At 61.6% G+C, this 112,886-nt stretch carries 114 protein-coding genes, 1 tRNA gene and 3 pseudogenes (1 of these 118 only partly in view); 41 read left to right on the top strand and 77 right to left on the bottom strand.

The window, feature by feature from the left end; translation table 11 throughout:
* Both O7A60_RS14535 and O7A60_RS14530 read right to left on the bottom strand, forming a co-directional pair.
* Window positions 1-130: the 5' end (the start) of a DUF982 domain-containing protein gene (locus O7A60_RS14535; protein WP_337106890.1), read on the bottom strand. Its footprint begins 293 nt before the window's first position; the window shows 130 of its 423 coding nt (coding positions 1-130); its start codon is at window positions 128-130; its stop codon lies beyond the left edge, outside the window.
* Between the two features lie 6 nt (window positions 131-136).
* Window positions 137-1,123, bottom strand: a complete 987-nt coding sequence (locus tag O7A60_RS14530; protein ID WP_337106889.1) for an ABC transporter ATP-binding protein — start codon at window positions 1,121-1,123, stop codon at window positions 137-139.
* Between the two features lie 195 nt (window positions 1,124-1,318).
* On the opposite strand from O7A60_RS14530, the gene O7A60_RS14525 reads away from it, so the two are divergent.
* Both O7A60_RS14525 and O7A60_RS14520 read left to right on the top strand, forming a co-directional pair.
* Entirely contained in the window at window positions 1,319-1,600 is a 282-nt protein-coding gene (locus tag O7A60_RS14525) for a type 2 periplasmic-binding domain-containing protein (RefSeq protein ID WP_337106888.1), read from the top strand.
* Between the two features lie 250 nt (window positions 1,601-1,850).
* Window positions 1,851-3,308, top strand: a complete 1,458-nt coding sequence (locus tag O7A60_RS14520; protein WP_140505426.1) for an NCS1 family nucleobase:cation symporter-1 — start codon at window positions 1,851-1,853, stop codon at window positions 3,306-3,308.
* 36 nt (window positions 3,309-3,344) lie between these two features.
* Here O7A60_RS14520 and O7A60_RS14515 read toward each other — a convergent pair whose 3' ends face one another.
* The 5 genes from O7A60_RS14515 to tpiA form a co-directional block, all read right to left on the bottom strand.
* Entirely contained in the window at window positions 3,345-3,884 is a 540-nt protein-coding gene (locus O7A60_RS14515) for a DUF1697 domain-containing protein (RefSeq protein WP_337106887.1), read from the bottom strand.
* A gap of 8 nt (window positions 3,885-3,892) precedes the next feature.
* Window positions 3,893-5,530: a CTP synthase gene (locus tag O7A60_RS14510; protein ID WP_337106886.1), complete on the bottom strand. Its 1,638-nt coding sequence runs from the start codon at window positions 5,528-5,530 to the stop codon at window positions 3,893-3,895.
* Between the two features lie 197 nt (window positions 5,531-5,727).
* Entirely contained in the window at window positions 5,728-6,858 is a 1,131-nt protein-coding gene (locus O7A60_RS14505; RefSeq protein WP_337106956.1) for a L,D-transpeptidase, read from the bottom strand.
* Window positions 6,859-7,069: 211 nt separating this feature from the next.
* The gene (gene secG, locus O7A60_RS14500; protein WP_337106885.1) at window positions 7,070-7,537 is read right to left on the bottom strand and encodes a preprotein translocase subunit SecG; all 468 of its coding nucleotides are present in this window, start codon (window positions 7,535-7,537) and stop codon (window positions 7,070-7,072) included.
* A gap of 167 nt (window positions 7,538-7,704) precedes the next feature.
* Window positions 7,705-8,475 carry a triose-phosphate isomerase gene (tpiA, locus tag O7A60_RS14495; protein WP_140505435.1) on the bottom strand — a complete coding sequence of 257 codons (771 nt, stop codon included), beginning with the start codon at window positions 8,473-8,475 and terminating at the stop codon, window positions 7,705-7,707.
* Between the two features lie 143 nt (window positions 8,476-8,618).
* On the opposite strand from tpiA, the gene O7A60_RS14490 reads away from it, so the two are divergent.
* From O7A60_RS14490 to O7A60_RS14470, 5 genes are all read left to right on the top strand, one after another.
* Complete coding sequence (locus tag O7A60_RS14490) at window positions 8,619-10,511, top strand: SurA N-terminal domain-containing protein (protein ID WP_337106884.1); 1,893 nt, start codon at window positions 8,619-8,621, stop codon at window positions 10,509-10,511.
* Window positions 10,508-11,518 (top strand): anthranilate phosphoribosyltransferase, encoded by a 1,011-nt coding sequence (gene trpD / locus O7A60_RS14485; protein WP_337106883.1) that lies wholly within the window; start codon window positions 10,508-10,510, stop codon window positions 11,516-11,518. The genes O7A60_RS14490 and trpD overlap by 4 nt, the downstream gene beginning before the upstream one ends.
* Window positions 11,519-11,521: 3 nt before the next feature.
* Window positions 11,522-12,370, top strand: a complete 849-nt coding sequence (gene trpC, locus O7A60_RS14480; RefSeq protein WP_337106882.1) for an indole-3-glycerol phosphate synthase TrpC — start codon at window positions 11,522-11,524, stop codon at window positions 12,368-12,370.
* A gap of 66 nt (window positions 12,371-12,436) precedes the next feature.
* Window positions 12,437-12,919 carry a cyclic pyranopterin monophosphate synthase MoaC gene (gene moaC / locus O7A60_RS14475; RefSeq protein ID WP_337106881.1) on the top strand — a complete coding sequence of 161 codons (483 nt, stop codon included), beginning with the start codon at window positions 12,437-12,439 and terminating at the stop codon, window positions 12,917-12,919.
* On the top strand, window positions 12,919-14,124 hold the full coding sequence (locus O7A60_RS14470) for a molybdopterin molybdotransferase MoeA (RefSeq protein ID WP_337106880.1): 1,206 nt from the start codon (window positions 12,919-12,921) through the stop codon (window positions 14,122-14,124). Before moaC ends, O7A60_RS14470 begins: the two co-directional genes overlap by 1 nt.
* 46 nt (window positions 14,125-14,170) lie before the next feature.
* On the opposite strand, the gene O7A60_RS14465 is transcribed toward O7A60_RS14470, so the two are convergent.
* Window positions 14,171-15,001 carry an alpha/beta hydrolase gene (locus O7A60_RS14465; protein WP_337106879.1) on the bottom strand — a complete coding sequence of 277 codons (831 nt, stop codon included), beginning with the start codon at window positions 14,999-15,001 and terminating at the stop codon, window positions 14,171-14,173.
* Between the two features lie 165 nt (window positions 15,002-15,166).
* Here O7A60_RS14465 and O7A60_RS14460 point away from each other — a divergent pair, with 165 nt between their 5' ends.
* Both O7A60_RS14460 and kynA read left to right on the top strand, forming a co-directional pair.
* Window positions 15,167-16,792 carry an AMP-binding protein gene (locus O7A60_RS14460; protein ID WP_337106878.1) on the top strand — a complete coding sequence of 542 codons (1,626 nt, stop codon included), beginning with the start codon at window positions 15,167-15,169 and terminating at the stop codon, window positions 16,790-16,792.
* On the top strand, window positions 16,789-17,625 hold the full coding sequence (kynA, locus tag O7A60_RS14455; protein ID WP_337106877.1) for a tryptophan 2,3-dioxygenase: 837 nt from the start codon (window positions 16,789-16,791) through the stop codon (window positions 17,623-17,625). The genes O7A60_RS14460 and kynA overlap by 4 nt, the downstream gene beginning before the upstream one ends.
* A 19-nt stretch (window positions 17,626-17,644) precedes the next feature.
* Here kynA and kynU read toward each other — a convergent pair whose 3' ends face one another.
* From kynU to O7A60_RS14435, 4 genes are read right to left on the bottom strand one after another with little or no spacing between them, the layout of a single operon-like run.
* Entirely contained in the window at window positions 17,645-18,892 is a 1,248-nt protein-coding gene (gene kynU, locus O7A60_RS14450; RefSeq protein ID WP_337106955.1) for a kynureninase, read from the bottom strand.
* Window positions 18,893-18,926: 34 nt separating this feature from the next.
* Window positions 18,927-19,850 carry an ABC transporter permease gene (locus tag O7A60_RS14445; RefSeq protein WP_337106876.1) on the bottom strand — a complete coding sequence of 308 codons (924 nt, stop codon included), beginning with the start codon at window positions 19,848-19,850 and terminating at the stop codon, window positions 18,927-18,929.
* Between the two features lie 5 nt (window positions 19,851-19,855).
* Window positions 19,856-20,635: an ABC transporter ATP-binding protein gene (locus tag O7A60_RS14440; RefSeq protein ID WP_337106875.1), complete on the bottom strand. Its 780-nt coding sequence runs from the start codon at window positions 20,633-20,635 to the stop codon at window positions 19,856-19,858.
* Between the two features lie 58 nt (window positions 20,636-20,693).
* The gene (locus O7A60_RS14435; protein WP_337106874.1) at window positions 20,694-21,680 is read right to left on the bottom strand and encodes an ABC transporter substrate-binding protein; all 987 of its coding nucleotides are present in this window, start codon (window positions 21,678-21,680) and stop codon (window positions 20,694-20,696) included.
* A gap of 153 nt (window positions 21,681-21,833) precedes the next feature.
* On the opposite strand from O7A60_RS14435, the gene O7A60_RS14430 reads away from it, so the two are divergent.
* Together O7A60_RS14430 and lexA are read left to right on the top strand one after the other, a co-directional pair.
* Complete coding sequence (locus O7A60_RS14430) at window positions 21,834-22,607, top strand: GntR family transcriptional regulator (protein WP_337106873.1); 774 nt, start codon at window positions 21,834-21,836, stop codon at window positions 22,605-22,607.
* 407 nt (window positions 22,608-23,014) lie between these two features.
* Entirely contained in the window at window positions 23,015-23,758 is a 744-nt protein-coding gene (lexA, locus tag O7A60_RS14425; RefSeq protein WP_337106872.1) for a transcriptional repressor LexA, read from the top strand.
* Here lexA and O7A60_RS14420 read toward each other — a convergent pair.
* Window positions 23,752-26,205: a ComEC/Rec2 family competence protein gene (locus tag O7A60_RS14420; protein WP_337106871.1), complete on the bottom strand. Its 2,454-nt coding sequence runs from the start codon at window positions 26,203-26,205 to the stop codon at window positions 23,752-23,754. The genes lexA and O7A60_RS14420 overlap by 7 nt on opposite strands.
* Window positions 26,206-26,308: 103 nt before the next feature.
* Between O7A60_RS14420 and gltX the strand changes: the two genes are divergently transcribed.
* Both gltX and gltA read left to right on the top strand, forming a co-directional pair.
* Window positions 26,309-27,733: a glutamate--tRNA ligase gene (gene gltX, locus O7A60_RS14415; protein WP_337106870.1), complete on the top strand. Its 1,425-nt coding sequence runs from the start codon at window positions 26,309-26,311 to the stop codon at window positions 27,731-27,733.
* Between the two features lie 182 nt (window positions 27,734-27,915).
* Window positions 27,916-29,238, top strand: coding sequence for a citrate synthase (gene gltA / locus O7A60_RS14410; RefSeq protein ID WP_337106869.1), 1,323 nt, complete (start codon window positions 27,916-27,918; stop codon window positions 29,236-29,238).
* Window positions 29,239-29,300: 62 nt separating this feature from the next.
* On the opposite strand, the gene lpxB is transcribed toward gltA, so the two are convergent.
* From lpxB to O7A60_RS14340, 14 genes are all read right to left on the bottom strand, one after another.
* Window positions 29,301-30,479, bottom strand: coding sequence for a lipid-A-disaccharide synthase (gene lpxB / locus O7A60_RS14405; RefSeq protein ID WP_337106868.1), 1,179 nt, complete (start codon window positions 30,477-30,479; stop codon window positions 29,301-29,303).
* The gene (locus tag O7A60_RS14400; RefSeq protein WP_337106867.1) at window positions 30,472-31,386 is read right to left on the bottom strand and encodes an LpxI family protein; all 915 of its coding nucleotides are present in this window, start codon (window positions 31,384-31,386) and stop codon (window positions 30,472-30,474) included. The genes lpxB and O7A60_RS14400 overlap by 8 nt, the downstream gene beginning before the upstream one ends.
* The gene (gene lpxA / locus O7A60_RS14395) at window positions 31,358-32,191 is read right to left on the bottom strand and encodes an acyl-ACP--UDP-N-acetylglucosamine O-acyltransferase (protein WP_337106866.1); all 834 of its coding nucleotides are present in this window, start codon (window positions 32,189-32,191) and stop codon (window positions 31,358-31,360) included. The genes O7A60_RS14400 and lpxA overlap by 29 nt, the downstream gene beginning before the upstream one ends.
* A 13-nt stretch (window positions 32,192-32,204) precedes the next feature.
* Entirely contained in the window at window positions 32,205-32,672 is a 468-nt protein-coding gene (fabZ, locus tag O7A60_RS14390) for a 3-hydroxyacyl-ACP dehydratase FabZ (RefSeq protein WP_015317790.1), read from the bottom strand.
* Window positions 32,665-33,720: a UDP-3-O-(3-hydroxymyristoyl)glucosamine N-acyltransferase gene (gene lpxD, locus O7A60_RS14385; RefSeq protein ID WP_027142622.1), complete on the bottom strand. Its 1,056-nt coding sequence runs from the start codon at window positions 33,718-33,720 to the stop codon at window positions 32,665-32,667. Before lpxD ends, fabZ begins: the two co-directional genes overlap by 8 nt.
* A gap of 73 nt (window positions 33,721-33,793) precedes the next feature.
* Window positions 33,794-36,166 (bottom strand): outer membrane protein assembly factor BamA, encoded by a 2,373-nt coding sequence (gene bamA, locus O7A60_RS14380; RefSeq protein ID WP_337106865.1) that lies wholly within the window; start codon window positions 36,164-36,166, stop codon window positions 33,794-33,796.
* A gap of 217 nt (window positions 36,167-36,383) precedes the next feature.
* On the bottom strand, window positions 36,384-37,526 hold the full coding sequence (gene rseP, locus O7A60_RS14375; protein WP_337106864.1) for an RIP metalloprotease RseP: 1,143 nt from the start codon (window positions 37,524-37,526) through the stop codon (window positions 36,384-36,386).
* 97 nt (window positions 37,527-37,623) lie between these two features.
* Window positions 37,624-38,439 carry a phosphatidate cytidylyltransferase gene (locus O7A60_RS14370; RefSeq protein ID WP_337106863.1) on the bottom strand — a complete coding sequence of 272 codons (816 nt, stop codon included), beginning with the start codon at window positions 38,437-38,439 and terminating at the stop codon, window positions 37,624-37,626.
* Window positions 38,436-39,170: an isoprenyl transferase gene (locus O7A60_RS14365; protein ID WP_027142618.1), complete on the bottom strand. Its 735-nt coding sequence runs from the start codon at window positions 39,168-39,170 to the stop codon at window positions 38,436-38,438. Before O7A60_RS14365 ends, O7A60_RS14370 begins: the two co-directional genes overlap by 4 nt.
* A 32-nt stretch (window positions 39,171-39,202) precedes the next feature.
* Window positions 39,203-39,757: a ribosome recycling factor gene (gene frr / locus O7A60_RS14360; protein WP_027142617.1), complete on the bottom strand. Its 555-nt coding sequence runs from the start codon at window positions 39,755-39,757 to the stop codon at window positions 39,203-39,205.
* Window positions 39,758-39,859: 102 nt separating this feature from the next.
* A complete protein-coding gene (pyrH, locus tag O7A60_RS14355; protein WP_337106862.1) occupies window positions 39,860-40,582 on the bottom strand; it encodes a UMP kinase in 723 nt (240 codons plus the stop codon).
* A gap of 152 nt (window positions 40,583-40,734) precedes the next feature.
* Window positions 40,735-41,844 (bottom strand): aldo/keto reductase, encoded by a 1,110-nt coding sequence (locus tag O7A60_RS14350; protein WP_337106861.1) that lies wholly within the window; start codon window positions 41,842-41,844, stop codon window positions 40,735-40,737.
* 35 nt (window positions 41,845-41,879) lie between these two features.
* Window positions 41,880-42,407, bottom strand: a complete 528-nt coding sequence (locus O7A60_RS14345; protein WP_140505476.1) for a nuclear transport factor 2 family protein — start codon at window positions 42,405-42,407, stop codon at window positions 41,880-41,882.
* A gap of 61 nt (window positions 42,408-42,468) precedes the next feature.
* Window positions 42,469-42,897, bottom strand: coding sequence for a nuclear transport factor 2 family protein (locus O7A60_RS14340; protein ID WP_027142613.1), 429 nt, complete (start codon window positions 42,895-42,897; stop codon window positions 42,469-42,471).
* A 112-nt stretch (window positions 42,898-43,009) separates the two neighbouring features.
* On the opposite strand from O7A60_RS14340, the gene O7A60_RS14335 reads away from it, so the two are divergent.
* Window positions 43,010-43,945, top strand: a complete 936-nt coding sequence (locus O7A60_RS14335) for a LysR family transcriptional regulator (protein ID WP_337106860.1) — start codon at window positions 43,010-43,012, stop codon at window positions 43,943-43,945.
* A 13-nt stretch (window positions 43,946-43,958) separates the two neighbouring features.
* Here the strand turns inward: O7A60_RS14335 and tsf are convergent, their stop codons facing one another.
* From tsf to O7A60_RS14310, 5 genes are all read right to left on the bottom strand, one after another.
* Window positions 43,959-44,879 (bottom strand): translation elongation factor Ts, encoded by a 921-nt coding sequence (tsf, locus tag O7A60_RS14330; RefSeq protein WP_027142611.1) that lies wholly within the window; start codon window positions 44,877-44,879, stop codon window positions 43,959-43,961.
* A 109-nt stretch (window positions 44,880-44,988) separates the two neighbouring features.
* Window positions 44,989-45,771 (bottom strand): 30S ribosomal protein S2, encoded by a 783-nt coding sequence (rpsB, locus tag O7A60_RS14325; RefSeq protein ID WP_140505484.1) that lies wholly within the window; start codon window positions 45,769-45,771, stop codon window positions 44,989-44,991.
* 176 nt (window positions 45,772-45,947) lie between these two features.
* Window positions 45,948-46,559 carry a LysE family translocator gene (locus O7A60_RS14320; protein WP_337106859.1) on the bottom strand — a complete coding sequence of 204 codons (612 nt, stop codon included), beginning with the start codon at window positions 46,557-46,559 and terminating at the stop codon, window positions 45,948-45,950.
* Window positions 46,556-46,834, bottom strand: a complete 279-nt coding sequence (locus O7A60_RS14315) for a DUF4031 domain-containing protein (RefSeq protein WP_027142608.1) — start codon at window positions 46,832-46,834, stop codon at window positions 46,556-46,558. The genes O7A60_RS14320 and O7A60_RS14315 overlap by 4 nt, the downstream gene beginning before the upstream one ends.
* 31 nt (window positions 46,835-46,865) lie before the next feature.
* Complete coding sequence (locus tag O7A60_RS14310) at window positions 46,866-47,696, bottom strand: cell envelope integrity EipB family protein (RefSeq protein WP_027142607.1); 831 nt, start codon at window positions 47,694-47,696, stop codon at window positions 46,866-46,868.
* Window positions 47,697-47,835: 139 nt separating this feature from the next.
* Between O7A60_RS14310 and O7A60_RS14305 the strand changes: the two genes are divergently transcribed.
* The 4 genes from O7A60_RS14305 (at window position 47,836) to O7A60_RS14290 (ending at window position 50,974) form a co-directional block, all read left to right on the top strand.
* A complete protein-coding gene (locus tag O7A60_RS14305) occupies window positions 47,836-48,300 on the top strand; it encodes a RidA family protein (protein WP_015317774.1) in 465 nt (154 codons plus the stop codon).
* Between the two features lie 14 nt (window positions 48,301-48,314).
* The gene (locus tag O7A60_RS14300; RefSeq protein WP_337106954.1) at window positions 48,315-49,043 is read left to right on the top strand and encodes a glycerophosphodiester phosphodiesterase; all 729 of its coding nucleotides are present in this window, start codon (window positions 48,315-48,317) and stop codon (window positions 49,041-49,043) included.
* A gap of 55 nt (window positions 49,044-49,098) precedes the next feature.
* Window positions 49,099-50,310: a GNAT family N-acetyltransferase gene (locus O7A60_RS14295; RefSeq protein WP_337106858.1), complete on the top strand. Its 1,212-nt coding sequence runs from the start codon at window positions 49,099-49,101 to the stop codon at window positions 50,308-50,310.
* Window positions 50,311-50,542: 232 nt separating this feature from the next.
* Window positions 50,543-50,974 carry an HIT family protein gene (locus tag O7A60_RS14290; protein ID WP_337106857.1) on the top strand — a complete coding sequence of 144 codons (432 nt, stop codon included), beginning with the start codon at window positions 50,543-50,545 and terminating at the stop codon, window positions 50,972-50,974.
* A gap of 193 nt (window positions 50,975-51,167) precedes the next feature.
* Here O7A60_RS14290 and clpA read toward each other — a convergent pair whose 3' ends face one another.
* The 3 genes from clpA to O7A60_RS14275 form a co-directional block, all read right to left on the bottom strand.
* Window positions 51,168-53,636: an ATP-dependent Clp protease ATP-binding subunit ClpA gene (clpA, locus tag O7A60_RS14285; protein WP_337106856.1), complete on the bottom strand. Its 2,469-nt coding sequence runs from the start codon at window positions 53,634-53,636 to the stop codon at window positions 51,168-51,170.
* 6 nt (window positions 53,637-53,642) lie between these two features.
* Entirely contained in the window at window positions 53,643-53,972 is a 330-nt protein-coding gene (gene clpS / locus O7A60_RS14280) for an ATP-dependent Clp protease adapter ClpS (protein WP_010909565.1), read from the bottom strand.
* Window positions 53,973-54,226: 254 nt separating this feature from the next.
* Window positions 54,227-54,556 (bottom strand): phasin family protein, encoded by a 330-nt coding sequence (locus O7A60_RS14275; RefSeq protein ID WP_027142601.1) that lies wholly within the window; start codon window positions 54,554-54,556, stop codon window positions 54,227-54,229.
* A 284-nt stretch (window positions 54,557-54,840) separates the two neighbouring features.
* Between O7A60_RS14275 and O7A60_RS14270 the strand changes: the two genes are divergently transcribed.
* On the top strand, window positions 54,841-56,262 hold the full coding sequence (locus O7A60_RS14270) for a D-alanyl-D-alanine carboxypeptidase family protein (RefSeq protein ID WP_337106855.1): 1,422 nt from the start codon (window positions 54,841-54,843) through the stop codon (window positions 56,260-56,262).
* 46 nt (window positions 56,263-56,308) lie between these two features.
* Here the strand turns inward: O7A60_RS14270 and O7A60_RS14265 are convergent, their stop codons facing one another.
* The 3 genes from O7A60_RS14265 to O7A60_RS14255 all read right to left on the bottom strand — a co-directional run bounded on the left by O7A60_RS14265 (window position 56,309) and on the right by O7A60_RS14255 (window position 59,271).
* Window positions 56,309-57,010, bottom strand: a complete 702-nt coding sequence (locus O7A60_RS14265) for a DnaJ domain-containing protein (protein ID WP_337106854.1) — start codon at window positions 57,008-57,010, stop codon at window positions 56,309-56,311.
* A gap of 343 nt (window positions 57,011-57,353) precedes the next feature.
* Window positions 57,354-57,791: a DUF1489 family protein gene (locus O7A60_RS14260; protein ID WP_337106853.1), complete on the bottom strand. Its 438-nt coding sequence runs from the start codon at window positions 57,789-57,791 to the stop codon at window positions 57,354-57,356.
* A 76-nt stretch (window positions 57,792-57,867) separates the two neighbouring features.
* Complete coding sequence (locus O7A60_RS14255) at window positions 57,868-59,271, bottom strand: L-serine ammonia-lyase (protein WP_337106852.1); 1,404 nt, start codon at window positions 59,269-59,271, stop codon at window positions 57,868-57,870.
* Between the two features lie 170 nt (window positions 59,272-59,441).
* Between O7A60_RS14255 and O7A60_RS14250 the strand changes: the two genes are divergently transcribed.
* Window positions 59,442-60,161 carry a DUF599 domain-containing protein gene (locus tag O7A60_RS14250; protein ID WP_337106851.1) on the top strand — a complete coding sequence of 240 codons (720 nt, stop codon included), beginning with the start codon at window positions 59,442-59,444 and terminating at the stop codon, window positions 60,159-60,161.
* Here O7A60_RS14250 and O7A60_RS14245 read toward each other — a convergent pair.
* The 6 genes from O7A60_RS14245 to O7A60_RS14220 form a co-directional block, all read right to left on the bottom strand.
* Window positions 60,134-60,931 (bottom strand): YdcF family protein, encoded by a 798-nt coding sequence (locus tag O7A60_RS14245; protein WP_337106850.1) that lies wholly within the window; start codon window positions 60,929-60,931, stop codon window positions 60,134-60,136. The genes O7A60_RS14250 and O7A60_RS14245 overlap by 28 nt on opposite strands.
* Before the next feature lie 110 nt (window positions 60,932-61,041).
* Window positions 61,042-62,607: an amidase gene (locus tag O7A60_RS14240; protein WP_337106849.1), complete on the bottom strand. Its 1,566-nt coding sequence runs from the start codon at window positions 62,605-62,607 to the stop codon at window positions 61,042-61,044.
* On the bottom strand, window positions 62,607-63,062 hold the full coding sequence (locus tag O7A60_RS14235) for a GNAT family N-acetyltransferase (protein ID WP_337106848.1): 456 nt from the start codon (window positions 63,060-63,062) through the stop codon (window positions 62,607-62,609). The genes O7A60_RS14240 and O7A60_RS14235 overlap by 1 nt, the downstream gene beginning before the upstream one ends.
* A gap of 7 nt (window positions 63,063-63,069) precedes the next feature.
* Complete coding sequence (gatC, locus tag O7A60_RS14230) at window positions 63,070-63,357, bottom strand: Asp-tRNA(Asn)/Glu-tRNA(Gln) amidotransferase subunit GatC (protein ID WP_015317757.1); 288 nt, start codon at window positions 63,355-63,357, stop codon at window positions 63,070-63,072.
* A gap of 88 nt (window positions 63,358-63,445) precedes the next feature.
* Window positions 63,446-63,862, bottom strand: a complete 417-nt coding sequence (locus O7A60_RS14225; RefSeq protein ID WP_337106847.1) for a hypothetical protein — start codon at window positions 63,860-63,862, stop codon at window positions 63,446-63,448.
* A 24-nt stretch (window positions 63,863-63,886) separates the two neighbouring features.
* The gene (locus O7A60_RS14220) at window positions 63,887-64,594 is read right to left on the bottom strand and encodes a metal-dependent hydrolase (RefSeq protein ID WP_337106846.1); all 708 of its coding nucleotides are present in this window, start codon (window positions 64,592-64,594) and stop codon (window positions 63,887-63,889) included.
* A 123-nt stretch (window positions 64,595-64,717) separates the two neighbouring features.
* Here O7A60_RS14220 and ruvX point away from each other — a divergent pair, with 123 nt between their 5' ends.
* A complete protein-coding gene (ruvX, locus tag O7A60_RS14215; RefSeq protein WP_140505515.1) occupies window positions 64,718-65,224 on the top strand; it encodes a Holliday junction resolvase RuvX in 507 nt (168 codons plus the stop codon).
* On the opposite strand, the gene O7A60_RS14210 is transcribed toward ruvX, so the two are convergent.
* The 3 genes from O7A60_RS14210 to O7A60_RS14200 form a co-directional block, all read right to left on the bottom strand.
* Window positions 65,142-65,483, bottom strand: coding sequence for a DUF6105 family protein (locus O7A60_RS14210; protein WP_027142588.1), 342 nt, complete (start codon window positions 65,481-65,483; stop codon window positions 65,142-65,144). The genes ruvX and O7A60_RS14210 overlap by 83 nt on opposite strands.
* Window positions 65,483-66,031 carry a hypothetical protein gene (locus O7A60_RS14205; RefSeq protein ID WP_140711883.1) on the bottom strand — a complete coding sequence of 183 codons (549 nt, stop codon included), beginning with the start codon at window positions 66,029-66,031 and terminating at the stop codon, window positions 65,483-65,485. The genes O7A60_RS14210 and O7A60_RS14205 overlap by 1 nt, the downstream gene beginning before the upstream one ends.
* Before the next feature lie 135 nt (window positions 66,032-66,166).
* Window positions 66,167-67,849 carry a DNA alkylation response protein gene (locus O7A60_RS14200; RefSeq protein WP_463146831.1) on the bottom strand — a complete coding sequence of 561 codons (1,683 nt, stop codon included), beginning with the start codon at window positions 67,847-67,849 and terminating at the stop codon, window positions 66,167-66,169.
* 117 nt (window positions 67,850-67,966) lie between these two features.
* Between O7A60_RS14200 and O7A60_RS14195 the strand changes: the two genes are divergently transcribed.
* From O7A60_RS14195 to O7A60_RS14175, 5 genes and pseudogenes are all read left to right on the top strand, one after another.
* The gene (locus tag O7A60_RS14195; RefSeq protein WP_337106845.1) at window positions 67,967-68,947 is read left to right on the top strand and encodes an aspartate carbamoyltransferase catalytic subunit; all 981 of its coding nucleotides are present in this window, start codon (window positions 67,967-67,969) and stop codon (window positions 68,945-68,947) included.
* Window positions 68,944-70,230, top strand: a complete 1,287-nt coding sequence (locus O7A60_RS14190) for a dihydroorotase (RefSeq protein WP_337106844.1) — start codon at window positions 68,944-68,946, stop codon at window positions 70,228-70,230. Before O7A60_RS14195 ends, O7A60_RS14190 begins: the two co-directional genes overlap by 4 nt.
* A gap of 54 nt (window positions 70,231-70,284) precedes the next feature.
* Window positions 70,285-70,872: a glycerol-3-phosphate 1-O-acyltransferase PlsY gene (plsY, locus tag O7A60_RS14185; RefSeq protein WP_337106843.1), complete on the top strand. Its 588-nt coding sequence runs from the start codon at window positions 70,285-70,287 to the stop codon at window positions 70,870-70,872.
* Window positions 70,869-71,414: pseudogene (locus tag O7A60_RS14180) on the top strand (DNA-processing protein DprA); the annotation flags it as partial. The gene plsY and the pseudogene O7A60_RS14180, both read left to right, overlap by 4 nt.
* 63 nt (window positions 71,415-71,477) lie before the next feature.
* Window positions 71,478-72,977 carry a recombinase family protein gene (locus tag O7A60_RS14175; protein WP_337106842.1) on the top strand — a complete coding sequence of 500 codons (1,500 nt, stop codon included), beginning with the start codon at window positions 71,478-71,480 and terminating at the stop codon, window positions 72,975-72,977.
* 102 nt (window positions 72,978-73,079) lie between these two features.
* Here O7A60_RS14175 and O7A60_RS14170 read toward each other — a convergent pair whose 3' ends face one another.
* Both O7A60_RS14170 and O7A60_RS14165 read right to left on the bottom strand, forming a co-directional pair.
* Window positions 73,080-73,634: a hypothetical protein gene (locus tag O7A60_RS14170; RefSeq protein WP_337106841.1), complete on the bottom strand. Its 555-nt coding sequence runs from the start codon at window positions 73,632-73,634 to the stop codon at window positions 73,080-73,082.
* Window positions 73,635-74,228: 594 nt separating this feature from the next.
* Window positions 74,229-75,830 (bottom strand): hypothetical protein, encoded by a 1,602-nt coding sequence (locus O7A60_RS14165; protein ID WP_337106840.1) that lies wholly within the window; start codon window positions 75,828-75,830, stop codon window positions 74,229-74,231.
* A 991-nt stretch (window positions 75,831-76,821) separates the two neighbouring features.
* Here O7A60_RS14165 and O7A60_RS14160 point away from each other — a divergent pair.
* Window positions 76,822-77,016, top strand: coding sequence for a hypothetical protein (locus O7A60_RS14160; protein WP_337106839.1), 195 nt, complete (start codon window positions 76,822-76,824; stop codon window positions 77,014-77,016).
* A 42-nt stretch (window positions 77,017-77,058) separates the two neighbouring features.
* Window positions 77,059-77,315: pseudogene (locus tag O7A60_RS14155) on the top strand (hypothetical protein); the annotation flags it as partial.
* Between the two features lie 59 nt (window positions 77,316-77,374).
* On the opposite strand, the gene O7A60_RS14150 reads toward O7A60_RS14155, so the two are convergent.
* The 3 genes from O7A60_RS14150 to O7A60_RS14140 form a co-directional block, all read right to left on the bottom strand.
* Entirely contained in the window at window positions 77,375-78,322 is a 948-nt protein-coding gene (locus tag O7A60_RS14150; RefSeq protein WP_337106838.1) for an STM4504/CBY_0614 family protein, read from the bottom strand.
* Between the two features lie 410 nt (window positions 78,323-78,732).
* Complete coding sequence (locus O7A60_RS14145) at window positions 78,733-79,155, bottom strand: thermonuclease family protein (RefSeq protein WP_337106953.1); 423 nt, start codon at window positions 79,153-79,155, stop codon at window positions 78,733-78,735.
* 472 nt (window positions 79,156-79,627) lie between these two features.
* Window positions 79,628-79,882, bottom strand: a complete 255-nt coding sequence (locus tag O7A60_RS14140; RefSeq protein ID WP_337106837.1) for a DUF982 domain-containing protein — start codon at window positions 79,880-79,882, stop codon at window positions 79,628-79,630.
* A 55-nt stretch (window positions 79,883-79,937) separates the two neighbouring features.
* On the opposite strand from O7A60_RS14140, the gene O7A60_RS14135 reads away from it, so the two are divergent.
* A complete protein-coding gene (locus tag O7A60_RS14135; protein ID WP_337106836.1) occupies window positions 79,938-80,450 on the top strand; it encodes a chemotaxis protein CheB in 513 nt (170 codons plus the stop codon).
* A gap of 101 nt (window positions 80,451-80,551) precedes the next feature.
* Here the strand turns inward: O7A60_RS14135 and O7A60_RS14130 are convergent, their stop codons facing one another.
* Window positions 80,552-80,794 (bottom strand): DUF982 domain-containing protein, encoded by a 243-nt coding sequence (locus O7A60_RS14130; protein WP_337106952.1) that lies wholly within the window; start codon window positions 80,792-80,794, stop codon window positions 80,552-80,554.
* 409 nt (window positions 80,795-81,203) lie between these two features.
* The gene (locus tag O7A60_RS14125) at window positions 81,204-81,467 is read right to left on the bottom strand and encodes a hypothetical protein (protein WP_337106835.1); all 264 of its coding nucleotides are present in this window, start codon (window positions 81,465-81,467) and stop codon (window positions 81,204-81,206) included.
* Between the two features lie 208 nt (window positions 81,468-81,675).
* Here O7A60_RS14125 and O7A60_RS14120 point away from each other — a divergent pair, with 208 nt between their 5' ends.
* From O7A60_RS14120 to O7A60_RS14080, 9 genes and pseudogenes are all read left to right on the top strand, one after another.
* On the top strand, window positions 81,676-82,344 hold the full coding sequence (locus tag O7A60_RS14120) for a recombinase family protein (RefSeq protein ID WP_337106834.1): 669 nt from the start codon (window positions 81,676-81,678) through the stop codon (window positions 82,342-82,344).
* Window positions 82,345-82,780: 436 nt separating this feature from the next.
* Window positions 82,781-83,362: a hypothetical protein gene (locus O7A60_RS14115; RefSeq protein WP_337106833.1), complete on the top strand. Its 582-nt coding sequence runs from the start codon at window positions 82,781-82,783 to the stop codon at window positions 83,360-83,362.
* Window positions 83,363-83,970: 608 nt separating this feature from the next.
* Window positions 83,971-84,186, top strand: a complete 216-nt coding sequence (locus O7A60_RS14110; protein ID WP_337106832.1) for a hypothetical protein — start codon at window positions 83,971-83,973, stop codon at window positions 84,184-84,186.
* Window positions 84,183-84,593, top strand: a complete 411-nt coding sequence (locus O7A60_RS14105; RefSeq protein ID WP_337106831.1) for a hypothetical protein — start codon at window positions 84,183-84,185, stop codon at window positions 84,591-84,593. Before O7A60_RS14110 ends, O7A60_RS14105 begins: the two co-directional genes overlap by 4 nt.
* Window positions 84,583-84,972: a hypothetical protein gene (locus tag O7A60_RS14100; RefSeq protein ID WP_337106830.1), complete on the top strand. Its 390-nt coding sequence runs from the start codon at window positions 84,583-84,585 to the stop codon at window positions 84,970-84,972. The genes O7A60_RS14105 and O7A60_RS14100 overlap by 11 nt, the downstream gene beginning before the upstream one ends.
* A 156-nt stretch (window positions 84,973-85,128) precedes the next feature.
* Window positions 85,129-85,581, top strand: coding sequence for a hypothetical protein (locus tag O7A60_RS14095; protein WP_337106829.1), 453 nt, complete (start codon window positions 85,129-85,131; stop codon window positions 85,579-85,581).
* A gap of 80 nt (window positions 85,582-85,661) precedes the next feature.
* Window positions 85,662-86,036, top strand: a complete 375-nt coding sequence (locus tag O7A60_RS14090) for a hypothetical protein (protein WP_337106828.1) — start codon at window positions 85,662-85,664, stop codon at window positions 86,034-86,036.
* 168 nt (window positions 86,037-86,204) lie between these two features.
* A complete protein-coding gene (locus O7A60_RS14085; protein WP_337106827.1) occupies window positions 86,205-86,444 on the top strand; it encodes a hypothetical protein in 240 nt (79 codons plus the stop codon).
* 232 nt (window positions 86,445-86,676) lie between these two features.
* Window positions 86,677-87,270: pseudogene (locus O7A60_RS14080) on the top strand (DNA-processing protein DprA); the annotation flags it as partial.
* A 6-nt stretch (window positions 87,271-87,276) separates the two neighbouring features.
* On the opposite strand, the gene O7A60_RS14075 reads toward O7A60_RS14080, so the two are convergent.
* From O7A60_RS14075 to O7A60_RS14055, 5 genes are all read right to left on the bottom strand, one after another.
* Window positions 87,277-87,489, bottom strand: a complete 213-nt coding sequence (locus O7A60_RS14075) for a hypothetical protein (RefSeq protein ID WP_027142581.1) — start codon at window positions 87,487-87,489, stop codon at window positions 87,277-87,279.
* Complete coding sequence (gene otsB / locus O7A60_RS14070; protein WP_337106826.1) at window positions 87,489-88,289, bottom strand: trehalose-phosphatase; 801 nt, start codon at window positions 88,287-88,289, stop codon at window positions 87,489-87,491. The genes O7A60_RS14075 and otsB overlap by 1 nt, the downstream gene beginning before the upstream one ends.
* Complete coding sequence (locus O7A60_RS14065) at window positions 88,289-90,079, bottom strand: alpha,alpha-trehalose-phosphate synthase (UDP-forming) (protein ID WP_337106825.1); 1,791 nt, start codon at window positions 90,077-90,079, stop codon at window positions 88,289-88,291. Before O7A60_RS14065 ends, otsB begins: the two co-directional genes overlap by 1 nt.
* Window positions 90,080-90,185: 106 nt before the next feature.
* On the bottom strand, window positions 90,186-92,348 hold the full coding sequence (locus O7A60_RS14060) for an amylo-alpha-1,6-glucosidase (protein WP_337106951.1): 2,163 nt from the start codon (window positions 92,346-92,348) through the stop codon (window positions 90,186-90,188).
* 44 nt (window positions 92,349-92,392) lie between these two features.
* Window positions 92,393-93,454, bottom strand: a complete 1,062-nt coding sequence (locus O7A60_RS14055; protein WP_337106824.1) for a glycosyltransferase family 4 protein — start codon at window positions 93,452-93,454, stop codon at window positions 92,393-92,395.
* Between the two features lie 178 nt (window positions 93,455-93,632).
* Here O7A60_RS14055 and O7A60_RS14050 point away from each other — a divergent pair, with 178 nt between their 5' ends.
* Window positions 93,633-94,118, top strand: a complete 486-nt coding sequence (locus O7A60_RS14050) for a hypothetical protein (RefSeq protein ID WP_337106823.1) — start codon at window positions 93,633-93,635, stop codon at window positions 94,116-94,118.
* 63 nt (window positions 94,119-94,181) lie between these two features.
* Here O7A60_RS14050 and O7A60_RS14045 read toward each other — a convergent pair.
* Window positions 94,182-94,257 (bottom strand) — tRNA-Lys (locus O7A60_RS14045).
* 254 nt (window positions 94,258-94,511) lie between these two features.
* Between O7A60_RS14045 and O7A60_RS14040 the strand changes: the two genes are divergently transcribed.
* Window positions 94,512-94,979 (top strand): BA14K family protein, encoded by a 468-nt coding sequence (locus tag O7A60_RS14040; protein WP_337106822.1) that lies wholly within the window; start codon window positions 94,512-94,514, stop codon window positions 94,977-94,979.
* 83 nt (window positions 94,980-95,062) lie between these two features.
* Here the strand turns inward: O7A60_RS14040 and O7A60_RS14035 are convergent, their stop codons facing one another.
* The 17 genes from O7A60_RS14035 to O7A60_RS13955 all read right to left on the bottom strand — a co-directional run bounded on the left by O7A60_RS14035 (window position 95,063) and on the right by O7A60_RS13955 (window position 112,155).
* Entirely contained in the window at window positions 95,063-95,548 is a 486-nt protein-coding gene (locus O7A60_RS14035) for a DUF6882 domain-containing protein (protein WP_337106821.1), read from the bottom strand.
* A 12-nt stretch (window positions 95,549-95,560) separates the two neighbouring features.
* Window positions 95,561-97,054 (bottom strand): glycerol kinase GlpK, encoded by a 1,494-nt coding sequence (gene glpK, locus O7A60_RS14030; protein ID WP_337106820.1) that lies wholly within the window; start codon window positions 97,052-97,054, stop codon window positions 95,561-95,563.
* A gap of 93 nt (window positions 97,055-97,147) precedes the next feature.
* Window positions 97,148-98,875, bottom strand: a complete 1,728-nt coding sequence (locus O7A60_RS14025) for an ABC transporter substrate-binding protein (RefSeq protein ID WP_337106819.1) — start codon at window positions 98,873-98,875, stop codon at window positions 97,148-97,150.
* A 79-nt stretch (window positions 98,876-98,954) separates the two neighbouring features.
* Window positions 98,955-99,242 (bottom strand): DUF2160 domain-containing protein, encoded by a 288-nt coding sequence (locus O7A60_RS14020; protein ID WP_337106818.1) that lies wholly within the window; start codon window positions 99,240-99,242, stop codon window positions 98,955-98,957.
* Between the two features lie 2 nt (window positions 99,243-99,244).
* The gene (locus O7A60_RS14015; protein ID WP_337106817.1) at window positions 99,245-100,168 is read right to left on the bottom strand and encodes a carbohydrate ABC transporter permease; all 924 of its coding nucleotides are present in this window, start codon (window positions 100,166-100,168) and stop codon (window positions 99,245-99,247) included.
* Between the two features lies 1 nt (window position 100,169).
* Complete coding sequence (locus O7A60_RS14010) at window positions 100,170-101,036, bottom strand: carbohydrate ABC transporter permease (protein WP_337106816.1); 867 nt, start codon at window positions 101,034-101,036, stop codon at window positions 100,170-100,172.
* The gene (locus O7A60_RS14005) at window positions 101,037-102,104 is read right to left on the bottom strand and encodes an ABC transporter ATP-binding protein (RefSeq protein ID WP_337106815.1); all 1,068 of its coding nucleotides are present in this window, start codon (window positions 102,102-102,104) and stop codon (window positions 101,037-101,039) included.
* A gap of 10 nt (window positions 102,105-102,114) precedes the next feature.
* Complete coding sequence (locus O7A60_RS14000; protein ID WP_337106814.1) at window positions 102,115-103,194, bottom strand: ABC transporter ATP-binding protein; 1,080 nt, start codon at window positions 103,192-103,194, stop codon at window positions 102,115-102,117.
* A gap of 42 nt (window positions 103,195-103,236) precedes the next feature.
* Window positions 103,237-104,763: a glycerol-3-phosphate dehydrogenase gene (glpD, locus tag O7A60_RS13995; protein ID WP_337106813.1), complete on the bottom strand. Its 1,527-nt coding sequence runs from the start codon at window positions 104,761-104,763 to the stop codon at window positions 103,237-103,239.
* Between the two features lie 123 nt (window positions 104,764-104,886).
* Window positions 104,887-105,654: a DeoR/GlpR family DNA-binding transcription regulator gene (locus O7A60_RS13990; protein ID WP_337106812.1), complete on the bottom strand. Its 768-nt coding sequence runs from the start codon at window positions 105,652-105,654 to the stop codon at window positions 104,887-104,889.
* Window positions 105,655-105,780: 126 nt separating this feature from the next.
* Complete coding sequence (locus O7A60_RS13985) at window positions 105,781-107,193, bottom strand: pyridoxal phosphate-dependent decarboxylase family protein (protein WP_337106811.1); 1,413 nt, start codon at window positions 107,191-107,193, stop codon at window positions 105,781-105,783.
* Window positions 107,194-107,262: 69 nt separating this feature from the next.
* Window positions 107,263-107,994: a proteasome-type protease gene (locus O7A60_RS13980; protein ID WP_027144963.1), complete on the bottom strand. Its 732-nt coding sequence runs from the start codon at window positions 107,992-107,994 to the stop codon at window positions 107,263-107,265.
* Window positions 107,995-108,025: 31 nt separating this feature from the next.
* Window positions 108,026-108,820: a transglutaminase family protein gene (locus O7A60_RS13975; RefSeq protein ID WP_337106810.1), complete on the bottom strand. Its 795-nt coding sequence runs from the start codon at window positions 108,818-108,820 to the stop codon at window positions 108,026-108,028.
* An 86-nt stretch (window positions 108,821-108,906) separates the two neighbouring features.
* A complete protein-coding gene (locus tag O7A60_RS13970) occupies window positions 108,907-109,848 on the bottom strand; it encodes an alpha-E domain-containing protein (RefSeq protein ID WP_337106809.1) in 942 nt (313 codons plus the stop codon).
* Window positions 109,849-109,915: 67 nt separating this feature from the next.
* A complete protein-coding gene (locus tag O7A60_RS13965) occupies window positions 109,916-110,275 on the bottom strand; it encodes a four helix bundle protein (protein WP_337106950.1) in 360 nt (119 codons plus the stop codon).
* 59 nt (window positions 110,276-110,334) lie between these two features.
* The gene (locus O7A60_RS13960) at window positions 110,335-111,747 is read right to left on the bottom strand and encodes a circularly permuted type 2 ATP-grasp protein (RefSeq protein ID WP_181166272.1); all 1,413 of its coding nucleotides are present in this window, start codon (window positions 111,745-111,747) and stop codon (window positions 110,335-110,337) included.
* A gap of 171 nt (window positions 111,748-111,918) precedes the next feature.
* On the bottom strand, window positions 111,919-112,155 hold the full coding sequence (locus O7A60_RS13955) for an Lrp/AsnC family transcriptional regulator (protein ID WP_337106808.1): 237 nt from the start codon (window positions 112,153-112,155) through the stop codon (window positions 111,919-111,921).
* A gap of 302 nt (window positions 112,156-112,457) precedes the next feature.
* Here O7A60_RS13955 and O7A60_RS13950 point away from each other — a divergent pair, with 302 nt between their 5' ends.
* Window positions 112,458-112,877, top strand: coding sequence for a DUF4864 domain-containing protein (locus tag O7A60_RS13950; protein ID WP_337106807.1), 420 nt, complete (start codon window positions 112,458-112,460; stop codon window positions 112,875-112,877).
* The last annotated feature ends 9 nt before the right edge of the window (window positions 112,878-112,886 follow it).

Here is a 112,886-nt window from a genome sequence, read left to right as displayed (position 1 = left end):
GGTAGTCCATCGTTTCCTCCGCTTCGATCGAGATGCGCTCGATCGAACCCGCTGAAACGCGCCATCCGGTGCTTGGTTCCACGCGGAAAACAGAATCTTTAAAAAATCTGGCGGTCGAATGGATGAGCAATGTCGGCTATGTCGTCGGGAAGTGGCAGGCCGCTTTGCGGCCGGGTCGGTACTCCCTCAGTTCCGGCCGCTCCGAACGGCAGCGCTCAACCGCTATCGGGCATCGGGGATGGAACCGGCACCCGGATGGCGGATTGAGCGGGCTCGGCACATCGCCCGTAAGGATAATGCGCCTGCGCGTCCCGCTGGGTGTCGTCTCCACGACGGGAACGGCCGAGATCAGCGTCTGGCTGTAAGGGTGGGCCGGGGCTGAAAACACCTCTTCCGCCGGTCCTTCCTCGACGATCGAGCCGAGATACATGACCGCGATGCGGGTCGAGACCTGACGCACCACGGACAGGTCGTGGGCGATGAAGACATAGGTGAGGTCCAGCTTCTCCTGAAGGTCGGCAAGCAGGTTGACGATCTGCGCCTGTACGGACACGTCGAGCGCTGAGACCGGTTCGTCGAGAACGACGAGATCGGGATTGAGGGCTATGGCGCGCGCTATGCCGACACGCTGACGCTGCCCGCCCGAGAATCCATGGGGGAAGCGCATGACATGGTCCGGTAACAGTCCGACGAGCTCGAAGAGCTCCGCGACGCGGTTGGTGATCTCGCGCGATGAAAGCTTGCCATGGATGCGCAGCGGTTCCGCCACGAGGTCGCCGACACCCCGGCGCGGATTGAGCGAGGCCGACGGGTCCTGGAACACCATTTGCAGGCGCCGCCGCAGCGGCCTCAGTTCAGACAGCGACTTCGACATGATGTCGTCGCCTTCGAACAGCAGCTCACCGTCTGAAATGTCGTAGAGCCTGACCAGACAGCGCGCCAGCGTGGACTTGCCACATCCGGATTCGCCGACCAACCCTACGGTTTCGCCGCGCCGCACCGTCAGGGAGACATTGTCGACCGCATGGACGGTTCGCCTGCCTTCGGCGGAAAAACGGGTGCCGATCGAGAAACGCTTGCCGAGCGAGCGCGTTTCGAGGATTGGACGGTCGTTGTCGATCATCGGTCCGCTCATGCCTGCGCCACTCGAAAGCAGGCCGCCGCGTGCGTGGCGGCGCCAAGCTCGGGCTTGCCGGTTAGACACGGCTCGTAGCGGACCCGGCAACGCGGACCGAAGGCACAGCCTTGCGGCAATCGCAGCAGCGATGGCGAATGCGAGACCATGCGATGGAAGCGCTGGCTGGAGCAGGAAGGCGTTTTGGACACGACGCCGAAATCCAGCACGACGCTGGATGATTGCACGCTGATCATGCGCGAGGCGATCAATGGCGCTGGAATAGCGCTTGCTGACACGATGATGGCCCAGGATCTGCTGCAGCAGGGCAAGCTGGTCGCCCCGTTCAGCGCCCGCCATACCTATCCGGCGGGCATCTACCTGCATCAGCGCCGCAGCATCGGCAACAAGCCGGGTACCGGCCTCTTTCAGGACTGGCTGCTTTCCGAAGTCGAGGACCATAAGCGGGTGATGGCCATCGCCTAGGCAGCCCCGCTTGCCGACAGATTTGTGAACACGGGTTCGTCCAGATTCAGGCCGTGGATCGAGAACTCGAATCAACAGGCAGGCCTTTTCAAAAGCGGCTCACCATCATCGCCCCGTCGATAATCGCGGTTCGCATTGAATATCTTTAAGGTCAAAGCCGGCAAATCGATTGCTTGCCGGTTCCCCTGCGTCAGGCGTAACCTCCGCGATCAACGCGTGAGGGCGCGTGCTGCAAGAAGGGGACATTGCAATGACGATACAAGGCGCATCGCCTGACCTGTATAATGAAGACCTCGCTCCTGCCAAGGTTCGAAACTGGGGACCGTTCTCGATCTTCAACGTCTGGACGTCGGACGTCCATAGCCTGTGGGGCTACTACCTCGCCGCCAGCCTGTTTCTGTTCTGTGGCGGCTTCGTCAATTTCATCATCGCCATCGGCATCGGCTCGCTGATCATCTACGCGCTGATGAACATGGTCGGCTATGCCGGTGTCAAGACCGGTGTGCCCTACCCCGTGCTCGCCCGCGCCTCCTTCGGCATCTGGGGCGCCAACATTCCGGCACTGGTGCGCGCCATCGTCGCCTGCTTCTGGTATGGCGCGCAGACCGCCGCCGCCTCCGGCGCCATCGTTGCATTGCTGATCCGCTCGCAATGGTTCGCCGACTTCAACGCCAACACCCATTTCCTCGGCCATTCCGGCCTGGAGGTGATCTGCTTCGTGGTCATATGGGCCCTGCAACTGCTCATCATCCAGAAAGGCATGGAAACGGTGCGCCGGTTCCAGGATTGGGCGGGACCAGCCGTCTGGGTGATGATGCTGCTCCTGGCCATCTATCTCTGCGTCAAATCCGGAACCTTCGCCTTCACCAGCGACATCCCGATGGACGTGCTTCTGGAAAAGACCAAGGATGCCGGCGTGCCTGGAACGCCGGGCTCGTGGACGTCGCTGTTCGCGGTCGCCGCGATCTGGGTGACGTATTTTTCGGCGCTCTATCTCAATTTCTGCGATTTCGCCCGCTATGCGCCCGATCAGGCGGCGCTGCGCAAGGGCAATATTTGGGGTCTGCCGATCAACCTGATCCTGTTCTCGCTGGTCGCCGGCGTCACCACCATTGCCGCCTACGACGTTTACCATGAGGTGCTGCTGCACCCCGACCAGATCTCGGCGAAGTTCGACAGCTGGTTCCTGGCTGCCCTTGCCGCCCTGACCTTCGCGGTGGCGACGCTTGGCATCAACGTCGTGGCCAACTTCGTGTCGCCGGCCTTCGACTTCTCCAACGTCTTCCCGCGGCAGATCGACTTCAAGAAGGGCGGCTACATCGCCGCTGTCATCGCGCTTGTGCTCTATCCGTTCGCACCGTGGGAAGGCAGTGCCGCCTCTTTCGTCAACGTCATCGGCGCGACGATGGGACCGATCTTCGGCGTGATGATGGTCGATTACTATCTGATCCGGAAGGGCGAGGTCGACGTCGAGGCGCTGTATCGCGAGGACGGCGAGTTCCGCTTCCAGGGCGGCTGGCATGTCAATGCCTTCATCGCCGCCGGCATCGGCGCCGTCTTCTCCTCGATCCTGCCGAACTTCACCAACTGGCTGCCGTCCTGGTGGGGCGTCTATGGCTGGTTCTTCGGCGTGGCGATCGCCGGCGTCATCTACTACGTGCTGCGCACCGCCGCCCTGGGTGCAGGCGCCAAGATAGCAAAAGCCTGACGAACTTCTCTGGGGCGGCGCAACGCCGCCCCAGATTTATGCTCCTATCATCTCGGCCAGCTTGCGCACCGTGTTCCAGTTGCGCGAGGTTCCGATGCCCATGCGTTTGTGATTTGCGGCCGCGAGCAGCCGCGAGCTAGGCCTCTCCCGTGAAAAGACGACCCAGATGTCGCCGCCGACCAGAAGCACCTTCTCGTCCGCGGCGGCATAGGCCTGCAGGCCCGATATGGCATCCTCGGCCACGGGTTTGCGCATCACGCGCACCGCGACCTGATCGCCGGCTTCCACCGACTCGGTCGGGAATGGATTGCCGCTTGCGAGTTTGCGCCAGTCTCCGGCGGCACGGACGATGATGTCGACATGGCGGCCAAAGGTCTGTTCGAAGGCGGATTCCAGCCGCTTCTCAAGTCCGGCGATCGAGATCTTTTCGCTCTCGAAAACCAGGTTGCCGGTCGCCACCAGGGTGCGGACATTCTTCAGGCCGAGGCCTTCCGCCATCGCCTTGAGATCGGACATGACGACCCGCCGCCCCTCTCCCAGGGTGATGCTGTAGAGGAGCGCCACAAAGGTCCGCATGGCAGCGATCAGACCAGCCGGCTCTGCTCCACCGCCGCCTCGATGAAGCTGGCGAACAGCGGATGCGGATCGAGCGGCCGGCTCTTCAGCTCGGGGTGATATTGCACGCCGATGAACCAGGGATGGTCGGGATATTCGACCGTCTCCGGCAGCACACCGTCGGGCGACATGCCGGCAAAGATCAGCCCGCAATCCTCCAGGCGCTTCTTGTAGTCGATATTGACCTCGTAGCGGTGCCGGTGACGTTCGGAAATCTGGGTGTCGCCGTAGATATCGGCGATCTTCGAGCCTTTGGCGAGCTCGGCCTGATAGGCGCCGAGCCGCATGGTGCCGCCGAGATCGCCGCTCGCCCTGCGCTTTTCCAGCATGTTGCCCTTCAGCCATTCGGTCATCAAACCGACGACTGGTTCCTTGGTGGGGCCGAACTCGGTCGATGAGGCATGTTCGACACCGGCCAGTGAGCGTGCCGCCTCGATGCAGGCCATCTGCATGCCGAAGCAGATGCCGAAATACGGCACCTTGCGCTCGCGTGCGAACTTCGCCGCCAGGATCTTGCCCTCCGAGCCACGCTCGCCGAAACCGCCGGGCACCAGGATGCCGTGCACCTTCTCCAGCCAAGGCGTCGGGTCTTCCTTTTCGAAGATTTCCGATTCGATCCAGTCGAGCTTCACCTTGACGTGGTTGGCCAGCCCGCCATGCGAAAGCGCCTCGATCAGCGATTTGTAGGCATCCTTGAGGCCGGTATACTTGCCGACGATGGCGATGGTGACCTCGCCCTCCGGATTATGGATGCGGTTGGAGACAGCCTGCCATGGCTCCATGCGCGGCTTGGGCGCCGGGTCGATGCCGAAGGCGGCCAGCACTTCCGAATCGAGACCTTCCTTGTGGTAGGCCATAGGCACGTCGTAGATATGCGGCACGTCGAGCGCCTGGATGACGGCGCTTTCCCTGACATTGCAGAACAGCGACAGTTTGCGGCGCTCTTCCTTGGGAATGGCGCGGTCGGCGCGCACCAGAAGAATATCCGGCGCAATGCCGATCCCGCGCAATTCCTTGACCGAATGCTGCGTCGGCTTGGTCTTCAGCTCACCCGCCGTCGGGATATAGGGCATCAAGGTCAGGTGGACATAGACGGCGTTGTTGCGCGGCAGATCGTTGCCGAGCTGGCGGATGGCTTCGAGGAACGGCATCGCCTCGATGTCGCCGACCGTGCCGCCGATTTCGCACAGCACGAAATCATAGTCGTCATTGCCGTCGAGGACGAAGTTCTTGATCTCGTCGGTAACGTGCGGGATGACCTGCACGGTCGCGCCGAGATAGTCGCCACGCCGCTCGCGCTCGATGATATTCTTGTAGATACGCCCGGTCGTGATGTTGTCCTGCTGGTTGGCGGAACGGCCGGTGAAGCGCTCGTAATGGCCAAGGTCGAGGTCGGTTTCGGCCCCATCATCGGTGACGAACACTTCGCCATGCTGGTACGGCGACATCGTGCCGGGATCGACATTGAGGTAGGGGTCGAGTTTTTTGATGCGTGCGCGATAGCCTCGCGCCTGCAGGAGAGCCCCAAGGGCCGCTGCGGCAATGCCTTTTCCAAGTGAGGAAACCACGCCGCCTGTGATGAATACATATCGCGCCATGGGAGTCATCGCTTAACGCGGCCGGATTGATTCCGCCAGAGAAAAAACCGCCGCGAAGGCTTTTTCCCAAGATGGCGCTCGGACCATGATCCCGAAAAGTGGAATCCGGTTTTTGGACAAGATCACGACCAAACAGGTTTGAGCGGGACCTTAAGCAAAACAAAAGGGCCGGCTGAGCCGGCCCTTTCGGCATGATGATGGAAACGTCAGATGATGACGACTTTGGTGCCGACCCGGACGCGGCTGTAGAGGTCCATGACGTGCTCGTTCATCATGCGGAAGCAGCCATTGGAGGCACTGGTGCCGATCGACTGCGGCGCGATGGTGCCGTGGATACGCAGATGCGTATCCTTCTTGCCGTCATAGAGATAGATGGCGCGTGCGCCGAGCGGGTTCTGGCCGCCGCCGGCCATGCCGTCCTTGTACTGGCCGTAGTGCTTGGGCTCGCGCTTCTGCATGTCGAGCGTCGGGATCCAGCGCGGCCATTCCTGCTTGTCGCCGACCGCGACCGTGCCCTTGAACTGCAGGCCTTCGCGGCCGACCGCGATGGCGTAGCGGCGTGCGGTGGTCGATGATTCGACGAGATAGAGCCGGCGAGCACTGGTGTCGATGACGATCGTGCCGGCATCGTAGCCCGTGAATTCCACGTCCTGAGGCACGAATTCCGGCTTCACCTTGAACGGCTTCTTGGCATTCTTCTGGGCAAGTGCCGAGTCGAGCGCGCGTGTCTCGGGCAGATAGCTGATCGATGAGCCGGATGAGGTTCCACCGAACAGACTGGCGAACAGGCCGCCGCTTGACTGCTTCTGGCCGCCGACCACCTCGCTGCGCAATTCGCCATTGTTACCGGTCAAAGCGACATTCATCACCTCGGCCGGGACAGGCTCGGCCGACTGGATAGGCGTGACCGGTTCAATCGGCTCGATAATCTTGATGGTCTTCTTGGCCGGCTTGGCATCGGCCACTTCGGTTGCCGGTGCCTTCTGACCCTTGCTGGCCAGGAATGCCTTCCGGTCCGCGTCAGCCCTGGCTTTGGCTGCCTCGCGCATCGCCAGCTTCCTGGCTTCGAGCGCCTTGGCTTTGGCGTCTTCCTTGCCAGCGGCGATCTTGGCCTCGATCTTCTTGATCTGGGCGAGGTCGTCCGGTGTCGGGGTTTTCTTCTTCTTGAGAAGCTTCAACTGCGCCGCATCGCTCTTGGCCGCGACGGGGATGGCGTCGGTTTTTTCAAGCGACACCGACTGTTGTGCGGCCATATTTGCCGGCATGCCGGCGAAGGCCGGGGAACTCATGCCGATTGCGGCGCAAAGTCCCAGGAAAATGAAGCTGCGAAGCTGCATGGCGAAGATCCGATCGTTCAATGCTTGTTGCCTACGGCGTCGCCCGGCGCCCCCCAAGGACGCCGAAAATGCCGCGTGCAATCTATAGTCGAATAAGCGCGGATGCCTCAAGCGCGAGACCGCACTGCTGCCCGTCGAATCTTCGTGATCGCGCAGCATTTGCCGCGACTGTGTTCAAACGATCACAGATCGCGGTTTGGAAACGTCAAGGTTACTGGTTCGGAACCTGAGGCGCCGCCGGCGCGGTGTTGGTGGTCCCGGTCGCTGGCGGCGTCGAGCCGGCGGCGGGTGCCGTGGCCGGGGCCGTTGCCGGAGGCTTTGCCGCGGCGTCGTTTCCGGACGGCGGCGTCGGCGTAGCGTTGCCGGCGGGTGCCGGCGTGGTCTTGCCCGGCAGTTGGTTGAGCACGCCCTTGCCGTCCGAGGTCGTGGGAACCCGATCGAGAATGTCGATCGGTTTCTCGCCGTAGCGGGCGATGATCGACAAGGTCAGCGACGTCACAAAGAACGCAGCCGCCAGGATCGCCGTCGCCCGGGTCAAAGCGTTGGCGGCGCCGCGTGCCGTCATGAAGCCCGATCCGCCACCAATGCCGAGGCCGCCGCCTTCGGAGCGCTGCAGCAGCACCACGCCGACAAGGGCGAGCACGACCATGAGATGGATGACGATCAGTACGGTTTGCATAGTTTATCCTGGCAAGGCCCTGCCCGGCCGCGGACACGACCGGTGAATTGGAGGCGGCTCAATACAATGCTTTCACGGCATTTCCAAGCCCGTGGCCGGAATATGGGAAGCAACGCGCCCTTTGCAACGAAATTGGACGGGACGAGACCCGCCCACCCTCGTGAATCTCAGCCTGCAATGCTGCGATAGGCTTCGGCGATACCCAGGAAATCAGCCGCTTTCAGGCTGGCGCCACCGACCAGCGCGCCATCGACATTCCGGACGCCCAGCAGCTCCACCGCGTTGGACGGCTTGACCGAGCCGCCATAGAGAATGCGCATCCTGGCGGCGGCGGCGCCGAGCTTTTCCGACAGCTTTTCGCGGATATGCGCATGCGCTTCGGCCACATCGGCCGCGGTTGGCGTCAAGCCGGTGCCGATCGCCCATACCGGCTCATAGGCAATGACGGTGTTGGATGGCGTGGCACTTGGCGGCACCGAGCCAGCCACCTGGCGCGACAGCACCTCCAGCGTGGCTCCAGCCTCACGCTCCTGCCGCGTCTCGCCGATGCAAACGATGGCCACCAGCCCGGCACGCCAGGCCGCGGTGGCCTTGGCCTGGACCGTCGCGTCGTCCTCGCCGCTTTGTTCGCGGCATTCGGAGTGACCGACAATGACATGGCTCGCGCCCGCGTCCTTCAGCATCTCCGCGGAAATGCAGCCGGTATAGGCGCCGCTCTCCTTGCTATGGCAGTCCTCACCGCCGGCATGGACCGGCGTGCGCGACAGTATCTCCGCGGCATGGGAAAGCAGCGTCGCGGGAACACAGACCAGTGCTTCGGTCTCGGCGTCGAGCCCGCTCATGAAACCGTTGCCGATCATCCTGAGCTCGTTCAGCGAGGCGCTGGTGCCGTTCATTTTCCAGTTGCCGGCGACAAGCGGGCGAATTCCTGGCGTCATGGTGTGCTTCTCCGGGCGATATCAGGCTCTGGCTCTCACTACCAAAATCAGGCCACAAAGCAATCGACAGTGGACCGGAAGGGCGCTATTGCGCTTGTTTCAAACTCGGCGCATGCGAAAATGCGCATAAATCGGAAGTAACCATGCTTGGTATATTGAGAAGCGCGGCGGGTACCTGGGTCGCGAAGACATTGCTTTCGCTGCTGGTGGTCAGTTTCGCCGCGTGGGGCATCTCCGGACGGCTGATGGGCGGCCTTGCGGGCCACGATTCGGTGATAACGGCCGGCGGCACCAAGGTATCGATCAACGAATACCGCCTTGCATATGACCGCCAGCTCGCCGTCATGTCGCAGCAGTTCGGTCAGCGCCTCACTCATGAACAGGCAAAGGCGCTCGGCATTGACAACCAGGTGCTGGCGCAACTCGTTTCCGGTGCCGTTCTCGACGAACAGGCACGCAAGCTGGGCCTCGGCCTCTCCAAGGACCGGCTGGCCGAACTCACCCGCGAAGATCCGGCTTTCAAGGGCCCTGGTGGTCAGTTCGACCGAAGGACATTCGACTACATGCTGCACGAGGTCGGCATGCGGCCCGAGGATTACCTGAAGAACCGCGCCCAGGTGGCGGTGCGCCAGCAGATCGTCGAAGCGGTCTCGGACGGCCTCAAGGCGCCGGACACGTTCTTCAAGGCGGTCGCACTCTACCGCGGTGAAGACCGCACCGTCGACTATTTGACATTGCCAAAGACGCTGGTCGAGCCAATCGAAGCGCCAAGCGACAGCGTGCTCCAGGCCTATTTCGAGGCCAACAAGAAAACCTACGCCGCACCTGAATACCGTAAATTCTCGTATGTCCGCCTGGAACCGGTGGACATCATGGACACGACCGCGGTCACCGACCAGCAGGTCAGCGACGACTACAACAAGAACAAGGCACGCTACACCACGCCCGAAATGCGCACCATCGAGCAGCTTGTGTTCAAGACGCCGGATGCGGCCAAGGCAGCACTCGATTCGCTCAAGGCCGGCGCCACCTTCGACAAACTGGTGATCGCCGAAGGCAAGGCCCCGGCCGACACGCTGCTTGGCACGCTCGCCAAGGACAAGATCGCCGACAAGGCGGTTGCCGATGCCGCCTTCGCGCTCAACGTCAATGAAGTCAGCCAGGTCGTTCAGGGCACCTTCGGCCCAGTGCTGTTGCGCGTGACTGAGATCAAGCCCGAGGTGGTAAAGCCGCTCGCCGAAGTGTCCGACCAGATCCGCAAGGACCTGGCGCTGGGCGAGGCAAGCCGCATCCTTTTGGATGTACACGACAATTATGAGGACACTCGTGCATCGGGCAGTTCTCTGGCCGACGCGGCCGCCAAATTGAAGCTTAAGGACATCACCGTCGACGCCATCGATCGCAATGGCCTGAGGCCCGATGGCTCCATCGTCAAGGACCTGCCGGAATCACCGTCGCTGATCAAGGCCGTCTTTGATGCGGAACCCAACACCGAAAACGAGGCGCTGACCACCGCGGACAACGGCTTCGTCTTCTATGAGGTCGGTTCGATCACACCGGCCCGCGACCGCACTCTTGACGAGGTGCGCCAGAAAGTTGTCGCCGACTGGACGGCGGCCGAGACCACCAAGCGGCTCGCCGCCAAGGCGGACGAACTCGAGAAGCGCCTCAAGGCCGGCGCCACGCTCGACGTCATCGCCGGTGACCTCAAGCTGGAAAAGCAGACCAAGCGCGGCTTGAAGCGCGAAGCCGATGATGCCGATTTCGGCAAGGAGGGCGCCGCCGTGATGTTCGGGGTCGGCGAAGGCGGCACCGGCTTGATCCCCTCGCCCACCGGCGACGGCCAGATCCTGTTCAAGGTCGCCGAAGTGTTCGAACCGGCCGGCGCCGACGCCAGCTCGGTGCCGGACGACGCGCAGAAATCATTCACCTCCGGCATGTCCGACGACCTGCTCGACCAATTGGTGGCGCAGTTGCAGACGCAGTACGACGTCCGCATCGACCAGGCCGCCGTTGCCCAAGCCTCGACGAGATGAGCGCGCTGAAAACCCACATCGCCAAGGTCGCGACCGGCACTGCCCTGTCCTTCGAGGAGGCCTGCGAGGCCTTCGACATCATCATGTCGGGCGATGCGACCCCAGGGCAGATCGGCGGCTTCCTGATGGCGCTGCGCGTGCGCGGCGAGACGGTGAACGAGATTTCGGGCGCTGTCGCCACGATGCGCGCCAAGATGCTTCGCGTCGATGCCCCTGACGGCGCCATCGACATCGTCGGAACCGGCGGCGACAATTCGCACTCGGTCAACATCTCGACGGCCTCCGCCTTCGTCATTGCCGGCAGCGGCGTGCCTGTCGCCAAGCACGGCAATCGTGGCCTGTCCTCGCTGACCGGCGCGGCCGACGTGCTGATTGCCCTCGGCGTCAAGATCGACATTGCGCCGGAGATTATCGGCAAATGCATCCATGAAGCCGGTGTCGGCTTCATGTTCGCGCCGGCGCACCATCCGGCGATGAAGCATGTCGGTCCGGTTCGGGGCGAGCTTGGCACGCGCACCATCTTCAACCTGCTCGGCCCGCTTTCCAACCCGGCCAGCGTCAAGCGGCAGATGGTCGGCGTGTTCATGCCGGAATGGATCATGCCGGTGGCCGAAACGCTGAAGGCGCTCGGCACCGAGCATGCCTGGGTCGCCCATGGCGATGGCTATGACGAGATCACCACCACGGGCGAGACGCAGGTTGCCGAACTGGTTGGCGGCGAAATCCGCAGCTTTACGCTGACCCCGGAAGAGGTTGGACTGAAGCGCCATACCAAGGATGAGCTGCGCGGCGGTGATGCCGCCTATAATGCCAAGGCCTTGCGCGATATGCTGGGCGGCGGCGCCGGCGCCTACCGCGACACGGTGTTGATGAATGCCGGCGCCGGACTGGTGATCGCGGGCAAGGCGACGACACTCGGCGACGGCATCGCCATCGCCGCGCAGGCGATCGACAGCGGCCGGGCGCTGCAGGTGCTCGACCGGCTGGTCGAAATTTCGAACGGGTGAACCGTGTCTGACATTTTGCGCAAGATCGAAGCCTACAAGCGCGACGAAATAGCCGCCGCCAAGGCACGCCTGCCGCTGGCCGAGATCAAGGCGCGCGCAAAAGACGCCGACGCACCGCGCGGCTTTCTCGCCGCGCTGGAAGCAAAGCGCAGATCGGGCGGCTTCGCGCTGATCGCCGAGATCAAGAAGGCAAGTCCGTCCAAAGGGCTGATCCGTGCCGATTTCGATCCGCCGAGCCTGGCCAAGGCCTATGAAAAAGGCGGCGCGGCCTGTCTTTCCGTGCTGACCGATGCGCCCTCCTTTCAGGGCGCACCGGAGTTTCTGACCGAGGCGCGAGCCGCCGTGACGCTGCCCGCGCTGCGCAAGGATTTCCTGTTCGACCCCTACCAGGTTCACGAGGCGCGGGCCTGGGGCGCGGACGCCATCTTGATCATCATGGCCAGCGTCGATGACGCCATGGCAAGCGAACTCGAATCGACCGCATTCGAGCTCGGCATGGATGCCCTGATCGAGGTGCACGACGAAGCCGAGACGGAGCGCGCGCTGAAACTGTCATCGCAATTGATCGGCATCAACAACCGCGACCTGCGGACATTCGAGACCAGCCTCGACACGTCGGAGCGGCTGCGGGCGATGGTGCCGGGTGGTCATTTGCTGGTCAGCGAAAGCGGCATCTTCTCGCATGACGATTGCCTTAGACTACAAAGGATGGACATCGACGCCTTCCTGGTGGGCGAGAGCTTGATGCGCCAACGGGATGTGACCGCTGCAACACGCTCGCTGCTCACGGGCAAGGCGCCCGATGGGTCGGCCCGAAAATCGGAATCGATTTTCGGAGAGCACGATGCATAGAGTCAAAGGGATAGAGCGCACTTTGTGCGTCCGAATGGACGCACGTCGCTCTAGGGCGATTTGACGATGGCTGCCAACCTCACGCACCTTGGCGCGCAGGGCGAGGCCAACATGGTCGATGTCGGCGACAAGGACGAGACGACGCGCACCGCGATTGCCGAGGGTTTCGTCTCGATGCAGCCAGAGACGTTGAAGACCATCCTTGCCGGCAATGCCAAGAAAGGCGATGTGCTCGGCATCGCGCGCATCGCCGGCATCATGGCGGCGAAGAAGACGCATGAATTGATCCCGCTCTGCCACCCCCTGCTGCTGACCAAGGTTTCCGTCGACATTGAGCCTGATCATGCGCTGCCAGGCCTGAAGGTCACTGCCCTAGCGCGCGTCACCGGCAAGACCGGGGTCGAAATGGAGGCGCTGACCGCCGCGTCCGTGGCCTGCCTGACCATCTACGACATGGCAAAGGCGGTGGACCGCGCCATGGTCATCTCAGGTATCCGGCTGGTCGAAAAGACCGGCGGCAAGTCTGGCGACTACAAGGCAGGTGCCTGATGGCGCTGGTTCCGGTCGTCGAGGCGCTCGAACGCCTGCTTGATGGCGCTGTGCCGCTGGAGGGCGAAAGCGTTCCTCTCATCGAGGCTGTCGATCGTGTGCTGGCGGAACCCGTCGTCGCGCTTCGCACCCAGCCACCTTTCAACGCTTCGGCCATGGACGGTTATGCAGTGCGTGCCGCCGACGTGGCGTCGGTGCCGTCGAAACTCGCGGTGATCGGCATGGCGCCGGCCGGGCGCGGCTTTGACGGTACGGTCGGCCAGGCACAGGCCGTGCGCATCTTCACCGGCGCACCGCTGCCTGACGGCGCCGACACCATCGTCATCCAGGAAAATGTCCGGGATATCGGCGGTGGCAATATCGAGGTGATCGAGCCCACCGCGGAGTGGCGTAACATCCGCCGCATCGGTCTCGATTTTTCCAAGGGCGACGTGCTGCTGGAAAAGGGCCGCGTGCTCGACCCGGCGGCACTGTCGCTGGCGGCATCGGCCAATCATCCCCGAGTGGGCGTGGTGAAACGGCCGCTGGTCGCCATCATCGCCACCGGTGACGAGTTGTTGCCGCCCGGGAGCGAACTCGGGCCTGACCAGATTATTTCGTCCAACGCCTATGGCGTCGCCGCTGCAGCACAGTCGGTCGGTGCCCGCGCGCTCGATCTCGGGATCGCCGCCGACCGCAAGGACGCCATCGCCGGCATGGTCAGGAAAGCTGTCGCGGCGAGAGCCGATGTCATCGTTACGCTGGGCGGCGCCTCGGTCGGCGACCACGACCTGATCCATGACGTGCTGACCGGCGAAGGCATGACGCTCGGCTTCTGGAAGATCGCCATGCGTCCCGGCAAGCCGCTGATGTTCGGACGCCTCGGCGATATCAGGTGCATCGGCCTGCCCGGCAACCCGGTGGCAAGCCTGGTCTGCTCGCAATTGTTCCTGAAGCCGCTTCTGGCCAGGCTGGGCGGTCGCGCCTACCGTCAGGACATCCGTCAGGCGCGGCTGGGCACCGCAATGCCCGCCAATGATCTGCGCCAGGATTATGTGCGGGCGGTGGTCAGGGAAGACCACGGCGAACTGATGGCAACGCCATTCGGCATCCAGGATTCCTCGATGCTGAGGATGCTTGCCGACGCCAACGGGCTGGTCGTGCGCGCGCCTTTTGCCCCTGCATCCGCTGCCGGAGACGTTTGCAGCGTTCTGATGTTGCGCTGAAGAAATTTCCCATAAATAAGCTGATACAAGACAAAAATGATCTCGGCTATTCCGAGATCAAGGTCCGCGTCAACGCATGGGCCGGATCGGCAAGGCCATCAACGACGTCGTAATGATGCCGATCGGGCTCGACCACGGCACTGGTGACGGCGCCAAGCCCGGTCCAGATATTGGCCAGCAATGCATTCTGGCGCAGGAACTCGGAACGCTCCCCACCGCCAGCCCAGCAGGTGATGCGGACACCATCCATGGGCCGCAGCAGTGCCGGGCTTTCCGTCAGCGCCTCATGCTCGTCGATTTTCAGCACCGTGTTCATTTCCGTGCGCATCAGCGGACGCAAATCATGCAAGCCTGAAATCGAAACGACATGGCGTATGCGCCGCGAGACATCGGCCGCCAAAGGCGTCGATGTCGTCACCATGCGGCTGGCGAGATGGCCGCCGGCCGAATGTCCGGTCAGCATCAGTGGTCCCTCGACCATGGCCGCCGCCTTGCCGATCGCCGCCCCGATTTCGCTGACAATGCCGGCGATGCGTATATCGGGGCATTGCGTATAGGACGGCATCGCCACGGCAAAGCCGGTGCCGACCCCGCCACCGGCGAGGTGCGACCACAAGCTCTTGTCGGTCTCCATCCAATAGCCGCCATGGATGAACACCACGAGTCCCCTGGGCGCGACATCGGGAAGGAAAAGGTCGAACCGATTGCGCGGCCCGTCGCCATAGGCGATGTCGAGCCGTGCCCGGCCCTGCGCCGACATCGCGTCTCGGAATGCTTGCGCGGGTTCCGCCCAGGCGGCCGGCCAACGGTCGCTGCCGGCGATATTGGCGCCGTTGGCGTAGGCATTGTCCCAGTCGGCAATGCGATGGTCGAGCATCGGCACCCTCCCCGAAGCGGTATCGTTTCAACACTAGCAATGGCCGCCGCCATGTCATGCGTCAATGCTCGAGCGAAAACATTTTAGGCTTGAAACAAATTTCGACTGGTGCGATCCTGCGCTCTGTTCCACCATGGACGTGAGGCAGACAGGGGCAGCCGCAAGATGCTTGGGCCTTCAGCGCATACCGACACGTTCACGCGCGATCATTTGCTGCCGCCCGACCAATGGCCCGACTTCCTGCTCGACGGCTTCGACTATCCGGAACACCTCAACGCCGGGGTCGAATTGACCGACAGGCTGGTCGAGAAAGGCCTTGGCGACCACACCGCGCTGATCGGCAACGGCCGTCGCCGCACCTACAAGGAACTGTCCGACTGGACGAACCGGCTCGCCCATGCGCTGGTCGAGAATTATGGCGTCAAGCCGGGCAACCGGGTGCTGATACGCTCCGCCAATAACCCGGCAATGGTCGCCTGCTGGCTGGCCGCCACCAAGGTCGGCGCCGTTGTCGTAAACACCATGCCGATGCTGCGCGCCGGTGAACTCACCAAGATCGTCGACAAGGCGGAAATAACGACCGCGCTCTGCGACACCAGGCTGATGGACGAGATGACCGCCTGCGCCAAGGACAGCACGTTCCTGAAGCAGGTGATCGGCTTCGACGGCACCGCCAACCATGACGCCGAGCTCGACCGCGCCGCCCTCGACAAGCCGGTCACCTTCACCGCCGTCAGCACCGGCCGCGATGACGTCGCCCTGCTCGGCTTCACCTCGGGCACGACAGGCGTGCCGAAGGCGACGATGCATTTCCACCGCGATCTCCTGATCATCGCCGATGCCTACGCCCGTGAAGTCCTGCAGGTGACGCCGGACGACATCTTCGTCGGCTCGCCGCCGCTCGCCTTCACCTTCGGCCTTGGCGGGCTCGCCATATTCCCCCTGCGCTTCGGCGCGGCGGCGACACTGCTGGAACAGGCGACGCCGCCCAACATGGTCCACATCATCGAGACCTACAAAGCGACCATTTCCTTCACCGCGCCGACCGCCTACCGGGCGATGCTGAAGGCCATGGACGAAGGCGCCGATCTGTCATCGCTGCGTGTTGCCGTTTCGGCCGGCGAGACCTTGCCGGCGCCGGTCTTCGAAGAGTGGACACGAAAGACCGGCAAGCCGATCCTCGACGGCATCGGCGCCACCGAAATGCTGCACATCTTCATCTCTAACCGCTTTGACGACAGGAAGCCGGCTTCGACCGGCAAGCCGGTCGGCGGCTATGAGGCCCGCATCGTCGACGGCGATATGCACGAGGTGCCGCGTGGCGAGACCGGACGGCTGGCGGTGCGCGGGCCAACCGGCTGCCGCTACATGGCCGATGACAGGCAGAAGGACTATGTGCGCGACGGCTGGAACCTCACCGGCGATACCTTCACGCAGGATGAGGACGGCTTCTTCCACTTCGCCGCGCGTTCCGACGACATGATCGTCAGCGCCGGCTACAATATCGCCGGACCCGAGGTCGAGGCGGCGCTGCTGTCGCATCCCGATGTCGCCGAATGCGCTGTCATCGGCACCGACGATGGCGAGCGCGGCCAGATCGTCGAGGCGCATGTCGTTCTGGTGCAAGGTGTCTCGCCAGACGCGATGACCGTCAAGCGCCTGCAGGACCACGTCAAGGCAACCATCGCGCCCTATAAATACCCGCGATCGGTCAAATTCATCGCCGCCCTGCCCAAGACCCAGACCGGCAAGATCCAGCGCTTCCGGCTGCGCACGGAGAAAATCAATTGAGCGAGCCCTACGATCCGGCGTCCGAAGGCGCTGAGATGTCGTTCAAGGAACGCATGTCCTACAGCGACTATCTGCAACTGCGGAAAGTGCTCGACGCGCAGGCGCCGCTGTCATCGGCGCATGACGAAATGCTGTTCATCATCCAGCACCAGACATCGGAATTATGGATGAAGCTCGCCTTGCATGAGATCGGTGCAGCGATCCGTTCGATCCGTGCCGATCGGCTTGAGCCGAGCTTCAAGATGCTGTCGCGCGTCGCCCGTATTTTCGAGCAGTTGAACAATGCCTGGGACGTGCTGCGCACGATGACGCCCAGCGAATACACCCAGTTCCGCGACTCGCTCGGCCAGTCCTCGGGTTTCCAATCCTGGCAGTATCGCGCCATCGAGTTCATGGCCGGCAACCGTAACCTCGCCATGCTCGGGCCGCACAAGCACCGGCCGGACCTCAACGCCAAGCTGGAGGCGATCCTGTCCGAGCCGTCGCTCTACGATGAAGCGCTGCTGCTTCTGGCGCGCAACGGCTTCGACATTGGGGCGGACGCAAAGCGCACGGAGTGGCGCGAGACGCGGACGGAAAACGAAGACGTCCTGGTCGCCTGGCAGACGGTGTACCGCGATCCGCAGCGCTACTGGATGTTCTACGAATTGGCCGAAAAGCTGGTCGACTTCGAGGACTACTTCCGCCGCTGGCGCTTCAACCACGTCACCACAGTGGAACGCATCATCGGCCTGAAGCGTGGCACCGGCGGCACATCGGGCGCCTCCTATCTCAAGAAGATGCTCGAGGTCGTCCTGTTTCCCGAACTCTGGAACGTCCGTACCCGGCTCTGAACCCTTGTTTGACGACTGTTCAGGTCACCGCCGTCTTGACCGCGAAGCGCGCATCCTTCCAGGCGCCGGTGCGCAGGATATCTTCCAGTACGTCGACCGCCTGCCATACATCGGTGTAACCGACATAGAGCGGCGTGAAGCCGAAGCGGATCGTCGACGGCGCACGGAAATCGCCGATCACGCCGCGCTCGATCAGTGCCCGCATCACCTGATAGCCATTGGGGTGGAGGAATGAAACCTGGCTTCCTCGCGCATTGCCGTCGCGCGAGCTTTCCAGCTCCAGGCCGTAGACGCCGCATCTGGTCTCGACGAGCTGGATAAACAGATCGGTGAGCGCGATGCTCTTCTTGCGCACCACCGCCATGTCGACATCGTCCCAAAGGTCCAGTGCCCCCTTCAGCGCCCGCATCGACAAAACAGGCTGCGTGCCGCACAGGAACCGGCGGATGCCGCTGCCGACCGCGTAACCCTGTTCGAAGGCAAAGGGCCGCGCATGGCCCCACCAACCGCTGAGCGGCTGCCGGACTTTGTCGTGATGACGCTCGGCGGCGTAGATGAAGGCTGGCGCGCCCGGACCACCATTGAGATATTTGTACGTGCAGCCGATGGCGAAATCGGCATTGGCGCTGTCGAGCTCGACCGGCAAGGCGCCGGCCGTATGGCAGAGATCCCAGACGATGAGCGCACCGACCTGGTGGGCCTTGCATGTCAGTGCCGCCATGTCGCGCAGCTGGCCGGATTTGTAATTGACATGGTTGACCAGGATGACCGCGACACGCTCGTCGATCAGTTCCTCAATAGTCGGCGCGTCGACGCCCTCGAGCCGCAGCACGGTGCCGGGTCGCGTCGAGGCCACGCCCTCGGCCATGTAGAGATCGGTCGGAAAGCTGTCGCCCTCGGCGACGATGACCGAGCGGTCCGGCCTCATGCCGAGTGCGGCATGCAGCACCTTGTAGATGTTGATCGAGGTCGTATCGCAGACCACCGTCTGGCCCGCCGCCGCACCGATCAGCCGTCCCAGCTGGTCGCCAAGCGCGACCGGCATGTCGAACCAGCCGGCTGTGTTCCAGGCACGGATCAGGTCCTGCGCCCACTCCTGCGTCGCTGCCTTCTGCAATTCGTCAAAGACGGCGGGCGCCGCGGCCCCGAGCGAATTGCCGTCGAGGTAGATGACACCTTCCGGCAAGATGAAGCGGTCGCGCATGGCGCGCAGCGGGTCCGCCGCGTCCATGGCTTCGACGGCTGCGAGATCGAGAGTTGCACGCATCATTTGTGACATTCCCTGATTATTCACGCCCTGGTTATTCACGGATAGCTTCGCGTGCTGGCGCCGGCCCGCGGCTGCGCTTGAGACTGGGCAAGGCCAGCATGGCCAGCACGAACAGGCCCGTGGCAAGCTTCAGGTCGGGCGGCGGCATGCCGGCGGCAAGGCAGAACGACACCAGCTGGTAGTAGATGATCGCGCCGGCGAAAGGCGCCAGCAGCTGCCGCCAGACCGTCTGCTTGCCGACGACGGCCTCGCCGATCATCAGCGCGGCAAGGCCGTTGATGAGGATGCCCAGCCCCATATTGACGTCGGCGAATCCCTGCGACTGCACCATCAGCGCGCCGCTTGACGCCGAAAACGCGCTCGCCAGCCCGACACCGCCTATGGTCGCGGCCCAGACATTGATGCCTTGCGCCTCGGCCATGTCAGGATTGGCGCCCACCGCGCGCACGGCCGTGCCCTTCTCGGTCCTGAAGAACATGTAGAGCAGCATGAAGGCGATAAGCGCGAGAAGGCCAGCGACGACGATCTTGCTGGCGGGAAAACCCGGCCGCGCGAACGGCACCCAGTCGAACACCGTCGGCGAGCCGAACACGGAGAGGTTGGACTTGCCCATGATGCGAAGGTTGATGCTGTAGAGCATCGTCATCATCAGGATGCCGGCAAGAAGCGTGTGGATGCGGAAGCGCAGATGGATGAACGCGGTACAGCAGCCCGCCGCGAAGCCGACAACGAGGGCGGCGGCGATGCCCATCAGCGGCGATGCGCCGGCGGCAAGGAGAACGCCGCAGACGCAGCCGCCCAGCGGAAAAGCGCCTTCGCTGGTGAGATCGGGAAAATTCAGCATGCGAAACGGGATCATGATCCCGAGCACGACAAAGGCCAGGATCAGGCTCTGCGCCATGGTGACCGGCATGATCGCGACGAAGCTGGCGAGAATGTCCTGAACAAAACCCATGGTGATCAGCTCGCCAGCAACATGCGGTCGGTTTTGACGGAGAAATGGCCGATCAGATCGATAACCGTGACCCTCACCTTCTCCTCGCCGCTAACTTCCAGAAGGACGCGGCCCGCGTCGAGCATGATCACGCGGCTGCCATAGTCGACGGCGTGCTGCATGTTGTGGGTCACCATCAAAGTCGTCAGCTTCAGCGCGCTGACGGCGCGCACCGTCGCCTGCATGACAATCTCGGCCGTGCGCGGATCAAGTGCCGCGGTATGTTCGTCGAGCAGCAGCAAGTCAGGCGATCCGCCGACCGCCATGATCAGCGACAAGGATTGCCGCTGCCCGCCCGAGAGCAGGTCGACGCGTGTGTCGAGGCGGTTTTCAAGGCCGAGACCTAGTATCGACAGGCGTTCCCTGTAGGACGCAAGGCGGGTGGCGTTCAGCCCCTGGCGTAAGGTGCGCTTGCTGCTGCGCAAATCAGCCAGCAGCATGTTTTCAGCAACCGTCATGCTGGCGGCGGTGCCGCGCATCGGATCCTGGAATACGCGAGCCAGTCTCGAGGCGCGCTTGTGCACCGGCATACCAGTCACATCGGCGCCATTGATCAGAATCTGGCCGGAATCGAGGATCAGAGCGCCGGAAATGGCATTAAGCATGCTGCTCTTGCCGGCCCCGTTGGAGCCGATGACGATGCCGAACTCGCCTGTGGCCAGCGATAGGCTGAGACCGTCCAGCGCGATCTTCTCGTCAGCCTGGCCCTTGTAGAATACTTTACGCGCGGATCGGATCTCGAGCATCGTTCCTCCCTGACCTCGGGGTGACAGCGCCCGCGCCGTCACCCTCACAGCGCCGATGTCAGTCGACGATGCAGCCGCAATCGGCCATTGAAGCCGGTATCTCGATGCCGAACGCAGCCATCGCCTTGCGCGAGATCAACGCCATGTGGTCCTTGTAGGCCGGGCGTGACGGCGCGATCGTCTTGGGATCCTTGCCCTTGAGGATTTCGGCCGCGATGTTCCCGGCGTTGGTCCCGACCTGCGTATAATTGACCGCGAAGCTCGCCGGCACGGTGCCGTTGCGGACCGCGCTGTCATCGGCGTTGACGACCGGGATACCGGCCTGGCGCGCGGCGGCGGAGACAGCGGCGATCGCCGGCTGGATCAGGTTCGAGGTCGGTCCGTAGATCACATCGGCTTTCCCGGCGAGCGAGGCGATGCGTTGCTGAATGTCATTGACGTTGTCGATGCCGACTTCCACGACCTCGAAACCGGCGGCCGGTGCCGCCGCCTTGATCTTTTCGATCAGAGCAACGTCGTTGGCTTCACCGGGATTGTAAGGCACACCAAAACGCTTGGCGTTTGGTAACAGCTTCTTGGTGAAGGCCATCACCGCGGCAACATCCTGAAGATCGGTGGCGCCAGTCATGCCTTCATCACCGGAGTCCCACGACGGCACGAGCTTGGCCGCCACCGGATCGGTGACCGCGGCAAAGACGATCGGAATGCCGGAGCCCGCGAGCGCTTTCTTGGCGATCTGCGAGACCGGCGTGGTGATGGTGTAGATCAGCTTGGGCTGCTCGGCCTGCAGCTTTGCGATCATCTGCGGCACCAGCGATGCATCGAAATTGGTATGGCTCTCCGTATAGACGACGTCCTTGCCGTCGACGAAGCCGTTGTCCGTCAGCGCCTTCTTGAAGCCGGCTATGGCGGCGTTCAATTGCGGATGCTCGCCAAAATTGGCGATGCCGATGCGGATTTGATCGGCGGCGGCACTGCCGGCGCTCACCATCAATGCGCCGGCCAACAACAACCCCGACAGCCAAGCGGATTTCGACTTCAACATCATTTCCTCCCAGATTTGATCGACGCCGCTTGCAGCGCGGCTACTGCGGCGATCATGGTCAGTCCGCCAACCCGTGTCAAACATTATATATAATTCTTGCCATGCCCCCACATCATATATAATTTTTCTTTGGCAGACGATGGATGGACCGCGATGCAGGATCAAACGATCTCCACAAAGACGGAGGCAGCCTATCAGCTGTTGCGGCGCGATATCCTGACGACGCGCCTCATGCCCGGGGCCCCGCTCAAGCTGAGTGCGCTGCGCGGCACCTATGGTGTTGGCTGGACGCCGTTGCGCGAAGCCTTGTCGCGGCTAGAGGCCGAACGCCTGGTCACCGCCATCAGCAATCGTGGTTTTACCGTCGCTCCGGTATCGCGGGCCGAACTGGAGGACCTGGCACGCGCCAGGATGGTGGTCGAGATACCCCTGTTCCTCGAATCGATGGAAAAAGGCGGCAAGGAGTGGGAGGATGCCGTTGTCACCGCCCACTACCGGCTCTCCCGTTGCAAGACCGCGGTCGACGATCCTTCGGATGCGGCCGTCGATAAATGGGACGAGAACCACGAAGCTTTCCATGCGGCGCTGCTGAGCGCGGCGACTTCCAATTGGCTCATGCGATTCCGCTCGACCATCGCCGATCAGCTGCGACGGCATCATCGTTTTCTCGGCCTGGCGCCGACATTGCGGGCCGCGGCTGGCCTGAAGGACGGTTATGAAGAGGCGATGGAGGCATTGTGCGAAGCGATTGCGATCGAACACCATACAGCGATCATGGAAGCTGCACTCGATCGTGACGTCGAGCGGGCCAAGGCGCTGATGACGGCGCATATCGGCTATACCCTGCACGTCTATGTCCACAGCGAAGACAGCGGCGCGACCAAATACGCCGCCCGCGCCGGCAGCTTGAAAGCGGGTTCCGGGTGACTTCAGCGCTTCCGCGACGCCTATTGGCATGCGCTGGCCGGAATGGGCCAAACGCCCGGATCCATCGCCGCCCCAAAGCTACCAATCGTTGGCGTTTTGGTTTCGTTTCGTTCCGCGAATAATGGATCCATAAATTGTACAATCCGCCCGCGAAGAGCCCTCCGAAAGACTGATGCCAAGGCCCATCAATGGATAGGCCACAGGCCATTAACCAAAACGATTTCAATGCCTGCCGATCGCGGAAAGGGTCGGCCGCAGTCCGCTGTCTCGGCAAAAAACTTCAGACGCGTTAACAAATTCATTAAACTTTAAATGGTTGCGGAACACAACTGGAACGGATAGTGTTTGTTCTGGGTTTGTTTTTCGATTCTGGTTCAGACCTTTCGTTCAATGCCTTGGGGGCCGCCATGCTGACACGCAAGCAACATGAACTGCTGATGTTCATCCACGAACGGCTCAAGGAAAGCGGAATACCGCCCTCCTTCGACGAGATGAAGGAAGCACTCGATCTTGCCTCCAAGTCGGGGATCCATCGCCTGATCACGGCGCTGGAGGAACGCGGCTTTATTCGCCGGCTACCCAATCGGGCGCGCGCGCTGGAAGTGCTGCGGCTGCCGGACTCGATCGCGCCGGGCCTCAATTCGGCAAAGAAATTCTCGCCAAGCGTCATCCAGGGCAGCCTTGGCCAAGGCAGTCCCGGCCGCCAGATCAGGCCGGCGACGGCGCCTTCGCGCCTGCCCGCGGTCGGCAACGACGACGATGCTGTTTCAGCCGTGTCCATCCCGGTCATGGGTCGTATCGCCGCCGGTGTGCCGATCGATGCCATCCAGCATCAGACGCATTCGATTTCGGTGCCGCCGGACATGATCATGGGCGGCGAGCACTATGCGCTGGAAGTCAAGGGCGACTCGATGATCGAGGCCGGTATCTTCGACGGCGACACGGTCATCATCCGCAATGCCGATACAGCAAGTCCGGGCGAAATCATCGTGGCGCTGGTCGACGAGGAGGAAGCAACGCTGAAGCGGTTCCGCCGCAAGGGCGCCTCGATCGCGCTCGAAGCCGCCAATCCAGCCTACGAAACACGCATCTTCGGACCGGATCGGGTCAAGGTGCAGGGCAAGCTCGTCGGGCTGATCAGGCGCTACTGAACTGGCTTGCCATCGGGCTTGTCGGCCTTTTTATAGGGGGCCAGCCCCCTCGCCTCGCGTGAGAATTTTCGCTGCTCGTGCCAGGGCCGGTACGGTCCATCGACGGCGAATTCGATCTCAGCCGGGGTCGTGGCCGATTGGGGATCGAAGAAAACGGCGGCACTCCCCTTGCGGGCGAGCTGGCGTTTGGTGACGACCAGAACCAGCGGATTATGGCAGGCGTCATAGGCGGTCGCGTCATTGACGACGATCAGGTCGGCGAAAGCGCAGGCCTTCCAGGTGTTCTTGCGATCCTCGACATAGGCGATGATCGCGCCGGAAGGGTGCCTGGCAAGGCACAGGCCTTCGCGGCAATAAAACGGCGATCCCTGCGGCAGGTCGGTGGGAGCGGAAATATCGAATTGCCCGTCCGTCTTCTCGAACATTTCCGGTTTCACGATTGTTTCGGAGATCAGAGCGCGTTTCCAATTGTCGGCTGCGAATTCGTTCGGACGTTCCCGGTTGACGGCCAGTTCGCCATTGCCGATCGACAGAGCCACCAGCCGCGCATCTTCCGAGATCAGCACATCGGGCGTGCGCGTGTGCGACACAGTCAACAGACCTGCAAGCGCGAATGGCACCGCCGTGAGCCGGAGCCACGTCGTCGCCATCGTCGCGATGACCAGCGCGACGGTGACCAGCAGCACGGATTGCTGCGAAATCAGTCCGACTCCATCGACCGGAGAGCGCTCCGATATCCACGCCGATATGGCGATCATCGCTGTCAGGCCCTTGCCCATGAGGTAGAGAGCCGGCCAATCCAACCCGAACGGCATCAGCAACGCGCTGGCGACGGCCAGGAACATCACGATCGACACGATTGGCATGACGGCCAGATTGGCGAACAGGCTGAGCGGCGACACCCGCTGGAAATGCCAGATGGCAAACAGTGCCGTCGCGCTGCCGGCGATGATGGACGTCATCGCCAATCCACCTGTCGCCAAGAGGAATTTTCGCGTCAGAAATCCGGGTAGGGATCGCTTTGGCGGCGGAGGCCTCGTCTTTCCCGCATGGTGGTCGGCCCAGCCGGCATAGGCGCCAACCAAGGCTGCGGTTGCCGCGAACGACATCTGGAAACTCGGGCCGACGACCTCGTGCGGCGAAACCAGGATAACGGCGATCGCCGAGATCGCCAGATTGCGCATGGTCAGCGCCGCGCGATCGAACAAGACGGCGATCAGCATCACCGCCAGCATGATGAAGCTGCGTTCGGCCGCGACGACGACGCCCGAAATGACGAGATAGGCGGCGATCGAAAACAGTGCGGCGGCGGCGGCGTATTTCTTCACCGGCCGGCGCGCGGAAAAGCCTGGAAACAGCGCGAAGGCGCCGCGCAGCAGACCCATGATGGTGCCGGCCACCAGGGCCATATGCAGACCCGAAATCGAGATGATGTGATAGATGCCGGTGCGCCGCATCGCTTCGTTGACTTCATCGGGAATGCCGGCCCGCACGCCGACGATCAGCGCCGCCGCGATCTCGCCTTCGGCGCCGCCAATGCTGCCCCTGATGTGGTCGGCGATGGCTTCGCGGGCATTTTCGATGCCTGAAAACACGCGTGCCGGCAGCGGCATCTCACCGGCTTCGGCGGAGACAACCGTTGGATTGCCGAGAAAGAAGCCGCTGCCCCCGATGCCGGCGAAATAGCTGTCGAAGGAGAAGTCGTAGCTGTCCGGCCGCACCGGGCCGGTCGGCGGCAGCAGTTTGGCATAACCTGTGACAAGCGAGCCGGCGGTCATTTCGGGCGGTATCTTGCGTGCCGAAAGCCGGACCCTTTCAGGCGCGTAGCGCAGTTTCGGCCGGGCGGTCGAAATCACGTCCATGGTCAGCCGGATGCGGCCGCTCTCCATCTCCTCGAGCGAGATCACGCGGCCGGTCAGTTGCGTCGAGATTTCCGAGCCCAGCATCCGGGTTCCGGCTCGCCATGTTTCGACCTTCGCCGCGAGCAGGCCAAGCACACACAACAGCAGTGCCATGAAACACAGATGGGTTTTCGGCCAGGAGCGCGAGACGAATGCACAGACCGCCGCCAGAACCACGACCGCGACAGGCTTTGCAAAATCGGGCTCGGACGCCAGCGAAAAGTAGCAGATCGCCCCAACGGCCAGGCAGACCGGCACCAGCAGGAAGGCGATGCCCCGGTCGAGTTCCAGCTCCGCCGCCTTGGCCACGCCGTGACGCAGGCGAGGCAAGGATATCGGGCCGATTTGCCGGCGCACGCGCACAATTCTGCGTGCGGCAGGAGATGGAGTTGGCGATGGGCTATCCGCCTGCAGCGGCTGGGTTGCGGGCGCAGCCACGAGCGGCGATGGCAGCGGGATCGCAGGAGGCGTCGCAAACAGCGATCGCTCGCTGACGCCGACAATGGCGCCCTCGCCCCGATCCGAGCCTCGGCCTCGTCCAGTCATCGGGTCTGCCCCTTGCGCCCTCGACACCCTATGCTACATGAACGCGCGACGCGCGAAAGTCCGCGCACTCCGCACTCAGCTTCAGACGTTTTCCGAGAGTTCCATGCCCGACAAGGTCATCACCCGTTTTGCTCCCTCGCCGACCGGCTATCTGCATATCGGCGGCGCGCGCACGGCGCTGTTCAACTGGCTCTATGCCAAGCACACCGGCGGCACGATGCTGCTGCGCATTGAGGACACCGATCGCGAGCGTTCGACCGATGCGGCCACATCGGCCATTCTGGATGGCCTGACCTGGCTCGGCCTATCATGGGACGGTGACGCGGTCTCCCAATTCGAGCGCGCGCCGCGCCACCGGGAGGTGGCCGAGGAGCTGGTGCGCCTGGGCAAGGCCTATTACAGCTACGAGACTTCAGCCGAGCTCGAGGCGATGCGCGAGGCAGCACGCGCCAAGGGCCTGCCGCCACGCTATAACGGCCACTGGCGTGACCGCGCCCCGTCGGAGGCACCCGCCGGCGTCAAGGGTGCCATCCGCATCAAGGCCCCGACCGAGGGCGAGACGGTGGTGCAGGACCGGGTCCAGGGCGAGGTGCGTTTCCCCAACAAGGATCTCGACGATTTCATCATCCTGCGTTCGGACGGCAACCCGACCTACATGCATGCCGTCGTCGTCGATGACCACGACATGGGCATCACCCATATCATCCGTGGCGACGATCACCTGACCAATGCCGCACGCCAGACCGTGATCTACAACGCCATGGGCTGGGACGTGCCGTCGATGTCGCACATTCCGCTGATCCATGGCGCCGACGGCGCCAAGCTGTCGAAACGCCATGGCGCGCTGGGCGTCGAGGCCTACCGCGCCATGGGCTATCTGCCCGAGGCGCTGCTGAACTACCTGGCGCGCCTGGGCTGGAGCCATGGCGACGACGAGATCATGTCGATCAAGGACATGATCTCCTGGTTCGATATCGGCGACGTCAACAAGGGCGCGGCGCGCTTCGACTTCGCCAAGCTCGAGGCGCTGAACGGCGTCCATATGCGCCGCATGGCCGACACCGAATTGTTCGACATTTTCATCGCCACCTTGCCCTATCTGGAGGGTGGCCCGGCGATGGCGGCGCGCCTCGACGAGAAGAACAAGGCGCAGTTGCTGGCAGCACTTCCGGGCCTGAAGGAGCGCGCCAAGACGCTGGTCGAGCTCGTCGACGGCGCCGGTTTCCTGTTTGCCGCGCGGCCGCTGCCGATCGACGACAAGGCGGCACTCCTGCTCAACGACGATGCCCGCAAGATCCTGCGCGGCGCTCACGAAGCTTTGAACGCGCTGTCCGGCGACTGGACAGCCGCCACGGCCGAGGCCGCGATCCGCGACTATGCGCTGGCTGGCGGCCATAAGCTCGGCGCCGTGGCCCAGCCGCTGCGGGCTGCCTTGACCGGCAAAAGCACCTCGCCGGGCGTGTTCGACGTGCTGGCCGTGCTGGGGCGTGAGGAAAGCCTGGCGCGCATAGCGGATCAAATCGATTAGGAGCAAACTGGCCCAAGAAGATTGGCATTGAAAGGCGCGTTTCGCAGTGCAACATTAGGCTTGGCCCAATCTGGCACGCACCTCCTAAAATGCGGTGGCGAATACGCGCACTGCGGTGATTTCGACGTGTCGCTCTGCGGAATTTGCCTTTGCCGGCATGAGGAAACAAGAAGGAGTTTGCAATGACCGAAGCTGCGAAAAAACTGGATGTGGGCGGCCAGGAGGCCATTGCAACGCTGCAATTCGCTGGCAAGACTCACGAATTCAAGGTGCGAAGCGGCTCGGTCGGACCTGACGTCATCGACATCGCCTCGCTCTACAGCACCACCGGCGCCTTCACCTATGATCCCGGCTTCACCTCTACGGCAAGCTGCGAGTCGGAGATCACCTTCATCGATGGTGATGCCGGCATCCTCCTGCATCGGGGCTACCCGATCGACCAGTTGGCCGAACACGGCGACTTCCTCGAGGTCTGTTACCTCCTGCTCTACGGCGAACTGCCGACGAAGGCGCAGAAGGACGATTTCGATTATCGCGTGACGCGCCACACCATGGTGCACGAGCAGATGTCGCGCTTCTTCACCGGCTTCCGCCGCGACGCGCACCCGATGGCGGTGATGTGCGGCGTGGTTGGCGCGCTGTCGGCCTTCTATCACGACTCGACCGACATCTCCGACCCATACCAGCGCATGGTTGCGTCCATGCGCCTGATCGCCAAAATGCCGACGATCGCGGCCATGGCCTACAAGTACCACATCGGCCAGCCGTTTATTTATCCGAAGAACGAGCTGAATTTCGCCGCCAACTTCCTGCACATGTGCTTTGCCGTGCCGTGCGAGGAATACAAGATCAACCCGGTGCTGGCCCGCGCCATGGAGCGCATCTTCATCCTGCACGCCGATCATGAGCAGAACGCTTCGACCTCGACCGTTCGTCTCGCCGGCTCTTCGGGCGCCAACCCCTTCGCCTGCATTGCCGCCGGCATCGCTTGCCTGTGGGGCCCGGCCCATGGCGGCGCCAATGAAGCGGCGCTCAACATGCTGGGCGAGATCGGCCATGTCGATCACATCCCGGAATTCATCGCCCGCGCCAAGGACAAGAACGATCCGTTCCGGCTGATGGGCTTTGGCCATCGCGTCTACAAGAACTACGATCCGCGTGCCAAGATCATGCAGAAGACGGCGCATGAGGTTTTGGGCGAACTCGGCATCAAGGACGATCCGCTGCTCGACATCGCGATGGAACTGGAAAAGATCGCGCTGACCGATCCCTATTTCATCGAGAAGAAGCTCTATCCGAACGTCGACTTCTACTCCGGCATTACGCTGAAGGCGCTGGGCTTCCCCACCACCATGTTCACCGTGCTGTTCGCGGTCGCCCGCACGGTCGGCTGGATCGCGCAGTGGAAGGAAATGATCGAGGATCCGCGCCAGAAGATCGGCCGGCCGCGCCAGCTCTACACCGGCGCGCCGGAGCGCGACTACGTGCCGATCGCCAAGCGGTGAATGGAAAAGTCAGTAGTCAGTAGTCAGTAGGGAATAGCCGACATATTCCCACTCACTACTCACTACTCACTACTCACTCCCTTGATGTGCCGCATCACAACCTCCGCGGCGATTTCACCGGACGGCTTGTCCGTTGCCATGCGCCCTGAAATCTCGGCAAACCCGTCTTTCTGCCAGGCGCGCATGCCACTGTCGGCCAACAGCGCTTCCAGCTGGCGCGCAAGATTGTTCGGTTTGACGTACTCGTTATAGAATTCCGGGATCAACGCGCGATCCGAGATCAGGTTGGGAAGCAGCGCCGACCAGACGGAAACGAGATACGGCGCGACGACGCGTGCGACCGGGTCGAGCCGATAGCAAGAGATCATCGGCACCCCGGACAATGCCAGTTCCAAGGATACCGTGCCGGACGCGATCAACGCGGCGTCGGCCTTGCCGAAGGCCTGCCATTTGCGCTCGGGCTCAAGGATAATCTCGGGTTTCTCGTCCCAGCGCGTGACCGCGGACCGCACGGTATCCGCGACATGTGGCACCGTCGGCAGCATCAGCCGGAGCCGATGCCCGCGAGCCCGCAACATCGACACGGTCTCGCCGAACGGCTCGAGCAGCCGCCGCACCTCGCCGCGCCGCGAGCCGGGCAGGACGAGCAGCGTCTTCACGCGGTCTGGTGATAGATCACGCGGCTGGCCTTGAGCCTTTGCCGCCGAGAGCACACCCGCGTCGTGGGTCAGACGGTGCCCGACATAGGTGCCGGGCGGACCACCCAGCCGATCGAGCTCCTTCACCTCAAACGGCAGGATGCACAGAATGTGGTCGACATAGGGCTTCATTGCCACCGCCCTGCCCGGCCGCCATGCCCAGACGCTCGGGCAGACATAGTGGACGATCGGGATCGACGGGTTGGCTGCGCGCACTTTTTTGGCGACGCGCAGCGAAAAATCGGGACTGTCGATGGTGACCAGGCAATCGGGCTTGGCGTCCGCAACCATACCCGCCAGCTGGCCGATCCGCCGGATCAGGCGCGGCAGGTCACGCAAGACGGCGCTGAACCCCATCAGCGCGACCTCGCCGGCGTCGAACGGCGAAACCAGCCCAAGCGCCTGCAGGTGGCGGCCGCCGAGTCCAACGAGCTGCACCTCGCGCCCTGTCATCTGGCGGAGCGACCGGACGATGTCGGCGCCAAGGAGGTCGCCTGACTCCTCGCCCGCGACGATCGCGATCTTCAGCGCCCTGTCAGCCATGTCCGGACTCCGCTGCGGCAAGGCCGACGATGAACAGCCCAAGCTCATTGGCACGCGAGAGAGTTGCGGGGCCTTCGAGGATCAGGGAGCGTCCCGCTTCGACGGCAATGCCGGCAAGGCCGGCCGCATGCGCTGCTTCTACCGTCTGTGGTCCCATGGAAGGAAGATCCGCCCGCAACTCCTGGCCAGGCTTGGCGCATTTGACCAGAACGCCGCGCGTCTTGCCGGCGATACGGCCGTGGCCGCGCAGCAGCCTGGCGCGGTCCAGCAATCCGGCCGTGCCCTCGATGCCTTCAAGCGCAATGGTCCGGCCGCCGACCGCGATCGCCGCCTGGCCGATATCCAGCGCCCCAATGGCCTTTGCCGCCGCAAAACCCGCCTCGATGTCGCGCCAGTCCGATTTCAGAGGCTTAGCCCTGGTCAACACCCCTTCGGCTGCGACAAGGTTCGGCACGATCTCGTGAGCACCCACGACCTTAATCCCCCGGGCCTCGAGCCCGCGCGCCACCACCTTGAGCAGCCCGTCATCGCCACGCGCCAACGCCATGACAACAAGGGGCACCACGGCGAGCAGGCTGAGGCTTGGACGCAGATGTTTCAGCCTTGGCCTGCGCTTTATCTCGCCGGCAAGTACCAGATGGGTAATCCGGTTGCGCTTGAGCAGCGGAACGAGCGATCCTATCGCCTCCAGGGCAAGGGTATCATGCTCGTACCGGCACAACTCCGCCATGCGGTCAGCTTCACCGTCCATGAGCACGATGAAGGGCGCATGACCCTGTTCGGCCAAACCGGCAGCGACTTCGACCGGAAGGCTGCCGCCGCCGGCGATGATGCCGACCCTGGCACCAGGCGGGAGATCAAGACCAGCCGCGGCTGTCTCAGCCTTCGTCATCGGTATCGTCGCCATCGCCGCCCGTGAGCGATGGCACCGCATAGTGCCGCTTGCCGCGACTGGTGATGAAGTCGATGATCTTCATTGCGGTCGGCGACGAGGCGAACTCCGCCTTGGCGAACTCGATGTTCTCGCTGACGGTGCGGGAGCGGTCGAAGATCGTCTTGTAGGCCTTGCGCAGCAGATAGATTTCGGAACGCGGCAGACCGGCGCGCTTGAGGCCGATGATGTTCAAGCCGCGCAAGCTGGCGCGGTTGCCGACCGCGATGGCGTAGGGAATGACATCACCAACAAAGGCCGAGCATCCGCCAAGAAAGGCGTTGTCGCCTACACGCACGAATTGATGAACGGCGCTGAGGCCGCCGATATAGACATTGTTGCCGATCTCGCAGTGGCCGCCCAATGTCGCCCCATTGGCGAAGGTGGCGTTGTTGCCGACGGCGCAATCATGGGCGATATGGGCGTAGGCGAGGAAATTGCCATTGTCGCCCACCGTCGTTTCGCCGCGGCTGGTGTCGGTGCCGACATGCATGGTCACGCCTTCGCGGATGGTGCAGTTGGCGCCGATGACGAGTGTGGTGCGGCCGCCCTTGTGCTTGGTGTTCTGCGGCGGTCCGCCCAGGATCGCCATCGGATAGACCTTGGTCGACGCTCCGACAGTGGTCGCGCCCATGACCGAGACATGGCTAACCAGTTCGACACCGTCACCGATCACAGCATCGGCGCTGACATGGCAGAACGGCCCAATGCGCACACCGTGGCCGATTTGGGCGCCTTCTTCCACGACGGAGGAAGGATGGATTGACGTGTTGATTTCCATAGGCACTCGATCGTCAGTCGCCGGTGACCATCATGGCTGAAATCTCGGCCTCGGCCGCCTTGGTACCTTCGACCAGGGCTTCGCAGGCGAATTTGAGCAGGTTGCCGCGCTTCTTGATTTTCTTGACATGGATCTTCAACTGGTCGCCGGGAACGACCGGTTTGCGGAATTTGGCGTTGTCGATGGTCAGGAAATAGACCAGCGAGGGCTTCGACGCCCCGAGGCTGCGGATACAAATGGCGCCCGCCGTCTGCGCCATGGCCTCGACGATCAGCACACCTGGCATCACCGGCTGCTCCGGGAAATGACCCTGAAAATGCGGCTCGTTTATGGTCACGTTCTTGATGCCGATGGCGGAGTCGTCGCCATCGATGTCGACGATGCGGTCGATCATGAGGAAGGGGTAACGGTGCGGCAGGAGCTTCATAAGCCCCAATATGTCGACCGCTTCCAGCGTTGTCGCCGCCACCATGTCAGCCATTGTCCTTGCCCTGCTTGCGTGCCCTGGCCATCGTGCGCAACATGGCTATCTCTCGCATGGCTTCCGCCATCGGCTGCGCCGGATAGCCACCCCATATCTCGCCGGCGGGAACATTGCTCATAAATCCACTTCTGGCGGCAAGCTTGGCACCTGTACCAATCGTCAGATGATCCGCAAGCCCGACGCCGCCGCCCATGGTGACATTGTCCCCCACCACCACGGAACCGGAAATACCCGAAAGCCCGGCTACTATGCAATTGCGACCGATGCGGACGTTATGGGCGATCTGCACGAGATTGTCGATCTTGGTGCCTTGCCCGATGATCGTATCGGACATGGCGCCGCGATCGACGGTGGAATTGGAGCCGATCTCGACATCGTCCTGGATGATGACCCGTCCGATCTGTGGAACACGTTCGGGACCCTTGGCGCCGCCGACAAAGCCAAAACCGTCCTGTCCAATCCTGGCGCCACCATGGATGATGACCCGATTGCCGATCAATGCGTACTGGATACTGGCGCCCGGGCCGACATAGCCGTCACGGCCAATCTGGCAGGACTGTCCGATGACGGCGTTTGGCGCAATGACGGTGCCGCTGCCGATCGAGACGCCTGGCCCGATGACCACGCCGGCTTCGATAACAGCGCCGGCTTCGACATGCGCTGTCGGATCGACGTGGGCATGAGGCGAAACACCGGTTTCACCGGTCATCGGCCCCGGCGTAGCGGCCGTGGGGAACAGCAGCCGACCGACCAGGGCGAATGCCTGTTGCGGCCGCGGATGGATGAGGACGGCGACGCTAGCCGGCGCCTTGTTTGCGAATTCCGCCGGACACAGGACCGCTGCCGCCCGCAGCGACGGCATCAGCGCCGAATTGCGCCTGCCGTCGACGAAAACGAGCGCGTTGGCGCCGCCTTCATTGGCTGGCGCCAACGCTTCGATCGAAACGTCGGATTGGCCGGAATCGACAAGCACCGAGCCAGTCAGATTCGCGACTTCGGCCGCCGTATACCGGCGTGATGGCGCGAAGAACACCGGATCGGTCATTCCAGAAGCTATATCCAGCTAGGTCGGAACATTTCTCCCGGATTCAAAACCCGGGAGCATCGTTGGCCGCCGATCAGAAGCGGGTCGATATGCCGAAGTTGAATTCCTGCACGTCGTCCGTGGCTTCCTTCCTGACCGGGATCGCATAGTCGATACGGATCGGCCCGAACGGCGAGGCCCACATCAGGCCGATACCGACCGAGGCGCGAAGCTTCATGTCGAGAGAAGCCTGATCGACACTCGTGTTGATCTTACTACCATAGAGAGTTGCTGCGTCTGCGAACACAGCGCCGCGCAAACCGAAACTCTCGGGAATAACCGGCAATGGGAACTGCGCTTCTGCCGAGGCGTTGAAATAGGTCACACCCCCCAGATGGTCACCCGTATTCGGGTCCACGGGACCGATGCCATTAAACGCAAAGCCACGGATCATGCGGTCAGTACTCTGGAATTGGTCAAAGATACGCAGATTACCGTCATTGCCATAACTCTCGACATGACCGGCGCCGCCCGAAATCAGCCCGACCAGATCAAGCTGCTCGGAGAGCGTCTGATAGATGCTGCCGCGCCCGGTGATCTTTACGAACTTCGCGTCACCACCAAGACCGGCAAGTTCGACCGTCGTGTTGGCATAAATGCCTTCATGCGGGTTCTTCATGTCGTCAATCGTGTTGTAGACCAGTCCCAAGCTGACCGACGACTTGATCCAAGGACTTTGAGCGATGCCGTCCAGGATGGCCGGTGAGATGTTACAGGTACCGTCGGGATCTACGTCGCTGGTAGGGCCACAGCCATCGTCGACCTTATACTTCTCCTGCGAGATGTTGTACGCCAATTGGGTCGTGATGCTGTTGGTGATGGGCAGTCCGAAGCGGATCGTCGCGCCGGTGGTGTCGCTGTCGTAGTTGTTGTTGTATTCCCGCGTCGACTTGTAGATGTCGAAGCCGGCGGCGATGCGCCGTCCGAGGAAATAGGGCTCGGTGAAGGACAGGCTGTAGTCGCGCGAGTTCTTGCCGCCACCCGCGGACACCTTGATGAACTGGCCACGGCCGAGGAAGTTGCGCTCGGTGATCGATCCCTCGACCGATGGTCCGGCCGTGTCGCCACCGGTCGAATAGCCGGCACCAACCGAGAATTCACCCGTCGACTTCTCGACCACATCGACCACCAGCACGACCTGATCAGGGGCCGAGCCAGGCACGGTCGAAATATCGACTTTGTCAAAGTAATTGAGGTCTTCCAGACGCTTCTTCGCGCGCTGGATGAGCACCTGGTTGAACGCGTCGCCTTCACTGACATCGAATTCGCGGCGAATGACATAGTCACGCGTCCGATCGTTGCCGCGGATCTCGATGCGCTCGACATAGGCCTTGGTGCCCTGGTCGACCGTGTAGACCACCGAAATCGTATGGTTCTCGAAGTTGCGATCGCCACGCGGCGTCACCTGCGCGAATGCGTAGCCGGAACCGGCCACCTTCTCGGTCAAGGCAATGATCGAGTCTTCGACATTCTTGGCGTTGTAGACATCGCCCTTGTGTGTTTCCACCACCGATTCCAGCGACTTGGAGTCCACTTCCGGGATCGTGCTTTCGACGCTGATGTCGCCGAAAGTATAGCGCTCGCCTTCCTGGACGGTGATGGTAACCGTGTATTTGTTGGTCGCATTGTCGAGCTCGCCGACAGCGGACACGACCTGGAAATCAGCATAGCCGTGATTATAGTAGAAGCGGCGCAGCAGTTCCTGGTCGGCGCGCAGCTTGTCTTCATCATAAACGTCGTCGCGGAGGATGAACGAGACCCAGGATGAGCGCTTGGTATTGATCACGTCCGACAGGCGGCGGCTGGAATAGGCGCTGTTGCCGACGAAATTGATTGCCGCGATCTGAGTGCGATCGCCTTCGGTGACGTGGAACACCACATTCACGCGGTTGTCGCCGAGCTCCATGATCTGCGCGGTCACGCCGGCATCGTCACGGCCGATGCGCCTGTAAGCGGCCTTGACCGCCTCAACGTCCGAATCGAGCGTAGCCTGGGAGAACGTGCCGCGCGGCTTCAGCTGAACCGCTGCCTGAAGCGCGTTGTCCTTGAGCTTCTTGTTGCCCTGGAACAGCACCTGGTTGACGACCTTGTATTCCGAAACCTTGACGACCAGGGTCGAGCCGACCTGGTTGATCTGGACATCCGAGAACAGGCCGGTGCCGAACAGCGCCTTGACCGCGCTATCGACATCGGAGCTGGAGAAGGCCTTGCCGGGCTTGATGGTGATGTAGTTGCGGATGGTATCGGCGTCGACACGCTGGTTGCCGCTCACCTCCACCCTGCTTACGACAGCGGCTTCGGCCGCCGATGTGGCAACGAACTGCACTGCGAGCGCACCGGGTACGACCAGAGCGGCGGACAGTGCCGCCGCTGACGCGGCGTTTAGAAACTTGGATGCTGCCTTCATCGGGCTTAATAACCTTTTCTCGTAGTCCCCACGGCGAGAAAACCGGACGTGCGGTCATTTCCCCTACCGTATTAACCGGATTTTCCCTACACGCAAGGCTTCTGGTTAATTTGTATTTACTTAACCCTGTTGCGTGGCTTTCGCGTCACTCATATCCCCGTGCATGGTAAACGGCGTCTCAACATCGACCATGCCCAGGCCAAATTCCTTCATGATTTCAGCACCCAAAGAGATCGTTCCAGAACACGAACGCCATGAAGCACAGCACCAGAAGCAAACCGGCCCGATAGGCCATTTCCATCATCCGTTCCGACACCGGCCGGCGGATGACGGCCTCCACCCCGTAGAACAACAGATGGCCGCCGTCGAGGGGGGGAATCGGCAAAAGGTTTAGAATGCCTATCCCCACGGAGAGCAGCGCGACAAGCTGCACCAGCCACTCGAAACCGAGTTTGGCAGCCTTGCCGGCCATGCCTGCGATCTTGACCGGACCACCCAGCTGGCACTTGTCCTCGCGCCCCACGACGAAGCGCTGCAGAAACTGGCCCGTGCGCTCGATGACATGGCCCGTTTCCTCAACGGCCGCCGCAACGGCTCCCACCGGGGTGTATGTGATGAGACGAGGCTGGCCGAGTTCCTTGTTGTTGACGACGCCGATCACCGCAACCTTGATCTTGTTGCCGAGCGCGTCCTCTTGTTCCATCAGGTGCGGCGTCGCGGTCACCGTGACCTCCTTGCCGCCGCGCAGCATGACGAAGGTGATGGTGTCGCCGGCCCGGCCCGAGACCAGCCGCTGCACGTCTCCGAAGGTTTCGACCTTGCTGCCGTCGACGCTGACGAATCGGTCGCCAGGCAAAATGCCTGCCTTGGCCGCGGGACTCTCGGCGGTAACCTCCGCCACCATGGGCTCCGCGACATAACGCCCATAGGAGGCAAACAGCACGGAAAAGACGACGATCGTCAGCAGGAAGTTGAACAGCGGCCCGGCCGCCACCGTTGCCGCGCGCTTCCAGATCGCCTGGGTGTGGAAGGCAACCTTGCGTTCCTGGTCGGTCAGCGTTTCGAGCTCGTCCGATGTCGGCTTGCTGGAGGTGGCACTCATGTCGCCGACAAACTTGACATAGCCGCCAAGCGGTATGGCGCAGAGCTTCCAGCGCGTGCCGTGCCTGTCGTTGAAGCCTATGAGCTCCGGACCGAAGCCGATCGAGAAGGCCCTGACCCCGATGCCGCACCAGCGGCCGACGAGGTAGTGGCCCATCTCGTGAACGAACACCACCACGGTCAGTACGAAGAGAAACGGCACGAGCGTGCCGAGAAAGAGGCCCTCCGTGCTGAAAATCGCGTGAAGAATCTCGTTCAACTCAAGCCCTCAAGTTCTTCCGCGGTCGCTGCGTGACTGTGACATCAATACAGGCGAATCCAAGGCACGTCCGCGCCAGATCGTGGAATGACACCATTCAAATGGCAAACAGCCCCTGCGCCGGATGGTCGGCGCCCGCCGAAATCCAACCGATGACGTATAGGGCAAGAGCGGCCGCGACAAGCCCGTCGACACGATCCATGATGCCGCCATGGCCAGGAATGAGCACGCCCGAATCCTTGCGGCCGTGCCGCCGTTTGACCCAGGATTCAAACAGGTCGCCAGCCTGGGCGACAACGGACAGCACCAGCGCCACAAGGCCGAGCAACGCCAGGTTGCCGGCGCCGGCAATGGCTGCCAGCAGAAGTCCCGCGACGACGCCACCGACCGCCCCGCCGAACGCGCCGCTGCGCGTCTTGCCTGGCGAAATCGAGGGCGCCAGTTTGGGCCCGCCGACGGCGCGCCCGACGAAATAGGCGAAGATGTCGGTCGCCCAGACGACCGCGAACAGGAACAGGATGGCCACGAAGCCCGAATGGTCGCCGTCGCGCAGCAGGGCAAGCGACAGACCCGACACGCAGGCATAGGCAAGGCCGCCAGCGTCCCACTGGTCGATCCTGCGAATTCCCGCGGTGGTCGCCGTTATCGCAACCAGAATCACCAGGAGCGGCAGCAGCCACAATGCGGACAGGCCGGCAATCAAGGCACCGACGAAAATGACCATCAGCGCTTCCGGCAGGAAGCCAAGCCCGTCGGCCGCGGCGGGCCGCGACATGCGTGTCCATTCATAAAAGATCATTGCCGCCATGACGGCGCACAGCAGCCGGAAAGGCAGGCCGCCAAGCCAGGTCAGGCCAAGGGCCGCGATAGCGAGCACGACCGCCGAAATCACACGTAGCTGAAGGTTGCTCATCCCGCGGCCGGTCGCGACGCGACGTCTTGCGGGTCCAGTCCGCCGAAGCGGCGCTCGCGGCCGGCATATTCGCGTAGAGCCTCGGCGAGGTGCTCGCGATTGAAGTCCGGCCAGTAGCACGGCAGGAAGACGAGCTCGCTGTAGGCGGCCTGCCACAAGAGGAAGTTGGACAGGCGAAGCTCGCCGCTGGTGCGGATGACCAGCTCCGGATCGGGAATGCCTTGCGTGTCGAGAGAGCCGGCAAAGCTTTCGGCGGTGATCGCCTCGCTGTCGATTTCACCGCGCGCCACCGCCTCCGCGAGCTTACGCGCCGTGCGCACGATCTCGTCGCGCCCGCCATAATTGAAGGCGATCACCAGCGTCAGCGAGGTGTTGTGGATCGTCAGCGATTCGGCTTCCTCGAGCAGTCCCCTGATGTCCGCCTGCAGCCCTGCCCGGTCGCCGATGATCCTGACCCGCACGCCGCTCTGGTGCAGCTCGGCAAGGTCGCGACGGATGAACAGCTTCAACAGCCCCATAAGGTCGCTGACCTCGGACTTCGGCCGTGACCAGTTCTCCGACGAGAAAGCATAGACGGTCAGGAAGGAGATACCGAGACCGGGGGCGGCACGCACGGCCTTGCGCAGCGCCTCGACACCGGCGCGATGACCCGCGAGCCTCGGCATACCGCGCGCCTTGGCCCAGCGTCCATTTCCATCCATGATGATCGCGACATGCGCGGGCGTTGTCATGATCTCGCTTTCGGATCAGCCAAGGGCCAACCCTAAACCTGCATGATTTCAGCTTCCTTGTCGGAAAGCAGATGATCGATGGTGCTGATGGTCTCGTCGGTAAGTTTCTGGACCTGGTCGGAACGCTTGCGCTGATCGTCCTCGCTGATGTCGCCGTCCTTCTCCGCCTTCTTCAGGAAATCCATACCATCGCGACGCACATGGCGCGCGGCGACGCGCGCGTTCTCGGCATAGCCGTGCGAAATCTTGACCAGTTCCTTGCGGCGCTGTTCGTTGAGCTCCGGCAGCGGAATCCTCAGATTGGTGCCGTCGACGATCGGGTTGAAGCCCAGATTGGATTCCCGGATCGCGCGGTCGACCGCGCCGACCATCGACTTGTCCCAGACCGAGACCGAGATCATGCGCGGCTCCGGCACGGTGACGTTTGCCACCTGATTGATCGGCATGGTGGTGCCATAGGCTTGCACCTGGATCGCGTCGAGCAGGTTGCTGGAGGCGCGACCGGTCCGCAGCGAGGCCAGATCATGCTTGAACGCCGCGATTGCCCCATCCATGCGCCGCTTGAGATCGTCGTACTCACCACTCATTCTAGTCTCCTCGACCCGTCTGCCGCGGGTTCACTGCTTCGGGGCAAAGGCCCCGTGTTCGAGCCTGATCTCGAAACCCGGTTTCCCGGGATCAGGCCCGGATCACTCGTCCGCGACGACCGTACAGCGGCCGCCGCCCCTCAGAATATCGCCGAAACCACCTTCTTCGTGGATCGAATAGACGATTATCGGAATGTTGTTTTCGCGCGCAAGTGCAATCGCAGCCGTATCCATGATCGAAAGGCCGCGATTTATGACTTCGGCATGGCTGATGCGCTCGAAACGTGTCGCCCTTGGGTCCTTTTTCGGGTCGGCCGAATAGACGCCGTCGACCTGCGTGCCCTTGAACAACGCGTCGGCGCCGATTTCGGCCGCACGGAGCGCTGCGGCCGAATCGGTGGTGAAGAACGGATTGCCGGTGCCGCCGGCGAAGATCACCACCTTGCCCTGGTTCATGTAGGCGGTCGCCTGGCGCTGCGAAAAGCTCTCGCAAAGCTCAGGCATGGCAATCGCGGACAGCACGACGGCGTCGACGCCGATCTTGTTCAGCGATGTGCGCAGCGCCAGCGAATTGATGACAGTGGCAAGCATGCCCATATGGTCGCCAGTAACGCGGTCCCCACCCTTGGAGGCAACGGCCACGCCGCGAAAGATATTGCCGCCGCCAATGACGACACCCACCTCGATACCCAGCGCGCGCGCCTCGGCAATGTCGCCGGCGATGCGGTCCACGACCGAGACGTCGATGCCGAAATGCTGTTCGCCCATCAACGCTTCGCCCGAAGCTTTCAGCAGAACACGTCGATAGAGGGGCTTCACCGTCATCTGGTTCCTCGAAAATCCCGGCGCGGCAAGCTCTGAAGGGGAAAAAGGCCTCCTGCTTCGCCCGGCGGTGCTGTCATGACGGGTTGACCGGATACACGAAGGGCGCGGCGATGTCACGCCGCGCCCTTGTGCAAAATTCCAGGCTTTTTGGATCAGTTGCTGCTGATGGCAACAGCCTCGCCTTCGACCACGACCGGCAATGCATAACCGGACGGCTTGTCGCCGGTCACGACACCACCGGCGACACGGACCTGGATCTCGGGACCGAAATAGGAATGCGGGAACGGCGCCGGCGTGCCGCTCACCTTGTCCAGCCGCTGGCGAAGCGCGGGCGGTATCGAGAAATCGAGCGCGGCAAGATTGTCCTGCAACTGCGAAAGTCTCGTTGCCCCAAGGATGACGGTGGCGATTCCTGGCTGTGTCGCCACCCAGTTGAGCGCCACCTGAGCCATGCCGCGGCCGAGTTCGGCGGCGACTTTCTCCAACTCCGCCACAACAGCCCAGTTGTGATCCGTGAATTTCTGGAAGCCGGGATGGGTGGTGTTGCGGAAACCGTCGAGTCGGCCGGCATTGCCCGCTTGCGCCGGGCGGTATTTGCCGCTCAACAGGCCGCTGGCCAGCGGGCTCCAGACCATGATGCCGGCGCCATGACGTGTCCCGAACGGCACGAATTCATGCTCGATGGCACGCTCCGCCAGGGAGTATTCGAGCTGCAACGCCGAGATCGGCTCATAGCCGCGCAGTTCGGCGATCGCCTGAGCCCGCCCGGCATACCAGGCCGGCACGTCGGACAGGCCGATGTGACGTATCTTGCCTGCCCGAACCAGATCGTCGAGCGTACGCAGCACTTCCTCGGCCGGCGTCAGCCTGTCCCAGATATGCATGAGATAGAGATCGATGTAGTCGGTGCCCAGCCGCTTCAGCGAGGCGTCGACGGCACGCATGATATTCTTGCGGCCATTGCCGCCGGCATTCGGATTGCCGGGGTTCGAGTTCATGGTGAACTTGGTGGCGATCACCGCCTTGTCGCGCAAGCCTCGCTCGGCCACGAATTCACCGAGCCAGGTCTCGGCGGTGCCCCCGGTATAAAGGTCGGCGGTGTCGAAGAAATTGCCGCCGGCCTCGACATAGGCGTCGAACATCGCGCGCGCCGTATCCCGGTCCGCGCCCCAGCCCCATTCCGTGCCGAAGGTCATCGTGCCCAGCGCCAGCCGGCTGACGCGCAGGCCGCTGTTGCCGAGTGTGTAGTAGCTCATCGTCATTGTCTTTTCCGATCCTGATCCGGTTGATGCGGGCGTCATTGGCCCGGGGTCGTCTTGACCCAGGGATTGCCGCGTTCATGTGTCATGCGGAAGGTGAAGCCATCGACCTTCCAGGCGGTGCCAGAACGCGTCAGGTGGTGCTCATAGGTGCCCCAGACTTCCCAGAGTGGATCGCCATTGCCCTCCATCAGGTTCCAGGCATAGCCGTTCGACAGAACAGTCGCCGTGTCCGCCTCGAGGACGACCTGGTGATTGGTGCGCAGGTGCAGGCTGGTCTTGCTGCCCTTGAGATTGCCGGCCCAGGCGCCGATCAGATCGTCGGAGGCAATGTTGGCCGCGGGCTGCCCGGACAGGCTGCTGAAGTCTGCGGTGACCCGATCCGCGAAATAGCTGCGCGCGCGTTTCCAGTCCTGCGCGTCGACGGCGCGGTCGATGGCATCGGCGATACGGATCACGGCGCGTTCATCGGCAAGTGCCTGCCAGCCGGTCGGTTCGGCACCACCGGCATCGACGGGTGCCAAGGCAAGGCCTGCGGCGAAGGTAACGTGTTTCAAGGCATTCATTTCGCTTCTCCTTTGGTGAAGGTTTGCAAACGGACGGATGATCAGTCGGGGAGGTCCGCCTTCAGCCTTTTGACAGCGCGTCGACAACGACCTGGAACCGGCGCGGGTCGAAATAGTCGTGATAGGCGCAGATCAGGCCATTCTCGAAATGGAAGACGGCAATGTTGCTGTTGGTGTATTCGGTGCCGCCCACGAGCACGGCGCGGTTCCGGTATTCGACCACCACGGCTTCGGAGTCCGCGGCGGGATAGATGGCCGTCAGTTGCGATTCGAAGGTTTCGAAATTGCCGAACAGTCCCCTGAAGGCGGCCACGATCGCTGCCTTGCCGTCGATGCTGTCGCCAAATCCCGCCGGCGGATAGAAGACTATGATGCGGCCATCCTCGGCCCAGAGTTCACTCCAACTGTCGATATCCTTGCGGTGCATCAGGTCAAAGAAGCTGTGTACCGTCTGGAGGTTGCGGGCTTGTCTGGAATGAAGGTCGGACATCGGAGGCTCCTTGCTGTCTGATGCTTGCTGTTCGATGCCGTCTTAAATGGTCCGCTTTTGCCTCCTCGATAAGATTGCATGATTTGCATGGACCGTGCGATATGGTTCATGAATGGACCGAGACCTGCTCACCCACCTGCCTGTCATTGTAGCCGTTGCGCGGCGCGGCGGCTTCGCACTTGCCGCGGCGGAACTCGGGATGAGCCCGTCGGCGGTCAGCCATGCGATGCGGCTCGTGGAGGAGCGTATCGGCCAGCCGCTGTTTGCGCGCACGACGCGCAGCGTTTCGCTCACCGAGGCCGGCAAGGCGCTGGTGGAAACGGCGGCCCCTGCCCTCCAGGATATTGCCGAGCGGATGGACCGCATCCGCAGCGACAAGGGCAGGCCGTCTGGCCTGCTCAGGATCAACGCCTCCAACATCGCGATTCCATTGGCGGTGACGCCGGTCGTCGCCGCGATGGCCGAGCGCTATCCCGACATTACGGTCGAGATTTTTGCCGATCAGGGATTGGTCGACATCGTCGGCGAAGGTTTCGACGCCGGCGTCCGGCTCGGCGAGATGATCGCGCAGGACATGGTTGCCATCCGCCTGACGCAGCCCTTCAAAGTCGTCATCGTCGCCTCTCCCGCCTATATCGGGCGACGTGGCCGTCCGCGCCGAGTAGCCGATCTCGCGAACCACAATTGCATCGGGTACCGGCTTGTCCGCTCGGGGGCTCTCTATCGCTGGGATTTGACCGAGGATGGCAAGGATGTGGTCATGGAAACCAGCGGTACGGCCATCGTGACGGATTCGCTCGCCGCCATTGATCTGGCGCTCGCTGGCGTCGGCCTCGCCTATATGTTCGAGCCGCTGGCCCGCGCGGATCTGGCAGCCGGGCGCCTGGTGCAGGTTCTGCCGCAATCAGCGATCGAGGAACCCGGCCTTTTCCTCTACTTCCCGCGCCGCGCGGCGATGGCGCCGAAGCTCAGGGCGTTTATCGATACCGCAAACGAAATCGGCCGGGCATCCCTGCGGACGCCCGGCCGAAAAACACAGTCGGAATAAAGCGGTAGGACGCTTACTTCTTGACCGCCGCCGCGACTTCCGCGGCGAAATCGGACTCTTCCTTCTCGATGCCCTCGCCGAGCGCGAAGCGCAGATAGGCCGTGATCTTGGCCGGCGCGCCGATTTCCTTTTCGGCATCCTTCAGCGCCTTCTCGACAGTGATGTCGGGGTTGAGCACGAAGGCCTGCTTCAAGAGCACGACTTCCTCATAGAACTTGCGCAGGCGACCCTCGACCATCTTTTCGATGATGGCTTCCGGCTTGCCGGACTGGCGCGCCTGGTCGGAGAAGATTGCCTTCTCACGCTCGACCGCTGCCGGGTCGATCTGTTCGGCGGTCAGCGCCATCGGGTTGGTGGCGGCGACATGCATGGCGACCTGGCGGCCAAAGGCATTGGCGGCGTGCTCGTTGCCGGTAGTCTCGATCGCGACCAGCACGCCGAGCTTGCCAAGGCCATCGGCAACCGAATTGTGGACGTAGGTCGCAACCGCGCCATGCGGCACGGTCAGCTTGGCCGAGCGACGGAAGCCCAGGTTCTCGCCAATGGTGCCGACAGCGTCCTTGATGGTGTCGGTGACCGACTTGTCCGAACCCGGATACTTCGCGGCGGCCACGGCCTCTGTCGTGCCATAGGCAAGCGCCACCTTGGCGACGTTGGCGACGATTTCCTGGAAGGCGGCATTGCGGGCGACGAAATCAGTCTCGGAATTCACCTCGACGACGGCGGCTTCGCGCACGCCGTTGTCGACGCCGATCAGGCCTTCGGCGGCGGTGCGGCCGGCCTTCTTGTCGGCCTTGGAGATGCCCTTCTTGCGCAGCCAGTCAACGGCTTCTTCCATGTTGCCGTTGGTCTCGTTCAACGCCGCCTTGCAGTCCATCATGCCCGCGCCGGTCAAGTCGCGGAGTTCTTTGACCTGTGCAGCCGAAATGCTCATTATCGCCTCTTTGTTTAAATGCACCGACGCACCATCGTTATTTGATGGTGCGTCTGTTTAGCGTGCCAAAATATGAGAAAGATGAAGGCCGCAAACCGGCCTTCGACTATCAAGCCTCTGGGGCTTCCGACGCCGGAGCCGGATCGAGCGCCGGCTCGACCGGAGCTTCGACCGAAGCGCCGATATCCATGCCGAGCGCGCCCTGCTGACGGGCGATGCCGTCAATCGCGGCCTTGGCGATCAGATCGCAATAAAGCTGGATGGCGCGGGCCGCGTCGTCATTGCCGGGGATCGGGAAATCGATCTTGTCCGGATCGCAGTTCGAATCGATGATGGCAACGACCGGGATGCCCAGGCGCTTGGCCTCGAGGATGGCGATCGCTTCCTTGTTGGTGTCGATCACGAACATCAGGTCGGGCGTCGAGCCCATGTCCTTGATACCGCCGAGCGCCTTGTCGAGCTTCTCGCGCTCGCGGTCGAGGTTCAGGCGTTCCTTCTTGGTCAGGCCTTGCGCCTCGCCGGCCAGCATCTCGTCGAGCTTGCGCAGGCGCTGGATCGAGTTCGAGATCGTCTTCCAGTTGGTCAGCATGCCGCCGAGCCAACGCGAATTGACGTAGTACTGGGCCGAACGCTGCGCGGCATCGGCGACGATGTCGGACGCCTGGCGCTTGGTGCCGACGAACAGCACGCGGCCGCCCTTGGCAACGGTGTCGGAAACCTGCTTCAGCGCCTGGTGCAGCAAAGGCACCGTCTGCGAGAGGTCGATGATGTGGATGTTGTTGCGGGCGCCGTAGATGTAGGGCGCCATCTTCGGGTTCCAGCGGTGGGTCTGGTGGCCGAAGTGAATGCCAGCTTCCAAAAGCTGGCGCATGCTGAAATCAGGCAGTGCCATTCTCATTTCCTTTCCGGTTAGCCTCCACGGACACAGGCATTTTTTGGACGAAGTCCTCGAACGCCACCGGAGGTTTCAGCCGGATTTCTCCCGGGCAGACACCAAAGTCCGTGTGTGGAATGAGCGGGCATATAGAGGGGAAGCGCGATAAACGCAAGCCGTGTGACGCTTTCCGCTCAGCGTGCGGCAATCAGCGCTCCGGTGCCTATCATGGCACTGCCGGCGAACCTGTTCATCAGTCGCATGCGCCGGGGCGTCCTGAACCAGCCCGAGGCCCGGCCCGCAAGTACCGCATAGACACCCATGGTGAGGATATTGACGCTGATGACGACGGCCACCACCAGCAGGCCATCGACAAACGTCAGCGTGTCGAGATCGAGGATCAGCGGCATGATCGAGGCATGGAACAGGATCGCCTTCGGGTTCCCCAGCGCAATGGACGCGCCAAGGAAGAAGAACCGCGACAATCTCGCCTGTGCCGTCTGCGGCCCGTTCGGTTGCGTGGCCGAGGCCCGCCACATCCTGATGCCGAGAAAAATCAGGTAGGCGGCGCCTGCATATTTAAGCAGGAGGAATATCCATTCGAATGTCTGGGCCAGGGCTACCAGCCCGAGCAGTGCCAGAGTGACCAGCACGGCATCGCCGGCGGCGACCCCCACGCCGGCCATGAAGGCGCGAAGAAAACCACGCGACACGCCATTGGTGATGACCGTGAACATCGCTGGCCCCGGTGTGGCGGCGGCGAGTGTGACGGCTGCGCAATACGCGAAAAATGCCGTTGGAGTCATGACCGGGCCTTTCCGTTGGGTACCCGCACGCGCCTGAAGATCGCGACGATCTCCTCGCGGCTGCATTCGATGGCGCCGAGCCGCACCGCGCGGTCGCGCTCGAAACCGGTTATGTCATAGTGTGGCGCCGATGTCCTGGGCGGCCCCTGGTAGGACGAGCGCTTCACGCCAAGCCGGGATGCGAACCGATGCAGTTCTTCGGTGTCGTCGGCCATCAAATGGCACCAGCGATGGCCTGCCCACTTCCAGATCGCCGCATCGACATAGACCGCCATCAAGCCCGGCCAGTTCACTTGCGCATCGCTGCTACTTCGATACGGGACAAGGCTTTGTCTGGTCGAACAGCGACAGGTTGACCAGCTTGCCGGTCATGGAGAAGTCGCCATAGTCCATGACAAGATCGCGGGTGATGCCGTTTTCGTGCAGCTTGAAGCTGATCCGGTATTCCGGCACTTCCTCGCCCTTCTGGGCACTGTCGTCGAAATAGGCGATGTCGACCGGCCAATATTTGTCGGTGGCAAGCTTCGCCAGTGCCGGCGCTTCCGGATCGGCCTTGTCGGCTTCGGTCTTCTTGCCGACCACAACCGTGGTCGTCATCACCTTGTTGGCGTCCTCCGACCCGTCGAACAGGTTGGTTTGATAGAAGTTTTCGCCTTTTTCGGCCTTGCCGATCAACTCGACCAGATGCTGGGTCGGAAACTGGGTGGCCGCGAGTTCAAGACTGTTCTTCTCCGGCTTGTCGATATCGACCTTCAGCCCCTTGGCATTCTTTGTCGCGACGCCCTTGACCTCCTTGTCGAGGTTCTGGTCGACGAAGGACTTCGTTACGAAAGAAAACACCTTGCCTTCCGCGTCCTCGAAGGTGGTGGTCTGCTGGTCGGTCAGCTTCGTGTTGTCGCTGGTCGCGATCTGGGTGACGAAACGGAATTTCACCGTGTAGCCTTCGCAGGCCGAGCCGTTAAACTCGTAGACCATGCGGCCGGTGATACCGGTGATGCCGGATCGATCATCCGCCTTCTTGAGGGTGAGATCGTAGACGGCGCGATGCGCCTGCAGCGCCGGTACGGCGAAAGCGGAGCCCACAGGGAACAGCGCCGACAACAGAACGGCGTGGAATGCAAGGCGCGCTGCGCGCATGAGGTACTCCAATCGTCGCGGCTGATGGCAAGGCCGCAGGGAAAGATGGTCCAGCTTAAAAAAAGTCGTGGCGGAAGCGAGGCAAAAATAGCAATTTCGGCCCGGCCAGCGCGGCGCCTTCCAGCAATAGGGAAAAGCAATGAGTGAAACAATCGAAAAGCGGCTAAGTGATCTCGGCGTGACGCTTCCTGTTGCCGCCGCGCCCGCCGCCAACTACGTGCCCTATTGCAGGACCGGCAACCTGCTGTTCACGGCGGGACAATTGCCGCTTAAGGACGGCAAGCTGCAGGCGAGCGGTCTGCTCGGCCGCGACGTCGATACGGCAAGCGGCAAGGACGCCGCGAAATACTGCGCCATCAACATCCTGGCGCAAGCCAAGGCGGCACTTGGCGACCTCGAGAAGATCCGCCGTCTGGTGAAGATCACCGTCTTCGTGGCGTCGGCCCCCGACTTCGTCGAACAGCATCTGGTCGCCAACGGCGCCTCCGATTTCCTGGTTGCCGCGCTTGGCGAAAGCGGCAAGCACGCACGCTCCGCCGTCGGCACCGCCTCCCTGCCGCTTAATGCCGCAGTGGAAATCGAAGCGATCTTTGAAGTCGAATGAGTGAAGGTGCGGACATGACCGACCTCTCCTGGCTGACTGCCCGGCCGGTTGCCCATCGCGGCTTTCACGACATGAACAAGTCGCGCTGGGAAAACACGCTTTCCGCCTTCGCCGTCGCGGCCGAACGCGGCTACGCGATCGAATGCGACGTGCATCTGTCGTCGGATGGCGTTCCCATCGTCATCCATGATGACGATCTGCAACGGCTGACAGGTCAGGACGGTTTCGTCTGGCAACGCAGCGCCGCCGAACTTGCCGCGCTCAAGGTCGGCGGCACGGCGGATCACGTGCCGACGCTGCAGGACGCGCTCGACCTCGTCGACGGCCGCGTGCCCATGGTCGTCGAGCTGAAAGGAACTCCTGGTCGCGATGAAGGCCTGGTGGCGCGCGTCGGCAAGATGCTGAAGCGCTACAAGGGCAAGGCGGCGATCATGTCGTTCGACCACTGGCTGATCCGCGATTTCCCCAGGCACGCGCCCGGCGTTCCGGCTGGATTGACTGCCTATGGCAAGGACGCCAAGCTGATCGAAGCACATTTTTCCATGCTGGCGCACGAACTCTCCTTTACCTCCTATGCCGCCGGCGATCTGCCGAACCCGTTTGTCAGCTTCGTGCGCGAAAAGCTCAAAATGCCTGTCATTACCTGGACGGTGCATGACCAGCCGGCGGTCGACCTGACCTTTAGATATGCCGACCAGATGACGTTCGAAGGGTTCGAACCCGACCTGGTCAAAGTCGCCTGAGCAGGGTGCCCGAAACGTGACTTGTAGCGGCCCGAATGGAGCTTAAATAAGCCTCATGGATCAGGGCGACGACTGCGACGGACAATCGGCGAATGCGGGCTATTCGATCCGCATCGCCGCGGGCATAGGCGCCTTTACCTGCGATGAATGGAACGGCTTTGCCGGGACCGCGCGCGGCGACGCGGCCGGATATAACCCGCTCGTTTCATTCGCTTTTTTGAGCGCTCTGGAGGATTCGGGCTGCGCCGTGCGGCGCACTGGCTGGCAAGGCCATCACCTGCGGCTGGAAACCGCGCAAGGCAGGCTGCTGGGCGCTGTTCCCTGCTATCTCAAGTCGCACAGCCAGGGCGAATATGTGTTCGATCACGGCTGGTCGGATGCCTTCGAGCGCGCGGGCGGCCGTTACTATCCAAAATTGCAAAGTGCCGTGCCGTTCACGCCGGTCACCGGCCCTCGCCTGCTGGTCGGCAAGGGCGAGGATCAGGACGCGGTCAAGGCCGGGCTTGCCGCCGGGCTCAAAATGGTGACCGACAAGCTCGGCATATCCTCGGCGCATGTCACCTTCGCGCAGGAGAGCGACGTCGCGATGCTGGAGGCCGCGGGCTTCCTGCATCGCACCGATCAGCAATTCCATTTCTTCAACGAAGGCTTTTCCACCTATGACGACTTCCTCGCCACGCTTGCCTCGCGCAAGCGCAAGGCGATGAAGAAGGAGCGGCGCGAAGCGCTTGCCGACGGCATCACGATCGACTGGCTGATCGGCAAGGACCTGACCGAAAAGGCCTGGGACGACTTCTTCGCCTTCTATATGGACACCGGCAGCCGCAAATGGGGCCGCCCCTACCTGAACCGCCAGTTCTTTTCGCTGATCGGCGAACGCATGGCGGACGACATCCTGCTGGTGATGGCCAAACGCAACGGGCGCTACATTGCCGGCGCCATCAACTTCATCGGCTCCGACGCGCTCTACGGCCGCAACTGGGGCTGCATCGAGGATCACCCCTACCTGCATTTCGAGGTCTGCTATCACCAGGCCATCGATTTCGCCATCGAACGCAAGCTGAAGGTGGTCGAAGCAGGCGCGCAAGGCGAGCACAAGCTGGCGCGCGGCTACCGGCCGGTGACCATGCATTCGGCGCACTACATTGCCCACCCCGGCCTGCGCAAAGCGGTCGCCGATTATCTCGGGCGCGAGCGGCGCGAGGTGGCGCGGATGGGCGAATATCTGGAAGAACATACCCCGTTCCGCAAAGATCTCGAGGAATAGCAGGCTGGCCGGCGGGCTTCCGCTCGACCCGGTGTCCGCCACACGGGCCGCCTTGTTGAACGACTGCGCCGCACCTTATTTCGACAGCGCGTCGTCGCGCAAAAGACGCTTCCATCGCGCGCTCGTAGACGCCACCATGGTCGATCTCGGCTGATCGCCCCGCAGCTTCGTCTTGCCGCTCGGAGGTGGCTTCGCTACACCGGACGTCAAGGCAAACTCCGGAGCGTTCGCCATGACTGAGACCGCCTACGACACCGACAACATCTTCGCAAAGATTCTGCGCGGCGAAATACCCTCGCAGCGTGTGTACGAGGACGAAGCTGTCGTGGTTTTCATGGATGTGATGCCGCAAGGACCAGGCCATACGCTGGTGGTCCCGAAAGCGTCGTCGCGCAACCTGCTCGACGCCGACCCGTCAACGTTCGGCCCGCTTTTCACGGTGGTCCAGAAAGTGGCGCGAGCCGTCCGCAAAGCATTTGACGCCGACGGCGTCACCGTCATGCAGTTCAATGAACCTGCTTCGGGGCAGACCGTCTATCATCTTCACGTGCATGTCATCCCGCGCTTCGACAGCATCCCGCTGAAGCCACATACGGGCGCGATGGAGAATCCGGAAGTGCTGGCGCGGAACGCAGACAAGATCCGCGCCGCGCTGGGAAGCTGATTCCGCGCATCATTTCGCGGAGAGAACCGGCCGCTCGCGTGAGCCGTTCGATCGCGCTCGGGCGGGGGCGTTGCATCAGTCCTTAGGCAGAAGCCTCCCCGAGGGCCCGGGTGCTCGACTTCCTGAACGCGCCACCTCGACGACCCAATGAAAAAAGCCCCGTTTCCGGGGCTCTCTTCAACTTTTGTCAGGCTCAGTTCTTTCTGGGCAGTTGCGGCACGAGGCTGCGCTTGCCGCCGTCCTTGCCCTTGGGCTCGGGCTTCTGCGCCACGACCTTCTTTGCCGCAGCTTTCCTGGTCACGGCCTTGGATGGCTTCGGCGCGTCTTCCGGCTCTTCCTTCTTCGGCTTCACCGGCGCCTCGTCGGCGAGCGATTCGAGCTTGAGGCCGGTCTCGCCGGTTTCCTTCTTCTCGACGGTGACGCGCACCGTGCCGCCTTTCTTCAGCTTGCCGAACAGCACTTCGTCGGCCAGCGGTTTCTTGATGTGCTCCTGGATGACGCGGCCGAGCGGACGCGCGCCCATGCGTTCGTCATAGCCCTTGTCGGCGAGCCAGGCGATCGCGTCCGGCGACAGGTCGAAGGTGACGCCACGCTCGGAAAGCTGGGCTTCCAGCTGCATGACGAACTTCTGCACCACCTGATGGATGACCGGCACCGGCAGCGAGCCGAACGGAATGATCGCATCGAGACGGTTGCGGAATTCCGGCGTGAACAGCCGGTTGATCGCTTCGACATCGTCGCCTTCGCGCTTGGTCGAACCGAAACCGATCGCCGCGCGCTGCGCATCGGATGCGCCCGCATTGGTGGTCATGATCAGGATGACATTGCGGAAGTCGATCTGCTTGCCGTTGTGGTCGGTCAGCTTGCCGTGGTCCATCACCTGCAACAGGATGTTGAACAGGTCCGGATGCGCCTTTTCGACCTCGTCGAGCAGCAGCACGCAGTGCGGATGCTGGTCGACACCGTCGGTCAAAAGGCCGCCCTGGTCGAAGCCGACATAGCCGGGAGGCGCGCCGATCAGCCGCGAGACGGTGTGGCGTTCCATATATTCCGACATATCGAAACGGATCAGTTCGACACCGAGCGAGGCGGCCAACTGCTTGGCGACTTCGGTTTTACCGACGCCGGTCGGACCTGAGAACAGGTAGGAGCCGATCGGCTTCTCCGGTTCGCGCAGGCCGGCACGCGCCAGCTTGATCGCCGAGGTCAGCGCGGTGATGGCGGTGTCCTGGCCGTAGACGACGCGCTTGAGCTCGATGTCCAGGCCCTGCAGCACCTTCTCGTCATCGGCCGAAACCGTTTTCGGCGGGATGCGTGCCATGGTGGCGATCGTCGCTTCGATCTCCTTGATACCGATCGTCTTCTTGCGCTTGGCCTCCGGCACCAGCATCTGCGAGGCGCCGGTCTCGTCGATCACGTCGATCGCCTTGTCCGGCAGCTTGCGGTCGTTGATGTAGCGCGCCGACAGCTCCACCGAGGCCTTGATCGCCTCGTTGGTGAACTTCACCTTGTGGAATTCCTCATAATAAGGCTTCAGGCCCTTCATGATCTCGATGGCGTCCTCGATGGTCGGCTCGTTGACGTCGATCTTCTGGAAGCGCCGCACCAGCGCGCGGTCCTTCTCGAAGAACTGGCGGAACTCCTTGTAGGTGGTCGAACCGATGCAGCGGATCGCACCCGATGACAGAGCCGGCTTCAACAGGTTCGACGCATCCATGGCGCCGCCTGACGTAGCACCCGCACCGATCACCGTGTGGATCTCGTCGATGAACAGCACGGCGCCCGGATAGTCCTCGAGCTCCTTGACGACCTGCTTCAGCCGTTCCTCGAAGTCACCGCGATAGCGCGTGCCGGCCAAAAGCGTGCCCATGTCGAGCGCGAAGATGGTGGCATTGTGCAGGACTTCCGGCACGTCGCCCTCGACAATGCGCTTGGCCAGGCCTTCGGCGATCGCCGTCTTGCCGACGCCGGGATCACCGACATAGAGCGGGTTGTTCTTAGAGCGACGGCACAGCACCTGGATGGTGCGGTTGATCTCGCTCTCGCGGCCGATCAGCGGATCGATCTTGCCGGCCTTGGCCTTGTTGTTGAGGTTGACGCAATAGGCGGTCAGCGCGTCCTGCTGCTGCTTCTTCTTGCCGCCTTCCTCCTGGGGCTCGGCGCCGTTCTGGCCGCCCTGCTCGTCATCGGCGCCGCGCGGGGTGCGGCTCTCGGACGCGCCCGGACGCTTGGCGATGCCATGCGAGATGTAGTTGACCGCGTCGTAGCGGGTCATCTGCTGTTCCTGCAGGAAATAAGCGGCATGGCTTTCGCGCTCGGCGAAGATGGCGACGAGCACGTTGGCACCCGACACTTCCTCGCGGCCAGATGACTGCACATGGATCACCGCGCGCTGGATGACGCGCTGGAAACCGGCGGTCGGTTTGGAATCCTCATCGTAGCCGGTGACCAGATTGTCGAGCTCGGTGTCGATGTAGGTCAGAACGGTATGCTTCAGCTCGTCAAGATCGACGTTGCAGGCGCGCATGACGGCGGCCGCCTCGGTGTCGTCGATGAGCGCGAGCAGCAGGTGTTCAAGGGTTGCATATTCATGGTGCCGCTCGTTGGCGAGCGTCAGCGCTTGATGAAGCGCCTTTTCCAGGCCTTGGGAGAAAGCCGGCATGTTACCTCACTTCTTCTCCATCACGCATTGCAGCGGATGCTGATTCTGTCGGGCGAAATCCATGACCTGAGACACTTTGGTCTCGGCCACCTCGAATGTATAGACCCCGCACTCGCCCACTCCATGATTGTGAACATGAAGCATGATGCGTGTGGCAGCTTCGCGGTCCTTCTGGAAAAAACGCTCCAGCACGTGAACCACGAACTCCATCGGAGTGTAGTCGTCGTTGAGGATGAGGACCCGGTAAAGGCTGGGCTTCTTGGTCTTGGTTTTGGTGCGCGTGATGACAGCCGTCCCGCGGCCGGCCTCATTGCCGTCGCCGCCGCCGTTTTGCATCCGCGCCACTCGTCTCGTGGCAGTCAAACCGATCGTCACGTATTCCTGCCTCTTCGAATCCTCATGCGAGTTTCACATGTAGGTGTTCGATGGACGATTTTAAGCCCTTCTGGTTAGCTGACAATATGGCTAGGTGACCAACTTGGCGGAATTTCGCGATCGTGAAGCATTGACATGAAAAAACCCGGCCGCGTTTCCACGACCGGGTTTTGTCCCGCGCCCAAAGGGCCGGATCTGGAATTCTCGGGCGAAAATTATTTCGCCTTGGCAACGATCGATTCGAACGGCTTGTAGGCTTCCTTGGCGAGTTCGGCATAGAGGTCGCCAATCTTGGTGGCCTCGGCAACGAACGCCTCGTAGGACTGCTTGGCATAGTCGGATTGAATCTCGATCGCCTTGTCCAGCGACTTGGCCGAGAACAGCTTCTCGACCGCAGCGCTGCCGGCTTCGAGGCTCTTCTTGGTGTATTCGCCGGCCTCGGTGGCGATCGCCTGCGCGCCCTTGGACAAAGAGGCGAAGCTCTTCAATCCGGTGTCAGTGAACTCCTTGCCGTATTTGCTGAAGTCCTCATAGGTCTGGGTCATTTCGTACTCTCCCTGGACGGTTGACGCGCCCTGCCCCGAGCGCCGTTGTGCAATGCATAATATATATTGTGCGACGCACAAAAGTCAAGAATTCAGGGGCTCGCGGCCGCGCTGGCGGCGGCAATGGCTAAAATTCAAATAAAGGAAGGCTCAAACCGCCAGAAAATGGTGAACGCGGCGGTTACCATAAACGGATTGGTAACGCTGCCCCGCTAGCTTGGCCGGAAGTGAGGCAGGATCCCTTTGCCGCCTCCAACGCAACGAGAAATTCAAAGGAACTACCAGTGCGTCAGGCGTTGTCGGGCATCGTTTCCAAATCCGCGTCCCCTCTCAAAACGATCATGATCCTCGCCATGGCGATGACATTCGTCGTCGCGGGTGCCGCCTCGTCGTTCGCGGCAAAATCGGCAGCCATCGTCGTCGACGCCAAGACCGGCAAAGTGCTCTACTCGGCCAATGCCGATGGCCGGCGCTATCCTGCCTCGCTGACCAAGATGATGACGCTCTATCTGACCTTCGAAGCGATGGCGAAGGGCAAGATCAGCAGAAACACGCCAGTCGTGTTTTCAGCCCATGCATCCGCCGAGGCGCCGACCAAACTCGGCGTGAAGCCGGGCGGATCGGTCGCGGTCGAGACCGCGATCCTGTCGATAGTCACGAAGTCGGCCAACGACTCGGCGACCGCGCTCGGCGAGATGCTCGGCGGCAACGAAACCAATTTCGCCCGCATGATGACGGCAAAGGCACGGCAGCTCGGCATGAACGGCACCGTCTTCCGCAACGCCAACGGCCTGCCCGACCCGGGGCAGTTCACCACCGCGCGCGACATGGCCACGCTCGGCATCGCGCTCAGGGAACATTTTCCTCAGTACTACGGCTATTTCGCGCAGCGCTCCTTTCTCTATGGTCGCCAGCGCATCAATGGGCACAATCGCCTGCTCGGACGCATCAAGGGCGTCGACGGCATCAAGACCGGCTATACCCGCGCCTCCGGCTTCAATCTCGTCTCGTCCGTATCTGACGGCAACCGCCGCCTTGTCGCCGTTGTCATGGGCGGTACCTCGGGCGGCAGCCGCGACAACCAGATGGCTGGTCTGATCAACGCCTATTTGCCGAGGGCATCGACCCGCGGTGGCGGCGATCTGGTCGCCAAGGCGGACAGCAATCCCATCAACGCACTTGAGAAGGTTCTCCTGCCCAAGCATGACGCTCCGACCCCGGACGAAAAGCCGGTGGCCGTGGCGGAAGCCGATACGTCCGTCGCGGACGACGCGACCGTTGCCCAGGGCGACAGCGAGGACGAGGATACAGCCGAGGCAGAGGCACCCAAGCTGGTTGTCCCGGCAAAGAAAGTGAAGACGGTCATCGTCTCCGCCCCCAAGGTCGCCACCGCACAGGTCGTGGCTGCCTATGCAGAACCGGCCCCGGCCGTTGATCCGGTTAACACCGCGTCGGTTCCGTCAGGCTGGGCCATCCAGGTCGCTTCCTCGCCGAAGCAGTCCGAAGCTCAGGCTTTCCTCGACAACACAACCAAGCAGGCTCCCAAGGTGCTGGCCGACGCTTCCGGCTTCACTGTCGCTTTCGACAAGGACGGCGTCACCTACTACCGCGCCCGTTTCGGCGGCTTTGGGTCGAAGGATGCCGCGTGGAAGGCCTGCACCGCTTTGAAGAAGAAGAAAATCGAGTGCTACGCCGTCCAGCAATAGGACCGCGTGAAAGATATCTCCCGGAAAAATTTTGCGTCGAAGGAGACTAGTTGTGATTGGAGAGCAAGACGTCCTTGGCTTCGTTAATCCGCGCCGCCAGGAAAGACGTGCCGCCGATATCGGGGTGCAGGCGCTGCATCAGGCGGCGGTGCGCCTTGCGGACATCCGCCGCGGCGGCCCCCGCTTCAAGACCAAGGACCTTGTAGGCCTCCTCCTTAGTCATGGCGCCCGGACTTGGCGCAACACCCAGCCCTTCGCCACCGTTCGTCTCAGCGTGTTTGCGCCAGACGGGAAATCTGCCGTCAAGATACGTCTCTAGCAACTGCCGGCTCTCCGGATCGCCGGAGAGCTCGCGGTAGAGATGCTGCAATTCCGCAAGGGTCATCGAGCCGAGCATCTTGCCATCGTGGCGGCCGGCCAGAACTAGCCCTTCAAGGCCGCCCGTATTGTGATCGAGTTCCATCTCGAGTGCCGCTGTCCGCACGGTTGAGCGTTTTCCAGCAAGCGGCCTGGCATTTGGCCGGCCCGTACGCGTGGCGCCGTACCAGGCGATTGCCACGAACAGGATAATGCCGCCGATGGCTTGACGCCCGACCACGAGTACGGCGCCACCGACCAGCGCCAGCAGGATCGGCCCCAAGGTTCTCATCCCGCTTGCGAGTTGCGCCGGATCCGCGCGGAGAAAGGCCGTGGCTACCCCCAGGAGCACCAGCAACAACGCGACCACAACGATAATTGCGCCTAACATTTCCCATCGCCCCGCAGGTATCCTGTCCGCCTGGACAGCCGCGTGATGTCCTTCAACACTTTTTCTGCGCCAGAATCATGGCCTTTACCCGGGCTGGAAGAGGACCATCGTGCGAACTGGTTCCGCAACGCCGCGGCCTGTGTGGACTTCGACGGTTCTTCATCGCGCATGGATTTGAAGATGTGGCGTTGTCCCCTCGCTTGCAAGTCCAGCACGAGGCAAGATTGAGGGCCAGAAAATGTCTAAAGCACGTCGCGTCGAAACGGACCTATGCGACGCGCTTCAGAGGCTTTGTTATGCATGTCGTTCGCCCAAAACCGAGGTCACTTTTGGGCGACATGCGTTAGAGCAAGCCGAGTTCGGCCAGCTCGCGCCTGAGTTTCGGCGGCATCTCGACCAATCCCGCCTTGCCCTTGCCGAGATCGGCCGGAGCGTCCGCTGGCTTCAGATAGCGCCAGCCCTGGAAGGCGCGGCGCGGCTGCCAGTCGGTGCGCACCACCTCGGGATCGAGCATCAAATGGCAGCGGCCGATGCCCTCGTCATCGATGAACGGCCGTATCTCCGTGATCAATTGGCGGCATTGCACGCTGCCCTTGATCACCCAGTAGAGCGAGCCGCCATCGGTGACCTCGGCGCCACGTGTCGGCATCATGCGGGTGGTGTGCCAGTGTTCGGCTGGTTCACCGGCACGGCGGCGCTCGTCAAGACGGAAGGCGATCCACTCTTCGAGATCCTCGACACTGTCGCAGCCGACGCAAAGCTTTAGGAGATTGAGAGCCATTCGCTAAGGTTAGTTCGGGGCGCCGAGACGTCAACGGCCTGACGGACTTCTCCACAGTGCCGGTTTGGGCCAGCCCTCAACACTCCACGACATTGACCGCAAGCCCGCCAAGGCTGGTTTCCTTGTACTTTTCATTCATATCGAGGCCGGTCTGGCGCATGGTCTCGATCGCGGCATCGAGCGGCACGAAATGCACGCCGTCGCCTTTGATGGCCAGTGACGCGGCCGTCACCGCCTTGACGGCACCCAGAGCGTTGCGCTCTATACATGGCACCTGGACCAGCCCGCCGACCGGGTCGCAGGTCATGCCGAGATGATGTTCGAGCGCGATCTCTGCGGCATTCTCGACCTGTTCGGGCGTGCCGCCCATGACGGCGCACAGCCCGGCGGCGGCCATCGCCGAGGCTGAGCCCACCTCGCCCTGGCAGCCGACTTCGGCGCCGGAGATCGACGCATTGGACTTGATGATGCCGCCGACAGCCGCTGCCGTCAGCAGGAAGTCGCGGATGCTCGGCTGGTCGGCCTCGGGATGGAAATGCAGCCAGTAGCGCAGCACCGCCGGCAGCGTGCCGGCCGCTCCGTTGGTCGGCGCGGTGACGACACGCCCGCCGGCGGCATTCTCCTCGTTGACGGCCATCGCATAGATCGACAGCCAGTCATTGGCGAGCAGCGGGTTCGGCCGGTTCTGCTGCCACTGCTCCTGCAGCTTGTCATGCAGCTGCCTGGCACGCCGCCGCACCTTCAGCCCACCCGGCATGATGCCGTCCTGCGACAGGCCGCGGTCGATGCAGCCCTTCATCGCATCCCAGATGGCATCCAGGCCGGTGTCGAGCGCCTCGCGCGACATCTGCGTTTCCTCATTGGTGCGCTTCATGTCGGCGATGGAAAGGCCGCTCTTGGCCGCCATCTTCAGCATCTCGACCGCGTTCTTGAAGGGATACGGCACCTTCTTGCTCTCGGTCGTGACCGAGCCTTTTGCCTTCATCCGCTGCAGCTCTTCTTCCGAAACCACGAAGCCACCGCCAATCGAATAGTAGATGCGCTTGAGCAGCAACCGGCCGCCGGCGTCGTAGGCGTAGAACGCCATGCCGTTGGCATGACCGGTGAGCGGCGTCTTGCGGTCGAGCACCAGATCGGCGGCCGGGTCAAAATGGTAGGATGGGTGGCCGGGCGGTGAAACCAGCTTGTCGGCGGTGATGCGGCTGATGATGCCGTCGGCCTGGTCGGGGTCGACCGTTTGCGGCGTCTGGCCGGCAAGGCCGAGAATGACGGCACGGTCGCTGCCATGGCCGATGCCGGTATAGGCGAGCGAGCCATGCAGGCTGGCGCCGATGCGGTCGACCTTGGCACCGGCGGGCCGCGGCCAGTCGTCGCCCGCGACCTCGTCGAGGAAGCGGCGCGCAGCCGTCATCGGCCCCATCGTGTGCGAGCTCGAGGGGCCGATGCCGATCTTGAACAGGTCGAAAACCGAAAGGAACACGCTGTCTCCTGGATCATGTCGAGGACTACATATAGGAATTCCCGAGATGTTTCCGCTCTTTTGACAATCGCGGCGCAGCACCTGCCGACCTTGTTTGCTCCGGCAGCGACATTGATTGCCCGACGCTGCATGCGGCGATCGAAGCGATCAAGATGTGATAAATTCACCCTATGGGCGATTCCTCCTATCTTTCGACGGCCGATCTCGCGGCGCTGGGCTTTTTCCTCCTCGCATGGGTGCTGCACACGCTTGCTTCCGATGGCAAGCTGGTTAGCCGCATGTCGCTGACGACTGCCATGAATGCCCAACGCGAAGCCTGGATGCGCACCATGGCCGAGCGTGAGATCCGCATCGTCGACACCGCCATCATGAGCGGCCTGCAGCAGGGAACCGCCTTCTTCGCCTCCAGTTCACTGATCGCGCTCGGCGGCTGTTTCGCCCTGCTTGGCGCGTCCGACCGGGTGCTTGAGGTGCTGAGCACCCTGCCCCTGGGCGGCGCGCCGTCGCGCTCGGCCTTTCAGATCAAGGTGCTGGGACTGGTGCTGATCCTGGCCTTTGCCTTCTTCAAATTCGGCTGGGCCTACAGGCTGTTCAATTACTGCTCGATCCTGATTGGCGCCGTGCCGATCCCACATGGCGAAGCCTCGCGCAATCCCGTCACGCAAACGGCTGTGTGGCGCGCGACGCAAATGAATATGCTGGCCGGCAAGCATTTCAATTCGGGCTTGCGCGGCGTGTTCTTCTCGATCGGCTATCTCGGCTGGTTCGTGGATCCGGTGGTGTTCGTGCTGTCGACGCTTCTGCTGCTGGCCGTCCTGATACGGCGCCAGTTCTTCTCGGCGGCGCGGCGCGCCGTGATCGGTCAGCCGCCCGGCGCCGGAAACGGCTGATCGATACGCCCGGAAAGCCAATAGGCGAAAAGTCCGATCCACTCGCGGACGGCCATGGTCGTGTTCTGCACTGAATCGGCCGCATTGTCGCGAAACAGCCCGATGCCTTCCCGACCGGAGGTGCGATAGTCGACCGGCCAGGGAACGGTTGAAAAACCGGCCTTGTCGAACAGCGCCTTGGCGCGTGGCATGTGAAAGGCTGATGTCACCAGTAGCCATGTCTCGCCCGGTTTGGGTTTGACCAGTTCGTGGCTGAAGACCGCATTCTCGTAGGTGTTGCGGGATTTGTCTTCGAGGATCAGCCGATCGGCCGGGACACCCAGCGCCTCGAGCAGGCGCGGAGCGGTGTCGGCATCACCTTCGCCGTCGAAGAACAGTGAGCCGTTTCCACCGGAGACGACCACCTTTGCCTGCGGGAAACGCCGGGCGAGGATTGCGGTCTCGACCATGCGATCGCCGCTGCTGTTCAATTCATAGCCGCCACGCGCGAGGTTGATGGCGCCCTCGAAGCCGCCGCCGAGCACGACGATGCCGTCTACCTTCTCCGGCAGCGGCGGCTTGGGAAAGCGTTCCTCCAGCGGATTGAGCATCATGGCGCCGAGCGACGTCCAGGCCGACAGCGCAAGGATCAGAAACGCCAGCACGCTGCCGGTGACGGCAAGTCGCCGCCGGCCGATCGTCCCGGTGATCAGCCCCGCCAAAAGCAGGAAGATCGTCAGGTTGAGCGGCTGGATGAAGAACCAGAAGATCTTGGAAAGATAGTAGAACATCGCTCAACCCCTTACGGCATCAAGGGCTCTGCAATGCTTTGGTTTTGCGCATGATTCTCTCCGAAAATCGATCGCGATTTTCGGTATCATGCGTCAGGCGAGCGATACCCTTACCACCACTTCTCCGGCTGGAATGAGCCGGCCGCCTGCTCGATGACGGCCGCGGTCTGGAACAATGTCTCTTCCTCGAACGGCCTGCCGATCAGTTGCAGGCCGAGCGGCAATCCCTTGGGATCGAGGCCGGCGGGCACGGCAATGCCCGGCAGGCCGGCCATGTTCACGGTGACCGTGAAAATGTCGTTGAGATACATCTTGACCGGATCGGCGGCCATGTCCTCGTCGGCGATGCCAAAGGCGGCGGACGGTGTAGCCGGTGTCAGGATGACATCGACACCGGCGGCGAAGACGTTTTCGAAGTCGCGCTTGATCAGATTGCGCACCTTCTGAGCCTGCAGATAGTAGGCGTCGTAGTAGCCGGCCGACAGCACATAGGTACCGATCATGATGCGGCGCTTGACCTCGCGGCCGAAGCCGGCGGCGCGGGTCTTCTCGTACATCTCAACGATGTCCTTGCCCGGCACGCGCAAGCCGTAGCGGACGCCGTCATAGCGGGCGAGGTTGGAAGAAGCCTCGGCCGGCGCCACGATGTAATAGGCCGGAAGCGCATACTTGGTGTGCGGCAGGGAGATGTCGACGATCTCGGCACCGGCATCCCTGAGCCAGGCAATACCCTTCTGCCACAGCGCCTCGATCTCCTCCGGCATGCCGTCGACGCGGTATTCCTTGGGAATGCCGACCTTCATGCCCTTGATCGGCTTGCCGATCGCAGCCTCATAGTCCGGCACCGGCCGGTCGACGGACGTCGTGTCCTTCGGATCGACCGAGGCCATCGACTTGAGCAGGATCGCGGCGTCGCGCACGTCGCGAGCGATCGGCCCGGCCTGGTCGAGCGACGAGGCAAAGGCGACGATGCCCCAGCGCGAGCAGCGGCCATAGGTCGGCTTGATTCCGACCGTGCCGGTGAAGGCGGCCGGCTGGCGGATCGAACCGCCGGTGTCGGTCGCTGTCGCACCGGCACACAGGAAGGCTGACACAGCGGTCGCCGAACCGCCGGAAGAGCCGCCCGGTACCAGCTGTGCATTGTCGAGGCTGCGCTGGGTTTTCGTGCCGCCGGCCGAAACGAAGCCGCCGTCACCCTGATGTGTCGTCGGCATCACCACCGTATCGAGGCACGAACGCCGCCACGGGTTGATGACCGGGCCATAATAGGAGGTCTCGTTGGACGAGCCCATGGCGAATTCGTCCATGTTGAGCTTGCCCAGCATGACCGCGCCGTCGGCCCACAGATTGGATGTGACAGTCGATTCATAGCGCGGCTTGAAGCCGTCGAGCACGTGGCTGCAAGCCTGGGTATGGACGCCTTCGGTGCCGAACAGGTCCTTGATCCCGAGCGGAATGCCTTCCAGCGCACCGCCCTCGCCCTTGAGCAGCCTGGCGTCCGACGTCTTGGCCATGTCGCGCGCCTTGTCGCCGGTCACCGCGACATAGGCGTTGAGCGTCGGATTGGCGCGATCGATCGCCAAGAGATAGGCCTCGGTGATCTCGGTCGCGGTGATCTCCTTGGCGCGCAGCTTGGCGCGGGCCTGCGAAATCGTCAGATGGGTCAGGTCGCTCATCAAAGGCTCTTTTCGTAAAACACCGACCATTCGGAATCGGGATAATCCAGCACCGGGCCGCAACGCGAGAAGCCGGCACGTTCATAGACGGTCCAGGCGGCGGGATGGCGATCGCCGGTCTCCAGCACCAGCCGCTTGAGCCCTTCACCGCGCGCCAAGGCTTCAACGCGTTCCACAATCCTGGCACCGATCCGCCGACCGCGATGCGACGGCCTGATATACATGCGTTTGACCTCGCCAATGGCGCCGCCATGGCGCTTCAGCGCTCCACAACCAATGGCGGTGCCGTTGTCGCGGGCGATGAACACGGTCGTGTCATGGCCCGCCATCTGCTCGACCGTCAGATGGTAGCAATGCTCCGGCGGCGTCAATTCGAGCAAGGTTTCGTTGAGTTGCCTGACCAGGTCGCGCACGTCATCCTGCAGCGGCGTCTCGATGGCGATCTCGATTGCCATCGGCGCCTTACTCCACGACCTTCGGCACGAGGAAGAAATTCTCGTCGGTGGCCGGTGCATTGGCGACAATGTCGGCCGCCTTGTTGCCGTCGGTGACGACGTCCCCGCGCTTCTTCATCTCCATCGGCGTCACCGAGGTCATTGGTTCGACGCCGGAAACATCGACCTCGTTCAACTGCTCGACGAAGCCCAGTATGGCGTTCAACTCGCCGGTCATGCGCTCGGCATCTTCCTCGCTCACTGCGATGCGGGCGAGATGCGCGACGCGCTTCACTGTCTTGACATCAACGGACATGTATTCGCCTCGGGAAAAACCAGTCCGCGCTATAGCGGCGCGGCGCGCGGCGCGCAACATGCGCCGGCCGACAATCGGGCAAACAGCTTCATGGCAGGTCAACGCCTTCGCACAGATAATAGCTGCCGCTGTTACCGCTCGCCTCGCTCTCATCGTCGATGGGCCGGACCGAGACGAGATCGAGCTGCGTCGGGCTGATCCGCGTCACCGACAGGACATCGGGAAAGACATAGCCCGGTTCCTGGCAGATGGCGGTCACCGCCCAGCTCGGCGAGCGCGTCGCCTTGCTGACCTGCACGAACTCGCAATTGTATTCCACGCCTTGCAGGCCATTCTTCGAAAGCACGGTGTTGCCGGCATCGACAAGCGTCTGCAGCGTGTCCTTTTTAGCCTGCACGCAAAGTTCCTCGGACTGGAGATAGACGCCTTCGATGAAATCATCCGCGGCGAGCGCGGGCGACGCCGCGACAAACATCGACACGCAAAGAGATCGCCCCAACGCCATGGATTTGTTCCGCTTTGGTTGTTTTTAGATGGTAATCGTTTCCCCGATCTTCGGCAATGCGACCTTGACGCCGGAACCTTCCATGCCGGCTTCGAACTTCTCAGGCGTCGGATCGATCATCGGAAACGTGCCGAAATGGCAAGGGATAACCGTGTCGAACTTGAAGAAGCGGCGGCAGGCAAGGGCTGCCACCGCGCCGCCCATGGTGAAGCGGTCGCCGATCGGAACTATACCGATCTTCGGCTCGTGCAGCTCGTTGATCAGCACCATGTCGGAAAAGATGTCGGTATCGCCCATGTGGTAGAGCGTCTTGTCTTCCGGGAAATGCAGAACCAGCCCACCCGGATTGCCGAGATAGACGTTCTTGCCACCCTCTTCGCCAAACGAGGAAGAGTGCAGCGCCTGGACGAAGGTGGTGGTGAAGCCGCCGCAATCGACCGTGCCGCCGATATTGCCGGGATTGATCTTCTTGTCGCTGACGCCCTTGCCGACCAGGTACATGCAGATCTCGAAATTGGCGACCAGTTGGGCGCCGCTCTTGCCAAGCACTTCCAGCGCGCCGCTGATGTGGTCGCTATGCCCGTGTGTCAAAAGAACATGCGTGATCCCTTCGGCCGGCCCTTCCCAATCGCCCGTCCAGGATGGGTTGCCGATCAGATAAGGGTCGATCAGGATTTTCGCGACACCGGTTTCGATGCGGAAGGCCGAGTGGCCGTACCAGGTCAGTTTCATGAATGCATTTCCTCGATTTTTGCCGAGCCAGACGATAGAACGCCGATAGCCCAGATATCAAAGGGTATAGTGTCCGCCGCGCATCCGAAAAGACGCGTGGCGCCGAAAAGACGAGGAAAACCGTTGGCTGTCATCACGATTGAGCAATTGCCGGCACGGCTCGCCCATGGCAAGACCTTGGCGGGGCTCGATCTCGGCGACAAGACGATCGGCGTCGCTGTTTCAGACCGGGGTTTCTCCTTCGCTCATCCACGCCCGGTCATCCTCAGAAAGAAATTCTCGCTCGATGCCGCCGTCCTTTTGGCGTTGCTAGAGAAGGAGAATGTTGGTGCGGTGGCGATCGGGCTGCCGATCAACATGGACGGGTCGGAAGGCCCACGCGCACAGAAATCGCGCGCCTTCGTGCGCAACATGGCGCAGCTGAGTGACCTGCCCTTCGTGTTCTGGGATGAGCGGCTGTCGACGGTCGCGGCCGAACGGACGCTGATCGAAATGGACTTCTCGCGCGCCAAACGCGCCGGCAAGATCGATTCGGCGGCAGCCGCCTTTATTCTGCAGGGAGTTTTGGACCGGCTTCAGTCGCTCGATGCAGCCGATCGAAGGGAACCTGAACCACCGACCTCTGCCTGATCCAGCCGATGATTTCACTGCGGCGGCGAAACGCCCACAGCGCCATAAGCAGAAAACCGTCGAAGATGCAGGTCTTGGCCACCATACCGGGGATGATCGCTGGATCGATACCGAGTATCTGACCATAGAGCTGGAAGAAGAAGTCGTGCATCTGCCGGCTGAGCATGACGTAGCCGAAATTCATGTCGTTGGCCGACAGATAGAACCAGCCCCAGAACAGCGCCATCGGGCCCGCCCACAACGCGAAGATGTAGCGCATCAGCGACCTCCCTTGCCGTTCGAGCCGGTCCGGCCCGATATCAGGGAGAGCAGTGAATTATGCGCCGCGGCCTTCGCCATGCTGTGCGCCGTGGCGTGGAATTCGTCCTCATCCAACGCAGCTACCGAACGCCGTTCGGCGAGCATCGCGACATAGGAAGCCAGAAGTGCGGCCAGTTGCACGGCCACAACCATGAACAGACCGTTGATGCCTTGGGCCGCGCCGCCGATCAGGATCATCGACATCACGCCGGAAGCTGAAATAAAGGCGATGCGAATGACGCTGTCGGCGCCCGGGCTGGACGCGTCGTTGATCAGCGTATCGACAAAGGCCCAGAAGAACAGCACCGCCACGACCAGCAACGCGGTCGCCAGCGGAGCGACCACGACGATATTCTCGAGATTGATCAATCGGGCGCTCTCGACGGCCACCCCGAGTACCCCAAGAGCCGCCGCCACACCTCGATTTCCATCGATACAGATCAGCGCGAGCAGGCCGAAAACGATCGCCCAGTGCACGGACAGAAAGGAGGTCAATACGTGTCGCATCGTGATTCCTGCTTCGACAGGAATGACAGTGGGCTTTGCGGTGCGCTGCCGCAATGGAAACCATTTGTTAAGGTTAACGGCGGCTGGGCCGATGAAGATTCCGGCAACGCCCTCGGATGATGAGTGGCATCGCCGTCAATTCACCGGCGGATATAGCGTATCGATGATCATGCGCGCATCGTGACGAGAATCGAGCATACCGTAGGTATTGCGCCACTGGCCCGCGAGCCGCGTCTCGACGAAAGCGTCGGCGATCCGCCCTGCCCCCAGCCGGCGCAACTCGGCCGCCGCCGCCGACAGCGCAAGCTGTTCCGTCAGCAGCCGGGCCGAGCCCTCGTCGGTCGAAGCGACCTGCATGGCCGCCTTCAGAACACCGACCGTGCCGCGTCCGCCGGCACCGAGGTCGCGGTCGATGCCGCCCAGCACCTCCTCGAAAAGGCCCGGGGCGCGGCCAAGCACGCGCAGCACATCGAGCGCCATGACGTTGCCCGATCCTTCCCAGATCGCGTTGACAGGTGCTTCGCGGTAATAGCGCGCGAGCGGAGCTTCCTCGACATAGCCATTGCCGCCAAGGCACTCCATCGCCTCATAAAGCAGCGGCGGCGCGATCTTGCAGACCCAGTATTTGACGACCGGCGTCATGGCGCGGGCGAACGCCGCCTCGCCGCGATCGCTCGCCGCCTCGTCGAAGGAACGCGCCAGCCGGAACGAGAGCGCGGTCGCCGCGGCGACATCGAGCGCCATGTCGGCCAGCACCCGCTGCATAAGCGGTTGCTCGATCAGGTTGGTCCCGAACACCTGGCGATGACGAGCATGATGGATCGCTTCGGCCAGCCCCGCCCGCATGATCGCCGAAGACGCCACCGCGCAGTCGAGCCGGGTCAGCGTCACCATGTCCATGATCGTCTTGACGCCGGCGCCGGGCTCGCCGACCATCTCGCCGATGGCGTTGACGAACTCGACCTCGGAAGACGCGTTGGAGCGGTTGCCGAGCTTGTCCTTCAGCCGCTGGAAGCGAAAGCCATTGCCCGACCCATCGCCGAGCACGCGCGGCACCAGGAAGCACGACAGCCCCTCCGGCGCTTGCGCCAGCACCAGGAAGGCATCCGACATCGGCGCCGACATGAACCATTTGTGTCCCGTCAGGCGGTAGAACCCACTTCCGACGCGTTCCGCCCTGGTCACATTGGCCCGCACATCCGTGCCGCCCTGTTTCTCGGTCATGCCCATGCCGAGCGTCAGCCCGGTCTTCTCGACCGGCGGCTTTTGGCTCTGGTCGTATTTGCGCGTCGTTACGCGCGGCGCCCATTCGCGAAACAGTTTTGGACTGGCCATCAGCGCCGCCAGCGAGGCGCTGGTCATGGTGATGGGGCAGAGGTGTCCGGTCTCGAGCTCGGCGGTCAGGTAGAAACGGGCGGCCCGCACCTGATGGCGGCGGCCAATCTCGGCGTCGCCATTTTCCCAGACTGAAGAGTGCAGGCCATTGGCCACCGAACGGCGCATCAAGGCGTGGTAGGCGGGATGGAATTCGACCAGGTCGATGCGCCGCCCCTGGCGATCATGGGTCCTGAGTTTCGGTGTCTCGACATTGGCGAGGCGCGCCAGTTCCTGGGCTTCTTGCGTGAGCACGAAACGGCCAAGCCCGTCGAGATCCTTGCGCACCGGATCCGAAAAGCGCTCGGCAAGCTGGATCAGCAACGGATCGCCTCGCCAGGCGTTGCCGCCCGTCAGCGGCGGCGGCTGGTTCGTCACGTCGTCGGTCACGCCCAATCCTTCTAGAAAGGCCCTATCGTTGGATAGCCTCGAATCCGAGGCCATCGGCTAGATATAGCCCAAGCGTTGCCGCGCGCGCGACGAAAATACCGGGGAGAACGGCGTCAATCCAAAGCGGGTGCTTGCGGGCGCGAAATCCGCACCCTATAGCAGCCCCTTGAGATGACCGACGCTTCGTCCCTGCCATTCTATCCTCACCGCCATCTTCTGGGCATCAGCGATCTTTCGCCCGCCGACATCGAGTTGTTGCTCGACAGGGCGGATCGGGCGGTCGCGATCTCGCGGCAGTCCGAGAAAAAGACCTCGACGCTGCGCGGCCGCACCCAGATCAACCTCTTCTACGAAGCCTCGACCCGCACGCAGTCGTCCTTCGAACTGGCCGGAAAACGGCTCGGCGCCGACGTCATGAACATGTCGGTGGCGAGCTCTTCCGTGAAAAAGGGCGAAACGCTCATCGACACCGCGATGACACTGAACGCCATGCGGCCCGATATATTGATCATCCGCCATCAGTCGGCGGGCGCGGCGGCCCTTCTGGCGCAGAAGGTCGGCTGCTCGGTGGTCAATGCCGGTGATGGCGCGCATGAACACCCGACACAGGCGCTGCTCGACGCGCTCACCGTCCGCCGCGCCAAGGGTCCGCTGTCGAAGCTGATCGTGGCGATCTGCGGCGACATCCTGCATTCGCGCGTGGCGCGCTCCAACATCATGCTGCTCAACGCACTCGGCGCACAGGTCCGCGTGGTGGCGCCCTCGACGCTGTTGCCCTCGGGCATCGACAGGATGGGCGTCATCGTCTGCCGCTCGATGGCGGAAGGCCTCAAGGACGCGGATGTGGTGATGATGTTGCGCTTGCAGCGCGAGCGCATGGAGGGCGCCTTCGTGCCGTCGGTGCGCGAATATTTCCGTTATTTCGGCCTGGATGCCGAGAAGCTGAAAGCGGCCAAGGACGACGCGCTGGTCATGCATCCCGGCCCGATGAACCGAGGTGTCGAGATCGCCTCCGAAATCGCCGACGGCCCGCAAAGCGTCATCCAGGAGCAGGTGGAAATGGGTGTCGCCGTGCGCATGGCGGTGATGGAAGCGCTGCTCGATCCCCGTCGTAATCAAGAGGGCCGCAATCAAGGGGGCCGCGGCGCATGAGCATCACGGTCTTTGAACGTGCCCGCATCGTCGACCCTTCGCGCGGCATCGACGAAGTCGGCTCGGTCATAATCGATGGCAAGAAAATCGTTGCCGCTGGCAAGGCAGCGCTGAACCAGGGCGTCCCCGACGGCGCCACGGCAATCAACTGCGTCGGCAAGGCGATCATGCCAGGTTTGATCGATGGCCGCGTCTTCATCGGAGAGCCGGGCGGCGAGCATCGCGAAACCATCGCTTCGGCGAGTGTCGCCGCGGCCGCGGGCGGGGTGACGTCGATCGTCATGATGCCCGATACCGACCCGGTGATCGACAATGTGGCGCTGGTCGAATTCGTGCTGCGCACCGCCAAGGATACGGCCGTCGTCAACATCTTTCCGGCCGCCGCCATCACCAAGGGCCTCCACGGGCGCGAGATGACGGAGTTCGGCCTGCTGCGCGAGGCGGGTGCGGTCGCCTTCACCGATGGGCGGCATACCATATCGAGCGCGCTGGTGATGCGCCGCGCGCTGACCTACGCGCGCGATTTCGGCGCCACCATCGTCCATGAAACGCAGGATGCCGACCTTGGGTCCTCGGGCGTCATGAATGAAGGCCTGTATGCCAGTTGGCTCGGTCTTTCCGGCATTCCCCGTGAAGCCGAATCCATCCCGCTCGAGCGGGACCTCGCGCTGGCGCGGCTGACGCGCGGTTCGTACCACGCCGCGAAGATCTCAACGGCAATGGCGGCAAGCGCCATGGCGCGGGCGAAGGCTGACGGCGCGGCCGTGACATCGGGCGTATCGATCCACAATCTGTCGCTCAATGAAAACGACGTCGGCGAGTACCGCACCTTCTTCCGCCTGACGCCGCCGCTGCGCGCCGAGGAAGACCGGCTGGCTATGATCGAGGCGGTGAAGGACGGAACGATCGATGTCATCGTCTCTTCGCATGATCCGCAGGATGTCGACACCAAGCGGCTGCCCTTCGCTGACGCCGCTGCCGGCGCCATCGGCCTCGAAACCCTGCTTGGGGCGGCCTTGCGGCTCTACCACAATGGCGACGTGCCTTTGCTCAGGCTGATCGAAACCTTGTCCACCGCGCCGGCGAGGCTGTTTGGATTGCCCGGCGGCACACTGAAGCCGGGCGCGGTAGCCGATCTCGCGCTCGTCGATCTGGATGAACCCTGGATTGTCAGTGAAAGCGGCATCCGCTCGCGCTCGAAAAACACCTGCTTCGAAGGCGCACGACTGCAAGGCAAGGTCTTGCAAACGCTGGTGGCGGGCCGCACAGTATTTTCTGCCTGAGCCGGCGGCAACCATGCCACATCGAGCATGGTTGTGGACAATGCGGGGGAAACAATGACTTACGGCCTGATCCTGGCGTTGGTGTTCGGTTATCTGCTGGGCTCAATTCCGTTTGGCCTGCTGCTCACCCGCGCGGCCGGCCTTGGTGACGTACGCAAGATCGGCTCCGGCAATATCGGCGCCACCAATGTGCTGCGCACCGGCAACAAGGGCCTCGCCGCCGCGACCTTGCTGCTCGATGCGCTGAAAGGCACGGCCGCCGTGCTGATAGCAGGCCATTTCGCGCCTGAGACGGCGGTCTGGGCTGGCTTTGGCGCCTTTCTGGGCCACCTGTTTCCGGCATGGCTGAGGTTTAAAGGGGGCAAGGGCGTCGCGACCTATCTCGGTGTGCTGGTCGGCCTTGCCTGGCAGGTGGCGTTGATCTTCGCCATTGTCTGGCTGGTGATGGCTTTTCTGTTCCGCTTCTCCTCGCTGGCAGCGCTGGCTGCGGCCGTCGTCGTCCCGATCGCCCTGTATTTCATGAGCACACCGCGGATTGCAGTGCTGTTCGTGGTCATGAGCATCATTGTCTTCATCAAACACTGGGAAAACATTTCGCGGCTGATTGCCGGCACCGAAGGCAAGATCGGAGCCAAGGGGTGAGCGAACCGGCCGCCGGGCCGCGTCTCACCGATCGCCAGCGGCTAAGCTGGCTGCGGCTGATCCGCACCCAGAATGTCGGCCCGGCCTCTTTTCGCGACCTGATCAACCGCTTCGGTTCGGCCGAGGTCGCGTTGGAAATGCTGCCGGAACTGATGATTTCCGGTGGCGCCAACCGGATCGTGCGCATCCCTTCCGTTGCCGAAACCGAGGCCGAGATGGAGGCCGCGAGGCGGATCGGTGCACGCTTTGTCGGCATCGGCGAGGCAGACTATCCGCCGCTGCTGCGCAGCATGGACAATCCGCCGCCGCTGCTGGCGGTCAAGGGTAACGCCGCGGTGTTCCGATTGCCGGGGGTCGCGATTGTCGGCGCCCGCAACGCGTCGCTTGCCGGCATCAAGATGGCGCGCATGCTGGCAGCCGATCTCGCAAGAGAGGGCTACGGCATCATTTCCGGCCTGGCGCGCGGCATCGATACAGCGGCGCATCAGGGCAGTCTCTTGACCGGTACGGTCGGAGTGCTCGCCGGCGGCCTCGACCTGCCTTGACGGTCAGTGTACATAGTGATATCCCCCGTCCGGTAACCCCAGCCGAAGGGAAGAACACACATGCTACAGCCGCGCGACCTCAAGGGAAGGAAGGCTATTAGCTACGCGCGCTGGTCGTCGGGGCGACAGGCAAAGGGCGACAGCCTCCGCAGACAGACGGAGAACGCGCAAGAGTTCTGTGCAACCTACGGCCTGACTATAGACCTCGCTCTGGTCGATGACGGTGTATCAGCCTTCAAGGGCGCAAACCTTGAAGCCAGCCTCGGCAAGTTCGTCACCGACGTGAAGAGTGGGAAGATAGCGAAGGACGTTGTCCTAATCGTTGAGAACATCGACCGCATAACCCGCGTGAAGCCCACCCAGGCTATTCGGTACTTCCTTGGGCTCTTGGACACCGGGCTGACCCTTGTGACCCTCACTGACCAGCGGGTTCATACAGCGGAGGGATATGACGACAACTTCTCTAACCTCATGATGTCCCTTATGGCCATGCAAGCGGCCTACGATTTCAGCGCCAAGATATCCTTCAGGGTCGGTAGCTCTTGGGTTGGAAGGGTCAAGGCGGCAAAGGAAGGCGGTCGCGTAAGGGTGTCTAAGGTCCCTTTCTGGATCGACCAGAAGACCCAGCAGTTCAACGACAGAGTTGAGGACGCTCGATTGGTGTTTGGATTGGCTAGGCAAGGGGCTGGACAGGCAGCCATAACCAATCGCCTGAACGAGGGGCGTATTCCAAGTTCACGCGGAGGAACTTGGGGCAAGTCGATGGTTCAAGACGTTCTGAAGTCACCTGCCGCCTATGGCTCACTTGTGCTCAAAGGGGAAGAGATACGCGACTACTTCCCGCCGCTGATCAGCGAAACAGAATGGCTCGCTATCCAGCACCAACACCGGTCGCGCCATAGGAACTCCCAAGCCGACAGCACCCGCAACCTATTTCCACGGCTCCTACGGTGTGGTCAATGCGGGTCCACGATGAACATGACATCCTCACGGTTTAGCGGAAAGGTCTTCAGCTACCTAGTTTGCAGCGGAAAGGCCCTGAGGCGGACGAACTGCAACCAACCGAACGTGAAGTATGACGAACTCGAACGGATGTTGGTGGAACAAATTGGGTTCCTTGCCGTGATGGATCGAGACGACGCAAAAGCCTCACCAGCGGGTAACCCAGCCAGCGAAATTGAAGACGCCATAAAGGCCTTGGAGTTCAAACAGAGGAATGTTCTCGATGGGATAGCCGAGGCCGACACATCCGACGTTCGCAGGGTTCTTCTTGCTCAGGCTGATGCCCTATCGAAGAACATCGACCTAAAGAAAAAGGAGCTAAGAGGCGCACGTGAGGCCATGGCCCGTCACACCTCAGTGGCAGACGCGACCGCTGAGGAGCTAGATGCGTACGCCGAAGAAATTCAGAGACTTGCCAAGACGGACCGTAAGGAAGCTCGGAGGCTGATTGGCGACCTCATTGAGCGTATTAACCTGAACACCGACGAAGAGGGCACTCTGCACATTTCTGTAGCCTTCTTCGACAGAAACGCCTCTGTCGACGCCGCTTCCGAATAGCCGCGAAGGCGTTAGATCATGCCGCGCGCGTTCGACCCCACCCGCCCGCCCATGGTGCTGCTGGAGGTTGCCAAGCGCGCCCTGGAGAAGGCGCTTAGCCCCTCAACTACTAGCGGAACGGGCGGTGGCTAGAGCGAAGTATTTCGCCATGAACTGCGGCAATTCGCTGAGCATCGGTATCACCAAACTGGTTGACCAGACGTACCGCTCCCTCGTGGAGCTATCCTTATACAACTTGTCGAACGACCACTCGGTCCCTTTGGTAGCCTGAAGCCGAAAGTCCTCAGTGTATTGCGGAAATACCTCCCTCACAGCAGCAGTGTATTCCGCTTCCTGTTGGGACGTGATCTGTTCGATGCCTTTATGGGCCAGCGCGTTCCGATGTTTGTTCATTAGGCGGGCCGGCTCTAGGTACGCCTTCGGGGCGCCAAGCATTTCCAAGACGTTGAGCTTATCGTACAGATAGTCTGCCCGTGCGACTTTAAACCTACCCACAGTAATGACATCAAGGGCATGCTCAGCCGCGCGTTCGACCTCGAAATGGCACCGGATAACCGCGCCGATATCGTCCTCACCGCGCAAGGCGGCGATGAGGCGGCTCGCGTCCGCCTGGTGCGACATCGTCAAGGTATCAAACCGCAGGTCGATCTTGTCCAATGCGTTCTCTCGCCAAAAGGCTGTTAGCTCGGAAGCTCACCACACCTTGATCTTGGCGCGGGGCGCGGCGAATCGGGTCGCCTGTCCTGGCGAAGGGTAGCGGAACCTGTGGCCTCGAAGCAACATAAGTGCCCTCCTCGCAACTTTTTCTGTAACCCGAATTGTCACTTGGATTGTCACAGCCGGTTCACCAATCCCCACATACGCCGAGCAACCCTTTGTGCCGATTGGGACCGCAAGGGATTAAACATCCTTTCCCCCAGATGTTCTATCTAATGCGCCGCTAGGCTGAAGATTTTGCAGCGTTTTTTCCTCTTGCGTGGTTCCGCTATGACGATCATATCAGCGCCACCAAACGACATTTCGGGTCAAGTGGGACCGGGGGCACTCCCCGGCGCAGGGGACTTTTGTGCCCCGTACAGCGGAACCAAAGGCCAGACCGGGGAGGAACCGGGCGGCTCCAGCATCGGGACAACCCCGAGCAAGGCGACTAATCCCGTGAAAGTCCGGGTCTGGTGGCTTCCTATCGACGGATGCCAGACAAAAAAGCAAAGACCTGTCGGCGTGAAGTGGCGCGGCGCGCCTCGGCTTGCGCTAGACGTCTACACCCACGGCGGCATCTCTGTCGACCGCGCGAGGCTTTCGCATGTCGTTCCACCATGGAAGGAACTCCCCCAGGTCGAACAGGAAGCTCTTTTCCGTTTCCAGTTCCGGCACGGCGTCGCTTCGGACGTGCCCGATGTTCCAGCCTTGGTAGTACACATCCGTGGCAGCGCGGAAGGCCGCAAGCAATTGTTCCTCGTTCGAAACCGTAAGCATGTCATCCAGCTCTTGAATGGGACAGAACACGGGACGCCGCTTGTCTTCCTCGGTAATCTCCGGTTCCTTGGCGGCGGCGATCTTCTCCGCCTCGGCAACTACGGTATCTCTGAGTTCCCTCGACACCTGCCCCCAAGCGTCCATGGTGAGGACAATGGCTGGTGCATCGGGGGTTACGTCAAGCGCGACGATGCCGCGCCGGACATGTGAAAAGAATCGCCAAAGCTGGAAGATCGCTTTGGCGATCTGCGAGTACCCGTTCTTCGCATTCTCTATTGGATCGTCGCCATACTGAGCTTCAAAAGTGAGCTTTGTGGCCTTACATTCAAAGACCGCTACGATGCGCCCGCCTTGGCTCAGGAGGATGTCCGGCGTTTCAACCGAGTTCTTTTTGTAGGTGTATTCCACGGCTGGCGCGGGTTCAAAGTCTGGACAATGCGCCTTGATAGATCGACGCGCGTAATCCTCGAAGCGTTTCGTCGCGTCATTTGTCACGGTCGTACCGCCATTTTGAAGGTCGTAGTACAACCCCATTGTCGCTCGCAGCAGAATGAGTGCTGGCAGAGGCGCGATGTATCGATCCCGTAGCCCCACGGCGCGACGGATGATCGGTTTGACCCGCAGATAGCTTGGTAGGTAAATGACCGGCAATCTGGTCCCTAGGCTCTTCTCGAATTTGCTCAAGAGCGCCTTAGACTCACGTCGGATCGCCCAGATGTCTCCCGAGAGGAGCTTGAGGCTCTTGTCGATCGCATCCTGAGACACCCTGAGGATTTGCAAGTCGGGGACGCGCTCCATCCAGGGACCTTGGGTTAAATAGCCGAAGTGGCCGAAAGCAACCGTGAAGAAGTCCATAACGGAGACGCCATACGTCTGCTGGAAGTAGGCGGCACACTCACCTTGTCCGTAGATGTAAAGGTATCGGTAGATGTCCCGTGGTCGGGCAAACCCACGCTGCCAAGCAAACTGGCGGTGGCCGATGCGGTGTACCTCTAGCAATACATTGGTGTCGTCGACACGTCCGGGAGTTTCATGATCTTCGACGGCGCGCAGCAGGTTCACGATGTTAGCAACAGTATTGAAGTCGCGCGTGTCCAACCGCTCCCGCTTGATCATCCCCGTCGCCTTCGGCGTATTCAAATCAAGGGTAATAAGCGTTTCCAAGTCCCATTTGTACGCCGCGTACTTGGACCCTATGTCGGTCGTCTCGGCTTCCTTCGGATGGTTCAGGAACTTGTTGGCCTGCCGTACGCGCTTGTCCTGAATGGCATGGATAGCCCAGATCATGCACAAGAAGGCCGGATCGTCGGTGTCGGCAAGACTCTTCCGCAGCTTAGGAAGGGCCGCTGCTAAATCGATGTTTCTCTTTTGGGCCACACACCAAACCTCCGTGTCTGGGGTGTGTAACAGATTCTATTCCGTTAGGTCGGCAATAGGTCAGTCCTCATCCCTCCACACAACTCGCCGCACTGTTCTGATTTGAGCAAGCCTTCTAACCCTGATGCCTTGCCGTTCTCGTGCGGTCGGGTTCTGCGCCTCGGCTTGCATGCAGTCGTTCTTGCCGCAGCGTTCGCAACTCATTTTGTGCCCTACTAGCTCGGCCTCCATGTCGCCAAAGATCTCGCTCAGGTCACTCGGCTGATACCAGCGTTTGACGTTGCAGAGCCCGCAGCGGACAAGCACCAGTTGCCCAACTTCATGGGCATTGCTGAGCCTCCATGCGCCTCCGCGCTTCGGTCGTCCGCCTGTGTCGGGCATGGCCCAAAATAGGAACTCATTCCTCCCTCAGTCAATTCACGCTTGACAGTTTTGTTCCTATTTTGTTCACTGCGGGCACACAGCGTTTGGAGTAACAGCGTTTGGAGTAACCGAAGTGGACCTCATGGCGAGTGACGAAATCAGCCTTCCAAGGCCGGGATTACATCACGGCACCGGGCATCCAACATCATTGGTGCGAGCGCCTTGGCTGCGGCAGGGATGCCGGCTGGGGCTTCGCGAAGCCGAAGCAGGCACCGCATTGGTTCTGTTTCGAGCATCGTGGCGATGGTGAGACATACCTGTGAGGCAGAACGATGCCAGCCGACCAACAGCAAGTCGATCCTCCCGCGATGGACCGGGAGCTTGCGGCCAACGAGGTTATTGCAACCTGCGGCGGGGATGCCCGAGAGGCTGTGAAGGCGCTTCTTGCCACCAACGCCTCATTGGAGCGTGAGGTGGCGCTGTGGGCTCCTGCGGTGAGCTATGGGTTCAGCCGGGGGTGGCACAGACGGAAGCGCAGCGGGACCGACTAACTTAGCGGCGCCTTGTGTTGCGGTGATGATTTGCTGTTCGTCTGAGGCTACTGTCCCGTTCAGACAAGAAGGTGGTGATGTCCATGCTCTATTTATTTCCCTCCGTGGTTTTTTTTGCTGGTGTCGCCATGGTTGTTTGGGCTCGCATCGGTCGTGACGGGCTTAGTAAGCTGGAAATTGGTGTGCTGTCCGTCATTGGAACAGCTGTTGCGCTGTTTGGACTTGGCATGTTCATGTTCCTTTCCCAGTTAGCGGGTGTGAAGTTGGGATAGGTGACGTCCGACCGGAGGCTTGAACCCATGAAGGGCATCACCATGTCAGACAACATCCTTCCCCAGCAGAAGGCTCCTAAGCTGATCGTCGTCACCGCCTTTGATCGCGATGAGACCGGCGACCTCCAGCCCGTCTTTGGGCCAGCCGAGCAGCAGACCGAGGACCGAGCGATAAGGACCGCGAAGGGCTTGGCAGGGAAACATGCCGGGGTCATTGCGTGGTCACGCGACGCCAATCCAGGCTGGGGGAATACGGCGAGCCGACGACGCTGTTTGTGCGCGGCGACGTGCCGGACATGTATGACGTGAAGCATTGGTCCGAAGAGGTTGCGGCATCCAGAGGCCTCAGCATTCCAAGCTATTTCGGCATAGCCTCCTCAGCGGTCGTGAGAAATACGAGTGTCGAAGCCGTCATGTGGAGCATATAGGCGGCAAAATGGGCAGGCACGTCTGTTGGTGTCGAACCTTGCCCGTGGCCACTCATCCTGTTGCGGCCTGTCGGTATGCTGCTCTCAAGCAAAGACCTAAGCGAAGTTAACTGACCTTGCCAGAATTGCGGCACCAACCCGTTGTCGTAAAGCACACCAATGAGCTTGCTCGCCGTATCGTTGGGGCTATACGACCAGCGGCGCTTATCGCAAATGGATTTCATCGTGCTCTCGTACGCCTTAAGGCACTCATTCAGAGCCTCCTTGATATTCCCATGGCGGTAATGCTCGTAGGCCTTGAGAAACTCCTCATGCGCTCCCTTGTAGCTTTTGGTGTTGAGAAGGCGGAGGGCCGGCTTCACTGCCTCAGCATGGATCAACTCAGAATCTATGCGAACCACCTCTCCGTCGATGAACTGGTAGCCCACGCCGTGTTCCTTGAGGCGGGCATTGAGTTCCTCGATAGCGTTCGTAGCGAACCGATCTGCGTTGTGGCGTCCTAAATACCCGTTTGCGCGCACAATCCTGTCGATAAGACGAAAGCCAATCTCGATAACGTCGAGAACCTGCTCGGTATGTTCGGTCTGCAGTAGGAAATTGAGCAGTTGGTTAGGGTAATCCTTGTCTGCGTGAGCCGGAGTGGATCCAAGCCTGAATACGCCATACTCACGGCAAAGGATTTGTACTGCTGTTTGATAGGACTCTCTAATCTGCTGGTGGTAGTGGTAAGTTTCGTCAGATAATTCTCCTATCGCGTCTCTCAGTATATGCACGATCTGAACCCGCAGGGGCTGGGGGATCATTTCGTACTGATAGATATCAGGCATTTCGCCGCGTAGTCGCTTCTGACGCTTAGAAAAAATATCAAAGATGCTCACCTTGGTGCGCCCGCCTGTGAATGTACCAAAAGCTAAGCAGACGTGCCGGAAGTAGCAAGCGGAATGGATCAATGCGACCGAAACATTCCCTGCTCTTTAGCGGCACATCGACGTGACTAATGCCAGCAGTGATGGCGATCTTATCGAACCTGAGGCAGACCGTTGGGGAGAACCAGTGGAGTGCCGTAAATGGGAAGGCCGCAGCGGACAGAACCGACTGATCGAGCGCGTCGAGGCAGAGGTCCGCCGCTATCCGCCACTTAGGGCCGCACTTCAACCACTTCAGGCGTTCCGTGATGGCTCCCTGAACGTTGTTGCAACTGTAGCGATGCCCGACCTCCGTCCTAGCAGGGGCGTTAGGGCTGAACCAAAGGTGGGACATCGACCTCCTCCTTTGTCACCACGGCTGGCTAGGGCTCGCACCAAGGGCGCGGCGTAGGCGGGCAGCTTGTGGCACCGCAGATGAACGGCACGGCCAGACCCTCAGAAATCAGCGCGTCACCAACGTCTTGGCCGTTCGCGAAGAGCGAGCCGCAGCTTCGCCCGTAGTTGCAGTGGTCTGTCCCCTCGGCCCCTACCGGACAGGAGCAAGGGATCATCTCCAGTTCGAGCTTTGCGGAAGCGACCAACTCTGTAAGGCGAGCCTTCGCTCGACGCCCAAGGTCTGCTTCAACCGCGCACCTTGGCTCTATGCTCTCAGGAGCATTGAAGCCGACCAGCCGGGTTCCCTTTGCGGTGCCATCGAGCCGGATGGTGTCTCCGTCCGTTATAGTGAACTGTGATCTTGCAAGCGGTACTCTGCCCCCTGTTTCCGATCTCGCGAAGGACGGCATGCTTGGCCATGTGACGTGCCCGCCCTTGATGAAGAACGAGTAAATCAGGGACCCGACGACTAAGGCCAGCACGAGCCCAAAGGTTCTCGCGAACCGGGCTGCCAAGTACCGGGCCTCACGAGCAAGCGGTCTTCGCCAGCGGCGCGGTTGCCAGCGTTGCGACGATAGGGGCTTATTCGCGCTCGGCTGCGATGGTGCCTTGGTTGTTGGCGGTGCGGGGCCGATGGTCTCGTAGAGCTTAGACCATTGCTTCGCGCTCAGCCGCATGCGCGGGCCGTACTTCACCAGACGGTCACGCATGTCGAGGAGGAATTGGCGTTGCCATTGGCTGAGGTGGCCACGAACAAGCGCAGCCTCGATACGGGACTTCAGGTCGTCGTCAGGCCCCATTAGGATAGCCCCACTCCTCCTCACAATATCGGGCAGCCGCTTATGTGTGAATAGGTAAGGTGAGGTCCCTTTGGCATCCTAGTCAGTCACCCGTATCCGGCAAGAGGACCCCCTCCTCCTTGGCAGCCAGCCTGAAGCACCTTCGGGCCTCCTGAGGTGTCGCCAGGTCAGCAAGAGCGGCCATGCAAACGCTCACCGCGCGGTCCCAATGAGGGCCACGCTTGGTCCACTTCAGGAGTTCGCCGGATGCAGCTTCTACGTTGTGGACGTTGACCCGGACACCCGCCTCGTTGGTCCTTATCACGGGGACCGCTGGGTTGAACCAATGGAGCGACATGAGTGAACCTACATTCCGCCTCGCGAAGCTGACGTGGACCTGTTAACCCTACCAGATGGACATTCACCGCGTTAAGCCGGAAGCCGGGCCGTTCTTTGTGGCCATAGGCGCCTCAGGTTCGGATGGCCTCAGCGACATCAAAGATCTCCTCAGCGAACTGCCCAAGTACCTACAGGCCATCGTCCTCGTGGTCCTGCATAGGCCAAGCGATAGGGTAAGTCACCTGAGGGAGATTTTGGGTAAGTGGTCAAACATGCCTGTGCTGATAGCCGATGAAGATGACGTTTTCCACGTCGGAAATTGCTACATCGGCCAGCCCGACGCGCACCTCGCGTTAGCGGCCAGAAGCAACGTGGACCTTGTTGAGGGCGCGGGACACATACACCGGGGGCAGACGGTCGACATCCTCTTCAATTCTGTGGCCGTTCACGCCCAGAGCCGTGCTATCGGGATTGTGTTGTCAGGCGCGCTGAGTGATGGCTCGCGCGGACTGGCCGCAATAGCCCAGCCGGTGGTGCCACGATGGTTCTCACCGAGGCCGGCGAGATCAAAGCTGGGATGCCTATGAACGCCGCGCGCTATGACGGGCCGCTCGACTTCGCCGGTTCTGCCAATCAGATCGCCCGCGAAGTCATTCGAAGGGTGCCGCAGACTGGAGAGCACGTGGACCTATAGCTTGGGGAGCAGAACTCCCTCCTCCTCGGCAGCCTCACGGAAGGCGTCTCGGACAATCTCGGGTCTGACCTTATGATCCAGTGCGTCGATGCAGAGGTCCGCCGCAATCTGCCACTTAGGGCCGCGTTTGGACCACTTCAGGAGTTCCGTGATTGCTCCCTGGACGTTGTTGCAATTGTAGCATTGCCCAACGCTCGTCCTAACTGGGACGTTAGGGCTGAACCAAAGGAGCGACATGGGGGTGCCCTCACTCGTGAAGGTCGAAGACCAGGAACACCTGATCCATCTTGCGACACTGATCATCAACTCGATCAGCTCACAGTCCGTCTGGGTTAGCTGAGGACCCTCCCTACGAACAGCTTCGAGGGTCGCCTTAACGGAGACCACACTGCCCACAGTGGCGTCATTCAACACTGCACAGATGATGTCCCTGGCGCTGTATGACGGTAGACGTGATGTCTGAGCATCCATTATCGCCTCCTACCCCAGGATAAACGGTGGGGTCAGTTTCCGATAAAATCAAGAGGCGAAATCGTACCGAGTTGGGGGTCACTATATTTGGTAGAAATTTCCTTACGGGTGATCGGATAACTGGCACGCGCGCCGACCCCCCGTGCCCCCTCCTCTTGCCAGCGCAACGGGTTCTCTAGCGTTCGTTTCGCCAATCCTGGCGTGATCCCTGACTATCCGGGCCGCCTCTCATTCGGCTCAAGATGAACAAGGCGATTGCGCCACCTACAATTGCGCCGAAGATGCCGCCAACGGCAAGTTCTCCCAGCGCCTTGCCTAACTCAAAGGTGCCGAATTTGTCGGCGAGAGTGGCAGTTATAACTAGACCCGTCGGAAGTCCTACGACCATTCCGAGGATAAGAGCAATGATGGTAGTTGCAATTTCACCGGCAGCTTTCATTGACCTTGCCCTTTGTTGGGACCTGCCGGTTTCCTATAGGGTCTGTCGAATGTAAGACACGTTAATCTCGGCTGGACGTCGGACGCACCGCAGGAAGCGAACGTAGCCTGGATGCCATTCTCGAACCTTGATTTGTACCTAATTCTCAGGTACAAGGTACAGATGTGAGGCGCTACGCCTTGCGGATCAAGGGATAGGGGCAAAGAGAATGACCACCGCAGTTTCATATCTTCGGACCTCCAGCCGGACGAATGTCGATGGCGACAGCGCCCCCAGGCAGCGACAGGCGATAGAGGAATACGCCAAGCGACATGGGATCAAGGTGACCAAGGAGTTTCATGACGCGGCTGTGAGCGGCGCTGACCCGATTGACACCCGCCCCGGCTTCCAATCCCTGCTGAAGCATCTGGTCGGGAATGGTGCCAAGGTGATCCTGATAGAGAACGCGTCCCGCTTCGCCCGTGACCTCGCTGTCCAGTTGGCTGGGCATGAGCTTTTGAAGGGCCTTGGCTATGAGTTGATCCCAGTGGACGCTCCAAGCCACTTCACCGACGACACCCCGACCGCTGCCATGGTGCGGCAGATACTGGGTGCCGTGGCTGAGTTTGAGAAAGCTCAATTGGTGGCGAAGCTCAGGGGTGCCCGTAACAGGCGCTCAGATGCCCTTGGGAGGCGCGTGGAGGGCAACCACGGTTACAAGGTGTCGAGCCCTGAGTTGATCCGTGAAGCCAAGCGGCTGGCCCGCAAGAGCCCCAAGACGGGCAAGGGAAGGAGCCTGCGGCAGATCGCAGCCGAGCTTGCGCGGAGCGGTCACACGACAGCGAACGGGCAGCCGTTCTCAGCGTCCCAGGTGCGGCGGCTGATCGATGCTGCCTGATAGGGCCTCCACTAGCACTGAGCAGGGTCGCGATCCCTAAATAGCCTGACCACTAGCACTACGAAGCGCCATAGCCCCTCCACTAGCACTACCGATGGCTCACATTAGCAACCGCTGAATAGGTGGCCCACTAGCACTACGAAGCGCCATAACCCACCCACTAGCACTACCAAGGGCCTCATTAGGTGGCCCACTAGCACTACGAGGCGAATACCCACACAACTAGCACCTACCCAACGCTCTTCACCCAAGCTGCCCCGTGCAGTTCTCCCCTGTTGCGACCGCCTGTTTGCCCTGTTTCGCTCCCTCGTGGGCGACGGGACGTGGCGCTTGGCGGGGCAGCTTTGGTGAGGCGCGCGTGTCGCCTTATCTGTCCTCCCCTTTTGGACTGGACGGCTCACTCAGCCATCAACCCCTTGCACAGAAGGAACCAGCATTGATCACATTGCACAGCCAAGATGGTGCGCCATTCGAGCCCTTCGAGCTTCTGCCTCCCGCTCAGGTCTCCCAACACTGGGTGAAGGAGCAGGAGGAATACCGGAAGAAAGGCCCTCGCTGGTCCTCCCCGCTCTACGCCAAGGTGATCGCCAGCGACACAGAACGGGACACCGATTTCCACCATCAGGCCACCCTCGTTCTCGCGGAGCGTGGCTTCGCTGGGCCAGCCGTGGCGCGTGTCCTGGGCACGTCCCTGCGCTCTGTCAGGTCGCACCTCAGCACCCCCTCAGCAACCCTGTCAGCCGAGCGCCAGGAGGTTGCTAAGCGGCACGCAATCGAGGCCCACAACATGACCAAGCGGGGCAAAGCTCCGTTTGATGTTGAAGCCTATCTGATCGCCAATGAACTGGTCAGCGAGGCTGAGGCGTCGTGGCTGGGCGACGAGCCGTTCAGGAGCCGGCCCTCGCGGGAGAAGGTTCACCGATACCGGGTGGACGGCACTTTGTCTCAGAAGCGCATCGCCAAGCTGCTGGGGATCACGAGACAGGCTGTCGGCAAGATAGTTCAATCATTGAACTAACAGTGCAATCACGGCGCAAGACCCCCTGACATCAAATCAATTTGTGCTGAGATATCATAGCTTTAGCGTGCGTTAGGGGAGGCAACTTTTCTATATAGAGAAGAACCTTCAAGGGCTTCTCCCTTTCAGGTGATACCATTGGCCAGCCCTTCGGGTTCGCTATCTTCGATAGGCTGACCGAAGAAGACCCCAATCCTGTGCTGAAGAGTTCCTGAGGCTGCACAGGGACATAATACATCCCTCAGAAATCCCTCTTTAGAAGAGACTGCCTGAGGCTTCACTTATAACGAATGTTCCATGGTCGCTTCGCTCCCGAAGACCATGGGAGGTGTCTCCTTAGTACCTGATCCACCTCAGCACATCTTCACTCCCACCTTCGGATTGGTCTCTAGCTGAACATTCGTCACGAAGGTGACCCTAGAGCTACTACCGAACTCCACCTTAAGTCAGAGCCACCCGAGGGACTTCCTCCCGTGGTCTCCACTCCCTGTGGTCTTCCCTCGTCAGAGGCCCAGCACGGGCACCTTAAGGGGTGATCACCACGGAAGCCATTCAATCGCCCTGGGGCCACTCCCGAGGGCTTCCCACATCAAGAAGAGGACATCCACATGAACGACGAAGCTACGCGCCGGCAATGGCGTGAACACAAGCGCAAGTGGCGCGCTGCCAACCGAGAGCGCAACCGCGAGATTGACCGCGAGACCTACTACCGTAACCGCGAGACCATCAACGCCAAGCGCAAGGAGCTTCGCATCTTGTTCGCCGAGTGGCGGCAGACGTTGAAGACGGCAGAGGCCCCAAGCGCTAGCGGACTGGCGCAATGAGCGGCATCCACCAGATCACCCCGACAGTTCGAGTTGTCGAGACCGACCGGGAATGGCTCATCCAGGCAGGCGAGATGAAGCGGACCCGGAGGCGGGGACTAGAGCCGACCGGCAAGTGGGTCGACCGCGCATACATCACGAGCCGGTCTATGCTGAACTTGGAATTGAGGCGGATGATCGGCACGAAGGGGAGCCTTCTGGGGCACGTCGAGCAACCCGTACTAGACTGGCTTAACGGGCTACCTGTGCGGCATCCGTCACGAGACCGGCAGCCCAGTGTCCTTGACATGCTGGAGGCCGCAGCGGGCAGCGAGCATGGGGACACCTTCCATGACCATCTCCCGCTGATCGTGAAGCATGGCCCGCTGAAATACCGCAACGACCGGAATGCCCGTTTTGACCCTTGACGAGATCAAGCGGCTGGACTGGGTCGCGACCTACCCCACGCAGGAAGCGGCCCTGACCCTGATCGAATGGCTGAAGGCCGACGACTGGGAAATCTCTTCGGTGCTTGATCGAAGATTGCCGAGCATCGGCATCGACTGGACGACTAGCTTCTCCATGGCGGCCGAGCGGTGCTTTCAGGTCTACGGGTATCCCGAATTGGAGGCTGTAGCGGTTGCCCAAAGAGTTGCGGAGGCGTGGATGCGTCCGACCCGCTCAGCGCCACAGGAAGGGGCCACCGGAGGCAGCGGCGATCTCTCCGCAGCATCTACCTCAGCCGCAACGGACGCGCGTCCTGAAGGACGAGAGACGGCGACCTACGGGTTCACCCCACGGCGCTGAGGCTCAGCTCTGAACTTTGTCGGGACGTCCCAACAAACTCTCATCACCACCACCACGAGACATCAACCTTTCCCCGGACCCAGACTACGGGGGACCGACACCACCTCCATGTTTGACGTGTAGGTGACCCAGCATTCAACAATGAAGGAACGGCAAATGCATTACGACGACAATCCGAACAAATACCAGACCGACAACACGCCGGTGGCTCAGGCCATGTTCAGGGCGCGAGAAGCACAGGCTGAAGCCGACAGGGCAAAGCAAGGCGCGCTGGCTGCCGAGGCCAAGGAACGCGCTCAGAAGGAAGAGATTGACCGTGCGGTCGACCTCTCGATGTCCCGCGCTAACTGGCAGCTGCAGGCCAGAAGCATGAATACCGGGCAGGCCTTGACCGAGGGTCAGAAGGCGCAGGCAGCGATGGCGTCCAATGCCGGCGCGTACAGCGCAGCCCCTCAGGTCCTTGTTGACCAACTCCCTGTGACCATCGGCGGCATCCAGCTTGGGCCTCAGCAGGCCAAAGACATGCTTGCCCGTGGAGAGATCAGGCAGGCCGATTACGCGGCGGCTGTGAATGCGGCGCTGGTCCCCTACGGCCAGTCTTTCAGGTAGCCCCGGCTGGCTCTGAGAAGCCTTCGGCCCCCGTTGAGGGGTCGGAGGTCCAGACCGGGGATGAGGTCGACAAGGCGGAAGTGCCCGACCTCGACATCTTGGACCCTTCCGAGATCGAGGGGATTGCAGACAAAGCGATCACCCAGTTCAACGATACCGTCGACCGGGACATGGCCGAACTGATCGTGACCAAGTTCACCTATGACGGAACCCTCGACGCCAACGTGATCGGCGTTGACCAGGGGACCCTCGACGCGACGGTTAGGGCATTCGAGAACAAAATGACGAGCGTGGCCCTAGCACCGGTTGGGTTGACGCTCAGCGATTACCTCGACTGCTGCGACCCTGCGGACTTGCCGGCGATTAGGTCTCTGGTGGTCAAGGGTGACTGGCGGTCCATCGCGGAACACGCAAGCCGCATACGGGCGGCAATCAACTCCCAAGGAGATGATTGACATGAACAGTAGCCGTCGACCACTTCGACTAACGCCCCACTCCTAAAGCCTACCCCCTTCCCGCGACGGACCTGAGGTCCCCGATGTAGGCCGATAGCCGAGGCGACAAGGGCGGCAGAAACTCTCGAAGCTGATGAGCCGTTTCAGCCTGAGTATCGCGAAGTCGAGATGAACGGAGAAATCGTCCGGTGCGGCAACCCAGACGCCATCATCCAGATGATGAGCCAATCCGCCGGGCCAGAGCAGCGCATCCTAATGGCCACCTACGAGGCAGCCCTAGCCGCCCTCAAGGAAACCAACGGCGGGCCGGCCACGCAGTTCATGCGACAAGAAGCGCTAGAGGCAGCAATGGCCGCTGACGGCATTGAGGTGGAAATGACCGGTCCTGAACAGGCCCCGGTCCAATGAGGGCCAACGCTGACGCTTCGCGGACATCGTGGCCGCGTGGCGGGACGACCATGTGCAGCACGTTAGGGAAACCTTTGGGGACGAACCGGCAGACAGCGCCGACGCCGCCCTGAAGGCTTCCGGTGGATGAGACCGAAGGCACGTCACAGGCCTTCCTCGGCACTCCACAGAGCTTGACCTCAAAAGTCAGCAAGCCCTCATCGCAATCACTATGTACACTAACTCATAAGGCCTGCCCTACCCACCCGAAAATACCGGCCTGTGCGATGACATTGCCGAGCGCGGCGCCATCATCTCGGAAATGCCGTTCGGCTGGCAGCCGCGTGCCCAGGATTTCCCGCGCCGTAACCGTCTTGTTGCTGGTGCTGCCCTTGGACTGGTGGTGGTCGAGGCAGCGCAGCGCTCAGGCTCGCTGATCAGCGCCAGGCTTGCCGGCGAGATGGGCCGACTGGTCTTTGCCGTGCCCGGCTCACCACTCGATCCGCGCGCAGCCGGTACCAACGGCCTGCTCAAGGACGGCGCCACGCTGGTCACCGAAGCTTCGGACATCTCCAGGGCGATCCTTCCGCTGACCGGCATGCGAGCGCCTGAGGTGCCGCCGTTTGAAGACCCGCCCGATTTTTCGGCAACACCGCCACCGGGCGAGAGCGACCGCGCCAAGGTGATCGAGGCGCTGGGGCCGACACCGGTGCCGGTCGACGAAATCATCCGCCACACCGGCCTGCACCCGGCCCAGGTCTTCATGGTGCTGCTGGAACTCGACCTCGCCGGTCGCCTCGAGCGCCACGCGGGTGGCAATGTTTCGCTGGTTTTCGGGGAAGGCTGACCGCCCTCAGTGACGGTTGGTCTTTTTATCCTCCGTCTCGACGTAATCCTGCGTGTTGTCGCCAAAGAGATCCTTTTGGACAAACTGGCGCCAGACCTCGTCCGCGTCCTGCGGGCGCGACGGATCGAAACCCGGCTCGCTCTCGTGCTCGTTCGGGAGCGACCGCCGGCGTAGCCAAGCAGGCATGATCTCCAGGATGAGACTGGTGAATTGGGTCATCACCGACTCCTTCCATTCAAGGGATGGACCAGACCGGTCGATCCATCCAAGTTGCGCTGGCTCACCGCAGCCAGCCAAGCCAAGGCCTCGCCAACCCCGGCAAGCACATGGCGCGCCGCTGTCGGTCCGCTCGGTTTGATGCGGATCGAGATGCCGTCCATCTCATTCACGGCCTCAAAACCATTCTCGTCGGATGTGTCGTCGCCAAGAAACACCGGCCGCCTCGCCGCGAAAGCCGGCAGATCCAAAAAGCGCCTGATTGCCGCTCCCTTCGCCGCCTCCAACGGCATCAATTCAACGCCGGCATTGCCAGCCAGCACCCGATACCCCACGGGCAACCTTCCCAGCGCCTGCTCGACCAGTTGCGTCGCACGCTGCAACAATTGCGGTGCCGCGCGTGTGTGGATTGCGAGGATCGGACCCTTGCGCTCGATATAAACGTCCGCACTGCCCAGCTCCGCTTCGATTTCCTCGGCAAGCGCCGCAATGTCGGCCGGCTCTCCCGCCGCCTCGACCGGACCATCACGCGTGAGCCTGTGTTCAAGGCCGTAAAGCCCGGCGGCGCGCAATCTGAGGGGCTGGAAAAGATGATCCACTGCAGCGATCGACCGTCCCGTGATGAACGCCAGAGCTCCGTCCAATTGCAATTCGAGCCCCGCCAACAGCGTCCGCAGCTCATCGCCGACCACCACCGCATCTGGATGCGCGGCATGTTCGAGAAGCGTGCCATCGATATCGAGGAAAAGGCACCACGCATCCTGCGGGACGTTGGGTTCGGTCAAGTTTGACAATGTCGACATCACAGCGCTGCCACGCGCTTGCGGTCGAGCAGCGATATCACATTGCCAGTAGAACCGGGGCCAGTAGAACCGGGGGCGCCATTGACGGCACGATCGACCGCATCGCGTTTGCGCAGGCGCGCCGCATCGAACAGCATGCTCCCAGCCCATCGATAGACATTGTTTTCGCGTACGACCTCGCGCATGCGTCGCATGCGCTGACTTTGCTCTTCCGGTGACATGGTCAAGGCTTGCAGCAGGGCGTCGCCCATCATCGCCGCGTCATAGGGATTGACGATCAACGCCTCCAGCAGCTCCTTCGACGCGCCGGCAAACATGCTGAGCAGCAGCACGCCCTGTTCATCCTCGCGCGCCGCGACAAACTCCTTTGCAACCAGGTTCATGCCGTCGTGAAGGCTGGTGACCATGCAGACGTCGGCGGCCCGGTAAATCTCGTAGACCTGTGCTTGCGAGTGATGTTCGGTCACCAGCACCACCGGGGTATAGCCTTCACGACCATGGCGCTGGTTGATATCCTCGGCATGGCGCAGACATTCCTCGTATAATTGTTGATAGGCAGGCAAGGTGCCGCGGCTTGGCGCGGCGACCTGTAGGAACGCCACCTTGCCGATCCATTCCGGATGCAGTGTGAGCAACTCATCGAGCGCGTTGAGGCGGTCCAGGATGCCCTTGGTATAGTCGAGGCGTTCGACGCCCACGCACAGCCTGACGTTTTCGGCAAAGCCGAATTTATCGCGGATAAGCCGGCGACATTCTGCAACGGCAGGCAGTTTGCTCAGACGCGGCGGCTCCCATTCGATTGAAATCGGATAGGCGTGAACCAGGCTGATCTGACCGCCATAGGAGATGGCGGAATCCTCACGCTCGATCCTGCTCTCCAGGAAGCGGTCGACGCTATCGATGAAGTTGTTGCAATGGAACTGGGTGTGAAAGCCGACGATTGAACTGCCCAGCAAGCCTTCGAGAATCTTCTCGCGCCATGGGCAGATGCTGAACACCTCTGAATTCGGCCACGGAATGTGCCAGAAGGTGATGATGATCGCTTCCGGCAGGCGCTCCCGGATCATCCGCGGCAACAGCGCGAAATGGTAGTCCTGGACCAGCACGATGGGCCGCTCGTTACGTGCCTCCGCGACGACGGTATCGGCGAATTTACGGTTGACCGCCTCATAGGCCTCCCAGTCGGAGGCGCGGAATATCGGCCGGGTGAAGGCTATGTGGCACAGCGGCCAGAGCCCTTCATTGGCAAAGCCCAGGTAATAGCCTTGCAGTTCTTCCTCGCTCAGCCAGACGCGGCGCAACGTATAGGAAGGGTTTTCAGGCGGCACCTCGACGCGGTCATTTTCGTCGACGACAAGCGGATCGGCCGAACCGCCACCATAGGCGATCCATGTGCCGGCGCAGGCGCGCGTAATCGGCTCCAGCGCGGAGACCAGCCCGCTGGCGGGCACGACCAGTTGGATTTCGTCGCCGTTGCGGTTGTGGATATAGGGTTCGCGGTTTGAAACCACGATCACCTGCGCATCGGGAAGTTCCTTCGCCAAAATGTGCCGCAAGGTTTCCGGCGACCATTGGACGAGCGCGGCGGTCGCGGATTGCCCGTTCTTCTCGAATTCCGGCAACGGACCGCGAATGGGTTCTGCTTCAGACCTGGCGAGCTTCGCGCTTCTGGTCCGATTTCCTCGCGATATTACCACCGCAAGCGCGACGCATGAGATACCGATAATTGCGAGAATGAAGAGCCACATTGTAACCGAAGGGACGACCAGATACCAACTGTTGTCGGGCATTTCGAATTGACTACCTTTCAATGGGACGCGGCAATTCCACCGGCAGAATCTCCGGCATCCATGACGTGCTGACCCAACGTTCCGCACTCATGATGGTTCCGATTTTTCAACTCCTGACCACCAGAGGCACCAGTCCCTCGTGCGCATCCGCAAGGAAGGCGCCGACACGATCTCCCACGCGCTGGAACGTCAGATCCACCGCCACATGTCCGACCGAGAGATGGCGAATGACGAGATTGTCGATACCGATCGGCAAGCGCGGCTGGGTCACGTGAATTTCGTTCGTCCGACCGTCAATCTGAAGGCCCAGGCAGGCCTGCATGAGCATGAAGGCGGAGCCTGCGGACCAGGCCTGCGGCAGGCAAGCCACCGGATAGGCAATCGGCGCTTCGCCGGCCGCGCGCGTGAATCCGCAGAACAGTTCGGGCAGCCGCATGTTGAAATGAACCGCGGATTCGAAGGTCCCACTCATCAACCGCACCACGTTGTCGCGAATGCCGTAGCGCGCCAGTCCGGCGGCGCAGATCGCGGTGTCGTGCGGCCAGATGGAGCCGTTGTGATAGGACATCGGGTTGAAGAAGATAGCGTCGTCCGCCAGCGTTCTCAGCCCCCAGCCGGAATGGAACGAAGCCGATAGCAGTTGATCGGCGACAATGCGTGCGCGATCCGGATTGGGAAGGCCGACATAGAGCAGGTGGCCCGCATTGGACGTGCGCACCTTGCAGGGTTGGCCATCGCCATCGATCGCCAGCGCATAATAGCCAAGGTCTTCGATCCAGAAATGGCGTTCGACATGTTGGCGAATCGCATCGGCGCGCAGTTCCCAATTTTCCGACCGCTCCTCTTCGCCGCGCAGCCGTGCAAGCTTTGCCAATCCCTGGAACGCCGCAAAGACGTAACCCTGGACCTCGACCAGCGCGATCGGTCCTTTCGGAATGCGGCCATCGGCATGGAAGACGGAATCGAAACTGTCCTTCCATCCCTGGTTGGCAAGACCGGATTCCGCGGCGCGCTGGTAGGTAAGGAACCCGGTCGAACGGCTCGCCGTCTCGATCCACTCGGCGGCGGCGCACAGCGATGGCCACAGGCTATCGATGAATTCCGTGTCTCCCGTGCGGTCCGCATAGGCGCAGGCGAGATGGATGTAGAGCGGCGTCGTGTCGACGCCGCCATAATAGCGGCCGAACGGCAACTCACTCAGCGCCGCCATCTCGCCCTTGCGGGTCTCGTGCATGATCTTGCCGGGCTCGGAATCGCTGAAGGGTGAGGTTTCGGTCGCCTGGTGCTGGGCGAGAAACGCAAGCACGCCACGGGCGAGGCCGGGATTTAGCCAAAGCATCTGCAGAGCGGAAATCACGCCGTCCCGGCCGAAGGCGGTGGAGAACCACGGAATGCCGGCATAGGGGTAAGGCCCCGTCGCCAGTTCCGTCGTCAGCAGCGCCACGTCGGCGCGGGCCCGCTCCATCCAGTCATTGAAGACGCGGCCCGAACTGTGGAGCGTCGCCCCATGCCGGCGCTTGGCGCGCATGCCGAAACGGGCGCGGGCGGCGGCGGCCCGGAACCGATCGCTTTGCGGGCGGGCGTCTGTCTTGCTCCCCACCTCCACGTAAAGCGTCTGGCGGCTGCGCTTGGTGACGGCAATGAAGAAATCCGCCCGCTCGGAGGTCAGTTGATCGGGCGGCTGTGAAAACGAGATCGCCGATGTCCGCTCCACTTCGTCCAGGCCTTCGTAGCGAAGCACGACCGAACTCTGGTCGATCTCTGCCGTGTGCGCGGTGCCGCGCTTGGAACGGGTCGAACCTCGGACTTCGAACATGTCGCGAAAATCGACGCCAAAGCGCAGCGACACCAGGACCGTCGAATGCTCCCGGCTATAGTTGGAGAGCGTGATGCGTTCATATAGCCTTTCCTCCCACAGAAGCCTGACCCGCTCGATATGGATCGCGCCCTGCGGAATCTGACGGCCCGCGGCGCTCTCGATCGGCAGATTGGTCAGGTTGCTGGTGAACAGGACGTTGTCCTGACTAAGCGATGCGCCAAGCAACGACAGCGACCGCCCGCCAACGGTCAGGCGAAATTCGGAGAGCATGCGCGTGTCGTCACGGAAGAAGCCGTCGCCAGCGCCGCGTATGTCGCCATAGGCATCGGCGACGGCAAAGCAATCGCTATGCTTGAGGGCGTAAAGCCGATGCGGTTCCCTGGGAGCGGTGTCGTCCAGGGAAGCCAGTGCTATTGCAGGGTCGAGCTTGCGCTCGTCGAGTTGGGTAATGGTCAAGAAGATTGTCCCGTGCTGATTTCTGGACGGGTGAAGGTTTACGAGGCTCTGCTCTGCTCGTGGCGGTCGCTCAGCCGCGAATAGGCCGCGACATAATCCCTGGCCATTCTGACGGCGGAAAACCGCCTTTCGAAGGCCGTTCTTATTCGTCGCCTGTCGAGTTGCAGGAGAGCCGGCATCGAGGCGACGGCATCTTCGATGGTTTCGACGACAAAGCCGGTGGCGCCATGATCGATGATCTCGGGCATGGCCCCGCAACTCCAGGCCATGACCGGGGTTCCGCAGGCCATGGCCTCGATCACCGCAAGCCCGAAGGGTTCGGGCCAATCGATGGGAAACAGCAAAGCGGCCGCATTGCCGAGAAACCTGCTCTTCTGATCCTCGCCGATCTCGCCGACATACTCGACCTGGTCGCCATCGATCAGCGGCTGCACGACTTCCTCGAAATAGGCGCGGTCGCCATCGCCAACCTTGGCGGCGAGCTTCAGTTTCAGGCCGGTGCGGCGGGCGATCTCGATCGCCCGGTCCGGCCGCTTGTCACGCGACATTCTGCCGAGAAATGCAAGATAGGTCCCATCGGAGCCTGCCTCGAAATCGGGCTCGTAAAGCTCGAGCGGCAGCCCATGATGGATTGTCGCCAGCCAATTCGCGGATGCGAACCGCGCCCGCTGGCTGCGGGATATGGAAATCATGGGAAACCGAGGAAACCGGTCATAGGCTTGCGCGAGGTCCGCGTAATCCAGCCTGCCATGCGGGGTCGTCACCGTGCGTTGCGGCATATCGCGGAAAAACGGAAAATGCAGGAAATGGCTGAGATGGAAATGAACGACGTCAAACTCGTCGGCCCGGTTCCTCACCTCGTCGAGCATCGACAGATGCGCGGCGATCTCGGACTTCAGCGGGCGGGGATCGAGACGAAGCGCCCTTTCGCGGCATGGAACCAGTTTGGCGGAGGTCTTTGTGTCGCCGCTGGCGAACAATGTCACCTCGTGGCCGAGATCGACGAGAGCTTCGGTAAGGTATGAGATGATACGCTCGGTACCCCCGTAGAGCCTTGGTGGCACCGATTCGTAAAGTGGTGCGACATGCGCAATCTTCATGTCCCGGCGTCCCTCAATGAGCTGGTCATAGAGCCAAAATGCATCAGGGCCGGGATCGTTCCTGATTCTTTGGAAGATGCGTGGAATGATCGATCCGTCCCCTGTTTGACTCGACCAGCCGCCCTATTTCCTGTCGGTAATGCCGCCCTTGCGCTTACGGCAGCCGAAGGAGGTCCAGATGCAGGAACCCAGGGATATCGCAGCCCGGCGCCTGAGCATGATCGTCGAACAATATGTCGAGGCCAGAAAACGGCACTTTGGCTTTGTGTCGACGGACCAGGCCGCCCGAGTGATCCGCAGAACCCTGAAACCCGATCCTTCGGAGCCAGCGCTCTCCGATCGCCACCTCGACGACATGGTCGCCGCCCTCGCCGTGAAGAACGGCCTGGCTGTCATCTTCGACCGGGGCGTCCGGGGACCGGCCAACGGCGCCGAGGCCGACTTGAACAGAAAGGAACCGATCATGCGAGCACCGACGGAGACTCCGGATGTCGCCGGCGCGGTGGACGCTATCCTGAGCGATCGCACCGTCCAGCTTACGATGAGCGCGGTGATCTCATTGCTGCGCGAACGTACCGGCACCAAACGATCCGACGCGGATCTGGAAGGACTGATTGCCAAGAAAGCCGCCGTTTTGGAGGTGCATCTGTCGCAGGGCGTCTGAGCGGTTGTAGCGCGCCGCACGGATTCACGGGCGAACCAAAAGCGCTGGCATGTCGTCTGACAGTGGTGAGCGCGATGGGATTCGAACCCATGACCTACTGATTAAAAGTCAGTTGCTCTACCGGCTGAGCTACGCGCTCCCGCGGGCTCGAAAAGGCCGCCCTCGAAATTGCGCGGAACATAGGGAGAGTGCCGCGACCGGTCAACCGGAAAAGATGGGTTCCAAACCCGCTCCTTACCCTAAATCGCTGGCCCCTGCCTGTCCCCGGGTTCTGGCGAGCAGCCAGGCAGTTTCGATCTCAGTCCGGCGGCGGCCGCCGGCATGGGGAACAAATCCGACGCGCTATCGTTTTTTGCCAATGGGACGCCCGACAAACGCTTGAGGAGAATACCAATGAATAGAATCACAACGGGCCTGCTTGCCGCCACCCTCTCGGCCACATTCGTCGCGGCGGAGGTGGTGCCGGTCAACGCCCAGCCAGCCTACGTGCCATTATCCCAGGCGGCAACGCCGGATGTGCAGGCAGTGCAGTACCGGGAGTGGAGGAGAAACCGCTCCTTCGACCGCAATTTCTCACGCAATCGCAGCTTTAGCCGCAACGGTGACATGTATTGGCATGGTCATCGCGGCTATCGTGAATATCGCCGCGGCTATCGCCGTCATGGCGACTACTGGTTCCCGCTCGCGGCCTTCGCGACTGGCGCCTTGATCACCGGCGCGATCGCCAACGAGAACAACCGCGTCTATGAAGGCAATGCCCATGTGCAGTGGTGCTACGACCATTATCGGAGCTACCGCGCCTCGGACAACACCTTCCAGCCGAACAGTGGTCCTCGTCGGGAGTGCCGTTCGCCTTACTGATCCTGTGTGAGGATGAATACAATGCGTCGAAAGGCCCGCGCCAGCTATGGCGCGAGCCTTGTGCCTTTAATTGCCGAACGGCATCAGCCTGCCCAGTTGACGCTCTTGAGGACATAAAAAAGCGCACCACCCTCACCCTGGGGTGAGCGGTACGCTCCTAGTGCATCGCAAATTCGAACCATTACGGCGGTCAATTCCCAACCCAGCACTTCAAGCTCATTCTCCGCATCTATCACGTAAGGCTGAGTCAGTTCGCGGATGTTGTTCTTCTCGCCGAAAGATCGGACCAGCCTTGCGTCTCTGAGAAGACTATCGGGCAAATTTAAATTCGCCCATGCCCACAGCCAGTTCTGTGCCTTTGCGTTCGTGGAACCGGCGAGCTGGATTCCGGTGATCACCTTGGTCGCCCCATCCTGGGAGAACAAGAGGCTTCCGTTCTTCAAGTCATAGCGCGACCAGTGGCCAATGCGGAATTCTTTCTCCAAGCGGCTATTCTTGGATTCCAACTGCTCGATTGCCTCGTCGCGCCAAGCAGAATACCAGTTTGGCTCCATTTCCCCCTCGCCCAATCAGACGGCTCTTTATGACACACGGAGCGTCCTTCGCACCGCATCGCGCCAGCCTGCCAGCTTGGTGGATCGGATCGAGCTATTCATATCAGGCTCGAACCGTCGCTCAAGTGCCCAGCTTTTCGCAAACTCCCTCGCCGCGGGCCACACGCCCGCCTTCGAGCCGGCGAGCCAGGCGGCCCCCAGCGCGGTCGTCTCGAGAATGGTCGGCCGATCGACCGGCGCATCGAGAATGTCGGCTAGGCGCTGCATGGTCCAGTCTGAAGCCACCATGCCGCCATCGACCCTCAGCACCGTCTTTGCCTTGGCGCCCTTCCAATCCTTGTGCATGGCATCGAGCAGGTCGCGGGTCTGGTAGGCAACGGATTCCAAAGCCGCTCGGGCGAACTCGGCCGGACCGGAATTTCGGGTCAGCCCGAAGATGGCGCCACGGGCCTCGGCATCCCAATGCGGCGCGCCTAGGCCGACAAAGGCCGGCACCAGATAGACGTTCTGCGTCGGATCGGCTTCAGCCGCGAGCTCGCCGCTCTGCTCGGCCTTGCCGATCACCTTGATGCCGTCGCGCAGCCACTGCACGGCAGCTCCAGCAATGAAGATCGAGCCTTCCAGTGCATAAGTGGTCTTGCCGTTCAACCGGTAGGCGACGGTCGTCAACAGCCGGTTTTTCGAACGCACCAGATCGCTGCCGGTGTTGAGCAGCGCAAAACAGCCTGTGCCGTAGGTGGATTTCATCATGCCCGGCTCGAAACAGGCCTGGCCGATGGTCGCTGCATGCTGGTCACCGGCAACGCCGAGGATTCTTATCCCGGCGCCAAACAGGTTTTTTTCTGTGATTCCATAATCATCGGCGCAATCCTTGACTTGCGGCAGCATCGCGGCCGGGATGCGCAGGATGGAAAGCAGTTCGTCGTCCCAGGCATTCTTCTCGATGTTGTAGACCAGCGTGCGCGAGGCGTTGGTGGCGTCGGTGGCGTGAACCTTGCCGCCGGTCAGCCGCCAGATCAAAAAACTGTCGATGGTACCGGCCAGCAATTCGCCCTTCTCGGCACGTTTCCTCGCGCCCTTCACCTTGTCCAGCATCCAGGCGATCTTGGTGCCCGAGAAATAGGGGTCGAGCAGAAGCCCTGTCTTGCGTGTAAATTTCTTCTCCAGCCCCTGCTTCTTCAGCTTCTGGCACAGCGGTGCCGTGCGGCGGTCCTGCCACACGATGGCATTGTGGATCGGTTTGCCGGTCGCCTTGTCCCAGATGACGACGGTCTCGCGCTGATTGGTGATGCCGATCGCCGCCACATCGGAAGCCTCGCGGCCAGCGGCCTTCAGTGCAGCCTTCACGGTGGTCATGACGCTCGCCCAGATCTCTTCGGGATCGTGCTCGACCCAGCCGGAAGCCGGATAGTGCTGGGCGAATTCCTTCTGCCCGCCGCCGACGACCTTCATCTGGCCGTCGAACAGGATCGCCCGGGTCGATGTCGTCCCCTGGTCGATTGCCAGCACAAAACCGCTCATTCCCACATCCTCCGCCTTGATACAAACAGGGGAGACGGCAATGTGCCGCCTCCCCAATTTTCACACGGGCGCGAACGCCCGCATGGGACAGTCCTATTTCTGCCAGCTCTTCACCAGTTCGTCGTAGTTGATGGTGATGGGCTTTTCCTTCTCGTTCTCGATCTTGAGCTGAGGCGCGAGATTGCCTTTCTTAACCGCGTCGGCATTCCAGTAGGCGAGGTCATGCTCTTCGGCCATCTTCGGGCCGATATCGCCCTGGACGCCCGACTTCTCGATGCGGGTCATGACCTTTTCCTGCTCGCCGCAGAGCGAGTCCATCGCTTCCTGCGCGGTCTTGGCACCCGACGACGCATCGCCGATCGCCTGCCACCAGAGCTGTGCCAGCTTCGGATAATCAGGCACGTTGGTGCCGGTCGGCGACCACTGCACGCGAGCCGGCGAGCGATAGAACTCGATCAAGCCGCCGAGTTTCGGCGCGCGCTCGGTGAAGCTCTTGTCGTGGATCGTGCTCTCGCGGATGAAGGTCAAGCCGACATGGCTCTTCTTCACATCCACGGTCTTCGAGGTGACGAACTGCGCATAGAGCCAGGCGGCCTTGGCGCGGTCTGTCGGCGTCGACTTCATCAGGGTCCAGGAACCGACGTCCTGATAGCCGAGCTTCATGCCGTCCTTCCAATAGACGCCATGCGGCGACGGCGCCATGCGCCATTTCGGCGTGCCGTCGTCGTTCAACACTGCCTTGGCGCCGGCGTCGACCATCGAAGCGGTGAAGGCGGTGTACCAGAATATCTGCTGGGCAACTGCGCCCTGCGCCGGGACCGGTCCGGACTCGGAGAAAGTCATGCCCTGGGCTTCAGCCGGTGCATAGGCCTTCAGCCAGTCGAGATATTTCTGAATCGAATAAACGGCGGCCGGGCCATTGGTGTCGCCGCCGCGTGCCGTGCAGGAGCCGACCGGACGAGAGTTTTCGTCGACCTTGATGCCCCATTCGTCGACCGGCAGGCCGTTCGGCAGGCCCTTGTCGCCGTTGCCGGCCATCGACAGCCAGGCGTCGGTGAACCGCCAGCCGAGCGACGGATCCTTCTTGCCGTAGTCCATGTGGCCATAGACTTTCTTGCCGTCGATCTCGCGGCCGGTGAAGAATTCGGCGATGTCCTCATAGGCCGACCAGTTGACGGGAACGCCGAGGTCGTAACCGTATTTGGCCTTGAAGTCGGCCTTGTTCTTCTCGTCGTTGAACCAGTCGTAACGGAACCAGTAGAGGTTGGCGAACTGCTGGTCGGGCAGCTGATAAAGCTTCTTGTCCGGAGCTGTTGTGAACGAGGTGCCGATGAAATCCTTCAGGTCGAGGTTCGGGTTGGTGACATCCTTGCCGTCGCCCGCCATCCAGTCGGTCAGGTTGCGCACCTGCTGGTAGCGCCAGTGGGTGCCGATCAGGTCGCTGTCGTTGACCCAGCCGTCATAAAGATTCTGGCCGGTCTGCATCTGGGTCTGAATCTTCTCGACGACGTCGCCTTCCTGGATGACGTCATGCGTGATCTTGATGCCGGTGATGGCGGTAAAGGCTGGCGCCAGCACCTGCGATTCATACTGATGCGTGGCGATGGTTTCGGAGACGACCTTGATGTCCATGCCGGCGAACGGCTTGGCTGCGTCGATAAACCACTGCATTTCGGCTTCCTGGTCGGCGCGCGAAAGCGTCGAGAGCGGACCTATCTCCTTGTCCAGAAAGGCTTTTGCCTCGTCCATCCCGGCGTAGGCATTGCCCGCGCCGAGCAATAGGACAAGGGCAGTCGTTGATGTTAAAAATTGCCGTCGCATGTGTTTCCTCCACTGTTTCAGGTTTCAAGTGCGATCTGGAGCGGCCGCCGGCACGCGGTCGCTCCAACAGTTTCCCCCTCTATACGTAGCGGAACACGCCGACGGCGTAGACCACGGAGAGAGCGAGAGCCCACCACAGGTTGGGTCCGACAAGACCCAGCCAAGCGAGATGGATAAAGGCGCTGCCAAGCAGCGACAGGAAAAGACGGTCGCCGCGCGTCGTCTCGAAGCGCAGGATGCCGTCGCGCGGATTGCCGCCTGGCGAGGCGTATTCCCACACTGCCATGCCGCACAGCAGCAGAAGAATGGTGCCGAAGAAGGCCGCCGTCGGCCACGTCCACGCCATCCAGGAGAGGTCGAGGTTCATGGTCACACCCTCCCAAGGGCAAAGCCCTTGGCGATATAGTTGCGCACGAACCAGATGACGAGCGCGCCGGGGATCAGCGTCAGCACGCCGGCGGCGGCGAGCAGGCCCCAGTCCATGCCGGCGGCGGAAACCGTGCGGGTCATTGTCGCTGCGATCGGCTTTGCGTCGGTGGTGGTCAGCGTGCGCGCGATCAACAGTTCCACCCATGAAAACATGAAGCAGAAGAAGCAGGCGACGCCGATGCCGCTGGCGATCAGCGGCATGAATATCTTGATGAAGAACCGCGGAAAGGAATAACCGTCGATATAGGCTGTCTCGTCGATTTCCTTCGGCACGCCCGACATGAAACCTTCCAGGATCCACACCGCCAGCGGCACGTTGAACAGGCAGTGCGCCAGTGCCACCGCTATGTGCGTGTCGATGAGGCCGAAGGCCGAATAGAGCTGGAAGAAGGGCAGCGCGAACACGGCCGGCGGCGCCATGCGGTTGGTCAGCAGCCAGAAGAACAGATGCTTGTCGCCAAGGAAGCGATAGCGCGAGAAAGCGTAAGCCGCCGGCAGAGCCACCGACACCGAAATCACCATGTTCATGACGACATAGGTGATCGAGTTGATGTAGCCGGAATACCACGCTTTCTGCGTGAAGATGGTGACGTAGTTGGCGATCGTCGGTGCGTGCGGGTAAAGCGTCAGCGAGTTGACGATCTCGGCATTGGTCTTGAAGCTCATGTTGATGAGCCAGTAGATCGGCAGCAGCAGAACGATGATGTAGAGCGTTGGCACGATCCACCACCAACGCGATTCCTCGCCGCGCCGGCGCATCCGCCGGTCGAGTTCGCCCTGTGACAGCGAACTGGCGAGCCCCCCTTCCGCCGCGGTGGTCCGGCTCATTGCATTGCGCTCGGTGCGTTCGTTGGCGCCAGCCATATCAGCGCTCCGCGTCGTAGTTGGTCATCACGGTGTAGAATACCCATGACAACAACAGGATGATGAGGAAGTAGACCAGCGACATTGCCGCCGCCGGACCAAGGTCGAACTGGCCGAGTGCCGTCTTGACGAGGTCGATCGACAGGAACGTCGTCGAGTTGCCCGGACCGCCGCCGGTGACGACGAAGGGTTCGGTATAGATCATGAAGCTGTCCATGAACCGCAGCAGCACGGCGATCAGAAGCACGCGCTGCATCTTCGGCAACTGAATGTAACGAAAGACCGCCCAGCGCGACGCACCGTCGATCTTGGCCGCCTGGTAGAATGCATCCGGGATCGAGACCAGGCCGGCATAGCAGAGCAGCACGACAAGGCTCGTCCAGTGCCAGACATCCATGATGATGATCGTCACCCAGGCGTCGAATGGATCCTGCACATAATTGTAGTCTATGCCGATCGCGTTGAGGTAGTAGCCCATCAGACCGATATCGCTGCGCCCGAACACCTGCCAGATGGTGCCGACCACGTTCCACGGTATCAGCAGCGGCAGCGACATCAGCACCAGGCAGACCGGCACGCCCCAGCCCTTTTTCGGCATGTTGAGCGCGATGAAGATGCCGAGCGGCACTTCGATCGCCAGGATGATGAAGGAAAAGATCAGGTTGCGAACCATCGCTTCCCAGAAGCGGCTGGACGAGAGCAGTTCCTCGAACCATTCGGTGCCTGCCCAGGTGAAGACATTGTTGCCGAACGTGTCCTGCACCGAATAGTTGACGACCGTCATCAGCGGGATGACCGCGGTGAAGGCCACCAGCACCAGCACCGGCAGCACCAGGAACCAGGCCTTGTTGTTCCAGGTCTTTTCCATCTACGCCCCCATCTCGACGCGCCAGGAATCGGCATAGATGTTGATGCCGGCCGGGTCGAACCGCACCTTTGGTTCGGCGGGTACGGTTTCGTCCTCGCCGATGACCGCCGCGATGTCGCGGCCTTCCAGCTTGGCGCGCACCACCTTGTGGCGGCCGACATCCTCGACCTTGGTGATTGAAACGGCCATTCCATCGCAGCCCAGCCGCACATATTCCGGGCGGATACCAAGCTCGACCGCGCCGCTGCCCGCCTTCGGTACTCCAGGCAATTCGATCCGTTGCGAGCCGAGCGTCGCCGTCCTGCCATCGATTGCCACCGGCATGACGTTCATGCCTGGCGAGCCAATGAAATAGCCGACAAAAGTGTGACGCGGCCGCTCGAACAGTTCCGCCGGCGTGCCGATCTGCACGATGCCGCCGTCATACATCACCACCACCTGGTCGGCGAAGGTCAGCGCCTCGGTCTGGTCGTGCGTGACATAGACCATCGTGTAACCGAAGCGGCGGTGGAGCTGTTTCAACTGCGAGCGCAGCACCCATTTCATGTGCGGATCGATGACGGTCAGCGGTTCGTCGAACAGGATGGCGTTGACGTCCGAGCGCACCAGCCCACGGCCGAGCGAGATCTTCTGCTTCTGATCGGCTGTCAGGCCCCTTGCCTTCTTTTTCGCCCACGAGGCCAGGTCGATCATATCGAGCGTCTCGCGCACCTTGCGGTCGACATCTGGTTCCGGCACGCCGCGATTGCGCAGCGGGAAGGCCAGGTTGTCGTAGACGGTCATGGTGTCGTAGATGACCGGGAACTGGAACACCTGCGCGATGTTGCGCTCCTGCGTCGACAGCGTGGTCACGTCCCTGCCATTGAACAGCAACTGGCCGTGCGAGGGGTGAAGCAGTCCGGATATGATGTTGAGCAGCGTGGTCTTGCCGCAGCCGGACGGCCCAAGCAGCGCATAGGCACCCCCATCCTCGAAAATGTGGTGCACTTCGCGTAGTGCGAAATCGGCATCCGTGCGCGGGTTCGGCAGATAGGAATGCCTGACATGGTTGACGTCGATGCGTGCCATATCGCCCCTCCTAAGCCGCCAGCTTCGGCGCGGTCACGGCCTGGCCGTGCTCGTCGAAGACCATGATGTGACGCGGGTCGATGAACACCTCGACCACCGCGTCGGTCTCGAAATCCCTGATGCCGTGGGTCAACATCACCCAGCGGGCATCGGCAAAGTCGAGATGGATGAAGCTCTCGGACCCGGTGATTTCGGTGATGGTGACCTTTGCCCGCACCGGCACCGCGGAGACATTGGGCCGATCGAGCGAAAGATGGTGCGGCTGGAAGCCGATCGTATAGTTCGTATCGGCGATGCCGACGAGTTCCGCCGGCACCGGCAGCTTGACCCCGCCCTCGAGCAGAAAATCCGCTCCCTTTTTGGCCAGCACGATGGTGTTGAGCGGCGGATCGGCGAAGGTCCTGGCCGTCACCAGATCCACCGGTTTGCGGAACACGTCGATGGTCGGCCCGAACTGGGTGATGCGGCCTTCCGACAGCGTTGCCGTGTTGCCGCCGAGCAGCAGTGCCTCATGCGGCTCGGTGGTGGCATAAACGAAGATGGTGCCGGCGGCGGCAAAGATCCTTGGCAGTTCCGCCCGCAATTCCTCGCGCAGCTTGTAGTCGAGATTGGCAAGCGGTTCGTCGAGCAGCACCAGGCTGGCATTCTTGACGATGGCACGCGCCAGCGCTGTGCGCTGCTGCTGGCCGCCCGACAGGCTGAGCGGCGTGCGGTCGAGATAGGCGGTTAGCTTGAGGAGAGCCGCCGCTTCGCGCACCTGACTGTCGATCTTGCGCTGCTCGACGCCGGCCACCCTGAGCGGCGAGGCGATATTGTCATAGACGGTCATCGCCGGATAGTTGATGAACTGCTGGTAGACCATGGCGATTTTGCGCTTCTGCACCGGCGTGCCGGTGACATTCTGGCCGTCGAACCAGACCGAGCCGGAAGTCGGCACATCGAGGCCGGCCATCAGCCGCATCAAGCTGGTCTTGCCAGAAAGCGTGGGCCCGAGCAAAACGTTGAGCGAGCCGTGCTGAAGCGTCAGCGACACATCGCGGATGTGCTCGACCGCACCCACCGTCTTGGTGACGTTCCTCAGTTCCAGCATGACGCCTCCTCCCAGGCTTTCCGCATCAGCTCAAAACCTTCTTCATTCAGCAGCCGCGACATGCCGTCGGCTTATGCCGCGCATGAATTCATCGAGCGATGCCACCTGCTCGCGGCCGAGATGCAGGCCGCGCTTGGTCCTGCGCCACAGTACATCTTCAGCCGTGATAGCCCATTCGTTTTCAACGAGGTAACGTATCTCGGCCTCGTAGAGATCGGCACCGAAATTGCGGCCCAGATCAGCATTCGATTTGGCCAGGCCCAGAAGAACCTGCGCTCGCGTGCCGTAAAGCCGGGTCAGCCGGCGGGCCAGGCGTGCGTCGAGGAACGGATAGGCCGATTTCAGCTTCGCCACCTGCGCATCGAAACCGGCGGCGGGAAAATCGCCGCCTGGCAGCGGCGCATCTGATGTCCACGGCTTGCCGCGCTTGCCGAGAAACCCTTCGATCTTCTCCAGCATCGATTCCGACAGCCGGCGATAGGTGGTGATCTTGCCGCCAAACGCGTTGACCAGCGGCGCGGCGCCCTCGCCGCCATCGGCCTTCAGCACATAGTCGCGTGTCGCTTCCTGTGCCTTGGAGGCGCCGTCATCATAGAGCGGACGCACGGCCGAATAGGTCCAGACGATGTCCGAGCGCTTGACCGGAACCGCGAAATACTCGCTGGCCGCCGCACAGAGATAATCGGTCTCTGTGTCGCTGATCTTCACATCATGCGGATCGCCGGGATAATCCTGATCGGTGGTGCCGATCAGCGTGAACTCGTCCTCGTAGGGAATGGCGAAGATGATGCGGCCATCCTTGTTCTGGAAGAAATAGGCGCGCGGATCGTCGAACTTCTTGGCGATGACGATGTGGCTGCCCTGCACGAGGCGAACATTGTGAACGTCATTCTGCCCGACGACGCCGGACAGCACGTGGTCGACCCAAGGACCCGCCGCATTGACCAGCAACCGGGCCTTGACCTCTTCGGTCTCGCCGGTCTGCAGGTTCTCGATCTTTATCGTCCAGATGCCGCCTTCGCGGCGGGCTCCAATCACTTTCGTGCGGGTCCGGATCGTTGCGCCCCGGTCAGCGGCGTCCCGTGCATTCAGCGTCACCAGCCGCGCATCGTTGACCCAGCCGTCGGAATATTCGAAAGCCTTTTTGAACAATGGTTTCAAAGGCTTGCCGGCCGGGTCGCTCGACATGTCGAGCGTCCTGGTCGCCGGCAGCAATTTGCGCCCGCCAATGTGGTCGTAAAGGAAAAGGCCAAGCCGGATCAGCCAGGCGGGGCGCAGGCCCTTGGCATAGGGCAGCACGAAGCGCATCGGCCAGATGATGTGCGGCGCGTTCTTCCACAGAACCTCGCGCTCCATGAGCGCCTCGCGCACCAGGCGGAATTCGTAGAATTCGAGATAGCGCAGCCCGCCATGGATCAGCTTGGTCGAGCCGGACGAGGTTCCGCTGGCGAGATCGTTCATCTCGGCGAGAAAGACCGAAAAACCGCGCCCAACGGCATCACGGGCGATGCCGCAACCGTTGATGCCGCCGCCTATGACGAAAATGTCCCGGACTGAAGATGTGTCCACTTAGCTCCTCCACGATTTCGCATTGCACCATTTTGGGTCTTTTGCGAAACCGTTGCGGAATTATTTCGAACTCATAACGAATGTCAAACGAAATATCACCTGCGAGAAGACCGTGGAATCATCTCAGCCAAGCGATGTCTCGATCAGCTGAACCTCGGCCTCCTGGCAGATCTTGCGTACCGAAGCGATATCGCAGCGATCGGTTATGAAGGTGTTGACCTGCGACAGGTGACCGATGCGCACCGGCGCCGTACGCTCGAATTTGGTCTGGTCGGATACAAGGATGACATGCCTGGCATTGGCGATAATCGCTTGCGCCACCTTGACCTCGCGAAAATCGAAATCGAGCAAGGCGCCATCATGATCGATGGCCGAGGCGCCGATGACAGCATAGTCGACCTTGAACTGCCTGATGAAATCGACCGCCGCCTCGCCGACGACACCCCCGTCCGAGCCGCGCACCACTCCGCCCGCAATCACCACCTCGATCGACGGGTAGATGCGCATCCTATTGGCAACATTGATGTTATTGGTGATGACCATCAGGCCCTCGTGATCGAGTAGCGCCTTGCTGACCGCCTCGGTCGTGGTGCCGATGTTGATGAACAGCGAGGCGTTGTCGGGGATCAACCTGGCCGCCGCGCGGCCAATCGCTTCCTTCTCGTCGGCCGCGATCTTGCGCCTGGCTTCATACTCCATGTTCTCGATACCAGACGGGAACAAGGCGCCGCCATGGATGCGCGAAAGCAGCCGCTGGTCGCACAAATCGTTGAGGTCCTTGCGTATGGTCTGCGGCGTCACGTTGAAATGCGTGGCCAGATCATCGACCAGCACGCGACCATGATCCTTGGCCATCTGGATGATTTCGGCATGGCGTGGCGATAGATACATGGGCGACCTCCCGCTTTCGTTTTTCTTGCTTATAGTGGAAAACGAAACCGATGAAAAGGCGCAAGCCGGCTAACGAAATCCGATGATTGTACGGGTGAACCTCGGCGCGACCTTGACCCAGCCTTTTCAGGCCATGGCACGCGCTATTTCGGTGATGACGGTGAAAGCGGCGTCGACGTCCTCTGCCGTGGCATCGAACTGACCGACCTGGAAGCGGATCGCCACCCTCCCATCGACTTTCGTTTGCGTCAGGTAGATGCGGCCATCGTCGTTGATCGCATTGACCAGCCTCAGATTGTGCTCGTCGGCATCGGCGCCCGCTGCAGCCTTGTGCCGGAACGAAAACAGCGACAGCATTGGCTCGCTGACGATTTCGAAATCCGGCTCCCTTGCCAGACGCAGCGCAAGGCCTTCGCTCCAGGCGACATGGTTGCGGATCATGGTTCGCAGGTTTTCCAGTCCATGGGCGCGCAGCAGAAACCAAAGCTTCAGCGCCCGGAAGCGCCGACCAAGCGGCACCGACCATTCGGAGTAGTTGATGATGCCGTCGCGGCCATGCGTCTTGAGGAATTCGGGCTTGATGGCCAGCGTGCGAACGAGGTCCTCAGGCTGGCGAATGAACTGCATCGAGCAGTCGAATTGCGCGCCCAGCCATTTGTGCGGGTTGAAGACGATGGAATCCGCAAGCTCGGCGCCGGCCCAGAAATGTCGAAATTCCGGGCAGATCATCGCCGACCCGGCCCAGGCGGCATCGACATGCAGGTAGAGCCCGTGCCGCCTGGCAATCTCCGCAACCGCTGCAATATCGTCCGTGCCGCCGGTGCTGGTGCCGCCGACGCTGGCGATGATGCCGGCGGGCAGCATGCCGGCCTCGCGATCGGCGACGATTGCCGCTTCGAGTGCGGCCGCTTCCATGGCGCGAAAACGGCCGGCGACCGGAATGCGCACGAGATTGTCCTCGCCTATCCCTGACACCCAGATCCCCCGATCGATCGAAGTGTGCACCTGGTCGGAGGAATAGATGCGCAACCGCCCCTGCCCGGCCAAGCCTTTTTTGTTGCCTTGCCAGTCCAGCGCCCGCTCGCGCATGGTCAACACCGCGTTGAGTGTCGCCGACGAGGCCGAATCCTGGATGACGCCGGAGAAACCCTCCGGCAAGCCGAGCGCCTGGCGCATCCAGTCGACGGTCCGCGTTTCAAGCTCGGTCGCCGCCGGCGACGTCTGCCAAAGCATGCATTGCGCGGCCATCGCCGACACCAGGTATTCAGCCACCACCGAGACGGGCGCCGCGTTGGCCGGAAAATAGGCGAAGAAGCGCGGGTGCTGCCAATGCGTCATCCCCGGCACGATCTTCTCTTCGAAGTCGGCGAAAATCCTGTCCATCGGCTCCGCGTCTTCGGGCGGCGACGCCTCGATGCTCCTGAAAATGTCGCCCGGCTCGACCAGCGGCCGCACCGGCCGCTCACGCAGATTGTTGCGATAATCGGCACCCCAATCGGCGGCACGTTGCGACCATTGCCGGAAATCATCATTGTTCATCTTGTCCTCCCGACATGATCTTTCGCCGCCGGTGACGCGCCGGCTTTTGCGAACGGCGAGATATGCGGACTAGCCAGGAAAATCCGGCAGGCTGGCGAACGCCGTCTTCAGGGCATTCGACCATCCGTCGGAGATCGTGCGGTAATACTGGTCGTCCTGGGCGATCCGCTTTTTCAGACCAACCTGAAAGGCGCCCTGTTCCAGGAAAAGCAGGTCGAGCGGCAAGCCGACCGACAGGTTCGACTTCAGCGTCGAATCGAACGACACCAGCAGGAGTTTCACCGTCTCGGCGAGGCTCATCGTCTTTTCGTAAGCGCGGATGATGATCGGCTTGCCGTATTTGGTTTCCCCGATCTGAAAGAACGGCGTGTCGTCGGTCGATTCGATGAAATTGCCTTCGGGATAGATCATGAACAGCCGCGGCGGGCTGCCCTTGATCTGCCCACCGAGGATGAAGGAGGCATTGAAATAGGAATCGGCTTTCTCGCCCGCTGGTGACGATTGCGCGATCACTTCCTTGACCGTGTCGCCGACCAGCCGCACCGTCTGGTACATGGATGGCGTTTCGAGCAGCTTCTCGTGGCGGTCGGTCACCGCCTTGGTGCGTTCGTCGAGCAGGCTGACCACGGCCTGCGTCGTCGCCAGATTGCCGGCCGACATCAAAACGATGACGCGCTCGCCCGGCTGCTCCCAGACGTGCATCTTCTTGAAGGTCGAGATAGAATCCATCCCGGCATTGGTGCGCGTGTCCGACATGAACACGAGCCCGCGATCGATCTTGAGGCCGACGCAATAGGTCATGGAATCTCTTGAGGCAGTAATCCCTGGGGGATTACTGCTCTACCGTGACGGTGACCGCAAGCAGTTCTTCCGCCTGTCCCAGTCGAATTCCCGACACCGGCGAAGCGTCACGGTAATCGCGGCCGGTGGCCACCTTCACATAGCGTTCGTCGGGAGAAATACCATTGGCGGGATCGAAGGCAACCCAGCCGAGGCCCGTGACATGGGCTTCGGCCCAGGCGTGGCTCGCCGCCTGCTCCACCGCCGCATCCATCATCAGATAGCCGCTGACATAGCGGGCCGGAAATCCCATGGCGCGTGCGGCGGCGGCAAAGATGTGGCTATGATCCTGGCAAACCCCGGTCTTCAGCATCAAGGCCTCTTCGGCCGGAGTCGTCGCATTGGTGGTTCCCGGCGTGTAGGCGACGCGCTCGCCGATGGCGGCCATCAGCCGGTGCAGCCTGTCAAGGTCGGTGCCCTTGCCGAGCGCCTCGGCAAGATCACGGATGCCGCCGCCTATGGTGGTCAAAGCGGTCTCCTGCGCGAACAACCAGAGTGGCGCGAAGCCTTGATGCGGCCCGCTGACACCTGATGTATCGCGCGTCACCACCTCGCCCAACGCTTCGACTGTGATGAAGTCGTGATCACCCTCGACGCTCAGCAGCCTGCTATCGTTGCCATAATGGTCGGTAAATCGCACTTCCTCGCGCGCGCCCTCGACCTTCAGCGCCCAGGACAGCACGGTCTGGGTCGGCCCGCTCATGGGAAGCAGCCGTAGCCTCTGGAGCAAATACTGCACCGGTGCGTCGTAGCGGTATTCTGTCCGGTGCGTGATTTTCAGCCGCATGGCAATCTTCCGTTCGAGTGCATGATCCCTGGCGAAAGCCGGTACCCACCTTTCGCTGACGCGGTCCTTCGGTTCGGGATCATGTTTCAATAAAACCTGTAGTCTTGCGCGATCTCGTCGCCGAGCCTGGTGTTGTCGCGGATGAACCCGGCCAGGAACTCATGCAGGCCGGCGTCGAATATATCCTTGATCGACCCTGCCCCCAGCATCGCCTGCGTTTTTTCCGCCGTTGCGTGACACGCATGGCGCTCGCCATAGTCGTCGGAGAGAAACTTCAGATGCTCTGCCAGGAAGCGATAGCAGAAGGTCAGCGATCGCGGCATGCGGACATTGAGGATCAGGTAGTCGGCAATGTTGGTCGGCTTGTAGTCGGCGTCATAGACCCAGCGGTAGGAGCGATGCGCCGACACCGAGCGCAGGATCGATTCCCACTGATAGTTGTCGAGCGTCGAGCCGACCCAGGAGATCGACGGCAAAAGCACGTAGTATTTCACGTCGAGGATGCGGGCGGTGTTGTCGGCGCGCTCGACGTAGGTGCCGAGCTGCGAGAAGTCGAAGATCTCGTTGCGCAGCATGGTGCCGTAGAACGAGCCGCGGATCAGCGCGGTCTCGCGCTTGATCGCATCGAGCACGTTGGGCAGGTCGCGCTCGTCGATTGGCCTCGCCAGCATCCGTTTCAGCGCCATCCAGGCTTCGTTGATGCTCTCCCACGTCTCGCGCGTCAGCGCAGTGCGCACCATGCGGGCATTGTTGCGGGCAGTCTCGATCGACGACATCGTGCTCGATGCGTTCGACGTGTCGCGCAAAAGGAAGTCGGAGACATTGGCCGCCGTATAGTCCGGGTATTTCTGCTTGAAGGCGACGTCGGAGCCGGCGCTGAGCAGCACCGAATTCCACTCCTCCGACGCGCTCTGGGTGCGAGTGAGCGCCATACGCAGCCCGGCGTCGACCAGCCGCGCCATGTTTTCGGCCCGCTCGATATAGCGGTTCATCCAATAAAGTCCGTTCGCGGTGCGGCCGAGAAGCATGTCAATGTGCTCCGATGAGCGAATAGCGAGTAGCGAATAGCGAATAGCGAATAGGGGAAAATTAGCTTCATGTTCTTTGCTGCAGGCTCCTGATCATAGAATGCAGCATCTTCCCTATCTCGTCGGCTTGTTTGAGCAAACGCGCAACCTCGACTTCGACCATCAAACCTATTTTTCCTGACACGATTAGGTGCGTTTCCAACTCTTTCAGGGATCCCTGAGCGATACGTAGAAACTGAATGAATGAGCCGGTATTTTCTCGCCCATGTCCTTCGGCAATATTCGCGGCAATCGATACGGACGACCGGCGCATTTGTGAGGTCATTCCGTAGACTTCACTGTTTGGAAAGGCCTTCGTTGCCGAATAGCAATCTACCGCCAAGTCAACGGCCGCTTTCCAAACAATCAGGTCTCTGTAAGAATTTATCGTCGTCTCGTCCCCCTTTTCTCTACCCTACTCGCTATTCGCTACTCCCTATTCGCTCATTAATCATCCAGCACCCAAGTGTCTTTTGTCCCGCCGCCCTGAGAGGAATTCACCACCAGCGAGCCTTCCTTCAGCGCAACGCGCGTCAGCCCGCCGGGCACGATCTGGATGCGATCGGACACCAGCACATAGGGCCTGAGATCGACGTGGCGCGGCGCCAGGCCCTTTTCAGTCAGGATCGGACAGGTCGAGAGCGCGAGCGTCGGCTGGGCGATGTAATTAGACGGTTTGGCTTGCAGCTTCTTGGCAAAATCCTGACATTCCTTCTTGGTCGCGGCCGGTCCGACCAGCATGCCGTAGCCACCCGAACCATGCACTTCCTTGATCACCAGCTCGTGGATATGCTCGAGCACATATTTCAGGCTGTCCGGCTCCGAACAGCGCCAGGTCGGGATGTTGCCGAGGATTGCCTTGCGGCCGGTGTAGAATTCGACGATCTCGGGCATATAGGAATAGATCGCCTTGTCGTCGGCGATGCCGGTTCCCGGTGCGTTGGCGATGGTGATGTTACCGGCGCGGTATACATCCATGATGCCGGGTATGCCGAGAGCTGAATCCGGCCTGAAGGTCAGCGGGTCCAGGAAAGAATCATCCACGCGGCGGTAAAGAACGTCGATCTGCTTGTAGCCTTCGGTCGTGCGCATCGCGACATGTCCATCGACGACGCGCAGATCCTGCCCCTCCACCAGTTGCACACCCATCTGGTCGGCAAGGAAGGCGTGTTCGAAATAGGCGGAATTGAAACTGCCGGGCGTCAGCACCGCGATGGTCGGCGCACCCTTGGTGTTCTGCGGCCGCACCGCCGCCAGCGACTGCCGCAGAAGCTGCGGGTAATTCTCCACCGGCCGCACCTTGATCTTCTGGAACAGCTCGGGGAACAGTTGCATCATCGTTTCGCGGTTCTCCAGCATGTAGGAGACACCGGACGGCGTGCGCGCATTGTCCTCCAGCACATAGAACTCATCCTCGCTGATACGCACGATGTCGACGCCGATGATGTGGGTATAGACCCCGGCCGGCGGCCGCACGCCGATCATTTCCGGCAGGAATGCCTCGTTCCTGGCGATCAGGTCCCTGGGAACGCGGCCGGCGCGAAGGATTTCCTGGCGATGGTAGATGTCGTCGAGGAAGGCGTTCAGCGCCTGTACGCGCTGCTCGATGCCTTGCGTCAGGCGACGCCACTCATTGCCTGAAATGATGCGGGGAACGATATCGAACGGGATCAGCCGCTCGGATGCTTCCTGCTCGCCATAAACGGCAAAGGTGATGCCGGTCTTGCGGAAGACGCGTTCGGCGTCCTGCATCTTTTCGGTAAGTCTGGCTGGATCCTGCTCCTTCAGCCAGCGATCGTAAGCCGAATACGGTCGTCTAAGTCCGGAAACCTCCGGAAGCATTTCATCGAACGCTGCCAATCGCATACTCCCCTGTGACGCCATTTCACTGGCGTCGTTGGAGAAAATCAAGCGCAATCGGTGATTTGGGAGATCCTGACGATCAGTATGTTGCGGCTGCCTAAAATTGAGGCAGCTGAAATATGAGCTTGATCAGGCTCTGCCTCATGCCCGGGCAAATGCCCCGCGCTGCTAGAAGGCGCGGAAGGTGACGACGGTGAACGTGTCCTTGATGCCGGGAAGAATCTGCACCTTCTCATTGACGAAATGACCGACATCTTCCTCATCGCCGACATAGAATTTGGCGAGCAGATCGTAATTGCCGGCGGTGGAGTAGATTTCCGAGGCGATCTCGGCGTCGGCAAGCGCGCTGGCAACCTCATAGGATTTGCCCAGCTCGCATTTGATCTGCACGAAAAACGCCTTCATGGCTTCGTCTCGCTAAACTTCCAAGTCCAGCGGCCCTTCTGGCAGACTGGAGCCGGCCTTTCAAGCGTTGGAATGCGCACTTAGCCGGCGCCTACCTTGGCCGCGGCCTCGCGCAGCATGCTCTCTCCCTCAGGGTCCACCATGAGCGCACCGCCTTAGAGGAAACTTACGCGTAGGAATTCGCCAAGCCGGGACGAATATTGCCGCCCGCTGAAACCGTGAAGCGCCGTCACCCGTATGTTAGGATGCCTCCCGCAACAGCTTTTCTGCAGGCGGCGTTTCGGGAACGGTGGAGACAGGCCATGCGTCGCGCCATTTTTGCATTCTCGTTCGTTTCGCTCATGCTGGCTTCCCAGGCGTTTGCCGGCGACGCCGAGATCAAGACTGGTCAAGCCGTCATCGACGGTCAATTGAAGGCCCTCATCGCCAATGACGGCGCCAAGGCCTACAGCTTCGCCGCCCCGAACGTGAAGCAGGTCTTCCCGACCGTCGAGGCCTTCATGAACATGGTTACCAACGGCTACCCACCGGTGCGCAAGCCGCAGTCCTATTCCTTCGGCAAGTTCGAGGAGACCGGCCCGGGTTCGATCGTCCAGCACGTGCTGATCGTCGGCCCCGACGGCAAGGACTACGAGGCGGTCTACACGCTGCAGCAACAGCCCGACGGCACGTTCCAGATCACCGGCTGCAGCCTGCGCGCTTCGAACTCGCTGAGCACCTGAACGCTGCAG

Source organism: Mesorhizobium salmacidum (SeqCode), from assembly GCF_037179605.1.
In the GTDB taxonomy this organism is placed as follows: domain Bacteria; phylum Pseudomonadota; class Alphaproteobacteria; order Rhizobiales; family Rhizobiaceae; genus Mesorhizobium; species Mesorhizobium salmacidum.
The sequence above is the reverse complement of the archived record's forward strand: the minus strand, read 5'-3'. Positions and strand labels throughout refer to the sequence as shown.

Coding starts and splice junctions, on each gene's coding strand:
- trpD (WP_337106883.1), top strand. CDS start 10,508: ATGAGCGCGCTGAAAACCCACATCGCCAAGGTCGCGACCGGCACTGCC.
- O7A60_RS14055 (WP_337106824.1), bottom strand. CDS start 93,454: ATGAAGATTGCGCATGTCGCACCACTTTACGAATCGGTGCCACCAAGG.
- O7A60_RS14445 (WP_337106876.1), bottom strand. CDS start 19,850: ATGGGTTTTGTTCAGGACATTCTCGCCAGCTTCGTCGCGATCATGCCG.
- O7A60_RS14000 (WP_337106814.1), bottom strand. CDS start 103,194: ATGCTGGAACTGAGGAACGTCACCAAGACGGTGGGTGCGGTCGAGCAC.
- O7A60_RS14435 (WP_337106874.1), bottom strand. CDS start 21,680: ATGTTGAAGTCGAAATCCGCTTGGCTGTCGGGGTTGTTGTTGGCCGGC.
- O7A60_RS14050 (WP_337106823.1), top strand. CDS start 93,633: ATGCAGGAACCCAGGGATATCGCAGCCCGGCGCCTGAGCATGATCGTC.
- plsY (WP_337106843.1), top strand. CDS start 70,285: ATGACTTACGGCCTGATCCTGGCGTTGGTGTTCGGTTATCTGCTGGGC.
- O7A60_RS14065 (WP_337106825.1), bottom strand. CDS start 90,079: ATGCCCGACAACAGTTGGTATCTGGTCGTCCCTTCGGTTACAATGTGG.
- O7A60_RS14105 (WP_337106831.1), top strand. CDS start 84,183: ATGAGCGGCATCCACCAGATCACCCCGACAGTTCGAGTTGTCGAGACC.
- O7A60_RS14025 (WP_337106819.1), bottom strand. CDS start 98,875: ATGCGACGGCAATTTTTAACATCAACGACTGCCCTTGTCCTATTGCTC.
- O7A60_RS14300 (WP_337106954.1), top strand. CDS start 48,315: ATGACCGACCTCTCCTGGCTGACTGCCCGGCCGGTTGCCCATCGCGGC.
- O7A60_RS14235 (WP_337106848.1), bottom strand. CDS start 63,062: ATGGCAATCGAGATCGCCATCGAGACGCCGCTGCAGGATGACGTGCGC.
- O7A60_RS14075 (WP_027142581.1), bottom strand. CDS start 87,489: ATGACCCAATTCACCAGTCTCATCCTGGAGATCATGCCTGCTTGGCTA.
- rpsB (WP_140505484.1), bottom strand. CDS start 45,771: ATGGCACTGCCTGATTTCAGCATGCGCCAGCTTTTGGAAGCTGGCATT.
- glpK (WP_337106820.1), bottom strand. CDS start 97,054: ATGAGCGGTTTTGTGCTGGCAATCGACCAGGGGACGACATCGACCCGG.
- O7A60_RS14345 (WP_140505476.1), bottom strand. CDS start 42,407: ATGAATGCCTTGAAACACGTTACCTTCGCCGCAGGCCTTGCCTTGGCA.
- O7A60_RS14430 (WP_337106873.1), top strand. CDS start 21,834: ATGCAGGATCAAACGATCTCCACAAAGACGGAGGCAGCCTATCAGCTG.
- clpA (WP_337106856.1), bottom strand. CDS start 53,636: ATGCCGGCTTTCTCCCAAGGCCTGGAAAAGGCGCTTCATCAAGCGCTG.
- O7A60_RS13985 (WP_337106811.1), bottom strand. CDS start 107,193: ATGAACAATGATGATTTCCGGCAATGGTCGCAACGTGCCGCCGATTGG.
- O7A60_RS14530 (WP_337106889.1), bottom strand. CDS start 1,123: ATGATCGACAACGACCGTCCAATCCTCGAAACGCGCTCGCTCGGCAAG.
- O7A60_RS14400 (WP_337106867.1), bottom strand. CDS start 31,386: ATGGCGACGATACCGATGACGAAGGCTGAGACAGCCGCGGCTGGTCTT.
- O7A60_RS14160 (WP_337106839.1), top strand. CDS start 76,822: ATGTCCATGCTCTATTTATTTCCCTCCGTGGTTTTTTTTGCTGGTGTC.
- O7A60_RS14095 (WP_337106829.1), top strand. CDS start 85,129: ATGCATTACGACGACAATCCGAACAAATACCAGACCGACAACACGCCG.
- tsf (WP_027142611.1), bottom strand. CDS start 44,879: ATGAGCATTTCGGCTGCACAGGTCAAAGAACTCCGCGACTTGACCGGC.
- O7A60_RS14505 (WP_337106956.1), bottom strand. CDS start 6,858: ATGCAGCTTCGCAGCTTCATTTTCCTGGGACTTTGCGCCGCAATCGGC.
- O7A60_RS14420 (WP_337106871.1), bottom strand. CDS start 26,205: ATGACTGGACGAGGCCGAGGCTCGGATCGGGGCGAGGGCGCCATTGTC.
- O7A60_RS14195 (WP_337106845.1), top strand. CDS start 67,967: ATGACCGACGCTTCGTCCCTGCCATTCTATCCTCACCGCCATCTTCTG.
- bamA (WP_337106865.1), bottom strand. CDS start 36,166: ATGAAGGCAGCATCCAAGTTTCTAAACGCCGCGTCAGCGGCGGCACTG.
- O7A60_RS14190 (WP_337106844.1), top strand. CDS start 68,944: ATGAGCATCACGGTCTTTGAACGTGCCCGCATCGTCGACCCTTCGCGC.
- O7A60_RS14275 (WP_027142601.1), bottom strand. CDS start 54,556: ATGACCCAGACCTATGAGGACTTCAGCAAATACGGCAAGGAGTTCACT.
- O7A60_RS14440 (WP_337106875.1), bottom strand. CDS start 20,635: ATGCTCGAGATCCGATCCGCGCGTAAAGTATTCTACAAGGGCCAGGCT.
- O7A60_RS14470 (WP_337106880.1), top strand. CDS start 12,919: ATGGCGCTGGTTCCGGTCGTCGAGGCGCTCGAACGCCTGCTTGATGGC.
- O7A60_RS13980 (WP_027144963.1), bottom strand. CDS start 107,994: ATGACCTATTGCGTCGGCCTCAAGATCGATCGCGGGCTCGTGTTCATG.
- O7A60_RS14460 (WP_337106878.1), top strand. CDS start 15,167: ATGCTTGGGCCTTCAGCGCATACCGACACGTTCACGCGCGATCATTTG.
- clpS (WP_010909565.1), bottom strand. CDS start 53,972: ATGCAAAACGGCGGCGGCGACGGCAATGAGGCCGGCCGCGGGACGGCT.
- O7A60_RS14205 (WP_140711883.1), bottom strand. CDS start 66,031: ATGCGACACGTATTGACCTCCTTTCTGTCCGTGCACTGGGCGATCGTT.
- pyrH (WP_337106862.1), bottom strand. CDS start 40,582: ATGACGGTGAAGCCCCTCTATCGACGTGTTCTGCTGAAAGCTTCGGGC.
- O7A60_RS14130 (WP_337106952.1), bottom strand. CDS start 80,794: ATGTCGCTCCTTTGGTTCAGCCCTAACGTCCCAGTTAGGACGAGCGTT.
- gatC (WP_015317757.1), bottom strand. CDS start 63,357: ATGTCCGTTGATGTCAAGACAGTGAAGCGCGTCGCGCATCTCGCCCGC.
- O7A60_RS14295 (WP_337106858.1), top strand. CDS start 49,099: ATGGATCAGGGCGACGACTGCGACGGACAATCGGCGAATGCGGGCTAT.
- O7A60_RS13955 (WP_337106808.1), bottom strand. CDS start 112,155: ATGAAGGCGTTTTTCGTGCAGATCAAATGCGAGCTGGGCAAATCCTAT.
- O7A60_RS14210 (WP_027142588.1), bottom strand. CDS start 65,483: ATGCGCTACATCTTCGCGTTGTGGGCGGGCCCGATGGCGCTGTTCTGG.
- O7A60_RS14260 (WP_337106853.1), bottom strand. CDS start 57,791: ATGGCTCTCAATCTCCTAAAGCTTTGCGTCGGCTGCGACAGTGTCGAG.
- O7A60_RS14015 (WP_337106817.1), bottom strand. CDS start 100,168: ATGGCTGGCGCCAACGAACGCACCGAGCGCAATGCAATGAGCCGGACC.
- O7A60_RS14340 (WP_027142613.1), bottom strand. CDS start 42,897: ATGTCCGACCTTCATTCCAGACAAGCCCGCAACCTCCAGACGGTACAC.
- O7A60_RS14145 (WP_337106953.1), bottom strand. CDS start 79,155: ATGCCGTCCTTCGCGAGATCGGAAACAGGGGGCAGAGTACCGCTTGCA.
- O7A60_RS14040 (WP_337106822.1), top strand. CDS start 94,512: ATGAATAGAATCACAACGGGCCTGCTTGCCGCCACCCTCTCGGCCACA.
- O7A60_RS14520 (WP_140505426.1), top strand. CDS start 1,851: ATGACGATACAAGGCGCATCGCCTGACCTGTATAATGAAGACCTCGCT.
- O7A60_RS14240 (WP_337106849.1), bottom strand. CDS start 62,607: ATGAGCGACCTGACCCATCTGACGATTTCGCAGGCCCGCGCCAAGCTG.
- tpiA (WP_140505435.1), bottom strand. CDS start 8,475: ATGACGCCAGGAATTCGCCCGCTTGTCGCCGGCAACTGGAAAATGAAC.
- O7A60_RS14335 (WP_337106860.1), top strand. CDS start 43,010: ATGGACCGAGACCTGCTCACCCACCTGCCTGTCATTGTAGCCGTTGCG.
- O7A60_RS14245 (WP_337106850.1), bottom strand. CDS start 60,931: ATGTTCTACTATCTTTCCAAGATCTTCTGGTTCTTCATCCAGCCGCTC.
- O7A60_RS14225 (WP_337106847.1), bottom strand. CDS start 63,862: ATGGCGTTGGGGCGATCTCTTTGCGTGTCGATGTTTGTCGCGGCGTCG.
- gltX (WP_337106870.1), top strand. CDS start 26,309: ATGCCCGACAAGGTCATCACCCGTTTTGCTCCCTCGCCGACCGGCTAT.
- O7A60_RS14175 (WP_337106842.1), top strand. CDS start 71,478: ATGCTACAGCCGCGCGACCTCAAGGGAAGGAAGGCTATTAGCTACGCG.
- O7A60_RS14125 (WP_337106835.1), bottom strand. CDS start 81,467: ATGAAAGCTGCCGGTGAAATTGCAACTACCATCATTGCTCTTATCCTC.
- O7A60_RS14305 (WP_015317774.1), top strand. CDS start 47,836: ATGAGTGAAACAATCGAAAAGCGGCTAAGTGATCTCGGCGTGACGCTT.
- O7A60_RS14200 (WP_463146831.1), bottom strand. CDS start 67,849: ATGGCCTCGGATTCGAGGCTATCCAACGATAGGGCCTTTCTAGAAGGA.
- O7A60_RS14085 (WP_337106827.1), top strand. CDS start 86,205: ATGAACGGAGAAATCGTCCGGTGCGGCAACCCAGACGCCATCATCCAG.
- frr (WP_027142617.1), bottom strand. CDS start 39,757: ATGAGTGGTGAGTACGACGATCTCAAGCGGCGCATGGATGGGGCAATC.
- O7A60_RS14310 (WP_027142607.1), bottom strand. CDS start 47,696: ATGCGCGCAGCGCGCCTTGCATTCCACGCCGTTCTGTTGTCGGCGCTG.
- lpxD (WP_027142622.1), bottom strand. CDS start 33,720: ATGACCGATCCGGTGTTCTTCGCGCCATCACGCCGGTATACGGCGGCC.
- O7A60_RS14265 (WP_337106854.1), bottom strand. CDS start 57,010: ATGTTAGGCGCAATTATCGTTGTGGTCGCGTTGTTGCTGGTGCTCCTG.
- O7A60_RS13990 (WP_337106812.1), bottom strand. CDS start 105,654: ATGTATCTATCGCCACGCCATGCCGAAATCATCCAGATGGCCAAGGAT.
- fabZ (WP_015317790.1), bottom strand. CDS start 32,672: ATGGCTGACATGGTGGCGGCGACAACGCTGGAAGCGGTCGACATATTG.
- otsB (WP_337106826.1), bottom strand. CDS start 88,289: ATGTCGACATTGTCAAACTTGACCGAACCCAACGTCCCGCAGGATGCG.
- O7A60_RS14350 (WP_337106861.1), bottom strand. CDS start 41,844: ATGACGATGAGCTACTACACACTCGGCAACAGCGGCCTGCGCGTCAGC.
- gltA (WP_337106869.1), top strand. CDS start 27,916: ATGACCGAAGCTGCGAAAAAACTGGATGTGGGCGGCCAGGAGGCCATT.
- O7A60_RS14290 (WP_337106857.1), top strand. CDS start 50,543: ATGACTGAGACCGCCTACGACACCGACAACATCTTCGCAAAGATTCTG.
- O7A60_RS14320 (WP_337106859.1), bottom strand. CDS start 46,559: ATGACTCCAACGGCATTTTTCGCGTATTGCGCAGCCGTCACACTCGCC.
- O7A60_RS14250 (WP_337106851.1), top strand. CDS start 59,442: ATGGGCGATTCCTCCTATCTTTCGACGGCCGATCTCGCGGCGCTGGGC.
- lexA (WP_337106872.1), top strand. CDS start 23,015: ATGCTGACACGCAAGCAACATGAACTGCTGATGTTCATCCACGAACGG.
- O7A60_RS14465 (WP_337106879.1), bottom strand. CDS start 15,001: ATGCTCGACCATCGCATTGCCGACTGGGACAATGCCTACGCCAACGGC.
- O7A60_RS14220 (WP_337106846.1), bottom strand. CDS start 64,594: ATGAAACTGACCTGGTACGGCCACTCGGCCTTCCGCATCGAAACCGGT.
- O7A60_RS13950 (WP_337106807.1), top strand. CDS start 112,458: ATGCGTCGCGCCATTTTTGCATTCTCGTTCGTTTCGCTCATGCTGGCT.
- lpxB (WP_337106868.1), bottom strand. CDS start 30,479: ATGGCTGACAGGGCGCTGAAGATCGCGATCGTCGCGGGCGAGGAGTCA.
- O7A60_RS14010 (WP_337106816.1), bottom strand. CDS start 101,036: ATGGAAAAGACCTGGAACAACAAGGCCTGGTTCCTGGTGCTGCCGGTG.
- O7A60_RS14515 (WP_337106887.1), bottom strand. CDS start 3,884: ATGCGGACCTTTGTGGCGCTCCTCTACAGCATCACCCTGGGAGAGGGG.
- O7A60_RS13975 (WP_337106810.1), bottom strand. CDS start 108,820: ATGCGGCTGAAAATCACGCACCGGACAGAATACCGCTACGACGCACCG.
- O7A60_RS14120 (WP_337106834.1), top strand. CDS start 81,676: ATGACCACCGCAGTTTCATATCTTCGGACCTCCAGCCGGACGAATGTC.
- O7A60_RS14370 (WP_337106863.1), bottom strand. CDS start 38,439: ATGAGCAACCTTCAGCTACGTGTGATTTCGGCGGTCGTGCTCGCTATC.
- O7A60_RS14135 (WP_337106836.1), top strand. CDS start 79,938: ATGGACATTCACCGCGTTAAGCCGGAAGCCGGGCCGTTCTTTGTGGCC.
- O7A60_RS14110 (WP_337106832.1), top strand. CDS start 83,971: ATGAACGACGAAGCTACGCGCCGGCAATGGCGTGAACACAAGCGCAAG.
- secG (WP_337106885.1), bottom strand. CDS start 7,537: ATGCAAACCGTACTGATCGTCATCCATCTCATGGTCGTGCTCGCCCTT.
- lpxA (WP_337106866.1), bottom strand. CDS start 32,191: ATGGAAATCAACACGTCAATCCATCCTTCCTCCGTCGTGGAAGAAGGC.
- kynU (WP_337106955.1), bottom strand. CDS start 18,892: ATGCGTGCAACTCTCGATCTCGCAGCCGTCGAAGCCATGGACGCGGCG.
- moaC (WP_337106881.1), top strand. CDS start 12,437: ATGGCTGCCAACCTCACGCACCTTGGCGCGCAGGGCGAGGCCAACATG.
- O7A60_RS14315 (WP_027142608.1), bottom strand. CDS start 46,834: ATGGCGGTCTATGTCGATGCGGCGATCTGGAAGTGGGCAGGCCATCGC.
- O7A60_RS14140 (WP_337106837.1), bottom strand. CDS start 79,882: ATGTCGCTCCATTGGTTCAACCCAGCGGTCCCCGTGATAAGGACCAAC.
- O7A60_RS14510 (WP_337106886.1), bottom strand. CDS start 5,530: ATGACTCCCATGGCGCGATATGTATTCATCACAGGCGGCGTGGTTTCC.
- O7A60_RS14365 (WP_027142618.1), bottom strand. CDS start 39,170: ATGACAACGCCCGCGCATGTCGCGATCATCATGGATGGAAATGGACGC.
- O7A60_RS13970 (WP_337106809.1), bottom strand. CDS start 109,848: ATGCTTCTCGGCCGCACCGCGAACGGACTTTATTGGATGAACCGCTAT.
- O7A60_RS14020 (WP_337106818.1), bottom strand. CDS start 99,242: ATGAACCTCGACCTCTCCTGGATGGCGTGGACGTGGCCGACGGCGGCC.
- O7A60_RS14005 (WP_337106815.1), bottom strand. CDS start 102,104: ATGGCACGCATCGACGTCAACCATGTCAGGCATTCCTATCTGCCGAAC.
- O7A60_RS14490 (WP_337106884.1), top strand. CDS start 8,619: ATGCTTGGTATATTGAGAAGCGCGGCGGGTACCTGGGTCGCGAAGACA.